General features: G+C 38.3%; 106 protein-coding genes, 1 tRNA gene and 1 riboswitch (2 of these 108 cut by a window edge). Of the genes, 70 read left to right on the top strand and 37 right to left on the bottom strand.

What is annotated here, in order from left to right; genetic code table 11:
- The 21 genes from JM81_RS07640 to JM81_RS07540 all read left to right on the top strand — a co-directional run.
- Positions 1–222, top strand: partial view of a DUF2061 domain-containing protein gene (locus tag JM81_RS07640; RefSeq protein WP_144801951.1) — the 3' portion only. It extends 42 nt beyond the left edge of the window; the window shows 222 of its 264 coding nt (coding positions 43–264); the start codon falls outside the window, past its left edge; the stop codon is at positions 220–222.
- 13 nt (positions 223–235) lie between these two features.
- Positions 236–859, top strand: coding sequence for a phosphoadenosine phosphosulfate reductase family protein (locus tag JM81_RS07635; protein ID WP_089262424.1), 624 nt, complete (start codon positions 236–238; stop codon positions 857–859).
- Between the two features lie 46 nt (positions 860–905).
- Positions 906–1,856: a sulfate adenylyltransferase subunit CysD gene (gene cysD, locus JM81_RS07630; protein ID WP_245838967.1), complete on the top strand. Its 951-nt coding sequence runs from the start codon at positions 906–908 to the stop codon at positions 1,854–1,856.
- Positions 1,857–1,938: 82 nt separating this feature from the next.
- Positions 1,939–3,186 (top strand): sulfate adenylyltransferase subunit 1, encoded by a 1,248-nt coding sequence (locus tag JM81_RS07625; RefSeq protein WP_144801949.1) that lies wholly within the window; start codon positions 1,939–1,941, stop codon positions 3,184–3,186.
- A gap of 111 nt (positions 3,187–3,297) precedes the next feature.
- On the top strand, positions 3,298–5,388 hold the full coding sequence (locus tag JM81_RS07620; protein WP_144801946.1) for a HEPN domain-containing protein: 2,091 nt from the start codon (positions 3,298–3,300) through the stop codon (positions 5,386–5,388).
- Positions 5,389–5,391: 3 nt separating this feature from the next.
- Entirely contained in the window at positions 5,392–6,195 is an 804-nt protein-coding gene (cobA, locus tag JM81_RS07615) for a uroporphyrinogen-III C-methyltransferase (protein WP_144801943.1), read from the top strand.
- 112 nt (positions 6,196–6,307) lie between these two features.
- Positions 6,308–7,369: an NAD(P)/FAD-dependent oxidoreductase gene (locus JM81_RS07610; RefSeq protein ID WP_071340185.1), complete on the top strand. Its 1,062-nt coding sequence runs from the start codon at positions 6,308–6,310 to the stop codon at positions 7,367–7,369.
- Between the two features lie 158 nt (positions 7,370–7,527).
- Positions 7,528–7,636: riboswitch (SAM riboswitch) on the top strand.
- An 80-nt stretch (positions 7,637–7,716) separates the two neighbouring features.
- Positions 7,717–8,706 carry a homocysteine S-methyltransferase family protein gene (locus JM81_RS07605; protein ID WP_144801940.1) on the top strand — a complete coding sequence of 330 codons (990 nt, stop codon included), beginning with the start codon at positions 7,717–7,719 and terminating at the stop codon, positions 8,704–8,706.
- Positions 8,707–8,774: 68 nt separating this feature from the next.
- On the top strand, positions 8,775–9,122 hold the full coding sequence (locus tag JM81_RS07600; protein WP_144801937.1) for a four helix bundle protein: 348 nt from the start codon (positions 8,775–8,777) through the stop codon (positions 9,120–9,122).
- Positions 9,119–11,875: a methionine synthase gene (gene metH, locus JM81_RS07595; RefSeq protein ID WP_261374995.1), complete on the top strand. Its 2,757-nt coding sequence runs from the start codon at positions 9,119–9,121 to the stop codon at positions 11,873–11,875. The genes JM81_RS07600 and metH overlap by 4 nt, the downstream gene beginning before the upstream one ends.
- Before the next feature lie 177 nt (positions 11,876–12,052).
- On the top strand, positions 12,053–13,006 hold the full coding sequence (gene metF, locus JM81_RS07590; RefSeq protein ID WP_089262414.1) for a methylenetetrahydrofolate reductase [NAD(P)H]: 954 nt from the start codon (positions 12,053–12,055) through the stop codon (positions 13,004–13,006).
- 108 nt (positions 13,007–13,114) lie between these two features.
- A complete protein-coding gene (locus tag JM81_RS07585; protein ID WP_144801933.1) occupies positions 13,115–14,212 on the top strand; it encodes an acyloxyacyl hydrolase in 1,098 nt (365 codons plus the stop codon).
- A gap of 1 nt (position 14,213) precedes the next feature.
- On the top strand, positions 14,214–15,017 hold the full coding sequence (locus JM81_RS07580; protein ID WP_144801930.1) for a head GIN domain-containing protein: 804 nt from the start codon (positions 14,214–14,216) through the stop codon (positions 15,015–15,017).
- Complete coding sequence (locus tag JM81_RS07575) at positions 15,014–16,150, top strand: serine hydrolase domain-containing protein (protein WP_144801927.1); 1,137 nt, start codon at positions 15,014–15,016, stop codon at positions 16,148–16,150. Before JM81_RS07580 ends, JM81_RS07575 begins: the two co-directional genes overlap by 4 nt.
- 67 nt (positions 16,151–16,217) lie before the next feature.
- The gene (locus tag JM81_RS07570; protein WP_144801924.1) at positions 16,218–17,540 is read left to right on the top strand and encodes a hypothetical protein; all 1,323 of its coding nucleotides are present in this window, start codon (positions 16,218–16,220) and stop codon (positions 17,538–17,540) included.
- 34 nt (positions 17,541–17,574) lie between these two features.
- Positions 17,575–18,072: a hypothetical protein gene (locus tag JM81_RS07565; RefSeq protein ID WP_144801921.1), complete on the top strand. Its 498-nt coding sequence runs from the start codon at positions 17,575–17,577 to the stop codon at positions 18,070–18,072.
- A gap of 271 nt (positions 18,073–18,343) precedes the next feature.
- Positions 18,344–19,171 carry a prephenate dehydratase gene (locus JM81_RS07560; protein WP_144801918.1) on the top strand — a complete coding sequence of 276 codons (828 nt, stop codon included), beginning with the start codon at positions 18,344–18,346 and terminating at the stop codon, positions 19,169–19,171.
- Complete coding sequence (locus JM81_RS07555) at positions 19,168–20,313, top strand: pyridoxal phosphate-dependent aminotransferase (protein WP_144801914.1); 1,146 nt, start codon at positions 19,168–19,170, stop codon at positions 20,311–20,313. The genes JM81_RS07560 and JM81_RS07555 overlap by 4 nt, the downstream gene beginning before the upstream one ends.
- Before the next feature lie 5 nt (positions 20,314–20,318).
- Positions 20,319–21,185, top strand: coding sequence for a prephenate dehydrogenase (locus tag JM81_RS07550; RefSeq protein WP_089262398.1), 867 nt, complete (start codon positions 20,319–20,321; stop codon positions 21,183–21,185).
- Positions 21,186–21,190: 5 nt separating this feature from the next.
- Complete coding sequence (locus tag JM81_RS07545; protein WP_089262396.1) at positions 21,191–22,273, top strand: bifunctional 3-deoxy-7-phosphoheptulonate synthase/chorismate mutase type II; 1,083 nt, start codon at positions 21,191–21,193, stop codon at positions 22,271–22,273.
- Between the two features lie 152 nt (positions 22,274–22,425).
- Entirely contained in the window at positions 22,426–24,516 is a 2,091-nt protein-coding gene (locus tag JM81_RS07540) for a DUF5723 family protein (protein ID WP_144801912.1), read from the top strand.
- A 62-nt stretch (positions 24,517–24,578) separates the two neighbouring features.
- Here JM81_RS07540 and JM81_RS07535 read toward each other — a convergent pair whose 3' ends face one another.
- Entirely contained in the window at positions 24,579–25,019 is a 441-nt protein-coding gene (locus tag JM81_RS07535) for a hypothetical protein (protein ID WP_144801909.1), read from the bottom strand.
- 167 nt (positions 25,020–25,186) lie between these two features.
- Positions 25,187–25,999, bottom strand: coding sequence for a hypothetical protein (locus JM81_RS07530; RefSeq protein ID WP_089262390.1), 813 nt, complete (start codon positions 25,997–25,999; stop codon positions 25,187–25,189).
- A gap of 107 nt (positions 26,000–26,106) precedes the next feature.
- On the opposite strand from JM81_RS07530, the gene rsgA reads away from it, so the two are divergent.
- The 13 genes from rsgA to JM81_RS07465 all read left to right on the top strand — a co-directional run bounded on the left by rsgA (position 26,107) and on the right by JM81_RS07465 (position 41,184).
- On the top strand, positions 26,107–27,060 hold the full coding sequence (gene rsgA, locus JM81_RS07525; RefSeq protein ID WP_144801906.1) for a ribosome small subunit-dependent GTPase A: 954 nt from the start codon (positions 26,107–26,109) through the stop codon (positions 27,058–27,060).
- Positions 27,057–27,509 carry a D-aminoacyl-tRNA deacylase gene (dtd, locus tag JM81_RS07520; RefSeq protein WP_144801905.1) on the top strand — a complete coding sequence of 151 codons (453 nt, stop codon included), beginning with the start codon at positions 27,057–27,059 and terminating at the stop codon, positions 27,507–27,509. Before rsgA ends, dtd begins: the two co-directional genes overlap by 4 nt.
- Before the next feature lie 79 nt (positions 27,510–27,588).
- The gene (locus JM81_RS07515) at positions 27,589–29,481 is read left to right on the top strand and encodes a DUF3857 domain-containing protein (protein ID WP_144801903.1); all 1,893 of its coding nucleotides are present in this window, start codon (positions 27,589–27,591) and stop codon (positions 29,479–29,481) included.
- 10 nt (positions 29,482–29,491) lie between these two features.
- Positions 29,492–31,441, top strand: a complete 1,950-nt coding sequence (locus JM81_RS07510; protein ID WP_144801900.1) for a DUF3857 domain-containing protein — start codon at positions 29,492–29,494, stop codon at positions 31,439–31,441.
- A gap of 63 nt (positions 31,442–31,504) precedes the next feature.
- Positions 31,505–33,514 carry a DUF3857 domain-containing protein gene (locus JM81_RS07505; RefSeq protein ID WP_144801897.1) on the top strand — a complete coding sequence of 670 codons (2,010 nt, stop codon included), beginning with the start codon at positions 31,505–31,507 and terminating at the stop codon, positions 33,512–33,514.
- A gap of 36 nt (positions 33,515–33,550) precedes the next feature.
- Positions 33,551–33,877 carry a nucleotide pyrophosphohydrolase gene (locus JM81_RS07500; protein WP_144801894.1) on the top strand — a complete coding sequence of 109 codons (327 nt, stop codon included), beginning with the start codon at positions 33,551–33,553 and terminating at the stop codon, positions 33,875–33,877.
- A gap of 36 nt (positions 33,878–33,913) precedes the next feature.
- Entirely contained in the window at positions 33,914–35,143 is a 1,230-nt protein-coding gene (gene aroA / locus JM81_RS07495) for a 3-phosphoshikimate 1-carboxyvinyltransferase (protein ID WP_144801891.1), read from the top strand.
- A 79-nt stretch (positions 35,144–35,222) separates the two neighbouring features.
- On the top strand, positions 35,223–36,272 hold the full coding sequence (gene queA / locus JM81_RS07490; protein WP_089262380.1) for a tRNA preQ1(34) S-adenosylmethionine ribosyltransferase-isomerase QueA: 1,050 nt from the start codon (positions 35,223–35,225) through the stop codon (positions 36,270–36,272).
- A gap of 99 nt (positions 36,273–36,371) precedes the next feature.
- A complete protein-coding gene (gene rlmN / locus JM81_RS07485; RefSeq protein ID WP_144801888.1) occupies positions 36,372–37,415 on the top strand; it encodes a 23S rRNA (adenine(2503)-C(2))-methyltransferase RlmN in 1,044 nt (347 codons plus the stop codon).
- Positions 37,416–37,595: 180 nt separating this feature from the next.
- Positions 37,596–38,573, top strand: a complete 978-nt coding sequence (locus JM81_RS07480) for a polyprenyl synthetase family protein (protein ID WP_089262376.1) — start codon at positions 37,596–37,598, stop codon at positions 38,571–38,573.
- A gap of 135 nt (positions 38,574–38,708) precedes the next feature.
- Positions 38,709–39,272 (top strand): RNA polymerase sigma factor, encoded by a 564-nt coding sequence (locus JM81_RS07475; RefSeq protein ID WP_089262374.1) that lies wholly within the window; start codon positions 38,709–38,711, stop codon positions 39,270–39,272.
- Complete coding sequence (locus JM81_RS07470) at positions 39,259–40,014, top strand: hypothetical protein (protein WP_144801885.1); 756 nt, start codon at positions 39,259–39,261, stop codon at positions 40,012–40,014. Before JM81_RS07475 ends, JM81_RS07470 begins: the two co-directional genes overlap by 14 nt.
- 87 nt (positions 40,015–40,101) lie before the next feature.
- On the top strand, positions 40,102–41,184 hold the full coding sequence (locus tag JM81_RS07465) for a hypothetical protein (protein WP_144801882.1): 1,083 nt from the start codon (positions 40,102–40,104) through the stop codon (positions 41,182–41,184).
- Between the two features lie 60 nt (positions 41,185–41,244).
- On the opposite strand, the gene JM81_RS07460 is transcribed toward JM81_RS07465, so the two are convergent.
- Complete coding sequence (locus tag JM81_RS07460) at positions 41,245–41,502, bottom strand: zinc-ribbon domain-containing protein (protein ID WP_144801879.1); 258 nt, start codon at positions 41,500–41,502, stop codon at positions 41,245–41,247.
- A 67-nt stretch (positions 41,503–41,569) separates the two neighbouring features.
- On the opposite strand from JM81_RS07460, the gene dnaG reads away from it, so the two are divergent.
- Complete coding sequence (dnaG, locus tag JM81_RS07455; RefSeq protein ID WP_144801875.1) at positions 41,570–43,549, top strand: DNA primase; 1,980 nt, start codon at positions 41,570–41,572, stop codon at positions 43,547–43,549.
- Between the two features lie 70 nt (positions 43,550–43,619).
- Here dnaG and JM81_RS07450 read toward each other — a convergent pair whose 3' ends face one another.
- Both JM81_RS07450 and nadE read right to left on the bottom strand, forming a co-directional pair.
- Positions 43,620–44,249: a response regulator transcription factor gene (locus JM81_RS07450; protein WP_089262364.1), complete on the bottom strand. Its 630-nt coding sequence runs from the start codon at positions 44,247–44,249 to the stop codon at positions 43,620–43,622.
- Between the two features lie 166 nt (positions 44,250–44,415).
- A complete protein-coding gene (gene nadE, locus JM81_RS07445; RefSeq protein ID WP_144801872.1) occupies positions 44,416–45,204 on the bottom strand; it encodes an NAD(+) synthase in 789 nt (262 codons plus the stop codon).
- 109 nt (positions 45,205–45,313) lie between these two features.
- Between nadE and gldB the strand changes: the two genes are divergently transcribed.
- Positions 45,314–46,252, top strand: a complete 939-nt coding sequence (gene gldB / locus JM81_RS07440) for a gliding motility lipoprotein GldB (RefSeq protein ID WP_261374994.1) — start codon at positions 45,314–45,316, stop codon at positions 46,250–46,252.
- Positions 46,253–46,594, top strand: a complete 342-nt coding sequence (gldC, locus tag JM81_RS07435; RefSeq protein WP_089262358.1) for a gliding motility protein GldC — start codon at positions 46,253–46,255, stop codon at positions 46,592–46,594.
- Here gldC and JM81_RS07430 read toward each other — a convergent pair.
- The 6 genes from JM81_RS07430 to JM81_RS07405 all read right to left on the bottom strand — a co-directional run bounded on the left by JM81_RS07430 (position 46,591) and on the right by JM81_RS07405 (position 50,218).
- Positions 46,591–47,250 (bottom strand): hypothetical protein, encoded by a 660-nt coding sequence (locus JM81_RS07430; RefSeq protein ID WP_144801869.1) that lies wholly within the window; start codon positions 47,248–47,250, stop codon positions 46,591–46,593. The genes gldC and JM81_RS07430 overlap by 4 nt on opposite strands.
- 293 nt (positions 47,251–47,543) lie before the next feature.
- The gene (locus tag JM81_RS07425) at positions 47,544–48,131 is read right to left on the bottom strand and encodes a hypothetical protein (protein ID WP_144801866.1); all 588 of its coding nucleotides are present in this window, start codon (positions 48,129–48,131) and stop codon (positions 47,544–47,546) included.
- Between the two features lie 89 nt (positions 48,132–48,220).
- On the bottom strand, positions 48,221–48,856 hold the full coding sequence (locus JM81_RS07420) for a transglutaminase-like domain-containing protein (RefSeq protein ID WP_144801863.1): 636 nt from the start codon (positions 48,854–48,856) through the stop codon (positions 48,221–48,223).
- A gap of 137 nt (positions 48,857–48,993) precedes the next feature.
- Complete coding sequence (locus JM81_RS07415) at positions 48,994–49,389, bottom strand: group III truncated hemoglobin (RefSeq protein WP_144801860.1); 396 nt, start codon at positions 49,387–49,389, stop codon at positions 48,994–48,996.
- An 8-nt stretch (positions 49,390–49,397) separates the two neighbouring features.
- Positions 49,398–49,742: a cupin domain-containing protein gene (locus JM81_RS07410; protein ID WP_144801859.1), complete on the bottom strand. Its 345-nt coding sequence runs from the start codon at positions 49,740–49,742 to the stop codon at positions 49,398–49,400.
- A 92-nt stretch (positions 49,743–49,834) separates the two neighbouring features.
- Positions 49,835–50,218, bottom strand: coding sequence for a DoxX family protein (locus JM81_RS07405; RefSeq protein WP_144801856.1), 384 nt, complete (start codon positions 50,216–50,218; stop codon positions 49,835–49,837).
- Between the two features lie 388 nt (positions 50,219–50,606).
- Here JM81_RS07405 and JM81_RS07400 point away from each other — a divergent pair, with 388 nt between their 5' ends.
- A complete protein-coding gene (locus tag JM81_RS07400) occupies positions 50,607–50,978 on the top strand; it encodes a GTPase (RefSeq protein WP_089262346.1) in 372 nt (123 codons plus the stop codon).
- Positions 50,979–51,401: 423 nt separating this feature from the next.
- Here the strand turns inward: JM81_RS07400 and yihA are convergent, their stop codons facing one another.
- Both yihA and JM81_RS07390 read right to left on the bottom strand, forming a co-directional pair.
- Positions 51,402–52,022: a ribosome biogenesis GTP-binding protein YihA/YsxC gene (gene yihA, locus JM81_RS07395; RefSeq protein WP_089262487.1), complete on the bottom strand. Its 621-nt coding sequence runs from the start codon at positions 52,020–52,022 to the stop codon at positions 51,402–51,404.
- Positions 52,023–52,033: 11 nt separating this feature from the next.
- Positions 52,034–52,798 (bottom strand): alpha/beta fold hydrolase, encoded by a 765-nt coding sequence (locus JM81_RS07390; protein ID WP_144801854.1) that lies wholly within the window; start codon positions 52,796–52,798, stop codon positions 52,034–52,036.
- 261 nt (positions 52,799–53,059) lie between these two features.
- Between JM81_RS07390 and JM81_RS07385 the strand changes: the two genes are divergently transcribed.
- From JM81_RS07385 to JM81_RS07315, 15 genes are all read left to right on the top strand, one after another.
- Positions 53,060–53,533 (top strand): division/cell wall cluster transcriptional repressor MraZ, encoded by a 474-nt coding sequence (locus tag JM81_RS07385; RefSeq protein WP_089262342.1) that lies wholly within the window; start codon positions 53,060–53,062, stop codon positions 53,531–53,533.
- A complete protein-coding gene (gene rsmH / locus JM81_RS07380) occupies positions 53,523–54,425 on the top strand; it encodes a 16S rRNA (cytosine(1402)-N(4))-methyltransferase RsmH (RefSeq protein WP_089262340.1) in 903 nt (300 codons plus the stop codon). Before JM81_RS07385 ends, rsmH begins: the two co-directional genes overlap by 11 nt.
- 1 nt (position 54,426) lies before the next feature.
- Complete coding sequence (locus JM81_RS07375; protein ID WP_089262485.1) at positions 54,427–54,753, top strand: FtsL-like putative cell division protein; 327 nt, start codon at positions 54,427–54,429, stop codon at positions 54,751–54,753.
- Complete coding sequence (locus tag JM81_RS07370; RefSeq protein WP_089262338.1) at positions 54,754–56,760, top strand: penicillin-binding protein; 2,007 nt, start codon at positions 54,754–54,756, stop codon at positions 56,758–56,760.
- A complete protein-coding gene (locus tag JM81_RS07365; protein WP_144801851.1) occupies positions 56,757–58,220 on the top strand; it encodes a UDP-N-acetylmuramoyl-L-alanyl-D-glutamate--2,6-diaminopimelate ligase in 1,464 nt (487 codons plus the stop codon). Before JM81_RS07370 ends, JM81_RS07365 begins: the two co-directional genes overlap by 4 nt.
- A 34-nt stretch (positions 58,221–58,254) precedes the next feature.
- Entirely contained in the window at positions 58,255–59,475 is a 1,221-nt protein-coding gene (gene mraY, locus JM81_RS07360; protein WP_144801848.1) for a phospho-N-acetylmuramoyl-pentapeptide-transferase, read from the top strand.
- Positions 59,476–60,810 carry a UDP-N-acetylmuramoyl-L-alanine--D-glutamate ligase gene (murD, locus tag JM81_RS07355; protein WP_144801845.1) on the top strand — a complete coding sequence of 445 codons (1,335 nt, stop codon included), beginning with the start codon at positions 59,476–59,478 and terminating at the stop codon, positions 60,808–60,810.
- A 1-nt stretch (position 60,811) separates the two neighbouring features.
- Positions 60,812–62,014, top strand: coding sequence for an FtsW/RodA/SpoVE family cell cycle protein (locus JM81_RS07350; protein WP_089262330.1), 1,203 nt, complete (start codon positions 60,812–60,814; stop codon positions 62,012–62,014).
- Complete coding sequence (gene murG / locus JM81_RS07345) at positions 62,001–63,089, top strand: undecaprenyldiphospho-muramoylpentapeptide beta-N-acetylglucosaminyltransferase (protein ID WP_144801842.1); 1,089 nt, start codon at positions 62,001–62,003, stop codon at positions 63,087–63,089. Before JM81_RS07350 ends, murG begins: the two co-directional genes overlap by 14 nt.
- A gap of 1 nt (position 63,090) precedes the next feature.
- Positions 63,091–64,443, top strand: a complete 1,353-nt coding sequence (gene murC, locus JM81_RS07340) for a UDP-N-acetylmuramate--L-alanine ligase (RefSeq protein WP_144801840.1) — start codon at positions 63,091–63,093, stop codon at positions 64,441–64,443.
- On the top strand, positions 64,433–65,152 hold the full coding sequence (locus JM81_RS07335) for a cell division protein FtsQ/DivIB (protein ID WP_144801837.1): 720 nt from the start codon (positions 64,433–64,435) through the stop codon (positions 65,150–65,152). The genes murC and JM81_RS07335 overlap by 11 nt, the downstream gene beginning before the upstream one ends.
- Before the next feature lie 7 nt (positions 65,153–65,159).
- The gene (ftsA, locus tag JM81_RS07330; protein ID WP_089262322.1) at positions 65,160–66,503 is read left to right on the top strand and encodes a cell division protein FtsA; all 1,344 of its coding nucleotides are present in this window, start codon (positions 65,160–65,162) and stop codon (positions 66,501–66,503) included.
- Positions 66,504–66,547: 44 nt separating this feature from the next.
- Complete coding sequence (gene ftsZ, locus JM81_RS07325; RefSeq protein WP_089262320.1) at positions 66,548–68,446, top strand: cell division protein FtsZ; 1,899 nt, start codon at positions 66,548–66,550, stop codon at positions 68,444–68,446.
- 90 nt (positions 68,447–68,536) lie between these two features.
- Positions 68,537–68,980: a GatB/YqeY domain-containing protein gene (locus JM81_RS07320; protein WP_144801835.1), complete on the top strand. Its 444-nt coding sequence runs from the start codon at positions 68,537–68,539 to the stop codon at positions 68,978–68,980.
- A gap of 47 nt (positions 68,981–69,027) precedes the next feature.
- Positions 69,028–69,101: transfer RNA gene (locus JM81_RS07315), tRNA-Arg, on the top strand.
- Positions 69,102–69,157: 56 nt separating this feature from the next.
- Here JM81_RS07315 and JM81_RS07310 read toward each other — a convergent pair.
- Positions 69,158–69,559, bottom strand: a complete 402-nt coding sequence (locus JM81_RS07310) for a hypothetical protein (protein WP_144801833.1) — start codon at positions 69,557–69,559, stop codon at positions 69,158–69,160.
- 27 nt (positions 69,560–69,586) lie between these two features.
- On the opposite strand from JM81_RS07310, the gene JM81_RS18400 reads away from it, so the two are divergent.
- From JM81_RS18400 to JM81_RS07290, 5 genes are all read left to right on the top strand, one after another.
- Positions 69,587–69,742 carry a hypothetical protein gene (locus JM81_RS18400; RefSeq protein ID WP_186435545.1) on the top strand — a complete coding sequence of 52 codons (156 nt, stop codon included), beginning with the start codon at positions 69,587–69,589 and terminating at the stop codon, positions 69,740–69,742.
- 221 nt (positions 69,743–69,963) lie between these two features.
- Positions 69,964–70,449, top strand: a complete 486-nt coding sequence (locus tag JM81_RS07305) for a GbsR/MarR family transcriptional regulator (protein ID WP_089262312.1) — start codon at positions 69,964–69,966, stop codon at positions 70,447–70,449.
- A 22-nt stretch (positions 70,450–70,471) separates the two neighbouring features.
- Entirely contained in the window at positions 70,472–71,593 is a 1,122-nt protein-coding gene (locus JM81_RS07300; protein ID WP_144801830.1) for an efflux RND transporter periplasmic adaptor subunit, read from the top strand.
- Positions 71,594–71,614: 21 nt separating this feature from the next.
- Positions 71,615–74,755 carry an efflux RND transporter permease subunit gene (locus JM81_RS07295; RefSeq protein WP_144801828.1) on the top strand — a complete coding sequence of 1,047 codons (3,141 nt, stop codon included), beginning with the start codon at positions 71,615–71,617 and terminating at the stop codon, positions 74,753–74,755.
- Positions 74,756–74,765: 10 nt separating this feature from the next.
- Positions 74,766–76,169, top strand: coding sequence for a TolC family protein (locus JM81_RS07290; protein ID WP_144801826.1), 1,404 nt, complete (start codon positions 74,766–74,768; stop codon positions 76,167–76,169).
- 64 nt (positions 76,170–76,233) lie between these two features.
- Here the strand turns inward: JM81_RS07290 and JM81_RS07285 are convergent, their stop codons facing one another.
- The 13 genes from JM81_RS07285 to JM81_RS07225 all read right to left on the bottom strand — a co-directional run bounded on the left by JM81_RS07285 (position 76,234) and on the right by JM81_RS07225 (position 92,986).
- Entirely contained in the window at positions 76,234–77,208 is a 975-nt protein-coding gene (locus JM81_RS07285; protein ID WP_144801823.1) for a YpdA family putative bacillithiol disulfide reductase, read from the bottom strand.
- Entirely contained in the window at positions 77,205–77,855 is a 651-nt protein-coding gene (rpe, locus tag JM81_RS07280; RefSeq protein ID WP_089262306.1) for a ribulose-phosphate 3-epimerase, read from the bottom strand. The genes JM81_RS07285 and rpe overlap by 4 nt, the downstream gene beginning before the upstream one ends.
- 60 nt (positions 77,856–77,915) lie before the next feature.
- Entirely contained in the window at positions 77,916–78,836 is a 921-nt protein-coding gene (locus JM81_RS07275) for a tetratricopeptide repeat protein (protein WP_144801820.1), read from the bottom strand.
- Positions 78,837–78,927: 91 nt separating this feature from the next.
- The gene (locus JM81_RS07270) at positions 78,928–81,570 is read right to left on the bottom strand and encodes a c-type cytochrome (RefSeq protein ID WP_144801817.1); all 2,643 of its coding nucleotides are present in this window, start codon (positions 81,568–81,570) and stop codon (positions 78,928–78,930) included.
- Between the two features lie 45 nt (positions 81,571–81,615).
- On the bottom strand, positions 81,616–82,071 hold the full coding sequence (locus JM81_RS07265) for a tRNA (cytidine(34)-2'-O)-methyltransferase (RefSeq protein ID WP_144801814.1): 456 nt from the start codon (positions 82,069–82,071) through the stop codon (positions 81,616–81,618).
- The gene (locus JM81_RS07260; protein WP_144801811.1) at positions 82,061–82,294 is read right to left on the bottom strand and encodes a VF530 family DNA-binding protein; all 234 of its coding nucleotides are present in this window, start codon (positions 82,292–82,294) and stop codon (positions 82,061–82,063) included. The genes JM81_RS07265 and JM81_RS07260 overlap by 11 nt, the downstream gene beginning before the upstream one ends.
- Positions 82,295–82,321: 27 nt before the next feature.
- A complete protein-coding gene (gene pulA / locus JM81_RS07255; protein WP_144801808.1) occupies positions 82,322–84,310 on the bottom strand; it encodes a type I pullulanase in 1,989 nt (662 codons plus the stop codon).
- A 253-nt stretch (positions 84,311–84,563) separates the two neighbouring features.
- Positions 84,564–85,427 carry an RNA polymerase sigma factor RpoD/SigA gene (locus tag JM81_RS07250; RefSeq protein ID WP_089262294.1) on the bottom strand — a complete coding sequence of 288 codons (864 nt, stop codon included), beginning with the start codon at positions 85,425–85,427 and terminating at the stop codon, positions 84,564–84,566.
- A 161-nt stretch (positions 85,428–85,588) separates the two neighbouring features.
- A complete protein-coding gene (locus JM81_RS07245) occupies positions 85,589–87,811 on the bottom strand; it encodes a polyribonucleotide nucleotidyltransferase (RefSeq protein ID WP_089262292.1) in 2,223 nt (740 codons plus the stop codon).
- 212 nt (positions 87,812–88,023) lie between these two features.
- Positions 88,024–88,293, bottom strand: coding sequence for a 30S ribosomal protein S15 (gene rpsO, locus JM81_RS07240; RefSeq protein WP_058106043.1), 270 nt, complete (start codon positions 88,291–88,293; stop codon positions 88,024–88,026).
- Positions 88,294–88,401: 108 nt separating this feature from the next.
- A complete protein-coding gene (gene accD / locus JM81_RS07235) occupies positions 88,402–89,268 on the bottom strand; it encodes an acetyl-CoA carboxylase, carboxyltransferase subunit beta (RefSeq protein ID WP_089262479.1) in 867 nt (288 codons plus the stop codon).
- 31 nt (positions 89,269–89,299) lie between these two features.
- Positions 89,300–90,367: a class II fructose-bisphosphate aldolase gene (gene fbaA, locus JM81_RS07230; RefSeq protein ID WP_144801805.1), complete on the bottom strand. Its 1,068-nt coding sequence runs from the start codon at positions 90,365–90,367 to the stop codon at positions 89,300–89,302.
- A gap of 60 nt (positions 90,368–90,427) precedes the next feature.
- Positions 90,428–92,986, bottom strand: a complete 2,559-nt coding sequence (locus JM81_RS07225) for an outer membrane protein assembly factor (RefSeq protein ID WP_261374993.1) — start codon at positions 92,984–92,986, stop codon at positions 90,428–90,430.
- Positions 92,987–93,040: 54 nt separating this feature from the next.
- Between JM81_RS07225 and JM81_RS07220 the strand changes: the two genes are divergently transcribed.
- On the top strand, positions 93,041–93,760 hold the full coding sequence (locus JM81_RS07220) for a TrmH family RNA methyltransferase (protein WP_144801800.1): 720 nt from the start codon (positions 93,041–93,043) through the stop codon (positions 93,758–93,760).
- Between the two features lie 49 nt (positions 93,761–93,809).
- Here the strand turns inward: JM81_RS07220 and JM81_RS07215 are convergent, their stop codons facing one another.
- Both JM81_RS07215 and ubiE read right to left on the bottom strand, forming a co-directional pair.
- Positions 93,810–94,505 carry a porin family protein gene (locus JM81_RS07215; protein ID WP_089262282.1) on the bottom strand — a complete coding sequence of 232 codons (696 nt, stop codon included), beginning with the start codon at positions 94,503–94,505 and terminating at the stop codon, positions 93,810–93,812.
- 55 nt (positions 94,506–94,560) lie between these two features.
- Positions 94,561–95,295 carry a bifunctional demethylmenaquinone methyltransferase/2-methoxy-6-polyprenyl-1,4-benzoquinol methylase UbiE gene (ubiE, locus tag JM81_RS07210; RefSeq protein WP_089262279.1) on the bottom strand — a complete coding sequence of 245 codons (735 nt, stop codon included), beginning with the start codon at positions 95,293–95,295 and terminating at the stop codon, positions 94,561–94,563.
- Positions 95,296–95,522: 227 nt separating this feature from the next.
- Between ubiE and trkA the strand changes: the two genes are divergently transcribed.
- Positions 95,523–96,872, top strand: coding sequence for a Trk system potassium transporter TrkA (trkA, locus tag JM81_RS07205; RefSeq protein ID WP_089262277.1), 1,350 nt, complete (start codon positions 95,523–95,525; stop codon positions 96,870–96,872).
- A 1-nt stretch (position 96,873) separates the two neighbouring features.
- A complete protein-coding gene (locus JM81_RS07200; protein WP_144801797.1) occupies positions 96,874–98,367 on the top strand; it encodes a TrkH family potassium uptake protein in 1,494 nt (497 codons plus the stop codon).
- Positions 98,368–98,437: 70 nt separating this feature from the next.
- Here the strand turns inward: JM81_RS07200 and JM81_RS07195 are convergent, their stop codons facing one another.
- Positions 98,438–99,628 carry a pyridoxal phosphate-dependent aminotransferase gene (locus JM81_RS07195; protein WP_144801794.1) on the bottom strand — a complete coding sequence of 397 codons (1,191 nt, stop codon included), beginning with the start codon at positions 99,626–99,628 and terminating at the stop codon, positions 98,438–98,440.
- A 15-nt stretch (positions 99,629–99,643) separates the two neighbouring features.
- Positions 99,644–100,744: a fatty acid desaturase family protein gene (locus JM81_RS07190; RefSeq protein WP_144801792.1), complete on the bottom strand. Its 1,101-nt coding sequence runs from the start codon at positions 100,742–100,744 to the stop codon at positions 99,644–99,646.
- Positions 100,745–100,863: 119 nt separating this feature from the next.
- Between JM81_RS07190 and rsmG the strand changes: the two genes are divergently transcribed.
- A complete protein-coding gene (rsmG, locus tag JM81_RS07185; protein ID WP_144801789.1) occupies positions 100,864–101,499 on the top strand; it encodes a 16S rRNA (guanine(527)-N(7))-methyltransferase RsmG in 636 nt (211 codons plus the stop codon).
- 560 nt (positions 101,500–102,059) lie between these two features.
- On the opposite strand, the gene JM81_RS07180 is transcribed toward rsmG, so the two are convergent.
- From JM81_RS07180 to JM81_RS07160, 5 genes are all read right to left on the bottom strand, one after another.
- Positions 102,060–102,572 carry a DinB family protein gene (locus tag JM81_RS07180; RefSeq protein WP_144801786.1) on the bottom strand — a complete coding sequence of 171 codons (513 nt, stop codon included), beginning with the start codon at positions 102,570–102,572 and terminating at the stop codon, positions 102,060–102,062.
- Positions 102,573–102,683: 111 nt separating this feature from the next.
- Positions 102,684–104,312 carry an L-glutamate gamma-semialdehyde dehydrogenase gene (pruA, locus tag JM81_RS07175; protein ID WP_144801784.1) on the bottom strand — a complete coding sequence of 543 codons (1,629 nt, stop codon included), beginning with the start codon at positions 104,310–104,312 and terminating at the stop codon, positions 102,684–102,686.
- 83 nt (positions 104,313–104,395) lie between these two features.
- Positions 104,396–104,782: a Co2+/Mg2+ efflux protein ApaG gene (gene apaG, locus JM81_RS07170; RefSeq protein WP_144801781.1), complete on the bottom strand. Its 387-nt coding sequence runs from the start codon at positions 104,780–104,782 to the stop codon at positions 104,396–104,398.
- Positions 104,783–104,784: 2 nt separating this feature from the next.
- Positions 104,785–105,909, bottom strand: a complete 1,125-nt coding sequence (locus JM81_RS07165; protein WP_144801778.1) for a DUF3667 domain-containing protein — start codon at positions 105,907–105,909, stop codon at positions 104,785–104,787.
- Between the two features lie 25 nt (positions 105,910–105,934).
- Positions 105,935–107,176, bottom strand: coding sequence for a DUF5103 domain-containing protein (locus JM81_RS07160; protein WP_144801775.1), 1,242 nt, complete (start codon positions 107,174–107,176; stop codon positions 105,935–105,937).
- 153 nt (positions 107,177–107,329) lie between these two features.
- Here JM81_RS07160 and JM81_RS07155 point away from each other — a divergent pair, with 153 nt between their 5' ends.
- The 8 genes from JM81_RS07155 (at position 107,330) to JM81_RS07120 (ending at position 114,898) form a co-directional block, all read left to right on the top strand.
- A complete protein-coding gene (locus tag JM81_RS07155) occupies positions 107,330–108,682 on the top strand; it encodes a Na(+)-translocating NADH-quinone reductase subunit A (protein WP_144801772.1) in 1,353 nt (450 codons plus the stop codon).
- 3 nt (positions 108,683–108,685) lie between these two features.
- Positions 108,686–109,966, top strand: coding sequence for an NADH:ubiquinone reductase (Na(+)-transporting) subunit B (locus tag JM81_RS07150; protein ID WP_144801769.1), 1,281 nt, complete (start codon positions 108,686–108,688; stop codon positions 109,964–109,966).
- 2 nt (positions 109,967–109,968) lie between these two features.
- Entirely contained in the window at positions 109,969–110,721 is a 753-nt protein-coding gene (locus JM81_RS07145; protein ID WP_089262253.1) for a Na(+)-translocating NADH-quinone reductase subunit C, read from the top strand.
- A 1-nt stretch (position 110,722) separates the two neighbouring features.
- Positions 110,723–111,370, top strand: a complete 648-nt coding sequence (locus JM81_RS07140) for an NADH:ubiquinone reductase (Na(+)-transporting) subunit D (protein WP_089262251.1) — start codon at positions 110,723–110,725, stop codon at positions 111,368–111,370.
- 21 nt (positions 111,371–111,391) lie between these two features.
- Positions 111,392–112,150, top strand: coding sequence for an NADH:ubiquinone reductase (Na(+)-transporting) subunit E (nqrE, locus tag JM81_RS07135; RefSeq protein ID WP_089262249.1), 759 nt, complete (start codon positions 111,392–111,394; stop codon positions 112,148–112,150).
- 2 nt (positions 112,151–112,152) lie between these two features.
- Complete coding sequence (nqrF, locus tag JM81_RS07130) at positions 112,153–113,460, top strand: NADH:ubiquinone reductase (Na(+)-transporting) subunit F (RefSeq protein WP_089262247.1); 1,308 nt, start codon at positions 112,153–112,155, stop codon at positions 113,458–113,460.
- Positions 113,461–113,531: 71 nt separating this feature from the next.
- Complete coding sequence (locus JM81_RS07125; RefSeq protein ID WP_089262245.1) at positions 113,532–113,894, top strand: Na(+)-translocating NADH-quinone reductase subunit F; 363 nt, start codon at positions 113,532–113,534, stop codon at positions 113,892–113,894.
- Complete coding sequence (locus tag JM81_RS07120; protein ID WP_144801766.1) at positions 113,891–114,898, top strand: FAD:protein FMN transferase; 1,008 nt, start codon at positions 113,891–113,893, stop codon at positions 114,896–114,898. Before JM81_RS07125 ends, JM81_RS07120 begins: the two co-directional genes overlap by 4 nt.
- On the opposite strand, the gene JM81_RS07115 is transcribed toward JM81_RS07120, so the two are convergent.
- A protein-coding gene (locus JM81_RS07115) for a class I SAM-dependent methyltransferase (RefSeq protein ID WP_144801763.1) crosses the window boundary here: on the bottom strand, positions 114,899–115,343 show its 3' portion. It continues 320 nt past the right edge of the window; 445 of the gene's 765 nt are visible here — the last part of the coding sequence; the start codon falls outside the window, past its right edge; the stop codon is at positions 114,899–114,901. It lies immediately after the preceding gene.

Raw genomic sequence — 115,343 nt, 5'->3', positions numbered from 1 at the left:
ACCACCTATAAAGAGGATAAAACCTCAGAAAAGCCTTTGCGAAGTGTAGCAAAGGCATTTAGTTGGAGAGTAATAGGAACTTTGGACACTTTGGTAATATCATACATACTTACAGGTAAAATTTCTCTTGCCGCATCTATTGCTTCCATTGATTTTGTAACGAAAATGATATTGTACTTTTTTCATGAAAGAATCTGGAATTTAGTAAAGTGGGGTAAATAATAAACTTAGGGCAATGGCATTAACAGCAGCACAAGTTCAACAATTGAACGTTCAATTTAAAGGGATACCGCCGGAAGAAATTATTTCTTGGGCCGTAAAACACGGGCAGACTCCTGTGGTTACCACCAATTTTAGACCATACGAAGTGGCTATTTTGCACGCCGTTTCAGAAGTGAAAAAAGATATTCCTGTAGTTTGGTGCGATACGGGGTACAATACGCCCAAAACATATAAACATGCAGAAGAATTGATCGAAAGGTTGAGCTTGAACATAAAATTATATGTACCAAAACAAACCACCGCGCATAGAGATGCCGTAATGGGTATACCGCAAATAGATGATCCTAGGCATGCAGAGTTTACCGAGCAGGTAAAGTTGGAGCCGTTTAAAAGGGCAATGGCAGATTTTAAGCCAGATGTTTGGTTTACTAATCTTAGAAAAGGTCAGACTGCACACAGGGATAGTTTGGATATATTAAGCCTAAGTAAAGATGGGGTTTTAAAAGTGAGTCCGTTCTACCATTGGAACGATACTCAATTAGATACGTATTTAAAAAAATATAACCTACCTAACGAGCATAACTATTTTGATCCTACCAAAGTGTTGGCAAATAGGGAGTGCGGGTTACATAGTTAATCATAGGTAGTAGGAAAAATAAAGATAATTGATCTAAAAAATTAGAATGAGTAATACAAGCACCGAGTTGGAAGTAACACCATCCACTGAACTTTTGCAGGATACATCCCATATCAATGCCCTTGAGAATGAGGCCATTTATATCATTAGGGAGGTTGCAGCTCAGTTTGAAAAGCCTGTACTGTTGTTTTCGGGTGGAAAAGACTCGATCACATTGGTACGTTTGGCACAGAAGGCATTTTGGCCATCAAAAATTCCTTTCCCTTTAATGCATATTGATACAGGTCATAACTTTCCTGAAACCATAGAATTTAGAGATAGGTTGGTAGAAGAGTTAGGTCTAGAATTGATTGTACGTAATGTACAGGATTCTATTGATCAAGGTAAGGTGAAAGAAGAATCTGGTAGGTATTCAAGTAGAAATAGCTTGCAGACAACGACGTTGCTAGATGCCATTGAGGAATTTAAGTTCGACGCTTGTATTGGTGGAGCTCGTAGAGATGAAGAGAAGGCACGTGCAAAAGAACGTATATTTTCTGTTCGTGATGATTTTGGTCAGTGGGACGAGCGTAATCAGCGTCCGGAGTTGTTCGATATGTTGAACGGGCAAATAGAATTGGGACAGAACGTAAGAGTGTTTCCTATTTCTAACTGGACGGAGCTAGATGTTTGGTCCTATATTAAAGAGGAACAAATTGAAATTCCTTCTATCTATTTTGCGCATAAGCGTAAAACCTTCTTAAGGGATGGTATGATCTGGTCTGCAGAAGATGGTATCGTATTTAGGGAAGAAGATGAGGTAGTAGAAGAGCGTTTGGTGCGTTTTCGTACCGTAGGCGATATGTCCTGTACGGCAGCCGTTCTTTCAGATGCAGAAACAATCGATAAGGTAGTAGAGGAAATTAGGGATTCATCCATTTCAGAGCGTGGCGCGCGTATAGACGATAAGCGTTCAGAAGCGGCAATGGAAAAAAGAAAACAACAAGGATATTTTTAATCTGGTTGATAGTTGTTAGTTGTTCGTTGATAGTAGATTACGAATAAAACTAACAACCAACAACCGACAACGAACAACGAAATTGGAAGTACTAAAAATAGCAACAGCAGGTAGTGTAGATGACGGTAAAAGTACCTTGATTGGGAGAATATTGTATGATACAAAGTCACTGACCAGCGATAAATTAGAGGCAATAGAAAAGACCAGTAAGCAAAAGGGATATGATTATTTGGATTTCTCTTTGGCAACAGATGGTCTGGTAGCGGAACGTGAGCAAGGTATCACGATCGATGTGGCCCATATCTATTTCTCAACGGCAAAGAAAAGTTACATTATAGCAGATACACCTGGGCACGTAGAATATACGCGTAACATGGTGACCGGAGCTTCTACTTCGCAAGCGGCGATCATTTTGATCGATGCACGTAAAGGGGTAATAGAGCAAACTAATAGACACTTTTTTATCAATAACCTATTACGCATAAAAGATGTAGTGGTAGCTATTAATAAGATGGATCTGGTAGACTATTCTGAAGAAACCTACAATGCAATTAAAGCTGATTTTGAGGCATTGATGGCAAAGAGAGATTATCAAGATCAGAAAATCACTTTTATTCCTGTAAGCGCGTTGAAAGGGGATAACGTAGTAAACTTGTCGGACAAGACCCCTTGGTATAAAGGACAGTCTTTGTTAGAGCATTTTGAAGCATTGGATAGAAAGGATATTTTCAATGTGGGTACACCACGTTTTCCGGTGCAATATGTTATCCGTCCAAAAACGGATGAGCACCATGATTTTAGAGGATTTGCCGGTAAAGTATATGGTGGCGAATTAAGCGTAGGCGATGAGGTAGTGGCGCTTCCATCACAGACACGTTCTAAAATAAAGGATATTTATTTTCATGACAAGAAGTATAAAACGGCATCTAGGCGATCATCGGTAACCATAACGTTGGAAGATGAAATTAATTTGAGTCGTGGAGATATGTTAGTAAAAGCGGGCGATCTGCCAACGGTAGACAAGCAATTTACGGCAACGATCTCTTGGATGGATTCATTGCCTTTGGCGGTCGGTAATAAATATATTGTTCAGCATGGTGTCAATAAAGTATTGGCGAAGGTAGAGCAAGTTCATCATAAGATCGCTCCGGATTATTCTGGTATAGATGAGAAAACGGAGTCTTTGGGCATGAATGATATTGCTCAAGTGAGTTTCCGTTTGAATAAACCAATTTTCTATGATCAATTTAAAAATCACAGAACAAACGGTTCATTTATATTGATCGACACAAAATCCAACAGTACCGTAGGTGCAGGATTCATAAGTTAATAGAAACATGTCAATTTTATATTGACTGTTTTTATTAAGTCTATAAAATCTATAGGCAAAATATAGTAATAATTTACATCGGTATTTATACTGAACATTTAATACTAAGCAATGCAAAGTTTTAGAACAGAATTAGAAAATCAGGTAGTTGAAAAGGATATTCTTGAATTGGAACGTAAAATTCATGAGTTTCATGGTGGCAAGCTAGATGAAGAAAAATTTAGAAGTCTTCGATTGGCACGTGGTGTTTACGGACAGCGTCAAGAAGGGGTTCAAATGATTCGTATAAAGTTGCCTTATGGTAAGGTGACCTCTAAGCAGTTGCTTCGTATTTGTGATGTGTCGGACGAATATTCTACAGGTAGATTGCATATTACCACACGCCAAGATATTCAGATCCACTATGTAGATTTGAATAGAACGCCGCAGTTGTGGGCAGAATTGGAGAAAGATGAAATTACTTTAAGGGAAGCCTGTGGTAACACGGTACGTAACGTAACCGCAAGTGAAACCGCTGGTATTGATGTTGATGAACCTTTTGATGTTTCACCATATGCACACGCATTATTCCAGTATTTCTTAAGAAATCCTGTGAGTCAAGAAATGGGACGTAAGTTCAAGGTTTCTTTTTCCGCAAGTGATGCAGATACAGGTTTGTCCTATATGCATGATTTGGGCTTTATTGCCAAAATACAAAATGGCGAAGTAGGTTTTAAAGTAATGCTTGGTGGCGGATTGGGTTCCCAACCACGACATGCCGATGAGTTGTATAGCTTTTTGCCTGCCGATCAGATAATTCCTTTAATGGAAACCGTGGTTCGTGTTTTTGACCGTTACGGTGAACGTAAAAGTAGAGCTAAAGCTAGAATGAAATTCTTGTTGAAAGATTTAGGTCTTGACGGATTTAAGGAGCTTTTGGCGGTAGAGAAAACGGCGGTACCTTTTGATACTTTTCCAATAGACCCAGAGGCATATCCTAAGGTAAAGGTGTCGGAATTAGAGGTTCCGGCAGTAGAAATTAGTGACGTAAAAGCTTTTGAACAATGGAAATCTACCAACGTAATACCACAAAAACAACCAGGTTATGTTGCTTTGGGTATTAAAGTGTTATTAGGTGATTTCTATACGGATAAGGCACGTTTATTGGCAAACTTGGTACAGAAATATGCAGCGGGTGAGTTAAGATTGTCCTTACGTCAAAATATTTTGATTCCTTTCGTAAAAGAAGAGAACGTAGCATTCTTTTATACTGAATTGGAAAAGTTAGGTTTTGTAGAGGCTGGTTATAATAAGGCTCTTGATATCACTGCTTGTCCTGGTACAGATACCTGTAATTTAGGAATTGCAAGTAGTACGGGAATTGCAGAGGAACTGGAAAGAGTGATAAAAACAGAATATCCAGATTATATCAACAACGATGATGTTGTCATAAAAATCAGTGGTTGTATGAATGCCTGTGGGCAGCACAATATGGCAAATATTGGTTTTCAGGGCATGTCGGTTCGTACAAAGGATAAATTGGTAGCTCCTGCGCTTCAGGTATTGTTGGGCGGTAGCAATGATGGTAACGGTAACGGTCGTTTTGCGGACAAAGTGGTGAAAGTGCCAAGTAAAAGAGGTCCGGAAGCATTGCGTTTGATCTTAAATGATTTTGATGCCAATGGTGGAGATCTGTCGTTCCCGGATTATTATGCCGAAAAAGGACAAATGTATTTCTATGATTTTCTTACGCCATTATCATCAATAGATGACTTAACGCCAGAAGACTTTATAGATTGGGGTAATACGGAGCGTTATGAAAAAGCTATCGGTGTAGGTGAATGTGCAGGTGTTGTTATCGACTTGATCGCAACATTACTTTTTGAAAGTGAAGAGAAAATTCAGAATGCACAAGAAATGTTCGATGCCGAAAAATGGTCTGCCAGTATCTATCACGCATATTCTTCTATGGTAAACTCGGCTAAGGCGATGTTGACCGCTGAAAATACAAAAGTGAATACCCACGCAAGTATCATTAAGGATTTTGATGAGAAATTTGTTGCCGATGGCAGAATTGCCGTAGCCGGCGGATTTGAAAAATTGGTACTTCAATTAAATCAGAACGAGCCAACAAAAGAATTTGCGCAATCGTACATAAAGGATGCGAAAGAATTTTTGGAGAGTGTAGAAAAGTTCAGACAGCAAGAATTGGCAGAAGCATAGATAATGGCAAATCATTTACAACATATAAAGAAACCTAAGTTAACCGTAGTTGGTGCAGGACCAGGTGATGTGGAGCTGATCACGTTAAAAGCGATCAGAATGCTGGAAAATGCCGATGTGGTTTTGTACGATGCTTTGGTGAACGAGGAGTTGCTGGATTATGCCAAGAATGCGGAATTGATTTTTGTAGGTAAACGCAAAGGATGCTATGCATATCAACAAGAGCAGATTAATGAGCTTATTGTGAGCAGGGCAAAATCTAACGAACATGTGGTGCGGTTAAAAGGAGGAGATCCTTTTGTATTCGGTCGCGGTTCGGAAGAAATGGAATATGCCGCCTCGCATGGGTTGCAAGTAGCCATGGTGCCAGGTATATCGTCAAGTTTGAGTGTGCCTGCATATCAAAACATTCCGGTAACAAAAAGAGGTTCTTCAGAAAGTTTTTGGGTAATAACAGGAACTACAAAAGAGCATAAACTATCAACTGATGTTGCCTTAGCTGCAAAAAGTAGTGCTACGGTAGTCATATTGATGGGGATGTCAAAACTTCCTCAGATAGTAGAATTATTTAAGTCTGAAGGTAAATCGGAATTACCGATAGCTATAATTCAGAACGGAACACGAAAGGACGAAAAAATAGGAATTGCGACTATAGATACCATAGTTGATGTGGTGGAGAAAGAAAAGCTTTCTAATCCTGCGATCATTATCATAGGTGAAGTAGTTAGACATCGTGAAGCGTTAGCGGAGGCGACGCATAAGTTTGCTGAAGAAAATGTCAGTTTTGTTGAAGTAATCAAAGGATAGCATATTTAGTAAAGGATAAGTATATAGATTAAGTAAAATTAAAAGAAGCTAAAAAGTAGTTGTATAGAATGATGTCAACTTTGTATAATTACTTTTTACTAAAAAGAGAATTATGATTAAAACAGATATGCTCATTATAGGAGCAGGACCTACCGGATTGTTCACGGTATTTGAAGCAGGATTATTAAAGTTGAAAACGCATTTAATAGATGCATTGCCACAACCAGGTGGTCAGTGTTCAGAGATATATCCTAAAAAGCCTATCTATGATATTCCTGCATTTCCAGAAATTTTGGCGGGTACTTTGGTAGATAACCTTATGGAGCAGATAAAGCCTTTTGAACCAGGATTCACTTTGGGAGAAAGAGCGGAAACTTTAGATAAATTAGAAGATGGTTCTTTTGTCGTAACAACGAATAAAGGAACAAAGCACAATGCGCCTGTAGTGGTAATTGCTGGGGGGTTAGGTTCTTTTGAACCAAGAAAACCACCTATTTCTAACATTGTAAACTTTGAAGATACAGGTGTTTCCTATATGATCAAAGACCCAGAAGTATATCGCGATAAAAAAGTGGTCATTGCCGGTGGTGGTGATTCTGCCTTGGACTGGGCTATATTTTTGACCGATGTAGCGGCAGAAGTAACCTTGGTACACAGAAGGGATGAATTTAGAGGGGCATTGGATTCCGTTGAAAAAGCATCAGAACTGGCGAAACTGGGTAAAATCAAGTTGATTACCAAAGCTGAGGTAAAAGAACTACATGGTGAAAATGAACTTAAGGCAGTGGTTATTAAGCACACGGACAAGGAAAAAGAAGATACTTATTTAGAAGTGGATAATTTTATTCCTTTATTCGGTCTGTCTCCTAAATTAGGTCCTATAGGTGATTGGGGCTTGGAAATTCAGAAAAATGCCATTAAGGTAAATAATGCAAAAGATTACCAGACCAACATACCGGGGGTATATGCCATTGGTGATGTAAATACTTATGAAGGTAAGCTGAAATTGATACTTTCAGGGTTTCACGAAGCAGCCGTTATGTGTCAATATGCATACCAACAGATCAACCCTGGTAAGCGTTTTGTCATGAAATATACTACCGTAGGTGGGGTAGAAGGTTTTGACGGTTCTAAGAAAGAAGCTAAGAAAGAGGTGGTACAGAGTATCGCATAACTTATTTATTTGGTTAGTATGACCTCCGGATGCTTATGGTGTACGGAGGTTTTTTTTATGACAATTTTTGAAAATTTCGTGGACTAAAAAACCTATTGAAGTTTTGGTTAAGAACGGGTAGTACCGTTACTTTGCAATTCGTTCCTGAATAGATTGAACTGTTATCAAGAAAGGCGGAGGGACTAGACCCTGTGAAACCTTGGCAACCCTTTCCAAAATGGAAAAGAAGGTGCTACATTCTATCCTGTAAATAAGGACAGATAACTGAAGAAAGAACGTTTCCCATTCCTTTCCTTACTTGATTTTACAATAAAATAATGCGAACATAGAATTTGTTATAGCGCAAAATGAAGGATATAAAAGAAATATTAAAAGAGCGAATCCTGATCTTGGACGGTGCCATGGGTACTATGCTGCAACGGTATAAGTTTACCGAAGAGGATTTTAGGGGAGAACGTTTTAAGGATTGGGAACACCCCTTGCAAGGTAATAATGATTTATTGTCATTGACCCAGCCAGATGCAATTGCGGATGTACATCGTAAATATTTTGCTGCCGGTGCAGATATTGTAGAGACCAATACCTTTTCGGGAACTACAATTGCTATGGCAGATTATTTCATGGAAGATTTGGTGTATGAGCTGAATTATGAATCGGCCCGCATTGCCAAAATGGTAGCAGATGAATTTACTGCAAAAGAACCAAATAAACCTCGTTTTGTAGCCGGTAGTATTGGGCCCACCAATAAAACGGCAAGTATGTCGCCCGATGTTAATGACCCGGGTTACAGGGCTATTTCTTTTGAAGAGTTGCGTGTGGCCTATAAACAACAGGTGGAAGCTTTATTAGATGGCGGAGCGGATATTTTATTGGTAGAGACCATATTCGATACACTTAATGCAAAGGCGGCATTATTTGCCATAGAAGAAGTTAAAGAGGAAAGAAATATAGATGTTCCCATAATGGTTAGCGGTACTATTACAGATGCATCCGGTAGAACATTATCGGGTCAAACGGCCGAGGCATTTTTAATATCCATATCCCACATTCCTATTTTATCCGTTGGGTTTAATTGTGCTTTAGGTGCAAACCAGTTGGTACCTCATTTAGAGGTGTTGTCCACCAAAAGTGAGCATGCGGTCTCTGCGCACCCCAACGCCGGTTTGCCAAATGCATTTGGAGAGTACGACGAAACTCCCCAACAAATGGCGGAACAGATCAAGGAATACGCAGAAAAAGGATTGGTAAATATAGTTGGCGGTTGTTGCGGAACCACTCCAGAACATATTACTGCGATTGCTGAGGTTGTGAAAAATTTTGCTCCGCGTCAATTTTAGTTGTTGGTAAATAAATCGTTTTTCGTTTCTCGTTAATGGTTTATCGTGTTTTTTTCTAAAAATATGAAATGGATTATAAAGAATTAGATATTTGGGTGCAGGCTAGGATGTTGGTGAAAACAGTATATGTTTTGACGAAGTCCTTTCCTCAAGATGAGCAATTTTCTTTAACCTCACAGGTGAGAAGATGTGTTATATCTGTTCCTTCAAATATTGCTGAAGGTTGTGGAAGACAATCCAATAAAGAAACAATTCATTTTTTACATATTGCTAGAGGCTCCTTATTCGAGTTGGAAACCCAGTTGATTTTAGCAGGAGATTTAAATTATATTTCAGATATAGATATCGTTTTAAAAGAAATAGAAAGAGTGAAAAAGTTGTTGAACGGATTCATAAATTATCACAAGAAGTTATGAGTAAAGAGAACGAACAACGAACAACGAATAACGAACAACGTTTTCTAAAGCTTAGCGGCCTAGAACCCCTAATTGTTACCCCGGAGACCAACTTTATAAACGTTGGTGAGCGAACAAACGTTGCGGGTTCAAAAAAGTTTCTTCGTTTAGTAAAAGAGGAAAAGTTTGAAGAGGCGTTGGCAGTGGCTAGGGAGCAGGTTGAAAATGGTGCCCAGGTTATTGATATAAATATGGATGACGGATTGATCGATGGTAAACAGGCCATGGTGAAATTTTTAAACCTTGTTATATCGGAGCCGGATATTTCTCGTGTGCCTATTATGATCGACAGTTCTAAATGGGAGATTATTGAAGCCGGTCTGCAAGTTGTTCAAGGTAAATGTGTGGTAAACTCCATTAGCTTAAAAGAGGGCGAAGAACAATTTATACACCACGCCAAACTCATAAAAAGATATGGTGCCGCGGTAATCGTTATGGCTTTTGATGAGGTGGGTCAGGCAGATAATTATGACCGTAGAATTGAAATAGCAAAACGTTCGTATGATGTTTTGGTGAACAAGGTAAACTTTGCGCCAGAGGATATCATTTTCGATTTAAATATTTTTCCGGTAGCAACGGGAATGGATGAGCATAAATTAAATGCTGTCGATTTTATTGAAGCTACAAGATGGGTACGTGAAAACTTGCCACACGCCAGTGTAAGTGGTGGCGTTAGTAATGTCTCGTTCTCCTTTAGGGGCAATAACCCGGTGCGCGAGGCTATGCACTCGGTCTTCTTGTACCACGCTATAAAAGCGGGTATGAACATGGGTATTGTAAATCCAAGTATGTTAGAGGTGTATGATGATATTCCAAAAGATTTATTGGAACATGTAGAAGATGTTATTCTAAATAGGAGGGATGATGCAACGGAGCGTTTGCTGGATTTTGCCGAATCTGTAGTTGGTAAAACCAAGGAAAGTAAAATAGATCTATCGTGGCGAGAAGAACCTTTACAAGAGCGTATTACCCGTGCCTTGGTAAAAGGTATAGATCAATATATAATTGAAGATGTTGAAGAAGCCAGATTGGCGGCCAATAAGCCAATTGAAGTTATTGAGGGCAACCTAATGACGGGTATGAACGTGGTGGGCGATTTATTCGGTAGCGGAAAAATGTTCTTGCCGCAGGTGGTAAAGTCTGCCCGAGTGATGAAGAAGGCGGTAGCTTATTTGTTACCCTATATTGAAGAAGAAAAGTTGTTGAATCCTCAAATAGGGGATACCGATAATGCCGGTAAGATATTAATGGCAACCGTAAAGGGAGATGTTCATGATATCGGTAAAAATATTGTAGGTGTAGTACTGGCGTGCAACAACTATGAAATCGTTGATCTAGGCGTAATGGTTCCACCGGAAAAAATTATTGCGGCAGCCATTGAGCATAACGTAGATATTATTGGGCTTAGCGGATTAATTACACCGTCATTGGATGAGATGGTGCATTTGGCAAAGGAAATGCAACGTAAAGATTTCAGCATTCCGTTGTTGATCGGTGGGGCAACCACCAGTAAGGCACATACCGCGGTAAAGATTGATCCACAATATAAAGAGGCAGTAGTTCATGTAAACGATGCTTCTAGAGCGGTAACCGTGGTGGGCGATTTATTGCAGAAAGAAACATCTACGAGCTATAAGAAAAGTATAAAAGATGATTATGATGTGTTTAGGGAAAAGTTCTTGAACCGTTCATCTAGTAAAACATATAAGCCAATTTCTGCGGCACGGAGAAATAAGTTTAAAATAGATTGGAAAACTTCTGAAATTGTAAAGCCGAACAAATTGGGTGTTCAGGTGATCGAAAATTTAGATCTAAATCTTTTGGTACCCTATATAGATTGGACTCCCTTCTTTAGAAGTTGGGAACTGCATGGTAAATACCCGGCAATATTGACCGATGAGGTTGTTGGGGAACAAGCAACCGATTTATTCGCAGACGCTCAAGAGATGCTGAACAAGATAATTTCCGAAAAGAAATTAAAGGCTAAAGGTATTTTTGGACTGTTCCCTGCGAACGCTATTAATGACGATGATATTTTAGTTGATACTAGTTCAAGTTTAGGTGGGAATACTGGGTCGCTGAGCGGAGCCGTAGCGGATGGGAACCATACTTTCCGTACCCTTCGTCAACAATTGGAGCGTAGGGAAGGGGTTGCGGATTATGCCTTGGCAGATTTTATTGCTCCAAAAGAATCTGGGAAACAAGACTTCATAGGTTGTTTCTGTGTATCCACAGGTTTTGGAACGGCAGAATTGGCGGCACAGTATGAGAAAGACCTGGATGATTATAACTCCATCATGGTAAAAGCTTTGGCGGATCGTTTGGCCGAAGCGTTTGCCGAGTATTTGCATAAAGAGGTAAGGACCAAACATTGGGGTTATGCTGCCAATGAGGATTTGAGCAATGAAGATTTAATCAAGGAGTCTTATAAGGGTATTCGTCCTGCGCCTGGTTACCCTGCCTGTCCCGATCACTTGGAGAAATTGACCATTTGGGATGTTCTTAAAGTAAAGGAAACCATAGGTGTGGAGTTGACGGATAGTCTGGCCATGTGGCCTGCGGCATCTGTAAGCGGGTATTATTTTGGTAACCCACAGGCCCGCTATTTTGGACTTGGAAAGATTAAGGAAGATCAGGTAAAGGATTTTGCGGAACGAAAGGGGATTTCGTTTGAAGAAGCGGAAAAATGGCTTGCGCCAAATATAGTGGACTAATGCGTTAGGGATTGCAGCGGCATCTTTTTCTATTTTTGAACGAAGTCCGGGTCAAGTTTAAATGTTTGATCAAATAGAAAAAATATAGCGTAAAGCCCGCCCGAACGTCCAAAAGGAAATAAAGTAAAAGTTTAAAAGAAAAGTCGATTACATATAAACCGACCAACTTAAATTAGAATGAAAGTTACAGACCATATCACCAATGCAAAGGGAAAAACACTTTTCTCTTTTGAGATCGTACCACCGGTAAAAGGGAAAAATATTCAGGAATTGTATAACAATATTGATCCTTTAATGGAATTTAATCCGCCGTTCATAGATGTGACCACATCGCGTGAGGAAACCGTTTATGTCCAGAAAGAAGGATTATTGGATAAAAAGACTACGCGCATGAGGCCGGGGACGGTAGGTATCTGTGCTTCTATTCAGCATAAGTACAATGTTGATACGGTACCACATGTTATTTGCGGTGGCTTTACCAAGGAGGAGACCGAATATATGTTGGTAGACTGCCATTATCTAGGCATTGAGAATGTAATGGCCTTGCGCGGTGATGCCCGTAGTGAACAAAAATATTTTGAGCCTACCCATGGTGGGCATTCCTATGCCATTGAGCTGGTAGAACAGATTCAAAACCTGAATAAAGGCAAGTATCTGCACGAAACTGTTGAAGCTGAACATTCTAGTGAGTTTTGTATAGGTGTTGCAGGTTATCCTGAAAAGCATTTGGAATCTCCATCCTTACAATCAGATTTAAAAAGGTTGAAGGAAAAGGTAGATGCCGGGGCAGATTATGTGGTAACACAAATGTTCTTTGATAACAAAAAGTATTTTGAGTTTGTAGAGGCGGCAAGGAATTTAGGTATTAATGTGCCAATTATTCCAGGTATAAAACCAATTGCGGTAAAAAGGCATCTGCAATTATTGCCACAGGTATTCAGGATAGATTTGCCCCAAGATCTTATAGAGGCCGTAGATCAATGTGCAACAAATAAGGATGTGCGAGCCGTGGGTATAGAATGGGCCATTCAACAATCTAAAGAGTTGAAGGCGGCAGGGGTACCTGTATTGCATTATTACTCAATGGGTAAATCCGATAATATAAAGGCAATAGCAGAAGCACTTTTTTAAAGGTTTTAAAAAGTATTAAGTAGAGAATTTAAGTACAAAGTGTCCGATAAGGATAATACTTACTACGTAATACTTCGTACTTAATTCTTATAACTATTTTTGCCCACAATGAATTTTAAGTTTCTATCCATTGTAATGTTATCGGTAAGTTTTTGTTTTGCGCAAGAAGGTGCTGAGAACAAGAAGTACACGCTTGATGCCAACCAATTCTATGGTTCCATCATACTGCACAATCCAGATATATCACATTTAATAACATCGCACCCTGCCGGGGTTATTTTAAGTTATAACCGTAAAACGTACGGTGCGGAAGAATGGGAAGAACTGTATAATTATCCAGATTTAGGTTATTCCTTTATCTATCAAAATTCCAATAACCAAACGTTGGGTGATGCCTTTGGGCTATACGCGCACTATAACTTTTATTTTTTTAGGAGAAATGTACAATTAAGGATTGGTCAGGGCATCGCCTATGCCACCAACCCCTATGATAAACAGACCAATTTCAGGAACAACGCCTATGGCTCTGATTTTTTAAGTTCAACCTATTTAATGTTCAATTTCCATAAAGAGAATATTGTGGCCGGATTAGGGTTTAAGGCAGGTATTTCATTGATCCATTACTCAAATGCCAATTTTAGGGCACCCAATACCTCTACCAATACATTGGCGTTCAATGCAGGTTTTGTGTATGATCTTGATGGTGGAAAGGAACTGGAATATGTATACAGGGAAAAAGAAAAAATGACAGAGCCGTTACGTTTTAATCTGGCATTGCGGTCAGGAATTAATGAGAGTGACGTTATTGATTCCGGTCAATACGGTTTTGTAGTCCTATCTGCATATGCAGATAAAAGATTAGGAAGAAAAAGTGCTATACAATTAGGCGTAGATGCATATTTCTCCAATTTTTTAAAAGAATTGATACGTTTTCAAAGTATTGCGTTTCCAGAAAATAATGTTGCGGCCAACGATGATTATAAAAGGGTAGGTATGTTTATTGGGCATGAACTTTTCATTAATAAACTATCTGTCATAGCACAATTGGGCTTCTATGTGTATTACCCTTTTGATTTTGAAGGGCGCATGTACAACCGTATAGGCTTAAAACGTTATTTTGGAAACAAAGTATTTGGTGTAATGACCTTAAAGTCGCACGGAGCAAAAGCAGAGGCCGTTGAATTTGGTATAGGAATAAGAATGTAAGATGGTAAAATTGATAAAAAATCCACTTAGTTGTCTGATCGGGCGAAATCCAGTCCTTTTTATCCTGTCAGGAATTTTAATGGTCCTAACTATCTCTTGCGATTCTGAAAATGCTTCAGATTGTTTTCAGGATACCGGGGAGATTGTAAAGGATGAGGTTATAGTACCTGAGTTTACAAAGATCACGGTTTATGAGAACGTAACCTTGATTATAAAACAGGGCTCTATTCAAAAAGTAGAAATAGAAACAGGCGAAAATTTAAGAAATGAAGTTGCTGCCACTGTTGAGGATGGTCGCTTGCTGCTCAGTGATACCAATGATTGTAATTACGTGCGTGATTACGGAATTACGGTAATATATGTGACCACCCCCAATTTAACCGAAATTAGAAGTAGTACGGGATTTCCTATACGATCGGACGGGGTATTGGACTTTGATAGCCTAAGTCTTTTGTCGGAAAGTTTTACGGTGCCGGACGCCGAAACAACGGATGGGGAGTTTGTGTTGGACTTAAATGTAACATCGCTCGGTATTACAGTAAACGGTATTGCATATTTTAAATTAGCGGGTGTTGTGGAAAGTCTGAATATTAATATAGCGGCCGGTGATTCTAGAATTGAAGCGGAAGAATTAACGGCAGGTCGTGTTAATTTTAACCATAGGGGAACCAACGATATACGGGTAAACCCCCAAACAAGTTTAAATGGTGTTATTAGGGGTACGGGCGATGTGCTTAGTTATAACAGACCGGCATCCGTAGATGTGGAAGAATTGTATAACGGACGATTGATATTCGTGGAATGAACCCGATCCTTAGATATATTAAAAATGTATTTGCCGCCAAGAGGGTTTTAGGGGAAGATAGAAATTTGACCGGAATGGTCAAGGCAGATTATTTACTACAGAGATTGATACTGGAAAAAAAGGTTCCAGGTATTTCCATTTCGGTAATTAAACAAGGGAAAACAGTTTTTGAAAAAGGATATGGGTATGCAGATTTGGAAAGTAAGCGCCTTATAGACCCCAAAACTTCAATTTTTAGAATAGCCAGTGTATCCAAACCTATTGCTGCAACGGCACTGGCCCATATGGTTCAAGAAGGGAACCTAAGTTTGGATGAATCTTTTTACACCTATGTTCCTGACTATCCTAAAAAGAAATGGGATTTTACCATACGGCAATTGGCAGGGCATACAGCAGGGATTAGGGCGTATAAAGGAAAGGAGTATGGGTTAAACCAACCACTAACCATACCCAAAGGTTTGGAAATTTTTAAGTTGGATCCATTGGTTTATGAACCGGGAACCGATTATCTGTACAATAGTTTTGATTGGGTCATGATCGCTGCCGCCATGCAACGGGCCAGTGGAATTCCCTTTGAGGAATATGTACAAAAAAAGGTTTTGGACCCTTTAGGTATGCTGAACACATATACGCCAATAGGTCATCCGGAACGCGGTCAAAATGAAACTGGCAATGATGTTAATTCTATTGCTAAATTAAAACATCAAGACTTGGTGACCACCTTTTATACAAAAGATAGGGCAGGATTTAGAAAAGCGATACCCGTAGATAATTTCTACAAATTGGCGGGCGGTGGCTATTTATCCACTTCTACGGACATTGCAAAATTTGGACAGGCGTTCCTGGATAAAAAAGTTATGGTTGGTGAGGGGCTGTTGAGCCAGTTTTTAACTGCGCAAAGCGTTCAGGGTAATTCTACATTTTATGGTTTGGGTTGGCAAGTAAGTGAAGATGTAAGGGGCAGAACATTTTTTGGGCATGTAGGAAACGGGGTAGGCGGGTATGCCAATTTCTTTGTGTACCCTGGGCAGCAATTGGTTTTTTCAATTTTAATTAACTGTACGGATCCAAAAATACAACAGGAATTGGATGCTGTAATAGCATGTTTTTTTGAGAACGCTCCATCAGCCTAACTATTTAAAATTTCATAAGACTATTAGAAAAGGTATATTAGTCTAATTGAATTTTAAGATGATTTAAATGCACCGACCAACCAATAAAACATCACCTTCAGAACACATAAAAAATGGGAATTGGCTTCAGCGTTTAAAGGATGAAAGTTGGGAGGCAGAACTATTAGTCTCCGCAATTGCCATTTTTGGTACGTTTCAGTTATTTGGGTTGGTAGATTGGGCCACCAATAAATTTATAGATTTATTGCCCGTGGAGCAATATGAATACGGTTATTTTATTTCGTTCATGGGTTTGCTTGCCGTGAGTATTTTGGTTTCCATGTTCATTATTCATTTTTCGTTAAGGGCCTATTGGATCGGATTGGTTGGCCTTAATTCGGTCTTTCCTGATTATGGTATAGAAGATAGTGCATACTCAAAAATCTATACCTCCAAATTATTAAAAGTATTGCCCAGACAAGAAGATACCATACAAAAGGTTGATGAGCTGTGCAGTGTTATTTTTTCCGCGGCATTTACCATTTTGTTAATCTATGCATATATGTCTTTACTGGCCAGTGGTTATATACTTCTGTTTAATTTGTTGTCTTCCTATGTACCGGCCCATGTTCTTTTGATTCCGGCCTTGTTATTGGGAATCTTGGTCACCGTGCAAAGTATATTGACCATTGTCGGAAACATAAAAAGGTTCAAGGAAATAGAATGGTTGCAGAACTGGTCTTTCAAAATAGTACGCTTGGCTTCAATGTTATTGTATGGACCGTTATATAAGAACATTTTACAGGTTTCTATGGTGTTCGGTTCCAATTTTAAAAAGAAAAAATGGTTGGTACGTTTGGTTTTGTTGTTTTTTGTATCAGGTATTTGTTTATCCGTAATTAAGATCAAGGATACCAACATATATTATCTTTTGGGCGTAGATAGGTATTATGCCGATCAAATGTATTTAAGTTTTTATGAAAACCAAAGTGCGGATAAATCATTTTTGTTGACACCTCAAATTCAATCGGACTTAATTGAGGGCCAAACTGTTAGGTTGTTTATTCCGGTTTTTCAACAAGAGCGAAATTATCAGGAGTCTACCTGTGGTACCTATGAGGATGATGCAAGTTTATCGCAAAATGATAATACTTTAAGCATACGGGCGTTTTATCTAAAATGTTATGAAAATTACCATACTATAAAGTTAAACGGCGAATTGTTGACAATGAATATTTTGAAAAAGAATCATCCGGTTTCAGGTCAATTTGGTATTGTAACGTATATCGATAAACAATTATTAAAGTCAGGAGAGAATACCATAATGGTCACTAAAACATTAGGCGATGTAAAGGAGTATAATTGGTCTATTCCATTTTACTTTCAGCCCAATACTAGGACAGCTCCTTAATTTTCTGAATTTTTTAAATAATAAATAGAAACCTATGAAATTAATTAAGACCCACCTCTTTTCAATCTTGGTTATATTGGTTTGTTCCAATGTGAAATCACAGGAAATTACAATATTTCCTACTATGTGGGGCATGGAGTATTACCAGGATGATAAGGAAATTACCAAAGCAGAAGTAAAAAGTATTTTTTCTAAAAATGAAGAGGTATATGCGCATTGGAAAAAGGCGAATACAAAAGATGTGGTTGCAGGTATTGCTTTAGTAGGTGAGTTTGTAGGTGTATTTTGGGCAACATCTGAATTATTGAATGATGATCCATCATTATCCAAACGGGATAAGGCAATAAATGCTGTTGGTCCCATGGCAGGAGGTATAGTTGGGGCTGTAGTGGGGCTTATTTATATGAATAGTGCTAGCAAATCTAGAAGGCGAGCAATCTTAATTTATAACAAACAGTTTGATGATCAAACAACATTTAGAATAGAACCAATTACTAATGGAGCAGGATTTGGTTTAGCATTTAAATGGTAAAAATTGTATATAATTAACACAAAACCTCGAATATTTGAGATAGAAATTTAAAATTTCAAAAAAATTATAGCTAAAACATCCATTTTTAAATATAATTACTACATTAGCCTCATATTACAAAAGTGATGACAAAAAAATATTTCTGGAACGGTTTTTATTTTTACTTCTTTTTTAAGAGAGGTACGGGACTGTTGTAGTATATTTTAATATAAAATAGAATCTAAGTTCCGATATACATCGGAACTTTTTTTTTGAATAAAACGTAGGTAAAGTGAGTCTAAGAATAGCCATACAGGGAATAAAGGGGAGCAATCATCATCAGGTAGCAAAGGATTGTTTTGGGGACGATATTGAGTTGGTAGAGTGCCTTTCTTTTGATGTTTTGGTAGACAAATTATTGTCCAATGAAGCGGATCAGGGTGTTATGGCCATTGAAAATTCCATAGCAGGCTCTATAATTCCCAACTATGCGCTGGTAAATCATAATAACTTACATATTATAGGGGAATATTATTTAAACATCCATCATCATCTAATGGTTCTTAAGGGGCAGCGGATAGAGGATATTGAGGAGGTAAGTTCACACCCAATGGCACTGTTGCAATGCAAGGAATATTTTAGGCAATTTCCACACATAAAATTGGTGGAGGATATGGATACCGCAGAAACCGCCAAACGGATTCAGGAACAAAATTTAAAGCAAGTTGCGGCAATTGCACCAAAGGTAGCGGCGGAATTATATGGGTTGGACATCGTAGCGAGCGACATACAGACCATTAAAAATAATGCCACTCGTTTTATCATTGTAAAGACAAAAAATAAGGTATTGCCAGAGGCCGAAATTTCAAAAGCTTCAGTACGGTTCATAACCGACCATAAAAGGGGTAGTTTGGCCGCAGTGCTTAATGTAATGAGCGATTGCAGATTAAATTTGACAAAAATACAATCGTTGCCGGTAATAGAAACACCATGGAAATATGCCTTTTTCGTGGATGTTACTTTTGCGAAATATGCTGATTTTTCCAAAGCTAAAAGTCTATTGGACATCATGGCGGAAGACTTTAAGGTATTGGGTGAATATAAAAATGTAAGACAATGATACGTACGGCCGAAAGGTTAAATAGCATACAGGAATACTACTTCTCCAAAAAATTAAGAGAAGTACGTGGTTTAATGGCTCAAGGTAGGCCTATAATCAATATGGGTATTGGCAGTCCAGATTTGGTTCCTTCTAAAAAGGTATTGAACGCAATACAGACAGCTGTTACCGAAAATGGTGCGCATCAATATCAAAGTTATCAAGGATTACCGCAATTACGGAACGCTATAGCTCAGTTTTATAAGCAGCGATTTCAAGTTACTGCAGACCCGGACACGGAGATTTTACCGTTAATGGGGTCTAAAGAGGGTATTATGCATATAAGCCTTGCTTTTTTGAACGAAGGAGATGAGGTATTGATTCCCAACCCGGGGTATCCTACCTATACATCGGTTACCAATTTGGTAGGTGCTGTTCCTAAATATTATGACCTTACGGACGAAAACGGTTGGTTCCCAGATTTGGAGGAATTGCAAAAGCAAGACTTGTCCAAGGTAAGGGTTATGTGGCTAAGTTATCCACATATGCCCACAGGAGCTACGGCCACGCGCGACCAGTTTAAAAAAATAGTGGCCTTTGCCAGAAAGAATGATATTCTGTTGGTGAACGACAACCCGTATAGTTTTGTGTTGAATTCCGATCCAGCAAGTATCTTGAGTATTGAAAATGCAAAGGATGTATGTTTGGAACTGAATTCCCTAAGTAAGACATTTAATATGGCCGGATGGCGTGTTGGTTTTGTATTGGGTAACGATGAGCATATTAACGCAATTTTAAAGGTGAAGAGCAATATGGATTCCGGTATGTTCTACGGTATACAAAAAGGTGCAATTGCCGCTTTGGAAAGTACGGACGATTGGTTTGAGGAATTGAACAATGTTTATGGTAAGCGTAGGGCATTGATCTTTCAATTAGCAGATACCTTGGGTTGTACTTATGACAGAAATGCAGTAGGTATGTTCGTATGGGCAAAATTGCCACAGGGTAGCAAATCATCAGAAGAATTTATAGATGATATCCTGTACAAGAAAGATCTGTTCATAACACCTGGGACTATTTTTGGAAGCAATGGTAAAGGTTATATTCGCTTTTCATTATGTATTTCAGAAGATAAAATAAAAGAAGCAATCGCAAGATTTTAAATGTGATGAATGTATTTGTAATAGGTATCGGTTTAATAGGAGGTTCTTTGGCTAAGGATATAAAGTCGGCATTCGACAATGTCACCGTCTATGGCATAGAATCCAATGAAGCAAATTTAGCTGAGGCATTGTCTTTGGGTATTATAGATAAGGCGGCTACCTATCAAGATTTACAATTGGCAGATATGGTCATTGTAAGTATACCGGTAGATGTTATGGTTACCGAGCTTCCTATTATTTTGGATGCCGTACAAGAAGATTGTGTAGTTTTTGATGTTGGTTCCACTAAATCTTTACTCTGTAAAGTGCTTGAGAATCATCCAAAGAGAAGAAATTTTTTGGCATGCCACCCCATTGCGGGAACGGAGTTTTCGGGTCCGTCCGCAGCAATAAACAATTTGTTTAAGGACAAGACCAATATTATTTGTGAAGTTGAGCTAACCGCTTTTAAGTTACAAGAAAGAGCTTTGAAGGTTTTTCAGGCAATAGGTATGCGTATTAGATATATGAATCCTGTAGCACATGATAAGCACATAGCTTACGTATCGCATTTGTCGCACATTAGTTCATTTATGTTGGGTAAAACGGTTATCGAGAAAGAAAAGAACGAGCGGGATATTTTTGACATGGCAGGTAGTGGGTTTGAAAGTACGGTACGCTTGGCAAAAAGCTCGCCAGCTATGTGGACACCAATATTTAAGCAGAATAAGGACAATGTTGTAGAAACCTTAGAGGAGTATATTCAAAACCTTACGGCATTCAAGGAGCTGTTGCTTAATGATGATTACGAAGGCATTTATAATGAAATGAACAATACCAATAAAATAAAAGGAATTTTAAAAAAGAATACCGTTAAACAAGAAATAGATTAATTAAAATGGAAAATTCAAAACAAATGAGAACATGGTTGGATGATTTAAAACTAGACCATCCACTAGTAATAGCAGGGCCATGTAGTGCGGAAACCGAGGAACAAGTGTTAGGTATAGCACACTCCCTAAAAGATACCGATGTAAACTATTACAGAGCAGGTATATGGAAACCACGTACCCGTCCAGGAAATTTTGAAGGAGTAGGGGCCTTGGGCCTAAAATGGCTTCAAAAAGTAAAGGCCGAAACCGGAATGAAAACCGCTACTGAGGTTGCTAACCGTGCTCATGTAGAGTTGGCTTTGGAACATGATATCGATTTGTTATGGATTGGAGCTCGATCAACGGTAAGTCCGTTCATTATGCAAGAATTGGCAGATGCCCTTGAAGGTACTGATAAGATTGTGTTGGTTAAAAATCCGGTAAACCCAGATTTGGCGTTATGGCTAGGTGGTATTGAAAGGTTGCACACCGCAGGTATTAAAAAATTGGGAGCAATTCATAGAGGTTTCTCTACGTATGAGAAGAGCAAGTATAGGAATATCCCGGAATGGCAGATGGCGATCGAGTTCCAGAATAAATTTCCTGACTTGCCATTGATTAACGATCCATCTCATATTACAGGAAAGAGAGATATGATTTTTGATGTATCCCAAACTGCTTTAGATCTTAATTTTGACGGATTGATGATAGAAACGCATCATGACCCAGATAACGCTTGGAGTGATGCTGCTCAACAAGTTACCCCAGAAAAATTGGTGCAGATCATGAGAGATCTTAAGATCAGGAAGGAAAGTGATCCAGAGGCGGAGTACAATTCACAATTGAGTAATCTAAGGGCTCAAATAGATGTCATAGATAGTCAATTGATAGAAATGTTGGGTAAACGTATGAAAGTATCCGACGGTATTGGCGAACTTAAAAAACAGAAAAACGTAGCCGTTTTACAATCAAATAGATGGAACCAGATTTTAGGCGCCATGATATTAGAGGGTGAAAGCAAAGGGTTGAGCGAGGAATTTGTTTTAAGAATGTTCAAGGCAATTCATCAAGAGTCCATTAACCATCAGGAGAAAATCGTGAACGGTTAGGAAGATAATACACGATTTAAAAAGCACCCATTTTCTATGGGTGCTTTTTTTTGTGCCATACCTAACATATGTAAGAAAAAGTGGACATAGATTGCAATATGGATATCTGTGGTGCGTTAGGGGTGTATCCAACCAATAAAAAGAGATAAAGTATGAAAAGAGTAGTTGTGGCAATCATTTTTGTTATGGTAACACTAACCGCTAAGGCCCAATCTTATGTAGGGTTTCTAACCGATAATTACAGCGGTGTGCATGGGGTAATAGCCAACCCGGCCAATATTGCCGATTCTAGATTTAAGACCGACATAAATTTAATTGGGGCAAGTGGTTTTTTTGCCAATGATTATGTTGGTGTGGGTTTTTCAGAACTTACCGGCAGTGATTTTGAGTTTGATACGGATGCCAATCTTTATTTGACGGATAATAATAACTTTTCAGGTAATATAGATATAATGGGACCTTCATTTATGTTCAATGTTGGTAAAACATCTTCCATAGCCATTTTTACAAGGGCCAGGACCATACTTACCGGTAATGAATTTAATGGGGAAAGTATAGATGATTTGGATGACAGTATTGATGAGAGCCAGGACTTTATGGTCAACGAGGGAGATTTTTATATGTCAGGAAATGGCTGGGCAGAAATTGGCCTTACCTATGCCCAAGTCTTGTTGAACAATGAACAGCATTTTTTAAAGGGTGGACTTTCCCTAAAATATTTGCAAGGTTTTGGTAATGCCTATGTTACCGGTAAAAATGTAACTATAGACTATGATGCAGATGGTGCCACTTTACCTGATAGTTCAACTAGTGGTACATTGGAATCTACAGGGGACTTATACTATGGTAGATCTGGAGATTATGACGACGATGATTATGATTACGAAGTACCGGATGCCAATGGTTTTGGGTTTGATCTAGGTGTTGTATATGAATGGAGGCCAGATTATGACAAATATGTGGTTAAGGGTGCGGAAGGTGAAACATCGGTCATGAAGAACAAAAACAAATACAAATTAAAGCTAGGCCTTTCCCTTACGGATATAGGTGCGGTAAAATATAAGGGCGGTTTAATTGATAATTACAATATCAATAATACCATTACACAGGAGGATTACGATAATATTGAGGATTCTGAAGATTTACAGAACCTATATACTTTTGTACAATCTAATGCGGATATTAATGCTAAATTGCCAACCGCATTGCACTTTAATGCAGATTGGAACATCAAGAACCATTTTTATTTGAACTTAAATACAGATTTAACCTTACGATCTTCCGGTGAAAATACAATGCGTATTGTTAATTTGGTTTCATTGACCCCGCGTTTTGAAAGTAAATGGTTTAGTTTTTATGTGCCTATAGTTGGGTACCAATATAGTGGATTGCAGATTGGTGCGGGCTTACGTGCAGGTCCTTTATATCTTGGCTCGGGTTCTATTATCTCTACTTTTACAAGAAGCGAAATTAAAGGGGCAGATGTTTATGCCGGATTAAAGATACCGGTATACTACGGTCAGCCTAAAGATTCTGACGGTGATGGTATTCCAAATAAAGAAGACGGTTGCCCAAAAAAGGCAGGACCAATAGAAAATAACGGTTGCCCATGGGGAGATACGGACGGTGATTCGGTATTGGACAATGAGGACCAATGTCCAGATGAGGCTGGTCCTGTAGAAAACAATGGTTGCCCTTGGGTAGATACCGATGGAGATACCTTGTTGGATAATGAAGATCAATGTGTAGAAGAAGCCGGACCTGTAGAGAATAACGGATGTCCTTGGCCGGATAGTGATGGAGATTCAGTTTTTGATAAAGATGATGATTGTCCTAATGAGATGGGAACGGTAGCCAATAACGGTTGTCCGGAGCCTGTTGTTACGGAAGAGGTTCAAAAATCGTTGAACGCCTATGCAAAAACCATTTTGTTTACTACCGGTAAATCTACTCTTAAAGACGAATCCACGCCGGTTTTGGTAGATATCATATCTATTCTGAACGAGTACCCGAACGCTAAATTTACCGTAGAGGGCCATACGGACAGTATAGGTTCGGTTGTTACGAATCAAAAATTATCTGAGCAAAGAGCACAGGCTGTCTTACAATTTTTAGTAAAAGGCGGCATTTCACCTTCTAGGTTAACAGCTATAGGATATGGGGAAAGTAAGCCGATTGCTACCAATATGTATAAAGACGGTAGACAGAAAAATAGACGTGTTGAGATTAACTTGGCACAGTAGATATAAAAAAAGTTAGTATTAAAAAAGCCCGGTAAAACATGGCTTTTTTATGTGTAATAGTTCTATCTTTTAAAGATATATCGGGTAATGAAAATACCTTGTCCATCGGTATTACCGGCATCGGCCTCTACACCACTGGTTACAAAAACCAGTTCCCAGCCATTTTGTGCCATATCACTCAACTTGGAAGATATAAGCGCATCGTTTGCCGCAATGTTCTGAAAGCGAATACCTGCTATGTTATAAAAATTAAGCAATTTGGTCTCTTCAAAATCCTTTACACGTATATCTCCACGTTTAGATTTATTGCGCGTATTATCTTCTTCGGTCTGTTCGGAAGAGAACTCCTTATAGTCCCGGTCAGCATTGGCGTCAATTATTCTTGATCTACCTAAACCACTGGGTACTATAGATTCTACACTGGTAATAACCTTGTATTCTTGGGCGGTCATAGTGGTAATTGCGATTAAGGCAATAAAGCAGGATAACATAATTTTTTTCATGATGATGGTTTTTTTATTTCACTAAAGTTTATTGGATGAAATTAAAAGGTATAATGTAGAAAGCAAAGAATTACATTAACTTATAAAAGTTCTATCTGAAAATCTGCGGATAAAAAAAGTCCCGATACAAAAAGCATCGGGACTACCTATTAAATGTATGTTTTAAACTATTGAATGGAGAAATCGAACACAGACTGGTTTTCCCTGCCTTGTGGTACTTGGCCTTGGTAAATAAAGCAATACTCACCTGGTTCTAAGGTATCTGGTGTAACCTTGAACTTATTGCCTTCAATTTCTTCTATGGAAAAATTAAGAGCATATTTTGGGTCAATACCACTACTACTGGTAATCCAGCTGCTTTTGCCTGTAACGACCTCCCTTAAGTTCTTTTTCTCCTTAACGGTAAGTTTTACCAAAACAAATTCGTTAGGGTTACTGGCCATTCTAAACCACCAGTTGAAAATACCGGCATCACTACCTTGATTGTTCTGCATATTGTCAACTTCTGTTACGCTTGGGTCAAAGATAAATGTAAATTCAGGTTGACTTTGACGAATAACATTGTTGGATTGGGTTTTAGGTAGTTGCGCCTTTTGTTTGGAGTTGATCAAACCAGATACTAATTTTTGTGCAACGGCATTGGAGTTTGATCCAGAGAAAACACTTGGCTGTACCAATTTATCCTCCCCATTTGCATCCGTATAATAAATACCTGTCTTTGATTTCGTGTTTTGTTTTGACTTGTCCATGATCAATGAAAGAATTTCAGAGGAAACCCCGGCATTTTTCATTTCGCCAAGTGCGGATATAGAAGCATCGAACTTAACGTCAGAGGTGTTTATTTTGTCAATGATCATATAATCATCGAAACCCAATTCTACCATTTGTATAACGGATTCATTGGTTATGGTTTCTTGGGCAAAACCTATAGAGGTTAGCAGTAAAAAAGCATAAAGGATAAAATTTTTGATAGTTTTCATTTTAAAGTAATTGGTTAATATTTAATGTTCTAGGTTGAAATTCAAATTTATGGTATTTTTTGCATTGAAAGCAGTTACTTTGTACAAATGGAAGGTATTTTGGATAAATGGTAGGAATTGTTTATAAATCTACAGGTAGTTGGTATACCGTTAAGACAGATAATGGTGATTTCTATGATTGTAGGATAAAAGGAAAGTTTAGGATCAAGGGCATAAAAAGCACCAATCCGGTAGCGGTTGGTGATGTAGTTCATTTTCAAGTGGAGACCATAGGTGATGATACCATTGGTATAATCCATGAAATAGAAGAGCGTAAAAATTACATTATCCGCAAATCTGTTAACCTGTCCAAACAGACCCACATAATTGCGGCCAATTTGGATCAGGTATTTCTTTTGGTAACGCTGAACAACCCGCCTACATATCCGGTGTTTATAGACCGGTTTTTAATCACTGCAGAGGCCTATGAAATTCCCGTAATTTTATTGTTCAATAAAGTAGATACCTATACGCCGGAAGAATTGGACGAAATAAAATTTTTAGCAACCTTGTATAGAAAAATTGGGTATACCTGCATTGGTATTTCGGCTACCACGGGTAAAAATGTTGAAAAGGTAAAGGAAATGATGGTTGGTAAAACTTCAATGTTTTCAGGCCATTCCGGTGTAGGTAAGTCCACATTGGTAAATGCAATAGAGCCTACTTTGGATATCAAGACCAAAAAAATATCCGAACAACATTTACAGGGACAGCACACTACTACGTTTGCAGAAATGTTTGATCTAAGTTTCAATTCCCGCATCATAGATACTCCCGGTATAAAAGGTTTTGGAATAGTAGATATGGAAAAGGAAGAAATAGGAAATTATTTTCCAGAATTTTTTGAACTAAAACAAGATTGTAAATTCAATAATTGTATTCACGTAGATGAACCAAAATGTGCAGTCAAAGATGCATTGGAGTCTGGCGATATTGCTTGGAGCAGGTATAATAGTTATCTACAAATGATAAAGGGAGAAGACGAGAATTACAGGGTAGATATACATGACGATAAAAAATGAGAACAGTATTACAACGTGTTTCTAGGGCAAGTGTAACGGTAAATGGTGAAAAGGTAAGTGAGATCAAAGAAGGTTTACTGATTCTTATAGGTATAGAGAATGAAGATACACAGGAGGATATCAATTGGCTTACGAATAAGATTGTAAATCTTCGCATATTCAATGATGAAGACGGAGTGATGAATACGTCACTGTTAGATACAAAAGCCGATGCCATTGTTGTTAGTCAATTTACACTCCATGCAAGTACTAAAAAAGGGAATAGGCCGTCCTACCTTAAGGCGGCAAGGCCAAATGTGGCTATACCTTTATATGAAGCTTTTATTGCCACTTTAGAATCTAAAATGGGCAAAAAAGTAGGTACGGGAAGATTTGGGGCAGATATGAAAGTGGATTTGTTGAATGACGGTCCGGTGACTATTTTGATAGATACTAGACAAAAAGAATAATCGGATATTAAGGTTTTTGGACGATTGTTGTAAGAAAAATAACATTTTTTCGTTATTGTTGTTCAGCTAAACCAATCAAATGCGCTTATTTTTATTTTTAAGTGTGCTATTTACAACTATATCTAGTGCACAAGTCTCTTATCCAAGTACTACAATCAAAAAATCTTTAACGGAAAATGCAAATGCGGTCGTAAGGCTAGATGAAACTATTGTTGAGGTTTCTGCGTTGAATAAGATGCAGGTAACAAATCATAGGGTAATTACGATTTTCAAGAAAGCTGGTGAGTCATCAATAAGACCATATGCATTTTATGATCCCAATACCAAACTTAGCGATATACAAGTATTGGTATATGGCGAAGACGGGAAAGAGATTGAAAAAATTAAAAAGAAAGATTTTCATGATGTTAGTGCTGTGGACGGAGGTACACTTTACGGGGATTCACGGGTCAAGATTTTTCAATATACGCCAACCTCATACCCATACACGATAGATTTTTCATATACCTATACAACTCCTAACACTGCTTTCTTGCCAAGGTGGGTTCCAGTTGATGATTACATGGTTAGTACGGAAAGAAGCGTATTTAAAATGAATATTGCTAAAGAGTTAAAATGGCGTTTTAAGGAAAAGAATTTTACAGGGTATCCTATCACGAAAAAATCTAATGAATCAAGTGTACATTATGAGATGATAAATGTACCTGCACAGAAGATAGAAATGTTAAGTCCGTCTTTTCAAAATTTTGAACCCCAGCTATTGGTAGCTTTGGAAAACTTTCATCTTGAAGGAGTAGAAGGTTATGCCCATGATTGGAATACAATGGGTAAGTGGCAATATTCAAATTTATTGGTAAATAGAGATAAATTGCCCCAAAGCACATTAACCTCTATTAATAAAGAGCTCGCTGGTATTGACAATAATCTTGAAAAGATAAAAAGGATATATGAGTTTGTTCAAAATAATACAAGATACATTTCTGTTCAATTAGGAATAGGAGGTTGGCAACCTATTTCTGCGGAAGAAGTCGATCGGGTAAAATATGGAGATTGTAAAGGATTAACCAATTATACCAAAGCACTTTTAAAATCTCAAGGTATAACTTCTTATTATAGTGTTGTGCATGCCGGCCCTTCTAAGCTTGGTATGGAAGAGAATTTTGCCATTATGCAAGGTAATCACGTAATATTAAATGTACCTAATGAAGATGGAGATATATGGCTAGAATGCACGAGCCAAGATATACCTTTTGGGTTTTTAAGTGACTTCACAGATGACAGGGATGTTTTGGTAATAACCCCGGAAGGAGGAAAAATAAAACATACAGAAGCATACTTAAATGACCAAAATTTACAAGAAACAAAGGCAAAGATACGCCTAAATGCAAATGGTGATTTAACTGCAGAGGTTTCTATAATTACCAAAGCAATACAATATGATCAGCATTCTTCTATTCTTCAAATGTCCGAGAAGGAAAAAGATGAATACTATAAAGAATATTGGGATAATATAAATGGTCTTAAGATAACGGAATCACTAATAACCAACGATAAAGAAAATATTGAGCTTACTGAAAAAGTTAGTTTAAGTGCTCAAGCATATGTCAGTAATTTTGGTGAAGATTTATTTTTTAAACCAAATGCATTTAATGTAAGCAATTTTGTACCTGATAGATATCGCGAAAGGAAATTACCGTTTCAGATATCAAGAGGTTATACAGATTATGATGATTTTATTATAGAATTACCGGTTGGTTATAAAATTGATGACTTACCGGAGAAGGTTACTATTAATACGGATTTTGGCAATTATGAAATGTCTGTTGAAAAGCTTAATGATACAGAATTACACTATACACGAAAATTAAAGATTTTAAATGGAGAGTACCCTAAAGAGGAGTATGATAAATACAGGGAATTTAGAAGAGCCATAAAAAAATCGGATAATTTAAAATTAATTCTAAAAAAATAAGCCAACCACTATGTCATTAAAAAAAGTCATAACCTTTCAATTTATACTGTTTTTTTCCTTTTGCATTAATGCTCAAAACTATGAATTTGGAGAGGTTTCAAAAGAAGAACTATTGGAAGAAGCTTATGCAACAGACTCATCAGCTGTTGCAGCCTACTTGTATAAGTATAGGAAAACATATTACATATATAGTTCAAATTCAGGTTTATCTCTTGTAACCGAGATTCATGAGCGTGTAAAAATATATAGTAATGAAGGATTTAGTTATGCTACAAAAGTTGTAAACCTTAGTAGGTCAAGTAGTGATAGTGAATCAATATCAAAAGTAAAAGGCTCCACATATACAATGGAAAATGGTAAAGTGGTTGAGTCAAAATTAGAAAAGGACGGCATTTTTAAATCGGAATATTCCAAATCCTTGAATCAGGTAAAATTAACTATGCCCAATGTCAAGGTAGGCAGTGTACTTGAGTATAGGTATAAAATTATATCCCCATATATTCAAAGTATTGATGAATTTCGTTTTCAGGAGGAAGTACCCATAAAAAAATTAAAGGCGTCAATGTCTATTTTCGATTATTTTAAATTCAATCAACGACAAAAGGGGTTCTTACTTCTAAACCCGCAGACAAAGGGTGAAATGAATACCCTGGTAGGAACGCATGATGTGGTGACTACGTACAACCTAAAAAATATACCTGCACTAAAAGATGAGAGTTTTGTATCTAACATAGATAACTATAGGTCAGGGGTCAATTTTGAGATTGTTTCATTACAAATTCCGGGTCAGATTTTTGAAAATTATGCACAGTCTTGGGAAGATGTGGTAAAAACCATTTATGAGAGTAATTCTTTTGGAAGCGAATTAAATAAGAAAAATTATTTTGAGGAGGAACTAGATGCGGAATTGGACGGTATTGTTGGTGATGATGCACGTATGGAAAAAGTACTTGAATTTGTAAAAAGGAAAATTAAATGGAATAAAAAGCAAGGTGTTGGCACAGATGAAGGAGTAAAAAAGGCCTATAAAAACCATAGTGGTAATTCTGGTGACATTAATTTAATATTGGTCTCAGCGTTAAAACATGCAGGCCTTAATGCCAGCCCTATAATATTAAGTACCCGGGATAATGGTGTGCAGTTATTCCCGACCTTAAATGGGTTTAATTATGTAATTGCGGGTATAAAAGATGGAGATAAGTATAAAGTACTTGATGCTACCGAAGATTATAGTGCGGTTAATGTACTGCCATTACGAGATTTAAATTGGTTTGGTAGGGCAATCAATGAAGATGGTACGGCCCAGCTAGTTGATTTAATGCCTGAAAATAGGTCATTGGAAACTACCATGTTAGAATTAAAAATAAATGATGACGGTTCTGTAGAAGGGTCTAATAAGCAACGTTTTTCTGAACACTATGCCATGTTGTTAAGGGAAAAATATAAAGCTAGTACAGAGGAAAAATATATAGAGGATTTAGAAAAACAATATAGCGGAATTGAAATTTCAGATTTTAACATTGCCGATAATGATGAACCAGTTAAACCACTTAGCCAATCTTTTGAATTGTATTGGGAGGATGGTGTAGAAGACGTAGGAGATAAGCTATATTTTTCACCCTTATTCTATTTGGCTACGGATGAGTCGCCGTTTAAGTCTAAAAAACGAGAATTCCCTATAGATTTTGGTTACCCATGGGAGGATCGTTTTCTTGTAAAGATCAAATGTCCAGAAGGTTATAAAGTAGAATCATTACCTGAAAATACAAGATTTGCTTTGCCAAATGGAATTGGGAGTTTTATGTTTAAAATATCATTTGCGGAAAATGTATTGCAGCTATCATCTAGTATAACAATGAAAAATGCTTTAATAAAAAGTGAATACTATGATGCCTTAAGAGAATTCTATCGTCAGATTATAGAAAAGCAGGCGGAAAAAGTTGTTTTATCTAAAGTATAACGGCTATTTTCTAAAGGTAATACCGCGTAACAAATAATCTTAACCAACCATATTTTTAATATAATGTATAAGTTAAAATTTTTAACCTTACCAAGATTGATCATAGGTAATGTTTTTCATTGTACCCTAATTTTTCTTTTAAATACATTCTTGTTAGTGGCACAAGGAAATGAAGAATTTGGTAAAATAACAGCACTTCAAAAAGAATTTACACCTTATGAAAATGATGCCGAAGCTTCAGCAGTATATCTTTATGAGTATGGAAATAATCATTTTGAAATAAGAAACGATTATATCTGGTTAATTACAAAATATCATGCTAAAATAAAAATTATTGATAGAAAGGGTTTTGAATATGCCAATATAGAGATACCCCTATTTAGGTCTAAGGACAAAAAGGAAAAAATAGTCAAAATAAAGGCATTGACGCATAATGGTGACAGAAAACATTATCTAAAAAAGGAAGAGTATTTTGAAGAAGATGTTAACGAAAAATGGATACGTACAAAATTTACTTTTCCAAATATTCAAGAGGGATCCATTATAGAATATGAATATGAAATGCAATCGCCTTTTTTTTTCAATTTTACAGGATGGAGTTTTCAGTCTAAAATTCCAAAATTATATTCTGAGTTTAATGCTAAAATACCTGGAAACTGGTTGTATAACAGAAGCCTAAAAGGAGAGTTGAACTTAGATGTAAACGAGGCAACAATTGAGAAGGCATGCTTTAATTTTCCAAGGGCACAGAAACCCAGTGATTGTGAGTCCCTTAAATATGTTATGAAAAATGTTCCGGCTTTTAAAGAGTCAGAAGAATTCATGCTTTCCGCAAATAATTACAGGAGTAAGATAGAGTTTGAGCTTTCTCATTATAAAAGTTTTTATGGTGGAGTGGAAAAGTATACTAAATCTTGGGAAGATGTAGATAAGGAGTTTAAAACTGATAACGATATAGGAAGTCAACTTCGTAAAAAGAATTTTTTCGAGAAAAACGTGGATGAGAAGCTGTTAAAGGAAGGTGATGCGTTAACAAGAGCTAAAGCCATTTATAATTTTGTTAAGGATCATTTTACGTGGAATGAAGAATTTGGTATTTGGCATGATAATAAGGTTAAAAAGGCTTTTGATGAAAAAAAGGGAAATGTGGCCGAAATAAACATTGCATTGATAAACTTGTTGAATGCGGCAGATATTAAAGCAGATATGATGTTAATGGCAACGAGGGAAAGAGGCTTGCCAAAAAAAACACATCCTGTCATGAATGATTTTAATTATATAATAGCTAAAGTTGATATTGGTGATGATACCTATTTGCTAGATGCTACTGATAAGTATATGCCCTTTGGCATGTTGCCATATCGTTGTTTAAATTATTATGGTAGGGTCATGGATTTTGATAAAGAAAGCTATTGGTATGATATTGTGGCAGAATCTAAAAATGGACAATTGATTAGGACTCATATAGATTTAGACCCAGTAAACGAAAAACTATCAGGAATATATGATGTAACCCATATGGGGTATATGAAAGCGTCGCAAGATAAGGTTTTAGCAACTACGGAAGAATCGGAATACCTTCAAGATTTAGAAGAGGAAATTTCTGATGATTTTCATATTTTGTCCCATGAAATAAAAAACTTGGATACTGATGATAAGAAATTGACAGAACGTTTCAAGTTTGAAGTTGAAAATAGTTTTCAAGGTGGTAATATTTATTTAAATCCGTTCGTAATTAAATTCTTTGATAAGAATCCATTTCTTTCTTCAGAAAGAACGTATCCCATTGATTTTGGCTTTCCAATAAAATATCAATATTTACTTAATTTAAAAATTCCAGAAGGGTATGCTTTAAAATCTTTGCCTGCGGATAAAAATTTAACGTTACCAGCAAATAGTGGTATGTTGAAATTAAGTGTTTCGGATATTGTAAATGGTAGCCTTAATATGTTTTTTACTTTTGAATTGAATTCTGCACATTATAAAACAGATTATTACACTGCTCTTAAGAAGCTATTTAGCGAGGCGGTAAATGGGCAAAATGAATCTTTTATTGTTTTAGAGAAATTTTAATGTCATTTTTGGTTTATAACAAATAAGACCAACTATATGAACATTGAAAACGCACAGTTAGCAGTAGATAATTGGATCAAGGAACACGGCGTTCGTTACTTCAATGAGCTTACTAATATGGCACAGCTGACAGAAGAAGTGGGAGAGGTGGCTAGAATCATTGCTAGACGTTATGGGGAACAGAGCGAAAAGGAGTCGGATAAGAACAAAGATCTGGGCGAAGAATTGGCAGATGTTCTGTTCGTGGTACTGTGTTTGGCAAACCAGACCGGTGTTGATTTGCAACAAGCTTTTGATAAAAAGTTAGATTTAAAAACAAAGCGTGATCATGAGCGTCATCACGCCAATAAAAAGTTGAAATAGGCGTATATTTGTGCTCTATTTTTAAAAAGATACGCATTGAAACTTCACCTTACAGGTCCGGAAAACCATCAAATTAAAGACGCTATAACGATTACGGGTTCAAAGAGTGAATCTAATCGCAGTTTATTGTTGTCCGCATTGTTTCCAAATATTGAAATAACCAATTTGTCCAATTCTGATGATGCACAGGTAATGGCAAAGGGGCTGCAGATTTCCCAGGGTACGGTAGATATACATCATGCCGGTACGGCAATGCGGTTTTTAACCGGTTATTTTTCTGCTCAGGAAGGAAAAGAAGTGGTGTTGACGGGGTCCAAAAGAATGACGGAAAGGCCAATTAAAATTTTAGTGGATGCCTTAAAATCCTTGGGTGCGGAGATAAGTTATGTGCAGGATGAAGGATATCCTCCCATTAAAATAAAAGGACAAAACCTTGTCAAGGATAAAGTAAGTCTTCCTGCAGATGTAAGCAGCCAATATATTTCCTCCCTATTATTGATTGCACCAAGTTTGGAAAACGGACTTGAATTAGAGTTGGTTGGTAAAATTACTTCAGTTCCATATATTAAAATGACCTTGGCCTTGTTAGAGGAAATAGGGGTGGAGACCTCGTTCAAAGGCAATGTGATCAAGGTTTTTCCAAAGAATGAAATAGCACCGGTTACGTTGGTGGTAGAATCGGATTGGAGTTCGGCTTCCTACTATTACGGCATTTGTGCATTGGCTGCACCAGGGACCGAAATAACCCTATCTGCCTATAAACAACAAAGTTTACAAGGAGACAGTGTACTGGCTGAAATTTATACCTCCTTTGGTGTTGAAACTACCTTTGGCGATAACAAGATTATCTTAAAAAAGACGGATAAGGAAGTAGACCGGGAAAATGAATTTGATCTGGCCAATGCACCTGATATTGCGCAAACCATAGCAGTAACCTGTTTTGGTCTTGGTGTGGGTTGTCATTTAACGGGCTTGCATACCCTTAAAATTAAGGAAACAGATCGTTTAGAGGCTTTAAATACAGAGTTGTCCAAGTTGGGTGCAAATATTTCTGTAACAGATAAAACCTTAACGATCATACCGTCTGTAGGTATTCTGGAGGATATCGCTATAGATACTTATAATGACCATAGAATGGCAATGGCTTTTGCACCATTGGCTATGAAAACAAGGTTAAAAGTGAACGATGCTGAAGTGGTTTCCAAGTCTTATCCAGATTTTTGGAACGACTTAAAGCAACTTGGTTTTGGTATAAAGGAATTATAATTAAGGATTTACTTGACAAGGCCTATTTCCAGATTGTATATTTGCAGCCGCAATTTGCTACACTAAATAAAATAGCTACATGAAATTATCAAATTTTAATTTTGAGCTTCCAAAAGAATTATTGGCGGAGCATCCATCAGAAAATAGAGATGAGTCTAGGTTAATGGTCATCCACAGAGATACCGGGAAAATTGAACATAGAATGTTCAAGGACATGATCGACTATTTTGATGAAGGTGATGTTATGGTTCTTAACAACACTAAAGTTTTTCCAGCCCGTTTATATGGTAACAAGGAGAAAACAGGTGCTCGTATAGAGGTTTTTCTTTTACGTGAGTTAAATGAAGAGCAACGTCTTTGGGATGTTCTTGTAGATCCTGCACGTAAAATACGTATTGGTAACAAGTTGTATTTTGGTGATGACGAAACTTTGGTGGCAGAGGTTATAGATAATACAACCTCTAGGGGTAGAACATTACGTTTTCTTTATGATGGTGCATACTTGGATTTTAGAAGAAAATTAAGAGAACTTGGAGAAACACCTTTACCAAAATATATCAAGAGAGAGGTAGAGCCGGAAGATGAAAATCGTTACCAGACCATTTATGCAAAGCATGAAGGTGCTGTTGCCGCTCCTACGGCAGGTTTACATTTCTCCAAGCATTTATTAAAGCGTTTGGAAATAAAAGGTGTGGATTTTGCAGAACTTACGTTGCATGTTGGTTTGGGTACCTTTAACCCGGTAGAGGTAGAAGACCTTTCCAAGCATAAAATGGATAGCGAGGAAATGTTCATTGATGAAAAAGCAGCAGAGATCGTAAATAATGCCAAAGCTAAAAAAAGACGTATTTGTGCAGTAGGTACAACGGCAATGAGAGGTCTAGAAAGTGCGGTATCCTCTAAGCAAACCTTGAATACGTATGAGGGGTGGACGAACAAATTTATTTTTCCACCGTATGATTTTAGCATAGCAAATGCAATGATCACCAATTTTCATTTACCAAAATCTACCTTATTGATGATGGTATCCGCTTTTATGGGTCATGATTTGATGAACAAAGCGTATAAGGAAGCCATTTTGGAAAGCTATAAGTTCTATTCTTATGGTGACGCCATGTTGATATTATAAGAAATTAGATTTCTCTCTTAGAAATAACAATACATCCCGCTTTCTGTACATGCAGATAAAGCGGGATTTTTATCATTAGTAATACCTACCTTTAAAGTAATGGAAGAAATAAGGAAAAAAGATATCCGGGCACTAACGCGTGAGCAGCTTAGGGAATTCTTTGTTTCTAATGGGGACAAGGCTTTTAGAGGTAATCAGGTATATGAATGGTTGTGGCAAAAGGCCGCGTACTCTTTTGATGTAATGACCAACCTCTCTAAGGACACCAGAGAAATGCTTGAGGCCAATTTTGTCATCAACCATATTAAAGTGGATCAAATGCAACGCAGTAGTGATGGTACCATAAAGAATGCGGTACGCCTACATGATGATTTGATCGTAGAATCGGTATTGATTCCAACAAAGACGCGGACCACGGCATGCGTATCTAGCCAAGTTGGGTGCAGTTTAGATTGTAGGTTCTGTGCTACGGCACGGTTAAAACGTATGCGAAACCTTAATCCTGACGAAATTTATGATCAGGTTGTCGCTATTGACAATGAAAGCCGATTATATTTCGACAGGCCGTTAAGCAATATTGTATTTATGGGTATGGGCGAGCCTTTAATGAATTATAACAATGTACTAAAGGCCATAGATAAGATAACCTCGTCAGACGGGTTGGGAATGTCACCTAAACGAATAACCGTTTCTACATCCGGTGTGCCCAAATTGATTAAAAAAATGGCAGATGATGAGGTGAAATTTAAACTAGCTGTTTCTCTGCACTCGGCAATAGATGAGATTAGAACTTCTATTATGCCCTTCAATGCTAAGTTCACCTTAGCAGATTTAAGGGAATCGTTACAATATTGGTATCAAAAAACAAGAAGCCGTATTACTTATGAATATGTAGTATGGGACGGAATCAATGATACTCAAAAAGACGTAGATGCTTTAGTGGAATTTTGCCGTTTTGCACCTTCTAAAGTAAATCTTATAGAATACAACCCTATTGATGATGGGGAATTTAAACAAGCTTCTGGTGCGGCCATAGATCGTTATGTACGTTCTTTGGAGCAAAATAACATTGTGGTGACCGTCCGTCGCTCACGTGGTAAGGATATAGATGCGGCATGCGGGCAATTGGCCAATAAGAGTTAGGAAAAGAACTAAGGAAGAAGTATTTAGCATATAGCGGGTAGTGTAGGACCGGTAAAGAATAATAGTGGGCGGTAAAGAACTATGGTAGTAAAACCTGTAGTTGTTCATTGTCATTATATCCTCTCTGAGTACTGTTAACTGCTAGCTTTTGACTAATTTTATCCTTCTAATAAACCACATCTGAAAATAGTAGCGCAAATAAAGGAACCTGTATATAAGGAAATGGAGTTGTTTGAATCCAAGTTCAGGGATTCAATGACCTCAAAGGTGGCGTTGCTAAACAGGATTACATATTATATAGTAAATCGTAAAGGCAAGCAAATGCGGCCTATGTTCGTATTTCTTACCGCAAAATTATTGAACAATGGTGAGGTCAATGAGCGTACTTATCGTGGTGCATCGGTTATTGAACTGATACACACGGCCACATTGGTACATGATGATGTGGTCGATGAGAGTAACAAGCGTAGGGGCTTCTTCTCCATAAACGCCCTATGGAAGAATAAGATTGCGGTCTTGGTCGGCGATTATCTTTTGTCCAAAGGTCTCTTGTTGTCAATAGATAATGGTGATTTTGATTTGCTTAAGATTATCTCGGTAGCCGTTCGTGAAATGAGTGAAGGTGAGTTGCTTCAAATAGAAAAAGCAAGGCGCTTGGATATTACCGAAAATGTTTATTATGATATTATTAGGCAAAAAACGGCAACCCTAATAGCTGCATGTTGTTCTTTGGGCGCTTGCTCGGTTAAGCCGGAAAGTAAGGATGTAGAAGCGTTCAGAAAATTTGGTGAACTTTGTGGTATGGCCTTTCAAATTAAGGATGACCTGTTTGATTATGGCGCCCAAAAAATAGGTAAACCAACAGGCATAGACATTAAGGAACAAAAGATGACCTTGCCGTTAATCTATGCATTGAACAACAGTTCCAAAAAAGAAAAAAGTTGGGTTATCAATTCCATAAAAAACCATAACAAGGATAAAAAACGGGTAAAGGAAGTTATCGCCTTTGTTAAGGAAAAAGGTGGTTTGGATTATGCTGTGGCTAAAATGCTGCAATACCGGGATCAGGCATTACAACTGCTACATTCCTATCCGGAATCTGATTATAGGGCCGCCTTGGAACTTATGGTAAATTATGTAGTAGATCGTAAAAAGTAAATTTTTTACGATTTTTTTATTTATTTAATTTACTGATAAGCAATACGTTATAAATTTATTTAAAAAATAAATAATCTTCAGGCAACTATTGTGTAAAATAATGCGTCTAGTTAAATAGAAGACCAAACCAATATTGTGAAAATTATTCCTTTTTATAAAAACGAAAAGCAGCTTGTTAAAAAAGCTTCATCCGGCAACCGAGATGCCCAAGAACGTTTGTATAAAAAACATGCGCCAAAAATGTTAAGTGTGTGTAGGCAATATATTAAGGATGTACATTTTGCGGAAGACGTTATGGTACAAGGCTTTCTGAAAATGTTCAATAAGTTGAACACATTTAATTTTGAGGGAAGTTTTGAGGGTTGGTTAAGAAGAATAATGGTAAGGGAAAGTATTTCCTACTTAAGAAAGCAGCAGTTTGTGGTGTATGACGATGAGGTGTATGAAAATAACCAATCTACCACAATAGCACAGAGTACGGATTTGGATACGGAACATATTCAGCAACTAATAGATGCTTTGCCGCAAGGTTATAAAATGGTATTTGTATTGTATACCGTAGAAGGGTATAAACATAAGGAGATTGCGGAAATGCTGTCCATCACGGAAAGTACATCAAAGACACAATTGTTAAAAGCGCGAAAGTTGCTACAAGATCAATTAAGACAACAAAATATTATAGGGTATGGAAACCGATAAATTTGAACAACATATTAAAAACAAGTTGCGTGAGCGTGAAATTAGTCCGTCAGATAAGGCTTGGGCTTCAATTTCCTCGGAACTGAAAACAGATACGCAATCTAAAAGTCCGTTATATACTTGGTTGGGCATTGCCGCAAGTGTAGTCATTATTTTAGGAGTGGCTTTGTTTGTAATGCGGGGTGAAAAAAATGTAGACCAATTGCCGGTAAAGGTGGTGGATACTGAAAATGAACAGGTATTGAAACCAAAAACCATTTTAAAAGAAGAACGTATACTGGACGAACCAGAAGAGGGGATTGTGGTAAAATCCAATAATTCCAACCCTAAGGTAAAGGATAGGGAAGTGCCTGCATATGTTGCTGTTGAGCGGCAAAGACCTAAGGAAGTTAATGAATTGGATGTAGCAACTGTACTGCAAAAATCTACTAACGAAGTCAATCCTAAAATAGAAATACCAGAGGAGATCATAAATACACAGGTGGCTCTAGTTGTGGCCCAGGTAAATGATTTGGAACAATATAATACCGTTACAGATGCCGAAGTAGATTCGTTATTGCAACGGGCTCAGGACGAAATTCTTAGGAATAAAATTTTTAATACCGATAAATCTGTCAACGCTATGGCTTTGTTGACAAAGGTTGAAGAAGAACTTGATCAATCCTTCAGAGACCAAATATTCAATTCATTGAAAGCCAGTTTTATCAAGGTACGTACAGCGGTGGCGGACCGTAATAATTAATCAATTTTAAATCGTTTTTTTCTTTATTCCTATAATTTGCTATAGGGACAGGGATTGGAGTTTATTCATCAAAAAAAATCAATCAAAATGAGAACAATTACAATGTATGCAGTAGTATTGCTAACCCTCTTTATCGTTCATAATGCAGTGGCGCAAGAGGGTAATGAAAGCAAAATTGAACTTTTAGAGGCCCAAAAGGCTAAGATTACAAAACAGGAAAAATTAGCCTTAAAAGAAGAGGTAGAGGCTATTTCCAAAAGGGTAGAGAACGGGGAGATTACCTTGGACGAGGCGAATGCGTTAAAAATGAAAGCAGCGGAGAAAAGGGCGTTGAACATAGAGAACAGGATAGCTATTATTGATAATAAGATAGCCTTGTTGGATAGAAATGGTACGGAAAACCTAGAGCTGGATACGCTTAATTTTGGAACTAGGTTAGAAATAGGTTATGGCGGCAGAAGTAATGATGGCGAGCGTATATTTGGAATTAGTATCAAGGAAAATCCAAATAGGAAAAAAGTAATTTATGATAGACGTACTTATTCTGACCTTGTTGTAGCTATTGGTTTAAATAATGCAATAATTGAAGGACAGTCGCTTGATGACTCTCCGTATAAAATTGGCGGAAGCAGATTTTTTGAAATGGGTTGGCAATGGAGAACACGGGTATTCAAAAATACCAATTTCCTAAGGTTCAATTATGGCTTCTCATTTCAGTTCAACGGTTTAAAACCTAAGGACAATCAATATTTTGTTTCATTGGAAAACGGTCAATCAGAATTACAGGAATTTGATTATGAGTTGAACAAGTCCAAACTTAGGATAGATAATTTGGTATTCCCTATGCATTTTGAGCTGGGGCCATCAAAATATACCGCTAGCGAAAAAAGTATTAGGTATTCCTTAAAGAATCAGTTTCGTATTGGGTTAGGTGGATATGCAGGGTTTAATTTAGGCACACGACAAAAATTGAAATATGAAATAGATGGTGGCAATGTAAAGGATAAGCTAAAACGTAGTTACAATACCAATAATTTAATTTATGGATTAAGTGCCTATGCAGGGGTAGAGGGTGTTCTGTTGTATGTAAAATATGATTTAAATCCAATTTTCAAGGATGCTGCCGTTGAACAACGAAACGTCTCCTTAGGATTGCGGTTTGATCTATAATTGGTATAGCATAGTGTTTATTGAACATTACGGTCATGGAATTGGATATAATTGCCGGTTTTATGACCGTTGTTTTAATAGCTGCAAATCCTCTAGCATGGTATTGGTAAATTCGTTTTCATAAAATCCTCTTTTGCAATGGCTGCATTCTGCCATAACGGTACTGGAAATTTTAAAAAGTTTGATCCAGAACAGATGAAAATAGTTAGTGTGCGTTACCACCGTTAGGGTTCCTCGTTGTTCGCAATAGGGGCAGTATGTGTTTAAAAGTTTAATGGTTTCCGGTTTACCGGGCCTAGTGCCAAAAAATAGAATCATTTTATTACTTTTGAGGTTCTAAATTACATAAAAATTGTTCCCCGTTTTAGGGAAATTCAGTGTCTCCATGATTTCAAAAAACACCATAGATCAAGTATATGAAACTGCCCGGTTAGAGGAGGTTATTGGTGATTTTGTACAATTAAAGAAGTCGGGTTCCAATTTTAAGGGGCTAAGTCCTTTTAGTGATGAGCGAACACCAAGTTTTATGGTATCTCCCGTAAAACAGATTTGGAAGGATTTTAGTAGTGGAAAAGGGGGTAACGTGGTTGCATTTTTAATGGAGCACGAACATTTTACCTATCCGGAAGCAATTAAGTATCTGGCCAAAAAGTATAATATTGAGATAGAGGAGACAGAACAGTCCAATGAGCAGAAAGAGCAGGCAAACGAACGGGAGAGTATGTATCTGGTATCAGAGTTTGCACAAAAGCATTTTAAGGAAATGCTGTGGGATACGGAATTGGGGAAGGCCATTGGTCTTAGTTATTTTAAGGAGCGTGGATTTACAGATGAGACCATCAAGAAATTTGAGCTTGGATATTGTTTGGATCAATGGGACGGTTTTACCGTTGCGGCATTGGACAAGGGATATAAATTGGAGTACCTTGAAAAAACCGGACTTACCATTGTAAAGGAAGACCGGGACAACTCTAATATGTCAAGAAAGTTTGACAGGTTCAAGGGTAGGGTCATGTTCCCCATACATTCCTTGAGTGGCCGTGTTTTGGGTTTTGGGGGGCGTATTCTAACCAATGATAAAAAGGCGGCCAAGTATCTTAATTCGCCGGAAAGTGATATCTACCATAAGAGCAAAGTACTTTATGGAATATACCATGCCAAGCAAGCCATTGCAAAAGAGGATAATTGTTATTTGGTTGAGGGGTATACGGATGTTATCCAATTTGCACAAAGGGGAATTCAAAATGTGGTGTCGTCCAGTGGTACTGCGTTAACACCAGAGCAAATTCGCTTGATAAACAGGCTTACCAAAAACATTACAGTACTGTTCGATGGTGATGCGGCAGGATTACGGGCGTCCATAAGGGGTATTGATTTAATATTGGAGCAGGGAATGAACGTTCGTGTCTGTACTTTTCCTGAAGGGGAAGATCCTGACAGTTTTGCCAAGCATAATGAACTAGAGGATGTACAAGCTTATTTAGAATCCAACGCTAAGGATTTTATCCAGTTTAAGGCATCTTTATTGGTAAAGGAGGCATCTAACGATCCCATTAAAAGAGCGGACACGGTAAGGGATATTGTAAACAGTATCGCAAAAATTCCCGATCGTATCAAAAAGGAAATATATATTCAAGAATGTGCAAGCATCATGAATGTTTCTGAAGCGGTACTTTTTAATACATTGGCCCAGATAGACAAGAAGGGGGAGGCCAACATCAAAAAGGAATATAAAGAAGAACAAAAGGCCTTTGAGGTGGTCCGTAAGGATGCCGCGCCGGAAGCTGTAGATGTGCAATATGTATTGGAGCGTAAGATTATAGAATCCTTAATGCTTTATGGTGATCAGAAGGAGGAGTTTGAGGATTTGGTGCTCAAGGAGAATGAATCCGGTGATTTGATGTTAGAGCCGGAGTCTTTGGAAATTAAAGTGTACGAGAAAATCTACTTGGACCTTCAGGAAGATGAAATTGAATTGGCCAACGAAGATTTCCGTAATATGTACTATAAACTGATAGAGTCATTGAACCAGGAAAAGGAATTTTCCATTAATACGTTTGTAAACAGTCTGGATCAAGAAATGGCCAATCAGATTTCCACTATTTTAATGGACGAGGAAAAGTATACGTTGCACAATTGGGAGAGCAAGGATATTTTTCCTAAAAAAAAGGAAGTTGGTATTGCCCAATTGGTCAGTGAGACCATACTGACCCTACGTTGTTTTTTGATTAAAAAAAGAATGGGCGCATTGCAGCAAACAACAGAAGATATAACCAAGGATAACCGTGAGGCCTTGGAGGAGATTATGAACTATATTCAATTGAACAAATTGCTGAATCAAAAATTGAACAGGGTATTATCTTAAAATAATATATTTAGGTAAAAAAAAGACCCGCCAATGGCGGGTCTTTTTTTACACTAATAGTTGTAGGAATTTAGTACAGCTCAAGCGCTTTTGCCTGTTGTAATAAATCTACCATATTGTCCACATTTAACTTTTTCATTAAACGTGCTTTATAGGTACTTACCGTTTTTTCATTTAGGTTCAAACCTTGTGCCACTTCTTTGTTGCGCTTGCCACTGGCCAAGAGTTTCAATACTTCTATTTCCCTGGTTGATAATTTTCTAAAGAATCTACGTGGTTTTTTAGTTCCCTCATCAAAGGCAAGTCGCTGGGCAAGTTCATTTGTAATGAACATGCTTCCTTCACTTACTTTTCTTACCGCAGCGGTAATGTATTCAATTCCTGAAGATTTGGATAAATACCCAAATGCACCCGCTCTAATGGCACTTAGGGCATATACATCTTCAGACTGCCCACTGTACATTAGTACTTTTACGTCAGCATATTCTTTTTTGATTTTTCGCAATGCTGCTATTCCGTTAATTTCAGGAATATCCATTTCTAGCATGACAACATCGGGGGTTGTGTCTTTAAGTTTTTCGAAAAGCTCTTCGGTGGTAGCCACCTCATCTATCAATTCAAATCCCTCAGCGGATTCTAGAACCGTCCTAACTCCCATTCTAATTATAGGGTGGTTATCCGCTATTAATACTTTGATCATTAATTATTGGATTTTTATAGATTTTTAAAAACCTATGGTCTAAAAAGACTACATGCAATGTAAGGCTTAAAATTCTAAATTAGAAGCCAAAAATGCACTTTTTTCACGCTATATAGATATTTAACGCTTTATTTTCGATTTAATTGCCTGATTCATAGTTGAATTGTCATTTTAAAGATTCTGGTATCTCACAAACAGGTATGGGTAACATTTTGTGTTGGTTCATGGTATTGAGTTTCATGAAAATGGTGAACACTTCTTTTTGCCTACCTTCAAAATCCGCGATTGTGCGGCCTTCATCCTTCATGTTCATGGCCCATTCCAACTCTGGATAACTCGCACCGATCTGGTCCTCGTCCGTACGATCGTCTCCCCATAAACCGTCCGTTGGAGCGGCCTTTATAATTTCCTCGTTTACGCCCAAAACCTTTGCAATGGCGTATACTTCTGTCTTCATTAAATCTGCAATAGGACTTAAGTCTACCCCACCATCACCATATTTGGTATAGAACCCTACGCCAAAATCCTCTACCTTGTTGCCGGTACCTGCCACCAGGTAGCGTTTTAATGCTGCAAAGTAATAAAGGCTGGTCATGCGCAGCCTGGCCCTAGTGTTCGCCAATGACATAAAACGTTCCTCTTCGTTTTCAACCGGAGGAAAAGCATCTACCAACGAATCAAAAACCGGCGTTAGTTGAACCTCTTTTCTTTTTACGTTACTAAAATTCTTCTGTAGCCAATCTATATGTCTAGATGCCCGATCAGATTGATTTGCCGCTTGGTGTATAGGCATTTCCAGGCACAACAGGTCCAATCCCGTTTTTGCACAAAGGGTCGAGGTTACGGCAGAGTCAATACCACCGGATACTCCAATTACAAATCCTTTCTGTTTGGCATTCGTAGCATAATCCCTTAACCAATCTACAATATGGTCAATTACTTTTTCAGTTTGCATACCGCTCCAATTATTTGTTTAAATAAATTAACTTTGCCTTAAAAATAAGTTGAACACCGTGAAAAATAAAATGTATTGTAAAATACTTGGCAGGGTAAAACCTATTTTTATGCTATTGTCAGTTTTCTTGATAATTTTTAGCTGTAATAACAGTGATAAAACGGCTCAGGAGATAGCGGCAATACCTGTAGAGCTTTCCATTTCCCGTTTTGATCGGGAATTTGCATCTTCTGGAGAAGAGGGCTTGCCAGCATTGCGCCAAATGTACCCATATCTTTTTCCGGCCCCGGACAGTGTTTGGATAGCCAAAATGAACGATTCTTTACAGGTAGAACTGTTTCAAGAGGTAGGTAATGCCTTTAATAGTTTTGAAGAGGAAGAAGAAGGCTTGGTGCAATTATTTAAACATGTAAAATATTATTTTCCGGAATATACCTTGCCCAAGGTCATCACCGTAACCAATGATGTGGATTATAATAATCGAATAATTTTGACCGACAGTATTTTGTTCATTAGCCTTGATAATTATCTGGGTCCAGAGCATAAATATTATGGGGGGTTTCAGCGCTATATTGCAAAAACCCTAGATCGCGGTTTTATGCTCAGTGATGTAGCCAGTGCCTTTAGCAAACAAGTGGTACCACGTCCTAGGGACAGGACTTTTTTGGCCCGCATGGTCTATTTTGGCAAGGAACTGTACCTTAAGGACAAGTTGTTGCCCAATATGGAGGAGCGAAAGAGAATAGGGTATACCGAGGAGGAAATGGATTGGGCCTACGCAAATGAGGAACCCATGTGGAGAAATTTCATTGAGAACGAATATCTGTACAGTACGGAAAACAAATTGAATCAGCGTTTTTTAGACCCCGCACCCTTTTCAAAGTTTGGACTTGAGCTGGATAATGAATCGCCCGGTAGGTTGGGTCGTTTTGTGGGGTGGCAAATTGTACGTTCGTTCATGGAGAACAATACCGTAGGCATTAAACAAATGCTGACGATGCCTGCAGAGGAAATATTTAAAAAATCGAATTACAAACCAAGAAATTAAATGGCAGATTTACATACTTCGGAAATAACTTTACGTGTAGGATTGGATGAAAATAGGGTGCCCGAAACATTGAACTGGTCCGCACAGGATGGGGGCGTGGAAAACGAAGAGGCAAAGGCCATGTTATTATCGGTTTGGGACAGTAAGAACCAAGAATCCTTGAAAATAGATTTGTGGACCAAAGATATGCCGGTAGATGAAATGAAAACTTTTTTTCATCAGACCTTGGTATCTATGGCAGACACTTTTTTAAAGGCTACCCAAGATGAGAAAATGACCGCTACTATGAAAGATTTCTGTGACTACTTTGCGGAAAACCTAAATTTAAAAGAACAAGGCTAAGCGGATTTCAATTTCTTTTTTCCTTTTGTTTTCTTGACCCAATAAATGATATAGGCGGTACCTAAAACGGATGGGGTAATCCATGCCCACAGGGTGTCTTGATGCATTCCGGCGACAATGAATGCTGTTATGGAAGCTATAAGTGCGCCCAACATTCTGCTAAGGTGATTAATTAGCCAAAGTTTACGGTTTCTTAAAGAGGTTTTGTACAGTTTAAAATCTCCATAAGGCATAAATAAACCAAAGAGTCCAAAAAATAAAAATAGGATACTTTGGGAATACCCATGTACGAGCCCGTTAATACCAAAACCGATCATTAGTAAGGCGGAAACAATCATGGTTATTGAAACCGTTAAATCAATTTTATTTGCCTTTTTCTTTTTGGTTGTTTTAAAGGTAAGTGCGCTATTACCGGCCAAAACCATGTAAATAGTAAAAATGCCAATCAAGAATAAGAAGGTATTATTGTGGTTGGGCATACGAGCTACTACTAAAGAGATGGCGGAACTTATGATCATTGACCATGAAAACCATTTTCCTAATCGCCTATGATTGCGCTGTCCCTTTTTTACTAAAATACTTGCTATACCGGTAATAAGACCTAAACCGCCAAAAATGGCATGTATATAAATAAACGTTTCAATGATGTTTTCCATGGGTGGTTGATTATTGTGTTTTCAAAGATGAAGTAATTAGTTTTGCTGAGATAAATATAACTACTCAATTGTGGGATTTTAGTGCTGAGTTGAAGTTGGAAAGTGTTGAGTACTTAGTCTTAAGTAAAAAGTCCAGGGTACGAGGTAAGAAGTATTAAATGAGAAAATAGAAATAAGAAAATAGACTTTTTCGTTAATGGGAATTTAGCAAAGCTAAATTTCCATCAACGAACAACCATCAACGAACAACCATCAACGAACAACCATCAACGAACAACCATCAACCAAAAAAATCACTTCCTATTTTTATTAGGCTTACAGGTCATACAAAATTCAGAAAGTTGATTTATTCCATCAATGACCTTGTTATGTTCTTTTATAAGAAGCTCGGTATCTTTGCCAAAATCAGTGGCTTTAAATACTTGGGCACTTACGGTATTCATTTCTTCTTGATACTCGTTAAAAATAGGTTGAAATAATTTGGAGTCGCTAAAAGCGCCTTTTTCCTCATATACTTTCTTCCTTATTTTACGGGCGTATAATTCTACCAGGTCAAAATCATAACGACCAAATTGCAACAATTGCTGGGCGGTAAGGGAGTCTGGCGCTACTAATACTGCTAAATTGGGATGGAATACCGCTTTGATCTTGCTGTTGAAATTTTTGGTAAACATAAACGAAACCGAATTCATGTTAAAACTGAAATCTATTTTTGAGCCGGAATAAATAGAGTAAGATGTTAATGCGGAATTGATCTCTGATTCCGGTGATCGGTAATCTGTCAATTGTAGTTCATAATCCGGTGTCCATTCTATGGGTTCTTGTGCGGTGGCCAAAGAAGAACAATATGCTAAAAAGATTATAATCAAAAAATGCTTCACGTAAGTTTTAATTTGATAATCGAATGTACTACAAAAAGTAATTCTGTAAAGGGCTCTTGGGGATATAGGATATAAATGTTTGTTAAATATTAGAGTTGAAACTCCGTTTGGTCGGTATTGGCCGCAAAAATAGCGGGGTAATGCTCGCGCGCATTGGCAATCATAAACGCTACGGGAACATCCTCAAAATGACCATAGTCTTCCAAGTACTCCATAAACATAGTTCCTTCTTCATTAAAAGCCTGCAGTACGGCATCATTTTCACCGTCAAAATCTAAAGGGGCCACTTGGAGTATTGTGCATAAGGAAGCATTAAAGGTAGGGCTTAGCTTTAGCCATTTATCATTGATATAGGCATCCACCATTCCATGGGGCGTTAATTCGTTAGAACCAAATTTTTCGATTAGGCGGTCTACCGCAATATGGTTTTTGACCTTGGCCAAATGTAGTCTGGCCGGTATTCCCATTGCACGTAAACAGGATATCAAGAGAATAGATTTGTCCACGCAGTGTCCTTCCGTACGTTTTGCAATTGCACTGGCGCGGTATTTTTCCTTGTTAAAACTTAGGTTGTATGGGTCATAGCGCCACTGATCGCGAACTTTTAAAAATAAATGCTGGGCAATTTCTTTTTGGGATAACGAGGCTGACGGTACATTTGCAATAAGTTGCTGTATCTCATCACTTTTATAATCAAAAAAGTAAGTAGGGGAAAGGTAATCCATGCCTTGGGTTGTATGCAGATTAATAGTAATCCATTTAAATTATTACTAAATACTAATATACGGATTTTTTGACCGATTAATGTAAGTGCCAACTACTACGACCCGCAGAATATAGATACGGTTTACTAATACTACCCTCAATGATTTCCTGGTCTACACTGCCAAATGTGTATATATTGGCCGGTGGACATTCTACGTGCCATTTTTTTTGCCTTGATAGCCAATGTACCCTCGTAAAGTTCATCGATGGTTTGTAGCCATAAGTGTAGCCAATGTGCAAAATGATTTTGTGAAATGGTGTAGCTAAGATTTTTGTCCACATTGGCGTGTTTTGCAGAAGGACTTCCCCTAAAGGTACGAAGTCCAAATAGGTTGGATTCCCAAAAGTCGGTAAGCTTACTTAGATGTTCCGGCCATTGTTCATTGCTAATATGTGCGTTGAAAATGGGTCCTAACATAGCATCCGTCCTAATTTTTTCGTAGAAAGCATGAACCAAATCGCTTACATCTCCTCTGTTGGTAATATCTTTCATAGTTGGTTTTATGAAGAGGCAATAACATGCTTTACACGCTCGGTAGTATCCGGTTTTGAAAGTGTTAGGCGCACTACGCAATCTGTACGCGCCGTTAAGTCATGCGGTACTTTCCCTTCTAAAGTTAATATATCTCCTTGCTTTAGGTCATATTCCTTACCTCCTGTGCCAAAGGTGATTTCACCTGTTAAGATATGTACTATAATGGGGAAGGGTGCTTTATGTTCTTTCATGATCTGACCCTTTTTTAATGCAATATGGATTTCTTTGGAAAAAGAAGTTTCCAACATGACATCCATTACTATTTTGTGGTCATTATAATATAGTTTATCGTTGAAGGATGCTAATATCATACCTGTTTTTACCAAATATACATGGTAGCACAATTTCCTTAAATGACACTTGTCATACGTACGATGATATATCTTAATAAAGATATTTATTCCTAGAACAGGGCACGCAATTGAGTATTGCGGAGCATTATACTGGCCCATACAACAATCCCAAAAATTACTGGAAACAAGGTGTTGCCTATAGGGTCGCCATGGATAATGTGGGTAGCTACAGCACCTCCAAGCCAAGCTGTTAATAATAGGGCACCTATAAACATGGTCTTAGGAATGGCATATAGTACGGTAGCTATAAGTAAAACAACGCCTAGGTACACTACGGAACCCTCCGGATAACCCATTGAAACGGCTCCTTCCACGGCCATTTCCGTTTGCATGAGATTGGTAATGGCACCCATTAAAAACATTAGTACAACTATTCCTTGTAATACGTAAGAGGTCCATAACATGCCCTTGGATACTTTTTTAGCAGCTTCCATAATATCGGTTTAATTGGTTTTTATTAATACAATGTACGGTAAAATTATGAAATTGAGGGTGTTATATCGAGTTTAGGTAGAGGTTTAAAAGTAGTTGATTTTTATAATTTTTTGGAGGTTTATTATTGCTATGGCCTTCCATTTTTTGTGGAATATTTAATGATTTTGCAATGTAATTATACCAATTTTAGTAAGAGTTACCATAAGTGTGTCTTCTAAGAAATATAATAAAATACTAAAAGTGATATGAGTTTTAATTCTTGTTACTGGTGAATCAAATGATTTTTTAACTATATAAACTTTCAATGTTCATGTTAGAGGAATTGAGGGAAACCTGTAAAATGCCACAACTTTTGTAGGGTGGTGGTATTTTTACGACCAAATAGTCATGTCAAAGAAAATTCTGTTTATCTATAATGCCAATAGCGATACCGGTAGTAAAATGCTGGATTTCGCCCATAAAATAATAAATCCCGCTACCTACAATTGTTCCTTGTGTGCTCTTACCTATGGTACATTTACAGAGAACGTAAAGTGGAAAACATTCCGCGAAAACCTATTGGCCAAAGATTACCAACTGGAATTCCTGCATAAAGATGAGTTCCAAAAACAGTATCAAAGCAAGTTTGGACATAAGTTTACCTTCCCGGTCATTTTGGTAGATACCGGATATGATTTAGAGGTATTGGTCACGACTGAACAGCTAAATGCATTTGAAGGAGTGGAGGAGTTAATTGTTTCAGTTGGCAATATTCAGTAACAGTTCAAGGTGCCCGTATTTATAGTTTGTCTTTTGAATAAGCTTTTCTCAATCTAGTAATCGGTTGAATGTACGTTCAGGTTTTGGTTGTCGCTTATACTTACTCGGTCGTTGAGCGTAGCTGAAGTGATGAGTGTTCCGTAGTTCGCGACTGCGCTCGAAGTGATATTTCGTTTTTAATAGTGTGCTAAGTATTAAGTATTAAATGCTAAGTACTAAGTACTAAGTAATAAGTCTTAAGTAATAAGTAATAAGTTATAGCTAAGAGGTGTAAGGTAGGAAGTAATAAGTAGAGGGTACTGGGTATTCATAAGTAGTATAAAGTTATAAGTAAAGAGTACTAAGTATAAAGTACAAGGTACGAAGTACTTACAAGAACAACCATCTACTTAATACTAAAAAAAGCGAAGCGTTTACCAGCCATCAACCATTCTTAGTTGCTTCAAAAAATTTCTCGTTAATGTCATCTATAAAAGCAAGAAGTTCTTCACGACCGGTACGGTGGCTAGAGCTGGTGACAAAATGTTGCGGGGCTTCTTCCCACATATCAGTGGTAAGGGTGGTCAGGTAGTTTTGCACTTCTCGCTCAATGGCCTTGGGCTTTAACTTATCTGCCTTGGTGAAAATAATGGCAAATGGTATGGCATTTTCACCCATCCATTGCATAAACTCCAAATCTATAGGTTGCGGGTCGTGCCTTATATCCACTAGGATAAAGGAACAGACCAATTGCTCGCGCTGTAGGAAATAATTGGTTATGTATTTTTGAAAGGTCTTTTTATCGCGTTTGGATACACGTGCATAACCGTATCCTGGTAAATCTACCAAGAACCAATTGTCATTGATTTTAAAATGGTTGATCAGTTGTGTCTTTCCCGGCCTACCAGATGTTTTGGCCAAACTTTTACGTTCTGTCAACATATTGATCAATGAGGACTTGCCTACATTTGAACGCCCAATAAAGGCATATTCGGGTATAGGCTCATTGGGGCATTTGGCCACATCAGAGTTGCTCATTACAAAGTCGGCCGACTTTATTTTCATCTGTATAAAATTTAAAACTTGTTTTTCTCCAACCATGCGTCAAGTATGGTGTTGAACTCATCGGGGTGCTCCATCATTGGGGCATGCCCGCATTTGTCCATCCAAAAGAGATCGCTGTTCGGCAATAGTTCGTCAAAGAGTTCTGCAACGTCCGGTGGGGTCACCGTATCGTTCTTGCCCCAGATAATACAGGTTGGTGTTTTCATATTGGGGAGGTCCTGCGCCATGTTATGCCTTATGGCACTTTTGGCGATTGCTAGGGTCTTGACCAGTTTAACGCGATCGTTCACTGTAGCGAACACCTCGTCCACTATCTCCTTAGTGGCTACTTCTGGATCATAAAACACATCTTGTGCCTTCTTTTTTATGAACTCGTAATCGCCACGTTTTGGATAACCGTCGCCCATTGCACTTTCGTACAGCCCGGAACTACCTGTAATGATCAATGCCTTTACCTTGTGTGGATATAATTTGGTATGCAAGAGACCTATATGGCCGCCTAAAGAGTTGCCCAGCAGAATTACATCGTCCAATTCCTTATAATCAATGAATTTTTTTAGGTATTTGGCAAAATTCTTTACCGTGGTCTTCAACATCGGCATAGAATATAGGGGGAGTTCGGGAATAAGTATTTTATATCCTTTAGGGGGGAAATAAGACGTTACTCCTTCAAAATTGCTTAGACCGCCCATTAGTCCATGTAGGATAATTATGGGTTTGCCTTCGCCTTTCTCTATATACTTAAAGCCTCCGTCGTTAATCAATTCGTTTTCCATGCACTACTCATCATAATTGCCCAAATATAGGTAATTACCTAGAATAGCGTACAACTCTTTTTCATTAGGTGCATTACGATTTACCAAGCAGTTCAAATTTTCCCGTATTGAAGGCTTAGTGGTAAATGACGGTCAAAAAAATGCTATCAGTGGAAAAAAGTGGTGCACAAATGAGGTAATTTATTAACAAAGTGGATTTTAGTGGTAAAATGTGGTAATAATATTTATATATTTGAGTTATATAAATAAAACCAGACCATTTTGGACATTTATTTCTTCGGGACATTCAATTGCAAGGCCGATGCCAAAGGGCGTATCATGCTCCCTGTTGCGCTGCGTAATCAAATGACGCCGATCCTGAATGAAGGTTTTTTTATCAAGAAATCGTATTACAATGAATGTTTGGAGCTATATCCAGCCCAGGAATGGTATAAGATCATGGCAGAAATGGACCAAACGAACAGATTTGATGAGGAAAGTCAACTGTTTCAAAGAATTTTCATGGACGGGCTACGTCCTGTTGAAGTAGATGGCAATGGTAGGTTGTTATTGGCAAAGGATGTTATTTCATTGGCAGGAATAACCAAAGAGGTAAAGATCGTGCCAATGCGAAAGCATTTGGAGATTTGGGATGTGGAGGCGTACGAAGCAACCATTTCCATATCCAAGGAAGAAAAGAAAAATTTGGTCAAGCGTGTAATGCTGAACAAAAAAGAGGATAAGGATGTATCATAATCCTGTGTTGTTGAAGGAGTCGGTAGACGGACTGGCCATTAAGGAGAATGGAATTTATGTGGACGTGACATTTGGTGGGGGCGGTCACTCCAAGGAAATATTGAAACGATTGGGTGCTGGCGGCAAATTGTTTGCCTTTGATCAGGATGAAGATGCGCAGGCCAACATTTTAGGAGATGAGAGATTTACGCTTATAGCGGAAAATTTTAGGTACATCACCCAATTTTTAAAGTTCTATGGCATACGGAAAGTAGATGGGATCTTGGCAGATTATGGCGTATCGTCACATCAGTTTGATCAGGCCGAAAGGGGTTTTTCAACCCGTTTTGATGCGGGATTGGATATGCGGATGAGCAAGCGCAACACATTGTCCGCCTATGATGTGGTCAATAACTATTCTTATGATGATTTGCGTAAGGTGTTGTTTGAATATGGGGATCTAAGAAATGCAAACGCCATGGCAAAGGTTATTGTGGCAAGTAGGGAAGAAGGTGCAATTGTAACTACCGATGCGTTAAAGAAGGTGTTGAGTCAGTTTTTGCCCGAGCATAGGCAACATAAAATATTGGCCCAGATTTATCAGGCCATTCGTATTGAAGTGAACGAGGAGATCAAGGTGATCAAAGAGTTTTTGGAGCAAGTGCCAGATCTATTGAATCCAAAGGGAAGGCTGAGTGTTATAAGTTATCACTCTTTGGAAGACCGTTTGGTAAAGCGCTTTATCAGGGCAGGACAGTTTGAAGGGGAGCCGGAGAAAGATTTTTATGGAAATATAGATGTACCCTTAAAAAAAGTTGGCGGATTGATCGTACCAACGAGAGAAGAGATAAAATTAAATAACAGAGCACGTAGTGCAAAATTGAGAATAGCGGAGAAAAATGACAAAAAGTAAAATGAAAACAGGGGTATTGGACCTCTTAAAAGGTAAGTTTTTGGTGAGTGGAGACTCTCCAAAAAATTGGCTGTTCATCATTTTTATTTCCTTTTTGGCAACTGTGATGATCAGTAGTTCACATAGTGCGGACCAGAAGGTCCATACCATCGCTTTATTGAATGAAGAGGTAAAGGAACTGCGCAATGAATTTGTAGATATGCGTTCAGATGTGCAGCAATTAAAATTGGAATCGAGCATAACGGACAAAATAGCGGAAATAGGTTTGTTTCCATCAGAAACGCCGCCGCAAAAAATTAGGGTAAAATCAATTAACGAAGAGCAGTAAATGGCCGCCACCGATAAAAGCATATTAAAACGACTTTATATAGTAGCAGGGTTCCTGGTGCTATTTGCCGGTGCTGTGCTGTTTAAGCTGGTGTCCATCCAAATTGTGGATGGCGAAAAATACAAGGCTTTGGCGGAGACCCGTACCTCGCACATCTTTACTATAGAGCCCAACAGAGGCAACCTATATTCAGATGACGGTAGCTTATTGGCAACATCGGTATCTAAGTATACCATTCGTTTTGATGCCGTTACCGTAAGCAATGAGGATTTCAAGGAAAACGTAAAGCCATTGGCAGATGCCTTGGCCAAACAATTTGGAAAGACATCTTCACATTACCAACAGGTTTTAAGGAAGGCCAAGGAAAATAAGAACAGGTATGCCCTGATCGTACGCGATCTTGATTATTCTGATTATATGGCCGTAAAATCCTTTCCGCTTTTCAATAAAGGTGCGTATAAGGGTGGTTTGATCATTGAGCAAAAGACCAAGCGTGAGCATCCTTTAGGAAAAATTGCCGAGCGTAGTGTAGGGTATGAGCGTGTGGATAAGGACGGCTACCGTACCCGTGTAGGTATGGAAGGTGCTTTTGGTGAATATTTACGGGGGGTGGAAGGTAAGCGTGCTAAACAAAAAATTGCCAAAGGGCTTTGGAAACCAATAGGAACGGATAACATTATAGAGCCAAAGGATGGTTATGATGTGTACTCTACCATAGATATCAATATACAGGATATAGCCCACCATGCACTTTTGGGACAATTGGAAAAATATCAGGCCGACCATGGTACGGTCATCGTAATGGAAGTGAAGACCGGTGAGGTAAAGGCAATTGCCAACTTAGGGCAAACGCCAGAGGGTAAATATTATGAGCGCTTAAATTACGCTATAGGAGAGTCCCATGAACCGGGTTCTACCTTTAAGTTAATGAATTTGGTGGCCGCTTTAGAGGATAAAGTGGTAGATACCAGTACGGTAATAGATACCGAGAACGGAAAATGGAAAATATACAGGCATTGGGTAAAGGATTCCAAACATGGTGGATATGGAAAAATTTCCGTGGCCAAGGCTTTTGAGGTGTCCTCTAATACCGCTTTTGCCAAAATGATACATAACGGTTATAAAAATGATCCGGAGAAATATGTAAACCGCCTAATGGGTATGGGTATTCATAAAGAGTTGGGCTTGCCCGTTCGTGGAGAGGGAATTCCGGTATTGCGGTACCCTGGCGACAAAGGCTGGTCTGGTTTGTCATTGGCGCAAATGGCCTATGGTTATGAGGTATCCATGACACCGCTGCAGACCTTGGCATTCTATAATGCAATTGCCAATGATGGCGAAATGGTGAAGCCAAGACTGTTAAAAGAGGTCAAGGAATGGAACAAATCCATCAAAAGATTTGATAAGGAAGTGCTGAACCCTGCCGTTTGTTCCCCACAGACCGTAAAGAAAGTGCAACAGATTCTAAAAGATGTAGTCGAGAAGGAATATGGTACGGGCCATGGTATGTATTCCCCCAATTTTTCAATGGCCGGTAAAACAGGCACCACACAGACCAATTATGTGTCCAAGGACAAGAGCAAATATGAATATATCTCATCTTTTGCAGGTTATTTTCCGGCGGACAATCCTAAGTATTCCTGTATTGTGGTAATCCATAAGCCGGATAAGAGTGTTGGTTACTATGGCGCAGATGTTTCTGGGCCGGTATTTAAGTCGGTAGCACAAAAAGTATATGCTACATCGCCATTAACGAGTGAGGTAGATGTGGAGAACATACAAATAGCCGATGCCGAAAAGGCATACCAAGGATATTATAAGAAGGCACAGCAGCAATATGCACAGGTGCCAAATGTAAAGGGTATGAGCGGTATGGATGCCGTTGCCATACTTGAAAATTTAGGTATTGAAGTAGAGGTAAGGGGCAATGGAAAGGTAAAACGACAGTCCATCTCAAAAGGCACGGATTTAAAGACAGTCAAAAAAATTGTATTGGAACTGATATGAAATTATTGAAGGACATATTATATGGTGTACATCTTACTGCGGTTAGCGGTACGACCTCCTGTGATATAGCTTCAATATGCTTTGATTCCCGTCAGGTACAGAAAAATGATGTTTTTGTAGCCATAAAGGGTACGTTGACAGATGGTCATAAATATATAGATGCGGTAGTTAAGGCAGGTGCTAGGGCTGTAATCTGTGAGGAATTGCCGGATACCATGCAAGATGAGGTTACCTATGTTGAGGTAGAGAACGGGAACCAGGCCTTGGCGGTCATGGCATCCAACTACTATGGCAATCCGTCAAAAAATTTAAAATTGGTTGGGGTTACGGGTACCAATGGGAAAACAACGGTGTCCAGCCTACTTTATCAATTGTTTATAAAAGCAGGCTACAAGGTAGGGCTGTTGTCCACGATAAAGATTATGATAGATGATGCGGAATACCCTACCAAGCATACTACCCCAGATGCTTTGGTCATCAACAAGTACTTGGAAATGATGAACGAGGCCGGTGTTGAATATTGCTTTATGGAAGTAAGTTCGCACGGTATACATCAAAAAAGAACAGAAGGTTTGGTATTCGAGGGTGCGATTTTTACAAATCTCTCCCATGATCATTTAGATTATCATAAGACATTTGCGGAGTACAGGGATACGAAAAAGAAATTGTTCGATCAATTATCCAAATCTGCCTTTGCACTGACCAATATTGATGATAAGAACGGTCTTGTCATGTTACAGAATACCAAAGCAAGGAAATTTACCTATGCCTTAAAGAATTATGCGGATTATAGGGCGCAGATTTTGGAAAATCAGTTTGATGGCCAATTGTTAAAAATCGATGAGCACGAACTGTGGACCAAGTTGATCGGTCATTTTAATGCCTATAATATGCTGGCCATTTTTGCCACGGCAGATTTATTGGGACTGCAAAAATTGGAAACCCTACGTCTGATCAGTGAATTGGACAATGTAGACGGAAGGTTTCAATATTTTATATCAAAAAACAGAATTACGGCTATTGTTGATTATGCCCATACGCCGGACGCTCTAAAAAATGTGCTTGAGACAATCAACACGTTGAGAACTGGAAATGAAAACGTCATCACCGTTGTGGGGTGTGGTGGCGATAGAGACAGATCTAAGCGTCCGGTAATGGGCAATATCGCTGCGGATATGAGCAATAAGGTCATATTGACATCGGATAATCCTAGAACGGAATCCCCAACAGAGATCATTGCTGAAATGGAAGCCGGTGTGGAGCCCCAGCATTTTAAGAAAATCCTTTCCATAGAAAACAGGGAGCAGGCCATAAAGACCGCCTGTCAACTTGCCAATGATAACGATATCATTCTAGTAGCGGGGAAAGGGCACGAGACCTATCAGGAAACCAATGGTGTTCGTGTAGATTTTGATGATTTTAAGATAGTAAAGGAAGTATTGAACAACCTAGATAAATAACCTTGGCCACATTGGGTCAAAACCAAAAAGATATATGTTAACCTACCTGTTCGAATATTTAGAAAAACAATACCAGTTCCCCGGGGCATCGCTATTTCAGTTTAGCACGTTTCGCGCGGCAATGGCCATATTGTTTTCCCTAATGATCGCGACGGCTTTTGGTAAGCGTATTATTTTGTTTTTGCAACGACAGCAAGTGGGCGAGACTATTCGTGACCTAGGGTTGGAAGGGCAAAAGCAAAAAGCGGGTACGCCAACCATGGGCGGCATTATTATTATAATGGCCACCTTGATTCCCGTACTATTATTTGCCAGATTGGAGAATATCTATATCATTCTATTGGTCTTCACCATGTTATGGATGGGGGCTATTGGCTTTTTGGATGATTATATTAAGGTGTTTAAAAAGAACAAGGAAGGTTTACAGGGCAGGTTTAAGGTGTTGGGCCAGGTAACCTTAGGCCTTATAGTAGGTGCAGTGCTATATTTTCATCCGGCCGTTACCATGCGCGATCATGATAAAACCATCATTACGAGTGAATATACCGTAGAGCAGGTTAAGGGGGCGGAAATAAAATCTACCATGACCACGGTGCCCTTCTTTAAGAACAATGAATTTGACTATGGTTATTTAATAGAATGGGCCGGAGAAGGAGCCACACAATATGCATGGTTGTTGTTTATCCCAATTATCATCCTTATTGTAACGGCCGTCTCTAACGGTGCAAACCTTACGGATGGTATTGATGGTCTTGCTGCAGGTACTTCTGCCATTATCGTTTTTACTTTGGGCATATTCGCTTTGGTATCGGGTAATATTATTTTCTCTGACTATTTAGATATTATGTATATACCAAGGGTTGGTGAACTATTGATTTTTATCACTGCTTTTGTAGGGGCCCTGATAGGATTTTTATGGTACAATGCTTTTCCGGCCCAAGTATTTATGGGAGATACCGGTAGTTTAACAATAGGTGGTGTAATAGCTGTTATTGCAATTATCGTACGTAAAGAATTATTGATACCTGTATTGTGCGGAATATTTTTTGCCGAGTCACTTTCAGTGATGTTGCAAGTAGGCTATTTCAAATACACTCGAAATAAATATGGAGAAGGCAGACGTATATTTTTAATGTCGCCATTACATCACCATTACCAGAAAAAGGGATATCACGAAAGTAAGATTGTAACACGATTTTGGATTGTAGGCATTCTATTGGCCATTATCACTATAGTTACTTTAAAAATTAGATAGATGGCGTTGTTGGTAGTGCTTGGAGGAGGAGAAAGTGGAGTAGGAACAGCCATTTTAGGATTGAAAAAAGGATACGAAGTTTTTGTATCCGATAAAGGAAAAATTAAAGAGAAGTATAAAAACGTTCTTGAGCATTTTGGAATTGATTGGGAAGAAGAAACACATTCTGAAGACCGCATCTTAACTGCCGATTTGGTAATGAAGAGTCCGGGTATACCGGATAAAGTTTCCTTGATAAAAAGACTGGTGGAAAAAGGGATTCCGGTAATATCTGAAATTGAATTTGCATCAAAATACACCGATGCAAAAATTATAGGTATTACGGGGAGCAACGGAAAGACTACCACGACCATGTTGACGAACCATATTCTTGCCGAAGCAGGTTTAAAAGTGGGTATGGCAGGGAATATTGGCGATAGCTATGCGAAGATGGTGGCAGAAAACGACTTTGAGTATTATGTACTTGAGATCAGCAGCTTTCAATTGGACGGTATTGTAGATTTTAAACCGCACATAGCGGTGATTACCAATATTACGCCAGACCATTTAGATCGGTATGAATATGAATTTGAAAACTATATCGCATCGAAATTTAGAATAGCGGAAAATCAAGATGAGTCAGATTACTTGATTTATGATGCAGACGATGAAGTAGTGGTACAATGGCTCAAGGAGCACCCGGTCAAATCGAAATTAATGCCTTTTTCATTGAAAGAGGAATTTAAAGAAGGAGCATTTTTAGCACAAAACGAGATAATAATAAAAACAACAACAGACACTATTAGCATGATTAAAGACACTTTGGCCTTAGAAGGTCAGCACAATGTAAAGAACTCCATGGCAGCTGCCACGATTGCAAAATTAATCGGTATCAGAAAAGAAACGATTAGGGCATGTGTGTCTAATTTTCAAGGGGCGCCGCACCGTTTGGAAAAAGTATTGAAAATACATCATGTAGAGTATATCAACGACTCCAAAGCCACTAATGTAAACGCGGCATATTACGCCTTGGATAGTGTAAAGACCCCAACGGTATGGATTGTGGGCGGTGTAGATAAGGGCAATGAATATATGGAATTGATGCCGTTGGTGCGTGAAAAGGTAAAGGCCATAATATGTCTTGGGGAGAACAATGAAAAAATAAAGGATGTTTTTGGCAATGCCGTAGATCTTTTGGTAGAGACTTTTGCCATGGAGGAAGCGGTAAAGGTAGCTTATAAAATAGCGGAACGTGGTGATACGGTCTTATTGTCACCGGCGTGTGCAAGTTTTGATCTTTTTGAAAATTATGAAGATCGTGGAAATCAATTTAAGAACTGTGTAAGGAATTTATAGGGTGTTGAACATATTTCAAAATATAAAAGGGGATAAAGCTATTTGGGCCATTGCGGCACTATTGGCATTGTTCTCGTTTTTGCCCGTGTATAGTGCAAGTAGTAATCTGGTCTATGTAGTGGGCAACGGTACCACGGTTGGCCATTTGGTAAAGCATGCTATTTTGCTCTTCTTGGGTTTTGGAATTATTTATGCCGTACATAGAATACCCACTCATTTCTTTAAGGGCCTGTCCATGATCGCATTGCCAATTGTGGTGGTATTGCTCGTATTTGTATTGGCTCAGGGAACATCCGGTGGTGGCACAAATGATAGCCGGTGGATACGCTTGCCCATAGTGGGGTTTGGATTTCAACCTTCTAACTTGGCGGCAGTTGTATTAATGATCTATGTGGCCAGATATTTTTCTAAGGTTAGGGAGATTCAGATTACTTTTAAGGAAAGTATTCTGCCTTTATGGTTACCGGTGTTCTTGATCGTTATGTTGATTTTGCCCGCTAATTTTTCAACGGCCGCCATTTTGTTTTCCATGGTAATGATCCTATGCTTTCTGGGCGGTTATCCAATGAAGTATTTGCTGGGTATAGTGGGTGCAGGAATTTTGTTCCTGTCTATATTCATAGTAACGGCAAAGGCATTTCCAGATTTGTTTCCCAATAGGGTAGATACATGGATGAGCCGTATAGATAGCTTTTCCAATCCTGAAAATACAGAGGCCAATTACCAGATAGAACGTGCAAAGATTGCAATTGCAACAGGGGGTGTGGTAGGAAAAGGGGCCGGTAAGAGTATTCAGAAAAACTTTTTGCCACAGAGTTCGTCAGATTTTATTTATGCCATAATTGTAGAGGAATATGGTCTGCTAGGTGGCTTTGGCCTAATGCTTTTCTATTTGTTCCTATTGTTCCGCATTGTGGTTGTCGCCAACGGAGCCTCTACCGTGTTTGCTAAATTATTGGTATTGGGGGTTGGTTTGCCCATTGTTTTTCAGGCAATGATCAATATGGCGGTAGCTGTAGAGCTTTTTCCCGTAACCGGACAGAATTTGCCTCTGATCAGTAGTGGTGGAACCTCAAGTTGGATGACCTGTTTGGCCATAGGCATCATATTGAGTGCAAGTAATAAAAGTATAGTGCAAGAAAGTATGGCCGAAGACGATATGGATGAAACGAACCCTTTAGAGATATTAAGTGGGCAATTATAGATTCATCTTGTCCGGTGGCGGTACCGGCGGACATATTTACCCGGCAATTGCCATTGCCAACGAACTGAAGAGAAGGTATCCTGATGCCGAATTTTTGTTCGTAGGGGCAAAGGACAGAATGGAGATGGAGAAAGTGCCGCAGGCAGGATATAAAATAGAAGGATTGTGGATAACAGGGATACAGCGAAAACTGACCCTTAAAAATCTGCTTTTTCCTATAAAATTGATAAGCAGTTTAATGAAAGCAAACAGCATCGTATCGAAGTTTAAACCCCATGCCGTAATTGGTACAGGTGGTTTTGCCAGCGGTCCATTATTAAAAATGGCTACCGTTAAGGGGGTACCTTGTTTGCTGCAAGAGCAGAATTCATTTGCCGGTATTACCAATAAACTATTGAAGGACAAAGTGGAAAAAATCTGTGTAGCCTATGATGGTATGGAACAGTTTTTTCCAAAAGATAAAATAGTAAAAACGGGTAACCCTGTACGTTCAGATTTGGTTACGCTAAACGCAACAAAGAGCGAGGCGTTAGATTATTTTGAATTGGATTCTAATAGGAAAACGCTATTGGTATTGGGGGGTAGTTTAGGTGCTAGACGTATTAATCAATTGGTTGCGGACAACATGGCATATTTTGAATCATTGGGGTTACAGGTAATATGGCAATGTGGAAAAGGGTATTACGATACGTATAAAGGAAATCAGTCAGCAACTATAAAGGTTCATGCTTTTTTAAACTCGATGGATAAGGCCTATGTAGCGGCAGATTTTATTATATCACGAGCTGGAGCAGGTGCGGTATCAGAATTATGCTTGGTTGGGAAACCTACATTTTTTATTCCGTCACCGGTAGTAGCAGAAGACCATCAGACAAAAAATGCATTGTCATTGGTTGGTCATGATGCAGCCGTAATGATACGGGAAAGTGAGCTGGACGAAAAGTTTAAAGGCGAGTTTGAGGCAGTACTGAACTCTGCTGAAAAACAAGCAACATTATCAAAGAACAGTAAAGCGTTGGCATTACCAAATGCAACTGCCGATATCTGTGACGAAATAGAAAAAATAATAAGATAAAATGAATTTAGCGCAAATACATAACGTGTATTTTATAGGCATTGGGGGCATAGGTATGTCCGCCTTGGCGCGTTATTTTGCATTTATAGAAAAATCGGTGGCCGGGTATGATAAAACCGAAACGCCACTGACCAAGGAATTGGTCGCTGCCGGTATGGAAATCCATTACGAGGATAATGTTGCCCTAATACCGGATAAGTATCTTGACAGTGCACATACATTGGTGGTATATACCCCAGCGGTACCTTCACAGCATACGGAATACCAATATTTCTTGACCAATAATTTCGACATCAAAAAACGGTCGGCGGTACTTGGGTTGATTACCAAGGATTCGTTTTGCTTTGCGGTGGCCGGAACCCATGGTAAAACTACGACATCGAGCATTTTGGCACACCTTTTAAAAGAGTCCGGCGTTTCGTTAACTGCCTTTTTAGGAGGTATTTCAGAAGATTTCAATAGTAATTTTTTGTTAGAGGGAACGGAATTTTCTGTAGTTGAGGCAGATGAATTTGATCGTTCCTTTATGCAACTATCGCCCAATGTAGCATGTGTCACCTCTATGGATGCCGATCATTTGGATATTTATGGTAATGCCGGGGAATTGGAGAAAACCTTTATTGATTTTACCAAAAGAATTAAACCGGGCGGAAAACTTTTCGTTCGTAACGGGTTGCCTTTACAGGGGTATACCTATGGAATAGAAGACGATTCGGATTATTGCATCCGAAACATAACAATAGAACGTGGTACCTACATATTCGATTTGGAGACCCCCGATGCCACGCTGAAAGGGGTTGAATTCAACAAGCCCGGAAGGCATAATTTGCTGAACGGTTTGGTTGCTTTTGCGATGGCGATGGAATCTGGTTCCCCACCACATCGCCTTGCTAAAGCATTGGCAACATTTAAAGGAGTGCAAAGGCGTTTTTCGTATCAGCTAAAAAATGAGGAGTTTGTTTTTATAGATGATTATGCGCACCATCCTACGGAAATCAATGCCGTTTTTGAGGCAATCTCAGAAATGCATCCCTATAAAAAAGTGTTGGCTATTTTTCAACCGCATCTGTACTCCAGGACAAGGGATTTTGTGGACGATTTTGCAAAAAGTCTTTCACGGTTTACAAATATATTGTTGTTGGATATTTATCCTGCACGGGAAGAAGCAATACCCGGGGTAGATTCCCAATGGTTGCTGAGCAAGATAACAAGCGGTAATAAGGCTTTAATTTCAAAGGAACAAATCATTCCACGAATAAAAGCTGAAAATCCTGATGTATTGGTGACAATGGGTGCTGGGGATATTGGTTTGGAAATAGTAAAAATTAAAAAAGAAATGTCATATGCGATTTAATTGGAATTATATAAAGTTGGCGGCTTTGGTTCTGGTAATCATGGGGTTATATGCGTTTTCCAATGCAAGAAACAGTGCCAAGAACGTAACCGGTATGAAGGTAAGTTTTGTTGGTGATCAGAATCTATATCTTACTGAAGGGGCGGTTAATAAATTGTTAATACAAAAATACGGGAGCCTACAAAATGTGCCCAAAGAAAATATAGTTTTGAATACTGTAGAAAAGGCCATTGAGGCCAATGAAATGGTGAAAAGTGCCCAGGTCTATCTAACTATAGATGGTGAGCTTAATTCAAAAATTGTTCAGCGCAAACCAATCGGACGCATAGAGGGGGATACAAAATTTTATTTGGATGAGGACGGAAAGCGTATGCCTCTTTCCAGTAATCATTCAGCAAGAGTTCCCATAATAACAGGCAATATCAGCGGTAAAAGCCTTGAGGATGTCTATGTCATATTGGAGCATATAAATGCTGACGATTTTTTTAGAAAAACCGTGGTAGGTATTCATATCAAAAGAGAAAACGAATACCAATTGCGATTAAGGCTTAACGATTTTGTAGTGAATTTAGGCGGTATTGATGGTTTGGAGGGGAAGTTCAGCAATTTTAAGGCGTTTTATGCCAAGGCTACCAAGGATCAAACCTTGGAGGATTATGCAGAAGTAAGTTTAGAATTCAATAACCAGGTGGTGTGCACTAAAATATAATTTAAAGATGGAACAAACTAAATATTCGGTCGGTCTAGACATTGGAACAACAAAGATCGTTGCCATTATTGGTAAGCAGAATGAATACGGTAAGATAGAGATTTTGGGTATCGGTAAATCCAAGAGTTTGGGTGTACACCGTGGTGTGGTAAACAATATTACACAAACCATAAAATCCATTCAGCAGGCCGTAGAAGAGGCAGAGGCCAATTCTGGTCTTAAGATCGGTTCTGTTGTGGTGGGTATTGCCGGGCAGCATATTAGAAGTTTGCAGCACAGCGATTATATCACCAGAAAGGATTCAGAGGAAGTCATCAATGAAGAAGATGTGGATACACTATGTAATCAAGTGCACAAATTGATTATGTTACCTGGTGAAGAAATCATTCATGTATTACCGCAAGAATACAAAGTAGATGGTCAGGCAGAAATTAGGGAGCCTATTGGTATGTACGGTGGTCGTCTAGAAGCCAATTTTCATGTTGTGGTAGGCCAGGTGGTATCCATAAAGAATGTGGGCCGCTGTATTAAGAGCGCAGGTCTGGACTTGGGCAACATTACCTTGGAGCCATTGGCATCGTCAGATGCGGTATTGAGCCAAGAGGAAAAGGAAGCTGGGGTTGCATTGATAGATATAGGTGGAGGTACTACTGATCTTGCAATTTTTAAGGACGGGATCATTAGGCATACTGCCGTAATTCCTTTTGGTGGTGGTGTCATTACAGAAGACATCAAGGAGGGCTGTAGCATCATAGAGAAGCAGGCAGAGCTGTTGAAAACAAGATTTGGCTCAGCATGGCCAGGGGAGAATAGGGATAATGAAATAGTTTCCATACCGGGATTAAGAGGTAGGGAGCCAAAAGAAATTTCATTAAAAAACCTTTCTAAAATAATTCATGCACGTGTAGTTGAAATCATAGAACAAGTTTATGTTGAGATCAAGAACTACGGTCATGAAGAACAAAAGAAAAAATTGATCGCAGGCATTGTTTTAACAGGAGGCGGTAGTCAATTAAAGCACTTAAAGCAGTTGGTAGAATACATTACGGGTATGGATACACGAATAGGGTACCCCAATGAGCATTTGGCCGGTGATTCCGATGAAGAAGTGGCCAGTCCCTTGTACGCAACCGCTGTTGGTCTTTTAATGAATGCCATTAAGAACCAAGAGAAGGTAAAGTTAACTAAAGAGGAAATTCTTCAGGAGCAAGAGCAGGAAAAGGAAGAGGAATTGGTATATGCAGAGGGAAACCAAACGGTCGTTAATCGCCCGGACGTTCATAAGGAACGTAAATCCGTATTTGACAAATGGACCGAAAAATTAAAGGAATTCTTAGATAACGCAGAGTAGCAATAGCATAGAACAACATAATACAAACCAGTAATAATTAGAATATGAGTAAGAACAGCGAATTTGATAATATCTCTTTTGATTTGCCAAAGAATCAAAGTAACGTTATAAAGGTCATTGGAGTAGGTGGTGGCGGTAGCAATGCCATTAACCACATGTTCCAGGCAGGAATTAACGGAGTGGATTTTGTAATCTGTAATACCGACTCACAAGCTTTGGATAATAGTCCGGTGCCCAATAAGATTCAATTGGGCGTTTCGTTAACGGAAGGTTTGGGTGCTGGTGCCAATCCTGAAGTTGGGGAACAGGCCGCCATGGAAAGCATGGAGGAGATAAAGGGTATGTTGGATTCTACGACAAAAATGATATTCATTACTGCTGGTATGGGTGGGGGAACAGGAACTGGTGCTGCTCCCGTCATTGCAAAATTCGCAAAAGAAATGGATGTTCTTACCGTTGGTATCGTAACCATGCCATTTCAGTTTGAAGGTAAAATGCGTGTAGACCAAGCGCATCGCGGTATAGAAAAACTACGTAAAAATGTTGATTCGCTGATTGTTATTAACAACAATAAACTAAGGGAGGTATATGGTAACCTTGGTTTTAAAGCTGGTTTTTCCAAAGCGGACGAAGTATTGGCAACGGCCGCTAGGGGTATTGCAGAGGTAATTACGCATCACTATACACAGAATATAGATTTACGTGATGCCAAGACCGTATTGTCCAATAGTGGAACCGCTATAATGGGGTCCGCTATTGCATCTGGATCAGCACGTGCCAACGAAGCGATCATGAAAGCATTGGATTCGCCCTTGTTGAACGATAATAAGATTCAAGGAGCTAAAAACGTATTGCTGTTAATCGTTTCTGGGGCACAGGAAATTACGATCGATGAAATTGGAGAGATCAACGATCATATCCAAATAGAGGCAGGTTATGGCGCCAACATCATTATGGGTGTCGGTGAGGATGAAAGTTTAGGAGAGGCTATTGCCGTAACGGTAATTGCCACGGGTTTTAATATTGAGCAACAGGATGATATTGTAAATACGGAGTCAAAAAAAATCATCCATACCTTAGAGGACGGTCAACGTGCCGAGGCAATGTTGCTATCCAATACCAAAACCGTACATACCTTGGAGATGGATGAGGAAGAGGAGGAAGTAAAGCCCGTATCTAAATATCAATTTGTTGACGAAGCGGAATTTGATTTGATACCTACCACGAACTACATTAAGAATTTTAATGTATTTTATGAGGAGGTAGTGGCAGAAAACGTCTCCGAAGATGATTTTGTAATCGTAGATACTGCCGCAAGAAATATTGAAGTTGTAGATCCAGAGGTTTTAAAGGCCAGAGATCATGATGAGGAAATTGCCTTTAATTTTGATATGCCATCCAGGGAAGAGGAAAAAGAGAATGTTATCACCTTTAACCTTAATGATGAAGTTAAGGATTTGGACGTAAAGGATAGTATAGAGATTATTCCTGTTCTGGAATATAATAAAAATGGGGAAAAGCGCTATAGCCTAGATGACTATATGAAATTGGAAAGCAAGCTGACCGGTGCAAAGTCTAAGGCAGAGGAATTTGAACCGAAAATAGTGGAGGACGAATTGATTTTTGAGAAAAGAACGGTTGCTCCAGTTAGGGAAGAAAGACCTACCGATGCTCCTTTAGATCCAATGGAAACTCCAATAGAGGAATTATTGAGGGAAAGGGCAGATGATCGTAGAAGAAAATTAAAGGATTATAATTATAATTTCAAAAATACAAAGCCAAGTTCCTATGATGAGAACAAACCGGCTTACCAAAGACAGGGAATTCATTTAAATGATGCCCCAAGGGAAAAGAAAATCTCTAGAACCTCGTTAAGCGATGATAGTAACGACGAGATCCAATTGCGTTCCAATAATTCTTTTTTACATGATAATGTAGATTAAGGAACGTAAATGGCACAGCTATTTTAAACCCGAAATCCGTAATGGTTTTCGGGTTTATTTTTTATCTTCGCAATCCAAAATATAAAAGCTATGGGTTTACAGCAAAAGGTTATGGAACAGTTGAAATTGGCTATGAAAGCCAAAGATTCGGTTGCCTTGGAATCTCTTAGAGCTATAAAGTCCGCTTTGTTGGTGGCAAATACCAGTGGTGGGGGTGAAATTACGGAAGATGACGAAATAAAAATAGTTCAGAAACTGGTAAAGCAGCGAAAGGATAGTGCAGCAATTTTTATAGAGCAGGGAAGACAGGATCTTGCTGATCCAGAATTGGCCCAAATTGCCGTTATAGAACAATTTTTACCGGAACAACTTACGGAAGAGGAAGTAGAGAAAGTAGTGGTACAGACCATTGATTTGGTAGGAGCTACCGGAATGAAGGATATGGGTAAAGTAATGGGTATTGTATCTAAGGAACTTGCCGGACAGGCGGATGGAAAATTAATATCTACCATCGTAAAAAGAAAGTTGGCATAAACTAAATATAAAGAATGATGCTAATCATTCGGTTTTAAATAGAAACTGGCTCCGTGGCGCAACTGAATAGCGCATCAGATTTCGGCTCTGAGGGTTGGGGGTTTGAATCCCTCCGGGGTCACTAGTAAAAAAGCCACATCCTAAAGATGTGGCTTTTTATTTTATTGGGTCACTATATTAATCTCTATTGATTTCTAAAATAGTACCGTCTTTTTCCATTAAGGATATTTCGTGTTTTGAGTAGCCAAAGTAAGTATCGGGATAGTTTTCCGGTTTATCTATTTTATAAATGCGTGAACGTTTGGAAATCTCATAATCGTTCAACGAAAGAAACAGACTATCTTGGGTAATGCTTACCAATTTCATTGTAGAGTAATTTCCGTTATCTACACGATACTTATAAATATCACCAATTTCAGGTTCGGATAAATATAGCTTGGTGTTTAATTTATCTCTACCAGTTGTGTATATTATTAAGCCAATAAGGCATATTAAAAGTAAAAGTCCGGAAAACTGCCAAGTAGGACCTTTGACATTGCCTTTAATGTTTTTGTATTGTAGTTGTAGTTGATCGGGCATTTCCTTCGGTTTTAAAACTTGTTTGCAGTGACTGCAGAAGGAGTTTCCACTTTTTATGAACGGAAATACGGGAATCCAGAAAATATGAAAATGTTTCCGGTATATATTAATATAGATGGTGTCTTCATTTTTGCAATGTTGACAGGTAATATTTCTGGTTTTTATACTGGCAATGTTGGCTGAACCTGTTCCAAAAAATATCATAGTTCTAATTTATTGTGGGGAGAAAATTATTTATTAATAACGTGTAAACCCTTAAACTATTGTTTTTAATAGTATGTGCGGATCCAAAGAACCTAGCTTACCCTGCCATTTCTATGAGAAAAATTAATTAACATATATTTATAATGATTGGTTCGGAACTTAACGAACTAAATTATAGTTTTGCTTTTTAAAATAATGTTATGGGTATTTGTTCACAGGAAAAAAAGGATTTGGTAGAAGAATTGGGTTTGTTCTTTCAGGCACGCCATAAGCTTACACCATTATCAGCTCGTATTTATTCTATCTTGGTTTTGACCTCTTCGGATGGGTATACTTTTGATGAATTAATGGAGATAACCCAAAATAGCAAAAGTTCCGTAAGTACAAACTTGAATTTGCTGGTTTCACTAAAGTTCGTTGAATACTATACTAGAACTGGGGATAGAAAACGCTATTTCAGAAACAATGGCAGTTATATTAAAAATATGCTACAAGAGCGCATGGAGTCGGTATCCAAGGAGCTGAAGATTGCGGAAAAAGTAAATACCTTCAATAAGAACAACAATCCGGTAAAATATCAGGAAAAAGGATTTATAGGCAGTATTTTCCTTTCCTACCTACAATCAGAAAGAGACAATTTGGAACAAGCTATACTGAAAATTAATGAATTTCAAGACAAAAATTAATTCAATCCAACATATCAAAAAAATGAATAAAATAAAACTTTCCATAGTAGCAATACCATTAATCTTCCTTGTCGCATGTGGGGATGGGGGTAAAACCCAAGGGCCTTTGGCCGTCGCCAAGCCTTTTGAGGTAGTTACCATACCTACCAAGGATGTAACCTCATATACTACATATCCGGCAAGTATAGAAGGTATAGTAAATAGTGAGGTCAGGGCCAAGATTTCCGGTTATATAACCGATGTATTGGTAGATGAAGGTCAAAAAGTGAGAAAGGGAGAAGTGCTCTTTAGGTTAGAAACCCAATCCCTTTCACAAGATGCCGCCGCTGCAAGTGCCAATGTAAATGCGGCTCAAGTAGAAGTGGACAAATTAAAACCTTTGGTTGAAAAAAATATTATCAGTAACGTACAACTAGAATCCGCCAAGGCCAAGCTTCAGCAGGCCCAAAGTACCTACAATGCCGTAAATGCAAATATAAATTACGGTAACATTAAAAGTCCGGTTAATGGTTTTGTAGGTTCTATACGTTTTAGAAGAGGGGCGTTGGTAAGCCCAAGTGACCAGCAAGCATTGACCACCGTTGCTGATATAAGTGAAGTTTTTGCCTATTTCTCCATGAATGAAAAAGATTATTTGGATTTTATACAGGATACTGAAGGTGATGATATATCAGAAAAAATAAATAATCTTCCTAAGGTTAAGCTGGTATTGGCCAATGGTCGTGTTTATGATGAAGAAGGAACTATTGAGACTATAAATTCCCAAGTAGATGAAGCTACTGGAGCAATTACGTTCAGGGCCAAGTTTAAAAACCCTTCAAGAGTTTTAAGTAATGGCAATAGCGCCAAGATACAGATACCAAAACGTTTTAAGGATGTATTGGTGGTTCCCAAGGAAAGTACATTTGAACGCCAGGGAAGTACATATGTATATAAGGTATCCAAAAAGGATAGTATGGCCGTTTCTACATCTATCTCTATTATAACAGCTGTGGATAATCTTTATTTAGTGGATGGTGGAATACAGAAGGGCGATGAAATAGTGGCAACAGGAGTGGATAAAATCAGGGGTGAAACCAAAATCATACCGCAACCCGTTGTCTTTGATAGCATAGCCACGCCAATGCAAAAAGTATTTAGATAAATACCCAAATACCAAAAGAACATGTTAAAAAAATTTATAGAACGTCCCGTTTTATCTACGGTAATATCCATTATTATCGTAATTCTAGGAGTGTTGGGGTTATATACATTGCCCATTACCCAATATCCTGATATAGCACCACCCACTATAAACGTAAGTGCCAGTTATCCCGGTGCAAGTGCAGAGACCATATTGGAAAGTGTTATTATTCCGTTGGAAGAGCAAATAAATGGGGTAGAGGGTATGACCTATTTGACCTCTACGGCCACCAATAGTGGTACGGCATCCATTGATGTATTTTTCGACCAAGATGTGGACCCGGATATTGCGGCGGTCAATGTGCAGAACAGGGTGGCCCGTGCAAATGCATTTTTACCCCAAGCCGTTATCCAGACAGGGGTAACCACACAAAAGCAGCAGACCAGTGCATTAATGTTTTTGTCATTCTATAGCAGTAATCCGGATTATGATGAAACATTTATACAGAATTACTTAAAAATAAATGTCATACCTGAATTTCAACGTGTTAACGGAGTAGGTAATGTAAACGTATTTGGCTCTAAGGACTATGCCATGCGTATTTGGTTGCAACCGGAAAAATTGGCCGCTTATGGACTTATACCATCAGATGTAACAGCCGTGTTGAATGAACAAAGTTTAGAAGCTGCGGCAGGTTCGTTGGGTGAAAATGATGGACAGGCCTTTAGTTACACCATTAAATATTCCGGACGTTTTAAAACCGAGGAACAGTACGGCAATATTATCGTAAAAGCACTGGATAACGGACGTTTTTTACGGTTAGAGGATATTGCGGATATTGAATTAGGGGCACAATCCTATGCATCCGGTTCTACGACTTCCGGTCATCCGGCAGTGAATTTGGGTATTTTCCAGACCAAAGGTTCCAATGCCAGTGACATTATCAATGCCATAGAGGACAAATTGGAGATTATAGAGCAAAATATGCCAGAGGGTATGGAAATCTTTATCCCCTATAATACCAACAATTTTTTGAACGCATCTATAGAAAAAGTGGTCAGTACATTGATAGAGGCATTTTTATTGGTATTCTTGGTTGTATTTATTTTCCTTCAGGATTTTAGGTCCACCTTAATTCCTGCAATAGCGGTGCCCGTGTCCATTATAGGTACATTTTTCTTTTTAAATCTCTTTGGATATTCAGTAAACCTGTTAACCTTGTTTGCTTTAGTATTGGCCATAGGTATTGTGGTAGATGATGCCATTGTAGTGGTAGAAGCCGTACACGCAAAATTGGATGAAGGGGCACAGGATGCCAAAAAGGCCACTATTACGGCAATGAACGAAATATCAGGAGCTATCATATCCATTACCTTGGTCATGGCTGCAGTATTTATTCCGGTAACTTTTGTACAAGGTCCTACCGGGGTTTTCTATGAGCAATTTGGGGTAACGTTAATCGTGGCCATTATGATTTCCGCAGTAAATGCATTGACGTTGTCACCGGCATTGTGTGCCCTTTTGTTAAAGCCGCATAAAGAAGAACATGAAAAAAGCAAAAATTTTATACAACGATTCTTCGATGCATTTAACGCCGGATTTAAGGCTACTACCCAAAAGTATGGTAAAGCGGTACATTTTTTATATAGGAATAAATGGGTAACCGCTGTCATATTGATTTTGGCCGTTGTGGGTATCTGGTGGTCATCTGGCAATGTCAAAACCGGATTTGTACCTGATGAGGATAGGGCCATTGTATTTATCAATGTAGAATTGCCTGCAGGTTCATCCATAGATAGAACCCATGCCGTTAACCAGGAACTGTATGCCAAGTTAAAACAAATACCTGGCGTTTTGGAAGGCTCTGTAATTGAAGGCCGAAGTTTTTTAGGGGGTTCGGGAAGTAATTATGGTCTAGGATTTGTTCGTTTACAGGATTGGGACGAACGTAGTGCAGATTCATTGTCCATTCAGAATATTACCGCACAAATGTTTGGGGCAGCGGCTACCATCCCTGAAGCGAATATCATTTTCTTTGCACCACCTAGTATTCCAGGTTTTGGAAATTCCGCAGGTGTAGAGGTGAACTTGTTGGACCAGTCCAGTGGTAGTTTTGAGGATTTGGATAAAACCAATCAGGAATTTATTACCAAATTAATGCAGCGTCCCGAGATACAATATGCACAATCATCCTTCAACACTAAATATCCACAGTATGAGCTAGAGCTTAACGTACCCAGGGCCAAAGAATTGGGAGTTTCCGTAAGCAGTATCTTTTCAACACTACAAGGATATATAGGTAGTATTTTTGCATCGGATTTTTCAAGATTTGGAAAACAATACAGGGTCTATGTGCAGGCATTGCCAGAAGACCGTGCAGGCATAGATAATCTAGATCAAATGTATGTAAGGACCAATGCAGGAGTAATGACACCCATAACGGAGTTCATTACCATGAAAAGGGTATACGGTCCCCAATCTGTTACACGGTTCAATCTGTTTAACTCTACCAAAATTACCGCGGCCACCAATCCTGGTTTTAGTACCGGTGATGCCATTGCGGCAGTGGAAGAGGTCGCGGCTACCCTACCCGTAAATTATACCACTGCCTATTCAGGTCTTACAAGGGAAGAAGTCAATGCAGGTGACCAGACGACGACAATCTTTTTATTGTCCTTGGTATTTGTGTACTTTTTATTGGCCGCACAATATGAAAGTTATCTCATCCCGTTTTCGGTTTTGCTTTCCCTACCGTTAGGGGTGTTTGGTGCATATTTTACCACTCAATTGGCAGGCCTTCAAAACAATATTTACTTTCAAATTGCCTTGATTATGCTTGTGGGCCTATTGGCCAAGAATGCTATTTTGATCGTAGAATTTGCCTTGCAGCGAAGACGTGAAGGTATCAGTATCGTAGATGCGGCAATGCAAGGGGCAGAATCACGATTGCGTCCAATCCTAATGACCTCGTTTGCATTTATCCTTGGTTTAATGCCGCTGGTATTGGCAAATGGAGTTGGTGCCGCTGGCAACAGGTCTATCGGTACGGGAGCCGTAGGCGGGTTATTGATAGGAACCGTTACAGGAGTGTTCGTAATACCCATTTTGTTTATTCTTTTTCAATGGTTACAGGAAAAAGTAAGTGGAGCCCCAAGTACAAACCAATTAGAAAATGCAGAATAATTGTAAGCATATGAAATTTTCAAAGATTATAAGAATTACAAGCGTAATAATATTACCGCTATTATTGGTATCCTGCTTTTCAGCGAAAACTTATGAGCGTCCGGAAAGTGAATTGTTGAACGCCCAATACTTTAGGACCGATTCATTACAAAAGGATAGTGTTTCTATAGCCACCATTTCTTGGAAACAGCTATTTACGGACCCAATATTGCAGGGATATATAGAAGAAGGTTTAACCAATAACATAGATATTAGGCAGGCCATTCAGCAAATTATGATTGCCGAGGCGTATTTAAAGCAAGGTAAGGCAGGTTATTTGCCTACGCTAAATGCTTCTGCACAATATACCCACAATGAGCTTTCTGCCAATAGTCAATTTGGTGGACAGTTTGATAGATTGGACCAATATCAATTAAGCGGTGGATTGTCTTGGGAAGCGGATATTTGGGGAAAAATAAGAAGTAATAAACGAGCCAATGAGGCTACATATATACAATCCGTAGCTGCGCACAAGGCTGTAAAGAGCAGATTGGTAGCAAATATAGCTTCGTTATATTATCAATTGTTAAGTCTGGATGAGCAGATTGCCATTACTGAATTGACCATAGCGACCAGGGAAAGCGGTTTGGAGACTACCAAAGCCTTAAAGGAGGCCGGAAATGTTACGGAAGTTGGGGTAAAGCAGACCGAAGCCCAATTGTATACAGCCCAAGCAATTTTAATCGATTTAAAGAACAATGTACGTTTATTGGAAAATTCTTTGTCCATTTTACTGGGAAGTGAGCCTAAGGATATTGCCCGTAGCAGTTTAGATGAACAGAAAATTTCTACTCCTTTAAAAACAGGAGTTCCATATGAACTTTTGGCAAATAGACCAGATGTTATAGCCGCGGAGTATGCATTGTTGAATTCTTTTGAATTGAGCAATGTGGCGCGTAGTAATTTCTACCCTTCACTGACCTTGACCGCCAACGGCGGACTCCAAAGCTTGGATTTTGATAAGTTGTTTGATTCCAGTTCCTTATTCACCACCATAGTAGGGGGATTGACCCAACCACTATTGAACGGAAGAAAGATAAGGACCCAGTATGAAGTTGCCAAAGCAAGCCAAGAACAAGCCAAGTTACAGTTTAAATATACATTGCTCAATGCATCCAAAGAGGTTTCAGATGCACTTTATTCCTATAATGCGGCATTGGATAAAATTAAGGTGAAACAAAAAGAATATGAGGCATATACCGTGGCCAGGGAATATTCACAAGAATTATTGGATAATGGTTTAGCCAATTATTTGGAAGTTTTGAATGCTAGACAAAATACCTTGAGTACCAACCTGGACCTTACCGGAACAAAGTATGCCAGGTTACAGTCTATAGTAGACTTATATGAAGCTCTAGGGGGTGGATGGCAATAATAATTTTATACTAAAAAAAGCATTGGTTAACTGGTAGCCAATGCTTTTTTTTAAAAATTAGAAATTACACGGATTGTTTTGAAAGTATATCCTTAACAATTAATTTGGCGTGAACCCTTGAGTTTTCTATAAACCATTTATGGGTTTCCATACCGCCACAGATAACGCCCGCCAAGTAAAGTCCTTCCACATTGGTTTCCATACTTTCAGGGTCATATTGTGGCAGCTTTTTATCATCATCACTGATGTGGACGCCCAACATCTCCAAAAAGTGGAAATTTGGTTTGTAACCTGTTAATGCCAGTACAAAATCATTTTCAATGCTTATTTCCTTACCTTCTACTTGAAGTGTTATTGAGTGTTCTTCAATACGTACAAGTGTAGATTTGTAATATGCCTTAATGCTACCTTCCTCAATTCTATTAATGATATCTGGTCTTACCCAATATTTTACACGTTGCCCAACTTCATCACCACGAATGACCAATGTGACTTCAGCACCTTTGCGCCAACATTCAAGTGCGGCGTCAATAGCAGAATTGCTTGCCCCTACTACCGCAACTTTTTGACCGGAATAGTAATGAGGGTTGTCATAATAGTGTGCAACCTTGTCTAAATTTTCCCCGGGAATGTTCAATAGATTGGGGATGTCGTAAAATCCGGTGGCCAATACAATATGATTACTGTTGTATTTGTTTTTGGATGATATAATAGTAAATATATTAGCTTCTTTCTTTACACTTTTTACTTTTTCGAACAAATGCATGTTCAATTTGTTAGAAGTAACGATACGTCTGTAGTATTCCAAAGCTTCATCCCTTTTGGGTTTGGCCTCTTTACTTATAAAAGGTATTTCATCAATCTCCAATTTTTCAGAAGAAGAAAAAAATTGCATATTGGTGGGATAATGAAACAAAGAGTTTACTATAGGGCCTTTTTCTAAGATGAGGTAATCCAGACCGTTTTTTTTGGCTTCCAATCCACATGCAATTCCTATAGGTCCGCCACCAATGATGATAAGGTCATATGCTGTTTTCATCCCTTCAGCGCTTTTATGGTTGCCTGGGGATCTTGACTTTTAAAAACAAAACTCCCTGCCACTAATATGTCTGCACCTGCATCTACCAATTTCTGTGCATTATTTGTAGTAACGCCACCATCAATCTCTATTAATGTAGAAGCATTTTTTTTGGTGATCAATGCTTTCAATGACTTTATTTTATCATAGGTGTTTTCTATAAACGACTGACCACCAAAACCGGGGTTTACGCTCATGATGATTACAATATCAATATCCTTGATGGTGTCTTCCAACAGTTGCACGTTGGTATGGGGGTTAATGGCTACCCCAGCTTTCATACCATGGGATTTAATTGCTTGAAGGGTTCTGTGCAGATGTGGACAAGCTTCATAGTGAACGGTCAAGTGTGCCGCTCCTAAGCGGGCAAATTCCTCAATATAGCGGTCAGGATCCACAATCATTAAATGAACATCCAACGGTTTTGTAGCGTGTTGTTGAATTGCTTTTAATACAGGCATACCGTAAGAAATATTGGGGACAAATACCCCATCCATAACATCAATATGATGCCAGTCTGCTTCACTTGCATTCACCATTTCCACATCTCGTTGTAAATTACCGAAATCTGCTGCCAGAAGTGAGGGGGCTATTAATGTCTTGCTCATTTTCTATGGGTTAAACGTTCATACAAAAGTAAGGATTTGAGTTCTCCTAGAATAATGTAATCACTTTTGAAAATAATGTAAAAGGTCACTTTCGGCAGCAATATATCCAAATGAACTCCATGCGGAACTCTCTACTAGGTCAGTCATTAGTTTTTTGGCCGTTTTCTTATCCCCATTATAGAAATACCAATTGGCTACCCCGTAGGAAACTGCATCGTTAGACGGGCTTCCTGTACCAATTTGTAGTAAGGAATCTACAGGAACCATATTTTTATAGAGTTTGCATAGTCGATAATAGCTCTGATTTTCAATGACATCCATTTGTGGGATAATTGGTCGTAACATTTCATTGGCCAATTCTTTGTTTCCTAATCTGCGTTGAATCATATATAGCCAATGGGTACTAGAAACAATATTATCCGGTAATGTGCCGGATTTTCTACATTTTACATAGGCATCAAATGCTTTTTCATAATCATGCTTTAAGTAATAGGCAAGTCCTAAGTGATACCAGATATTGCCATGTAGCGTACTTACGGGAATATTTTTGGCATTGGGCATCCCATCCGGTTCAATGGTATTCACTGTCCCATTAATTAATTTACCTGCATACTCCAAATCCGCTATGGCTTCATCAAATTTACGAACGGAGATATACCTATGACCGCGATGCCTATATAATCTAGGTTCATTGGGAAATTGTGCTATGCCCTTGGAATAAACGGTAATGGCATCATCATAATGGCCAAGATAGGCCGTTCTCCTACCGTACCATATTATTGCTTCTATGCTGTCCGGATATTTTTCGTAGGTAGCTTTAGCTTCAGTGTACTGGTCCAATATTTTTTGGGATGGGTTTTCAATCTTGAATTCCTTGCCCAAAGGAGTGGTAAAAGTTTGGGCTTGGTCCTGTATATTTTTAATTTGGATGTTTTCGGTCTTTTTTTCGGTCTTGCAATGAATGTTCAATACCAATAGCATGAGGGCAAAGATTGTAGGTAATTGACATAAACATTTTAATTTAGAAATTAAGGAACTGAAGCGGAAAATGACCCTTTGGAAAACGCTGGATTTAATCATTATTGTCGACATTATAGATTTCATGAGAGGAATCTCCACCGGAGATGATATAGGCGAATAAATCCGCAACTTCTTGTTTGTTCAATCTGTTCAATAATCCCGGAGGCATTGGGGAAACAGGTGAAAGCTCTTTTTTTACAATATTACTTTTGGCGATGCCAATGGTATAATTTTCATTGAACGGATTAGGTAAAATGACTATAGAGTCGCCAACTTCAGATTTAACTCTACCGGCAATCTTGGTATTGTCGTTTAAATGGAATAGCGTGTTTGCATATTGGTCGGAAATCTCATCATTTGGACTATAAATAGCAAAAAACAAATCATAGGTACTGAATTTGCTATGAGCCTGTGTTAGGTCTGGACCAGCCGCACCCCCTTCGCCACGCATTCTATGGCATAGAATACACGTTGCTGCGGCAAATGCCCTTTTGCCATTTTCAATATTGCCTTTATAATTGTCCAAGCCTCCCCAAACAATATCTCCCATATCCTCACCTGTGTATATTTTTCCGGGTCCAATAGGTTGGGGAATTTCTGCAACTGCACTAGATGGGGAATAGACACCTGAAATTTCTTGAAAATAATCCCGATCTTCCTTTGGTACATGGACCATGGCCCGTTGGCGTACATTTTCCATATACGCCTTAAAGCTTCTACCGCCATTTGAACCAAGTACATCAAAATACCAGGAAAAATAGCGTGTTCTTAAATCCTTGTTCCAACCTTCTTTTGCATTGCTCAATAACATTCCATAAAAAATAGCTTCGCTTGGTGGCATTTTAGAGATGACGTCCCTGATCAAAGGGCCATATTCTTCACTGCGCAACGTAGCTTCTTCGGAAAGCATTTCCACCCCTTCGGTTACGGTTTTTTGTGCGGTATGGAATTCTAATCGTTCCACGAGTTTTTTAACTGTATTTTTTTCGTCCAAGAATAATAGAAGTTGGGCCAGTTCTTTGCTTACGGCATTTGAACTGGCAGGAAATAAGGGCGCTAGGGTGCGGACCAAACCTTGTTGGTCTCTATTGTCTGGTTTACCTGATCTAATAAAGTTTATGGAATAAGCCCTTAAGGCATCCAATAGCGTGCTATTGTCAAGGTCTGGCAGTGTTATACCCTGTAATTTGTTCAATACTAAGGATTGATGTTCGGTAAGGCCTTTGTGGCTTAAAGCAATACTAGCTTCAATGATTTTGCGAGTATTTGTTTCATTTTTAAATGTTGGTAACCAAGTTTCCAAAGGTTGGTGCTCTAATACTATTCTGGCGGCATACCGTATAAAACGGTCTGGATGATCCAAATTGTCCCAAGCCAACTCTGTACCTTTCAACGAAGCTACGCCATGATATTTTTCCAGTTCCTTGCGAAGATTACGTGCCGCTGTCCCATCCGTATTCTTAGGATTGTTCTGGACGATTGTCTCTTTGGTATAACTTAATCTATATAAGCGCGAATCTAACCGTCTTCCCCCAGTGGCAAAATAGACGTTACCGTCATTGCCGGCAATCATATCGGTTAACGGTAATGGAGTGCCAGATAGAAATTCTTCCCTTTTAGCTTCGTATGAACTTCCTTTTGGTTTTAGGTCTATAAAGTATACGGTACCAAAACTCCAATCCATTGCTAGAAGTCCATTGGTATATTTTTTAGGAAAATTTAATGTTGAAGTAGATAGAACGGCAGTAGGTGAACCCTGTTCCAAATTATGTACGGCAGGAAGATTGTCAGGATAATAAGAAGGCCATTTACCAGAACCTGTTCTCCAACCATATTCGCTAGCACTGGTGACATGGCAGATTCTAGTAGGTCTATACCAAGGCATACCAATGTCCCATTCCATATCGGCATCATAGGTGAACAGTTCCCCATCGGCATTGAAGGCCAGATCAAAAGGATTTCTGTAACCTACGGAAATGAGTTCCCAGGAGCTGCCGTCCTCATTGAATTTGGTAATCCATGCACCTGGTGCCTTTACATCGTTAGCATGGCCGCGGGCGTCAAGAAAAGGAGTGAATAAATTATCCTCGCCCCAATTGGTAGGAATACGGCTATTTTTTTTGACCTTATCAGGAATTAAGGTATGGTTGCCAGCAATAAAGTAGATTTCGCTACCATCTGGTGAAAGCGTAAAGCTATGGGGCCCGTGTTCACCGCTACCCTCTAAACGAAGTAACATGGTAACCGTGTCCAACCTACCGTCATTATCTTGGTCCGTTATCCGATAAATTCCGCTTCCTTTTTCTTGATCATCCGGCACATCATCTTTCCATCTTTTGTTTACGGCTACGTATAGACTGTTAAATGCCCATAACATTCCATGTGCTTCTCCAATGTTCAGTGCTAAAGGAATTATATTCTTTGGGTCTAGTTTATCACCTTTTTCCGGGATGGTGAACTGATAGATTTCCCCATACTGATCACAAGCAAACATTTGATTGTGTTCACCTTGTGCCAGCGCAACCCAAGACCCCTGTTCATGGCCGCTAGGGTGATAAATTTCTTCAAGCTCAAAACCGTCGGGAATTGTGAACGAAATCTCTTGCTGCTCTTTTGTATTCTTTTCTTCTACATTGCACCCCAAAAATAGGAAAACAAAAAGGAGATAAAAAAGACGGTTGGTCGTTTTGGTCATGGTCTTGTATATTTTACACTTAAATATACAAAGTAACCCTATAATTTAGTGGCCTAATTGTCGTAAACCTTCATAAATTGAAACGGCAACTGCATTGGCCAGGTTAAGGCTTCTAATATGCTCGCTATACAAAGGTATTTTTACTGTATGCTCTGTATATTGTTGTAACAATGGTTTTGGCAGGCCCACTGATTCCTTGCCAAAGATCAAGAACATGTCATCATAGTAATCTATTTCCCAATGATATTTAGTTGCCGAGGCAGAAAAGAAAATCATTTTTTTTTCCTTGTTGTGCTCAAAAAATTCCTGTTGGTTTTCATAGATAATGACGTTTAAATGTTGCCAATAATCTAGTCCCGCCCGTTTTAATCTTTTGTCATTGAGCTCAAAGCCAAAAGGTTTTACTAGGTGCAATGTGGAACCTGTGCCCAAAGCTAGTCTGCCTATATTACCGGTATTATTTGGTATTTCAGGCTCAATAAGGACTATGTTAAAGCTCATTTTGTTTAAAGGATTGTAAATATAATTGTTCTACTTTTTCCCTGGCCCATGGTGTCCTACGCAAAAATTTTAAACTTGATTTTATTGAGGGGTCTTTCTTAAAACAATTGATGTTCACTTGACCCGCCAAATCTTCCCATGAATATTTTTCGGTAAGTTTTTCCAATATGGTCACCAATTTTACACCGTGAAGTGGGTTGTTAGGTTGAGAATATGAGCTCATGAAATATGGTTGTTAATAAGGCTAATATTATTGTTTAAAAGCAATATACATGGACATTGCCGGAATATCAATAGTACCCTTTATAATTTGTGAACCTTTAAGGTCAAAGGTACTACCGGACACCGCTTGCTGCCAAATTCCGTCTAGCTTATAATTTATTTTTTTGGCCGATGCGTTATATATTACTAGAATAGTGTTCCAGTAATCACCATTGGCATTATTTTCTAGCGTAAAGGATACAAGTTGATGTCCTATTTGATGAAATTTTAAATGATCGCGTACCTCATTGGCATTTTTCATGGCAAATGCGGGATGTGCTTTACGTAGTTGAATAAGGTTTTTATAATATTCAAATACATCTTCAAATTCTTGTTTTCTGTCCCAATCCAATTGGTTGATGCTATCCGGAAGGTTATAGGAGTTATGCGCTCCTTTTTTAGTGCGCAACATTTCTGAACCGGCGTGTAAAAATGGAGTTCCTTGTGAAGTCAATACTATGGCATTTGCCAATTTGTCCATGGCAATAAGTTCGTCCATACCAGCCTTGGGCCTTGAAATTTTCAGCTTGTCAAAAAGTGTGTGGTTATCATGACAGGAAACATAGTTTATTGATTGCCAAGGTGCAAGTGAGTAGGGGGCATCAGAATAATTGACCTTGGAATAATTAATCTGTGGATGTGAAATAGCCCCTACTATGCCAAATTTTATGGACTCTTCGGTATTTAAGGCACCGTTGACAAAACCTAAACTTTTATCATCAAAAACAGAACCTTTTAACGCATCACGTAGGTCGTCGTTAAATGCTGCAATGTGGGGCAATTGCTGCATATGCTTTTTTAAGGCTCTTTGCTCATAGGGTAATGGCGATTCTTTTGCTGTCCATCCTTCTCCATAAATAATAATATTAGGATTTATTTTTCTTGCTTCTTGAGCAATTTGGTTCATGGTTTCAATATCATGAATTCCCATAAGGTCAAATCTAAATCCGTCTATATGATATTCCTTGATCCAGAATTTTATGGAAGCCAACATGAGTTTTCTCATCATTGCTCTTTCCGATGCTGTTTCGTTGCCGCAAGCTGCTGCGTCTGCATAAGTGCCGTCTTGCCATTGACGATAATAGTAATCTGGAACTTCCAAATTAAAATTAGAGGTAGTGGTCTTGCCGGTGTGGTTGTAAACAACATCCATGATAACACCTATATTTTGATCATGGAAGTTTTTGACCATTTGTTTGAACTCGGCAATACGTACTTCTCCACGATAAGGGTCGGTTGAGAACGAACCTTCCGGTACATTGTAGTTATTAGGGTCATATCCCCAATTGTACTGTGGTTTATCTAATTGGCTTTCATCAATAGAATAGTGGTCAAAAGTGGGTAAAAGATGCACATGTGTAACACCCAATTCCTTAATATGGTCTAATCCCGTGGACCTGTTTTGTAGGTTTTTGGTGCCAATTTCCGTAGCACCGTTATAGGTACCACGGTTTTTTATACCAGACTGGGCCTGTATAGTAAGATCGCGCAAATGCATTTCATAAATTATGGCTTCATTGGGGTGGTTTAATTTAGGGCCTTGGTCCAATTCCCAATTTTTGGGGTTGGTGGTTTGCATATCCAAAACCATGGCCCTTTTTCCGTTGACGCCAACCGCTTGGGCATAAATTCCGGGGGTTTCCGCCAACCATGCTCCCTTTATTTTTACTTGGTAAGTATAGTATACGCCATCTAAATTTCCATTGATTTCTTTCTGCCAAATACCATTGTTTCCACTCAATAGTTGATGTTGTGATAATGCTTTGGAAGAGTTACCGCTCTTGTATAAGCGTAATATAACTTCTTGGGCAGTGGGTGACCAGATTTTAAAAAGTGTAGAACTGGGTGTATATTGAATCCAAAGATTTTCATTTACGGGAGTAGGATAGTCATTAAAATTGGTATAGGATGTTTTGTTATCGCAGGAGTTGAATAGCATAAAGCCCATTAGCATAAGTGTCGGTACAATAAATTTCATTTCATAGAATGTCAATACCCTAATATAAGAAGATTATTTTGGGTCGTAGTAGAGTAAGCATTTGCTAAATTTTTTGAAGATGAATGCGTCTTAAATGAAAAAACTCCGGTAATCAGCCGGAGTTTATTCATCAATCAAAAAACGAACAGTCATGATAAACTGTTGTTACCGTTAAAATTACAATTAATATGCCATATTACCAATTTAAGGAATATTTAACCTGTAATTTTTATAACTTAAATGTATTGAATTTTTAACCCAAATACGTTTTTAAAATTTTACTTCTGGAAGTATGCTTTAATCTTCTGATCGCCTTTTCCTTAATTTGGCGCACACGTTCTCTTGTAAGGTCAAACGTTTCACCAATTTCCTCCAAAGTCATGGAATGTTGGCCGGCAAGACCAAAATACAAACGTATAACATCTGCCTCGCGTGGAGTCAATGTCTCCAAAGCACGTTCAATCTCGGTACGTAATGATTCGTGAAGCAATTCCCTATCTGGGTTAGGAGACTCACCACTACGAAGAACATCATAAAGGTTAGAATCTTCACCATCTATAAGTGGAGCATCCATAGAAACGTGTCTACCGGAATTTTTCAAGGATTGTTTAACATCCTCAACGGTCATATCCAATTCCTTTGCAATTTCTTCTGGAGAAGGCATTCTTTCGTGCGCTTGCTCTAGAAAGGCAAAAGTTTTGTTGATCTTATTAATCGAACCAATTTTGTTCAATGGCAAACGAACGATACGGGATTGTTCTGCCAAAGCTTGTAATATAGATTGACGGATCCACCATACGGCGTAGGAGATAAATTTAAATCCCCGCGTTTCGTCAAAACGCTGTGCAGCTTTAATTAACCCAAGGTTGCCCTCGTTAATCAAATCTGGTAAAGTAAGGCCTTGGTTTTGGTACTGTTTAGCAACTGAAACCACGAATCTGAGGTTGGCTTTTGTAAGTTTTTCAAGAGCGACCTGGTCGCCTGCCTTGATCTGTTGTGCCAACTCTACTTCTTCATCAGCGGTAATCAAGTCTACCTTTCCAATTTCTTGTAAGTACTTGTCCAAAGATGCGGTCTCCCTATTGGTGACCTGTTTTGTAATCTTAAGCTGTCTCATTAAAATAAATTAAGTTCAAATTGCATAGACTGCATATACTTATACGTAAAAAACTTATGAATGTTACAAAAGGGTAAAAAAAAATTGATTTTTCCGTTGAAATGCATAAAAAAAGCCCCAACATTAAATGTTAAGGCTTTTTTTTTATAAACTTAAGAAGATTAATCCCTTCTTGGCTTTCTGTCACGATCGCGATTACGGTCGTTTCCACGGCGGTCATCTCTACGCTTATCGTCACGTGGCGGTCTTTCCTTAAAACCTTCCGGTTTTGGTAAAAGTGCTTTACGAGATACTTTTTCCTTTCTTGTTCTTGGGTCTATACCAAAATATTTAACATCGAAAACATCGCCCATGTTAACAACATCGCTCACGTTTTCAGTTCTTTCCCAAGCCAATTCGGAAACATGAAGTAGTACTTCGTTGCCAGGAGCATCAATATACTCCACTACGGCACCAAAATCTAACATTTTAATGACTTTGACTTCGTATACGCTACCAACTTCTGGTTTGAACAACAAAGCATCAATTTTTGCCATTACGGCATTAATGCCTTCATTACCAACACCTAATATTTCCACGATACCTTCCTCGGTAACTGGATCTTCGTTGATAACAATCGTTGTTTCTGTTTCTTTTTGCATTTCCTGAATAACCTTTCCGCCTGGTCCGATCAATGCTCCAATGAATTCGTTAGGAATTCTTCTGGTAATCATTTTTGGTGAATGCTCTTTTACGTCAGCATTCGGTGCAGCGATGGTATCGGTCAATTTTTCCAAAATGTGTAAACGGCCATCCCTTGCTTGTTTTAATGCATTTACTAAAATTTCATAGGACAAACCTTTTACTTTGATATCCATTTGGCAAGCGGTAATTCCGTCTGCGGTACCCGTAACTTTAAAATCCATATCTCCTAAATGATCTTCATCACCTAAGATATCTGAAAGAACCGCATATTTGCCGGTTGATGCATCGGATATCAATCCCATAGCAATACCGGAAACTGGTTTTTTCAATTGTACACCGGCATCCATTAATGCCATAGTTCCGGAACAAACCGTTGCCATAGAGGAAGAACCGTTAGATTCCAGCACTTCTGAAACAACTCTTACCGTGTATGGGCAATCTTCAGGAACCATACCTTTTAATGCACGTTGTGCCAAATTTCCGTGACCAACTTCCCTACGTGAAGTACCACGAATTGGTCTTGCTTCACCTGTTGAGAATGGAGGGAAATTATAATGAAGGTAAAAACGCTCTTCACCTTCTTGTGATGGCATGTCTATTTGGTTGGCATCTCTAGATGTTCCTAGTGTTACCGTTGCCAAAGCTTGGGTTTCTCCCCTGGTAAAGATTGCAGAACCGTGGGTTGATGGTAAGTAGTCCACCTCACACCAAATTGGTCTGATGTCAGTGGTCTTACGGCCATCTAAACGCAACCCTTCGTTTAATGTAAGGTCTCTTACGGCAGCTTTTTCTGCCTTATAGTAATATTTGGAAATCAACGAACCATAGTCTGCTTGTTCCTCTTCGGTAAAAGAAGCGGTGATTTCATCTTTTATCTCACTAAATGAAGCACTTCTTTCATGCTTTGCGGATCCGGCCTTTGCTACTGCATAAACCTTATCGTACGCCATATCATGAATTTTTTTGGCTAGCTCCTCATCTTCTCTTTCCGGCTCGTACTCACGTACTTCTTTTTTGCCAAAAGCTTCGGCCAATCTAATTTGTGCGGCACATTGTACTTTAATGGCCTCATGGGCAAATTTAATGGCTTCTGTCATTTCCTCTTCGGAAATTTCATCCATTTCACCTTCAACCATCATTACAGAATCGGCAGAAGCACCAATAACCATATCAATATCACACTCTGCCAATTGGGACAAAGAGGGGTTAATGATGAATTTTCCGTTAAGTCTACCTACCCTTACTTCAGAAATGGCACATTCAAACGGGAAATCTGAAAGTTGAATTGCTGCCGAAGCGGCTAGTCCTGCCATAGCATCTGGCATAACTTCCGGATCATGTGACATTAATTGGATCATTACCTGGGTCTCGGCATGATAATCCTTAGGAAAAAGTGGACGTAATACGCGATCTACTAAACGCATAGTCAATACTTCACCATCACTTGGTCTAGCTTCTCTTTTAAAGAAACCACCAGGGTAACGACCTGCGGCCGCAAATTTTTCACGGTAATCTACCGTAAGTGGAAGAAAGTCCACATCACTTTGTTTGTAATTGGAAACAACTGTACATAATAACATACATTTTCCAGATTGTACAACAACAGAACCATGGGCCTGCTTTGCCAATTTACCGGTTTCAATAGAGATTTCCCTACCGTCACCAAGGTCAATGACCTCTTTAAATACTTTTGGAATCATAAAATTCGATTAAAATCTGTGCATGACAGATTTGTTAAACAATGGTCTTTCCGACTTAATCTTCTCTGGTCGGAGTTGTTGTGTTGTTGTGTTGACCAATGAAAAACCGTGTGTAGCTTTTTGTGTTCGCCTTTACCAATGATAGGTATAATCTCCCAAGGCACGGAGTAATCTTAAAAAAAGGGGATAGTTGCCTATCCCCTTTTGCATTATTATTTTCTAATACCAAGCTCTTTAATAAGCTCTCTGTATTTTACAATATCATTTTTGATCATATAATCAAGAAGACTTCTTCTCTTACCCACTAGTTTTACAAGTGAACGCTCAGTGTTGTAGTCTTTGTGGTTTTTTTTCAAGTGACCGGTTAAATGGTTGATACGGTGAGTAAACAAAGCAATCTGTCCTTCCGTAGAGCCAGTGTTCTCTGCACTACCGCCGTATTTTTTAAAAATTTCGGCCTTTACTTCTTTAGATAAATACATTCCAATATTGTTTTAAATGATTTTTATGTATGTTGATTGATTTTCAATCAGGGCGCAAAGATACTCTTTTTTTGAAATCTGAGAACTTTTTAAAAAGAAAACATAGGATTACGCTTCTTTTCTTACCGGATTGTTTTGTATCAAATCTATATAAAGGTTAATTTTTCTTTTAAGGTCCTTTCTATGCGAGATAAAATCCAAGAACCCGTGCTCCAATAAAAACTCAGAGGACTGAAAGCCTTCGGGAAGTTCTTTCCCTGTAGTATCCTTGACAATACGTGGGCCAGCAAATCCGATCAATGCTCCCGGCTCTGCAATATTAATGTCGCCAAGCATGGCATATGATGCCGTTGTACCCCCTGTTGTTGGATCGGTACATAAGGAAATATACGGTAGTCCGGCTTCTGATAATTGGGCTAATTTGGCCGATGTCTTTGCTAGTTGCATTAATGAAAGCGCGGCTTCCATCATACGTGCACCACCAGATTTTGAAATCATCATAAAGGGTACCTTCTTTTTAATGGCATAATCTATACCTCTTGCAATTTTCTCTCCAACAACGCTACCCATTGATCCACCAATGAACTTAAAGTCCATACAGCAAACCACTAAATCTTTTCCTAGAGATTTGCCATATCCTGTTCTGACCGCATCCTTTAAGCCGGTTTTTTTCTGTGCCGCCTTTAAGCGTTCCGCGTATTTTTTGGTATCCTCGAACTTTAACGGGTCCTTTGAGGTCAATTTGGCGTCAAGCTCGGTAAATTTGTTGTTGTCAAATAGGATTTCAAAATATTCCTTACTACCAATCCTTACATGGTAATCATCTTCTGGACTTACGTAAAAATTTTTGGCCAAATCTTCTGACTCCACAATTTTACCTGTGGGAGATTTGTACCACAGGCCTTTTGGTGTGTCTTTCTTCTCTTCCGTAGAAGTCTGTATTCCTTTTTCCTTTCTCTTAAACCAAGCCGTCATATCATCCATTTATAAGTTACCTTAATGTTGGTTATAGCGTATTAACGTTATTTAAATCTTCAAACGCTTTCTTTAAACGCTCTACAAAGGTAATTTCCCCTTTTCTTAACCAAACTCTTGGATCGTAGAATTTTTTATTTGGCTCGTCCGCACCTTTAGGGTTACCGATCTGTGCCTGTAAGTATTCGTTGTTATCTTGAACATAGTCACGAACACCTGCTAAAAATGCATATTGCAAATCTGTATCTATATTCATCTTAATAACACCATAGCTAATACCTTCCCTTATTTCCTCTACGGTAGAACCAGAACCACCATGGAAAACAAAGTCAATATGGTTATGTCCTACATTGTATTTTTTAGATATAAACTCTTGTGAATTCAAAAGGATCTTTGGGGTCAACTTTACGTTACCAGGCTTATATACGCCATGAACGTTTCCAAAAGCTGCCGCTATGGTGAATTTTGGACTAACCTTAGAAAGTTCTTCATAGGCGTAAGCTACTTCTTCCGGTTGTGTATAAAGTTTGGAATCATCAACATCTGAATTGTCGACACCATCTTCTTCACCGCCTGTGATACCTAATTCAATTTCCAAGGTCATTCCCATTTTGCTCATGCGCTCCAAATATCCTTTACAGATTTCTATGTTCTCTTCCAAAGGTTCTTCTGAAAGGTCTATCATGTGTGAGCTGAAAAGTGATTTTCCGGTTTCTGCATAATTCTTTTCACTGGCATCCAATAGTCCGTCTATCCAAGGCAATAATTTTTTGGCACAGTGATCCGTATGTAGGATTACTACAGCACCATAAGCTTCTGCCAATTGGTGTACATGCTTTGCTCCGGCAATTGCACCTTGTATAGCTGCTTTTTGGCCTTCGTTAGAAAGTCCCTTACCAGCGTTGAACTGTGCTCCACCATTGGAGAATTGTATAATTACGGGAGAATTTAAGGTTGCTGCGGTTTCCAGAACGGCATTAATGGTGTTTGAACCAATAACGTTAACGGCTGGCAAAGCAAAACCCTTTTCCTTTGCGTAATTGAATATTGCTTGAACTTCGTCTCCGGTAGCTACTCCCGGTTTGATATTGTGAGCCATAATTGAGTGGTCTTTTAGTTTCTTAAAAAATGAAAAACAAAAGTAATAAAACAATTATATTTAAAAGGGATAGTTAATGCCTATTTGTAAAACGGCATTGGCAAAATTATAATCTTTGAACCATCTTTCTGACTGTATTTCAGCAGGGTTATAGGTTTTAAAGCCTAAATCCAAACGGAACAGGAAATATGTAAAATCATATCGTAAGCCAAGGCCCGTGCCCAGTGCAATGTCCTTTAACGATGCAAAACTGTCAAAAGTGGCATTGGAATCCTCTACATTGTCAAATACGTTCCATATATTTCCCGCATCAGCAAAAATAGCACCATTGATATCGCCTACAATAGGAAACCTATATTCTAGGTTTAGCGCCAATTTTAGATTGGCCTCGTTAAAATCATTGACTGCCGAAACACTTCCCGGACCTAGGGAATAGGGGAACCAAGCACGGTTATCATTAGATCCACCTGCAAAATAACTTCGTACAAAAGGAATGTTGTCAGAATTTCCGTAGGGTATGGCAATGCCGAAAAATGCCCTAGTGGCCAAAACGTTGGAGCGGGAGAGGTCCCAATATTTAACATATTCGAACTCATTCTTGATATATTGTGAAAACGGCACGCCAAATACCAATAATTGCTCATCGTCATTTTTGTTGAAAGGAATAAAGTTCGAAAAGGCGGACAGCAGATTGCCGGCACTTTCTAGTTTCCACCTAAATTGATAAAAACTATTATCCACAATACCCTCCCTATTGGTTTTGTTAAAGGTGTAGTTGGTAGCAAAGATGAGGTTGTTGTCCGTTAATCTTTTTCTTCTTTCCTCTAGCCTAGTGACATCGTTAAAGTCCGTTGTTGAGGTGGCAATGATTCCGTTTTCCACAGCATTGATAAAACCAGTCGTTCCTGATGGGATGATTAATGTGGGGTCATCCGGGTCAGAGTCAGATTCAAAAAATTCTGCCAGTTCAGGTTCGGTTTCATATCTATCTGCAATATCGTCCAAACGTTCAAAGGTATTTCGGTATACATTGAAAAACCTATTGCTGTTCACATTTCTAACAAATTGTATATTAAGTAATTCTACATTATGGTTAACAAAATCACTGGGGACCCAATTGTAACCCAATACATTGTTGAACGTCTGTTTGTCAAGACCTATATTGTTCTGAAAACTGGTGCCAATGGCAATACGGGTCTTTGGCAGGGTATAATTGGGAATTAATTTGGACGTATTGATAAAGGGAAACCAGATACGTGGAAAATCTAACGTAATATCGCCCCCAAATTCTGAAAAATAGTTGGCTTCAAAAGTATTGTTACTTAATAAGCCATAAGCACCATCTGCAGAGATACTTAAATTTTCTGCCCCTTTAAAAATATTCCGTATAAGTAAGGTGGTTCCAAGCCCCACACCTAATCTTCTCAGGTTAGATCTGCTTACTTCAAAATTGGTTCCCAGTGAATATTTGGGTTTGGGTGCCAAATAAATATTGGTATTTACTTTGTTTCCCAGACTATCCGCTTCAAAAATAATATTAGGATACTTAAATATGTTTAAGGCATTGAGTTGTCTTGAGGTACGTATTTTATCTACATCCCGGTAAATACTGTCCTTTTTAAAAAATATGGCATTGGCCAAAGTTTTTGGCTTAATGTCAAAATTGGGGGAGTAGTGGATGGTATAGTCCCCGTACTCAATAATGTTGATGGAATCTAATGTTGAAGTCGATAAATAATCAGTATAAATATTGATTTTGTTGATCTTTTCTACCTTGTAGGCAGATGTAGTCACTTCATTTTCGCCTCTTATTTTTAGATCGCCTATGTTAAGGGTAATGTTCATTTTCTGGTCATCCGCAGATTTAACGGTGTCCCTAACAATATCAAATGTTATAGAGCTTTCCTGAAAGTTGCGTATACCACTGTTTCTGAATATTCCGGTTAGTCGCTCCCGTTCCATATTAAAATTGGCCAAATCAAACTGTTGACCCTCTTTGACCAATGAATTAGCGGAATTTAAAAAATAAAGCGAATCAATTGCCGTAGATGAAATATCGTTGGAAAGCGAGTCTATTATATAGGGTTCCCCAAGGGATACTTGATAATTGACCTTGGCTTTTCTTTTGTTTTTGGTGGTATCGATTAGATAGCTGGTATTATTTGTAAAATACCCTTTACCTTGGTAATAGGCGCTAAGCCTCGCAAGGCTCAGGCGTGTTCTTGTGGTGTCCAGTATTGTTGGTGCTTCACCTATATCCTTTAGCCATTCGCTTAAGCCTTTTACTAGAAAGGATTCTCCCAAACGGTTTACTTGCTTGGTGGACAAGAGTTTTTCCAGTCTTTTTTTTCTATTTTCCTTTTTATTTAACCATGCATTGTACGATGAATCTGGGTTTTCTTTGGCGAGATTGTACAAATTAAGTCGCAGAGGGTAGCCTAAAACTGTAGAATTGGGTTTTTGGTATATGAGACTTTCCAGTTCTTCATTATTAATTTTTACAGAATCTGCATAAATTAGGTTTTTGGTCACCAAATATTCATCTTCCTCTACTTTTTTAAGTGAGTTGCAGGATAGCAAGACTATTGCCAGTAGGGATAATAAGCTTAATTTAGCCATGTTGTTTTTGGAGCAAAGTGCCGTCCTCATAGAAATCAAAAATACATTATTTGTATGGTTGTCAAAAGTGAATTGAAACTTATCAAAAGTCTACAGCAAAAAAAGTACCGAAATGAACACGGGCTGTTTGTTATTGAAGGAAAAAAGTCCATTGAGGAATTGGTGGGCTCTAATTTTAAATGCTACGGAATTTTTGCAACGGCACCCAATGAGCTTAACTTGGGAGACAGTAGGGTCAATTTAATTTCTGCAAAAGAATTGGCACAGATCAGTAGTTTAAAGAACCCCAATGGGTATTTAGGGGTTTTCCACATCCCAAAAAAAGAAATGGATATTCTGTCTGACTGGATTATGGTGTTGGATGGCGTACAGGATCCGGGTAACTTAGGGACTATCATACGTTTGTGCGATTGGTTTGGGGTAACGGATATAGTCTGTTCGTTGGATACCGTGGATTGCTACAATGCCAAGGTTCTACAGGCCACTATGGGATCTATTGCCAGGGTTAACGTACATTATGTAGATTTGGATTCCTTTTTAAGGTCAGCAGACCTGCCCGTTTATGGCACTTTTATGGATGGGTCCAATATCAATACCTATTCATTGCCTAAAAAAGGAATTATGGTCATGGGAAACGAAGGCAAGGGCATTTCAAGTAGAGTTACTGAATTGTGTACAGACAAAATAGCCATACCGCAATTTGGTAACCAAACTACGGAAAGTTTAAATGTAGCTTCCGCAACGGCAATTTTATTACATGAAATAAGAAAGTAGTGGAGTGTAAACCATTACTTTTTTTTTGACTTTTACTAATTTCAAATGTCTATTCGAAGGTAAAATTGATGAAGATGCCGCGAGTTTTCATGGATTCAATATTTCCCGTCCATGGGCTGTTGGGGTCAAGGTCCGGTACCAGTTCATCGGTTATGGCAAATACGCCACGGATAGATGGGGTGAATTTAAAATATTCCAAATAAAAATCAATACCAAAGCCTAGTTCGTAATTGTAGACCCATTTTTTCATTCTAAAGGTGCCAGAGCTATTATCGTCCAAACTTTCTTCATTGCTGCCAAGGTTTAAACTTCTAGAGCCCCCACCAATAACAAAAGGTTTCCAGTTTCCAAATCTTTTGGCGCTCGCTTTTAATAGGATGGGAAAATTGATGTAAGTTGATTTAACTTCCCTAATGGCATCGCGTTCCTCGTCAAATCCCGGAAAACCCAACAATCTAGAACCATAATGAAGTCCGGGTTCAAAGCGCAAGTCCAAGTGATCGTTCAAACGCATTTCTCCTATAAGTCCCACGTTGAAACCAAAACTTTTGCTAACTAGAATATCAGGAGCATTTTCTTTGTATTCAAACTTAAAGTCATATTGGTTCAATCCTAGGAAATAGCCCCAGTTCAAGAACTTTTTGTCTTCGTTCTGCTTGTTTAGTATAGGGTTTTCGTTAAATTGGGCACTTAACGAAGTTGTTGTCATCAATACCAATACGGGTATAAAAAACCATATCTTCATATATCCTGGTTTACGATTGTAAAGCAATTAATCCATAAAGCAAATTTTTATTTCCTTAAGCGGACTTTTTTGCAATATAGATAGATGCCACCCCAAATGTTTGAGGTTTGTTCGTTACATCTATAAACCCAATTTCCCGTAAAATATTGTTGAACTTTTCACCATGTGGAAAAACCGAGGCAGATTCACTTAAATAACCGTAGGCGGAATTGTCCTTGGAGAAAAGTTTTCCTATTAATGGAAGAATGTTTTTGGTGTAAAAACGGTACCCTTGTTTATATGGGGTTTTGGTGGGTACGGAGGTTTCCAGGATAACCAATGTACCATTTGGCTTTAAAACACGTAGTATTTCGGCCATTCCTGTGGTTAAGGTCTCAAAATTACGCACCCCAAAAGATACGGTAACGGCGTCAAAAGTATTGTCTTCAAAACTTAGGTTTTCACTATCGCCAACGACCATCTCAATAGTATGGTCCAAATCTTTATTTTTTACTTTCTCTTTTCCAACGGATAGCATACCGGGAGATATATCTAAGCCAACTATTCGTTTAGCCCCTGTATCGACTAGGGCTATGGCCAAATCTCCTGTACCGGTGGCAATGTCCAAAATAGATTTTGGCTGTTCTTTTTTTAATAGTTCAACCACTTTTTTTCGCCATTTAATATCTATACCAAAAGAGATTACACGATTTAAGCCATCATAATTTGTAGAAATGGTATCGAACATCTTGGTGACCTGTTCTTTTTTGCCAAGCTCAGAATCTTTGTAAGGTGTAACTTTTTGTGACATCGCAAATTTTTTCACAAAGATACAATATACCACATGCTTAATTCTAATTTTATGGTCAGGGTTGCACCATGTTAGGTTAAAGAACTGAAAATAAATAATAAACTAATTAAATTATGTAATTTTGCCCCATAATAATTGCTACGATTATCAAGATAGTTTTACCATTGTTCATAGGTAAAGAAGTAACTTCTAGTAATATCTTGATGTTTAGCGGTCTAACAATATAAATGAAGATTATAATTGCTGGTGCTGGAGAGGTTGGCTTTCATTTGGCCAAATTACTTTCCTATGAATCACAGGATATAACCTTGATCGATAGTCAAAAGGAAAGTCTTGCATATGCGGACAATCATTTGGATATACGGGTTTTAAAAGGCGATGCAACCTCTATTGAAGTATTGCGTGATGCCCAGGTTCAGGATTCTGATCTAGTTATTGCGGTAACTTCCTCTGAAACAACGAACTTAACGTTGTGCATGTTGGCAAAACAATTAGGTTGTAAACGTACCATTGCCAGGATTTCCAATACAGAATTTATAAAGCACAAAGATCTTTTAAGGTTTTCTGATCTAGGGATCGATGAATTAATTTCCCCTGAGGCATTAGCTGCTACTGAAATACAATTGTTGCTGAATAAATCCGCTTTTAACGATACTTATGAGTTTGAGGAAGGGGAGTTGATCATGGTAGGGGTTTCCTTAATTAAATCAGCACCGTTCGTGGGTAAAATGGTAAAGGAGGCCGCAAATATTTTTCCTGAACTTCATTTTATGCCCATTGCCCTGCAACGTACTGGTACACAATACACGGTAATTCCCAGAGGAGATACCTTGTTCAAGGAAGGTGACCAAGTATACTTTATAACAGTTAAGGAAGGTGTTGATGAATTATATAAACTTACAGGAAAGAAAAAAGCCGAAATAAAGAATGTAATGATATTGGGTGGCAGTAAGGTAGGATACAAAACTGCCCGCGATCTATGTGCCAATAAATTCAATGTTAAGTTAATTGAAAAGAACAAGGAAAAGGCATTTGACCTGGCAGATGAATTGCCCAACGCGTTAATCATCAACGGGGATGGTAGAAATGTTGAATTATTGGAGGAAGAAAGTTTAGAATCCATGGATGCGTTTATTGCCGTAACCGGTAATTCCGAAACCAATATCATGTCTTGCCTGGTGGCGAAGTCTAAACATATAAAAAAGACCATTGCCTTGGTAGAGAATATGGATTATTTTCAGCTTTCGCACTCTATTGGTATAGATACGTTGATCAATAAAAAATTATTGGCGGCCAACAATATTTTTAGGCATATTAGAAAAGGTGAGGTCGTAGCTTTAATGCGCTTGAACAATTTAAATGCCGAACTGTTGGAATTTATCGTCAAAAGAAATTCCAAGGTTACCGGATCTATTATTAGGGACTTGGATTTTCCTAAGGCAGCTACCATAGGTGGAGTTGTAAGGGATGGAGTTGGCCATATTGCCCTAGGTGGATTCAAGATCAAGGAAGGTGACAGGGTCGTAGTATGTTGTTTGCCATCAGAGATTCCTAAAATAGAACGAATGTTCCTTTAGTATGCAGCTTAATCTAAGAATCATATTCCATTTAATGGGACTTCTTTTACTCTGTAATGGGGGGTTTATGCTTGTGGCCGCGGTGATCAGTGGTGTTTATAAGGACGGTGCTACATTAAGTATAACCTTGGCTTCCATTACAACAATGTTTGTAGGCGTTTTTGCCATGTATTATACAAGGGGTCATAAAAAAGAAGTTAAGCAAAAAGAAGGATATATTATAGTAACTTTTGGTTGGATCGTGATGTCCATTTCCGGTATGTTGCCCTATCTGTTTAGCGGGGCTATACCGGATATCACCAATGCTTTTTTTGAGACCGTTAGCGGGTATACTACTACTGGAGCTTCCATAATGGACGATATTGAAGCCATGCCGGAAGGTATTTTGTTCTGGCGAAGTTTAACCCATTGGATAGGTGGTATGGGAATTATTGTATTGGCCATAGCAATATTGCCTTTATTGGGAATAGGCGGTATGCAGCTTTTTTCCGCAGAAGCACCTGGGCCAAGCGGGGATAAATTGCACCCTAGGATTACCGATACGGCCAAACGTTTATGGTTGATCTATTTTGGATATACCATAGCGGAAACCATACTTTTGCAAGTAGCCGGAATGTCTTTTTTCGATGCCATAAACCATGCTATGGCTACACTGTCCACAGGTGGTTTCTCCACTAAAAATGCTAGTCTTGCCCATTGGAACGATCAGCCCTTAATACAATATATCGTTATCTTCTTTATGTTTTTGGCGGGAAGTAATTTTGTATTGAGCTATTTTGCTTTTAAAGGAAGGTTTCAAAAAGTCTTCAAGGATGAAGAGTTTAGATATTATGCCGGTTTTGTTCTGGTCTTTACACTAATTGTCGCAGTCGTAATTTATTATAAGGCTAACATAACGGATATGACACCGGGGTATCCTATGGTTTTAGGAAATGCTGAAAGTGCTTTTAGACATGCACTTTTTCAAATTGTATCGGTGATAACCACTACTGGTTTTGTTAGTGCGGATTTTACGCAATGGACACCATTTTTGACCGTATTCTTTTTTGGCCTATTTTTTTTAGGAGGGTCCGCAGGTTCTACCGCTGGGGGCATTAAGGTAATGAGGCATCTGCTTATTATAAAGAATGGTGTGTTGGAATTTAAACGAACCTTACATACCAATGCCATAATTCCCGTTCGTTATAACAATAAAACGGTCAAGGAAAAAATTGTCTATAACATCATTGGTTTTTTTGTGCTTTATATGTTGTTGTTTATCATAGGCGCCCTAGTACTAGGTTTTATAGGGTTGGATTTTGAATCTGCCATAGGCGGTTCCGCATCTTCGTTGGGCAATGTTGGTCCTGCCCTAGGTAGTTTAAATCCTGTCAGTAACTTTAATGGCTTGCCGGTATTGGCCAAATGGTGGTGCGGATTTTTAATGTTGGCCGGCAGGTTGGAGTTATTTACCGTATTGATTCTCTTAACGCCTTATTTTTGGAAGAATACCTAATTGAATTTGGGCAATAAAAAAGTCCCTTCGTTAGAAGAGACTTTTATTTACGAATAAGTAAGCGGTAATTTTATTTTAACGCTTCCTTAATTCTTGACATTGCATCTTTAATTTCCTTTACAGAGGCGGCGTATGATATACGAATACAATTTCCATTACCAAATGCATCGCCTGTAACGGTGGCAACATTGGCAGCCTCTAAAATATACATGGAAAAATCAGAAGCGTTATTTATTGTTGTACCATTGAATGTCTTGCCAAAAAAAGAAGTTACATCTGGGTATACATAGAACGCCCCTTCAGGCTCATTGCATTTAAAACCTTCAATATCGTTCAATAGGTCCAATATTAATTTGCGACGTTCCTTGAACTCATCTACCATATACTGAATACGGTCTGGAGATTCTTCCAATGCTGTAATTACCGCACGTTGTGCAATACAGTTTGATCCACTGGTAACTTGGCCCTGTAGTTTGTTGGTAGCTCTGGCAATATATGCTGGTGCACCAATATATCCTATTCGCCATCCGGTCATAGCAAATGCCTTTGCAACACCATTTACCGTTACAGTGCGATCGTACATGTCCTCAAACTCTGCCATAGAAGCATGTTTTGTGACACCATAATTGATATGTTCGTAAATTTCATCACTTACCACTATGATTTGCGGGTGTTTTTGTAACACATCGGCCAAGGCACGTAACTCGTCTTTACTATATATAGAGCCGCTAGGATTACAAGGTGAGCTATACCAAAGCATCTTGGTTTTAGGCGTTATGGCCGCTTCCAACTGCTGTGCGGTCATCTTAAAATCGTTCTCCAAGGTTGTAGGAACTTCCACGGGGACCCCATCTGCCAGTTTTACAATATCACTATAACTTACCCAATATGGGCAAGGTAAAATAACTTCGTCACCAGGGTTCAAGATTACCTGGGCTACATTGTACAATGATTGTTTTGCACCTGCGGATACAACAATTTGTGCAGGGTCATAAGTAAGGTTATTATCTCTTTTGAATTTAGTGATAATTGCCTTTTTTAAATCTACATACCCATCTACTGGAGAGTATGAGTTGTAGTTGTCGTTGATGGCCTGTATAGCCGCCTCCTTAATATAATCAGGGGTATTAAAATCCGGTTCGCCTAGACTTAAGCCAATAATATCTTTTCCAGCGGCTCTTAATTCACGGGCCTTTGCAGCCATTTCTAAAGTAGCTGACGGTGTAACACTGTTAATCCTATCCGAAAGTTGATTGCTCATAGGTACTTTAAATTTCTAATATTGTAATGAAGGCTCCTTGCCTAATTCCTTTAAATGTCTAAAGTGCGAAATTATAGCTTTTCTGGTAGTTTTATACTCGTGGTATGGCAAATTAAACTCCTGTGCGGTCTGTTTCACAATTTTGGAAATTTTTGTGTAATGTACATGACTGATATTTGGAAAGATATGGTGCTCTACTTGATGGTTCAAGCCACCGGTAAACCAGTTTACGATCTTGTTCTTAGTTCCAAAATTGACCGTAGTAAACAATTGGTGAATGGCCCAAGTGTTTTTCATTGTTCCGGATTGATCTGGTAACGGAGTGTCCGCATCATCTACAATATGTGCAAGTTGAAAAACGACACTCAGGATAACACCCGCTACATAATGCATTAGAAAAAAGCCGATCAATATTTTCCACCAAGCAATAACCAATATTAGCATGGGAATAACGATCCAAATAGTAATGTATAAAATTTTGGTAATGATCAATGTACTCCAATTTAATGTGGCGCTCGGTAGTTTTCCATATGATAATTTACGTTTCATATACCGATACATTTGTTGAAAATCTGTAGTAATGGCCCAATTGAAGGTCAATAGGCCGTATAGGAAAACAGAGTAAAAATGTTGAAATCTATGGTGTTTTTTCCATTCGGCATGTTTGGAAAAACGTAATATTCTACCAGCTTCCATATCTTCATCATGTTCATGGATATTGGTATAGGTATGGTGTAGTACATTATGCTGTACTTGCCAATTGTATACATTACCGGCCAATATGTAAATACTGCTGCCCATTAGTTTATTTACCCATTTTTTATTGGAGTATGCACCATGGTTGCCATCGTGCATTACGTTCATGCCTACACCTGCCATACCAATTCCCATTACTATTGTTAAAAGTAAATTGGCCCAAGTGGGCAAGCCTAATGTCAATATTAAAAAATAGGGTGCAAGGAAAAGGGTGAACATTACTACCGTTTTAAGGTGTAATTTCCAGTTTCCTGTTTTTTTCAACTTATTGGTTTTAAAATAATCGTTTACTCTGCTGTTCAAGGTCTTGAAGAACTTTGCAGAATCCGTTCTTGAGAAACGTATGGTTTTTTGTTCCATAATGGGGTAATATTAATTTTTTATAACTTAAATGAATGTATAATAGTTTGATAGCTTAATTAAAAGCGAAATCTTTGCAAAAGTGAATATACTAATAAAATCTATTTACAAAGATACGGATGACTGTTGAAACCATATTTGAATATTTTCCCAATTTATCGGAAAACCAAAAACAACAATTTAAGAAGTTAGAAGAATTATATAAGGATTGGAATCAAAAGATTAACGTGGTATCCAGAAAAGATATCGATGAATTATATCTTAGACATGTCTTACATTCTTTGGCTATTGCAAAATTCACTTCGTTCAATAATGGAGCTTCAATATTGGATGTGGGTACTGGAGGTGGTTTTCCCGGTATACCCTTGGCCATTTTATTTCCTGAAGTTCATTTTACCTTGGTAGATTCCATAGGAAAAAAAATAAAGGTGGTCAATGAGGTTGTTGAAGGTTTGCAGTTGACCAATGTCACTACCGTTAACAAGCGTGTAGAGGAAATACCTGGGCAATTTGATTTTATTGTGAGTAGGGCGGTTGCCGCTATGCCCACCTTTGTACATTGGGTCAAAGGAAAAATAAAAAAAGAGTCCGAACATGAAATCCGTAATGGAATATTGTATTTAAAGGGAGGGGATTTGTTAGAGGAACTTAAGGATTACAAGACGGCCAAAATTTATGATTTGACGGATTATTTTAAGGAAGATTTTTTTGAAACTAAAAAAATGGTGTATCTCCCCTTAAAATTTAAGGGGTAGTATACATTGTGTTTCAATATTTACAGGCTAAAAGCTTGGTAGTAAGCTCTTCTGTATTTTTGAACAAATAGTTTTACAGCGTTCCAAGTTGCAATATGGAAACTAGCTTTTTTAACAATCTTTGTTGAAGTTTTCATAGCAGACTAAATTTAAGGTGAACTTGAATTTCGTAAATTTACCTTTAATTTACAATTAATTAACGTTAAATTTACATTGATATTGTGTTTGTCATTAATGCGCTTATATAAACCTTCGCCGTTTTAAACTATTCACCTATTATGATTTTTGTTCATATAAAAATCCGTGCATGGTAAAAAATTGGAATTGATTTAAATATTAAAGAATTTATTTTTTTTCAATTTACCATTGCATTTAAAAATTATCTACAGTGATGTATTTTAGGTTGTAGTCCTTATAAGGGCAAGCAGTATGTAGGGCAATTGGCTTTGTTGTAAAAACAGTTTTTTGGAAGATTCCATGAAAGATCAATAGTTTCGCAAAAGAAAAAGCCTTCAATCAATGAATGATTAAAGGCTAGAATTACTTAATACTTTTTGATGTTATTTGCTCCAAGGTGGAACAATATCGTTTGATCTGGCATAAGCTATTAGTTGTCCTTTATGTTCGCCGTTATGTTCCATAATCGCAAGAAGTCCGCCTAATTTATTTGCTTTCATAAACCCAAAATCCACTTCATCGTTTAATTGTCCGTCCTCTACCATGGTAATCTTTTCAAGGACAAAATCATTGGATTTTTTTAATGCTGCTATAATATTTTCCTTACCGGTTATTTTGCCCAAGTTCATTAAATCGACATCTTCTGGGGGAGCAAAACCCAGTTTAGAGGCTAAAAAATAATTTCCGCCCGCTACATGTAATAAAGCCTCGCCAACCGAATTGACCCCTTCCGTAGGTCGCCAATCATATTTATCATCAGGGAAAGCTTCAGCAAGTTGTATAACTTGAGATTGGTTACCGGCCAAAACCGCCTTAATGGTGTTTTGTGCCAGTTCATCCTGTGCAAATGAAATACAGGAGCAGCATACTGCAAGTAACAATAGTAACTTTTTCATAATAAGTGTGTTAAGTGAGAAATAAGAGATTGATTAATTCTTCAATGTACCTCTTTATTTTTAGATTTTCAATAAAAAAAGGCCGAATTCAATTTTGGCCTTTTTTAAAAATTACCCTAAAAAGGGATATCTATAATCTTCTGGGGTGACAAAGGTCTCTTTTATTAACCTTGGGGAAACCCAGCGCAATAAGTTTTGTGCGGACCCAGCCTTATCGTTTGTTCCGGATGCTCTTGCGCCACCAAACGGTTGCTGGCCAACTACTGCTCCGGTAGGTTTGTCATTAATATAGAAATTACCGGCGCAATTCTGTAACGCCTTGGTAGCCTCTTCAATAGCATATCTATCCTTTGAAAGTACTGCGCCTGTCAAAGCATATTCAGATGTTGTGTCTATCAATTTAAGGGTTTTGCTCCATTCTGCATCATCATAGATATATACGGTAACTACAGGGCCAAAAAGTTCCGTTTCCATGGTTGTGTATTTTGGGTCTGTAGTTACAATCACGGTAGGTTCAATGAAATAACCTTTTGTTTTATCATAATTACCTCCGGCAACAATTTCTGCTTGGGTATCTTTTTTGGCCTGGTCAATATATTTGGCCAATTTATCAAAAGAGCCTTCGTGGATAACTGCTGTTATAAAGTTGGACATATCTTCTGGAGAACCAGGTTTGTTAAAAGAATCGATATCCGCTTTAACCAAGTCCAAAATTTGCTTAGATGTGGATTTGGGAAGATAAACCCTAGACGCCGCACTACATTTTTGACCTTGGAACTCAAATGCCCCCCTGGATATTGCCGTAGCAACTTGTTTGGTGTTTGCGGTAGGGTGTGCTAAAATAAAATCCTTGCCACCGGTCTCCCCAACAATTCTTGGATAGGTTTTGTAGGTATCTATATTGGTTCCAATTTGTTTCCACAATGATTTAAATACATGGGTGGAGCCAGTAAAGTGAATTCCCGCAAAATCTGGACTGGCCAGTACGGTATCCGTAATCATTACCGGGTCTCCATATACCACATTGATTACCCCGTCCGGTACACCGGCCTCTTTAAAGATATCCACGATAACCTTTGCTGAAAATATCTGACTATCGCTAGGTTTCCAAACCACAACATTGCCCATTAGGGCAGCACTTGCTGGTAAGTTACCGGCAATTGCGGTAAAGTTAAAAGGTGTAATTGCGTATACAAAGCCTTCAAGCGGTCTATATTCCACTCTGTTCCAAATTCCTGCAGCTGATGCGGGTTGCTCAGCATAGATTTGGGACATGTATTCCACGTTGAACCTTAAAAAGTCAATTAGTTCACAAGCCGCATCTATTTCAGCTTGGTGTATATTTTTTGACTGGGCGATCATTGTAGCCGCATTGATCTTTGAACGGTAAGGACCTGCGATCAAATCGGCCGCTTTTAAGAATATAGAGGCACGTTGTTCCCAACTTACATTGGCCCATTCCTCCCTAGAGGTAAGGCAATTGTCAATGGCATCTTGAATATTTTTTTTGGTAGCCGTATGGTAGGTGCCAACTATATGCTGATGGTCGTGAGGTGGTGACATAGGTTTTGTATTTCCAGTACGCACTTCATCAGGACCTATATACATAGGTACATCTATTTGGTCACTATAATATGCTTTATATTGTTCCAGAACCAATGCCCTTTCAGGACTGCCTGGAGCGTAGCTTTTAATTGGTTCGTTAATAGCTTTTGGAACTTGAAAAAAACCTTTTCCCATTGTCAAATTTTTTAAATTAAAAAGTTGACCAAAGGTACTAAAACGGTGTTGTACTTAAAACTAATAAGTAGTTTAAAAAAGTGTTAGTTCAGTGCAAATGGGGCACTAAACTTAAATGTGGGTATGTAAACCCTAAATTTTTCTGAGGTGTTAAAATTGGACATGTTGTAGTGACCTTTCATGGCGCCGATAGGTGAAGTCAATAAGCAACCGGAATTATAGGTATGTGATTCTCCTGGCTGGATAACAGGTTTTTTTCCTATAACGCCTTCACCGTCCAATGTTTCCATATCATTTAGGGAATCATATATTTTCCAATGGCGAGATGTGAGCTGTACTGCATCCTTACTTTGGTTTTCAATGAATATCGTATACCCAAATGCATAATGCATTTTATAGTTTTTAAAGAAAGTACCTTCAAAACTGGTCTGAACCGATATTTTTATGCCCTTGGTTACCTGTGTGATCATACTTAATATGTAAATACGCTAGCAGCTATTAAAATTGTTATTGCAATGATTCCTAAAATTATAAAAACAGAATTCAGGAATACATATTTTACAATCGTTTTAAATCGTCCTTGTTGATAGAAATTTCGCATTGCCTTGTACAGATAGAGGGCGAAAATCAATATAAAAATACCCTCACTACTAAAGTTGAAAATGGCATTTACCAAATAGCTAACAATGAGCAAGATAAATAATAACGATTGATTGTGAAAACTAAAGATTAAATGATCGGTATAAGTGTGTTTTTTTCTGATGTAGGCCAACCATATGAACAAAGAAAAGAAAGGTAGAAAGAAGAATGTGGCAAAGGGTGATTTTGAAATTAAGGTATTTACGAAAGTACCAGGTCTTTTTTCTATTTCCACCAAACTATTGGATAGGTTGTAGGCCATTTCATTCTCGGTAGAGTTGGCCAGATCGTATTTGGCTACACTTTCCGTGAAACTAAATATCGTATCATTTTTAATAGCTGCATTGAAGAACTGTATCTTGTTAAAAAATCTTTCTGTAACCCCATCGTTATTTATATTTTTAAAATGAAGAACTGGGTTAGAAAGAATTATGGAATCCCTATTATTGATTTTATTGCCAATATACTGTTGTTTTTTCAACGAATCTATAGCGGCCAATGCTTGTTTCTTTTCTTCTTCAGAATCAAATTCAATGGTATTGATCTGCTTTTGGAAATTGAAGATGGATTCCTTGTTTTCTGAACCAAATTTGTTCAAATTTTCAAATTCACCGCTAATACTGATCAATAGAAAATAAATTATGGCCAGGCTTAGTAAAAATCTAAAAGGATTGGTGTAAGAAAGGCGTTTGCCCGCAATATAGTCCCTCGTTATTTTTCCGGGCCTTAAAAGAAGCGCGGTAAGCGTTTGCAGGATTTTGGAGTCATAAGAAAGGATATTGGTAAAATACTCTTCAAAAAAATCTAAAAGTGAAAGTTTTTTAGTGCTGTTTGCTTGGGAGCAATTTGGGCAGTATTTATCGCTAAGGTCTAAGGGATGACCACAATTAAGGCATTCAACGCCTCTATATTGCAATTTGTATCTGCCGGTTGTTCTGGTGGTTGGTGGGTTTTTCATAAGCGATGAAAAACGTAAAGATACATTAGTTGGTTATATTTCTTGAATTGGCGGATCCTACGCCAATAATACTGTCGTACATATCTCCAAAATTTCTGTAATAAACCAAAATAACATAATTATTTTCGGTAAAGTGGAAATTTCCGTCTACGGCGTTCAAATCTATACCCTTATTGTTTTTTAATACATATTTATAATTGTAGAATCCTTGCTTCATTTTAATAGTTGCTTCCATCATGCCCGTATTCTCGTTATAGGTCATTTTGTTTTCATCCGTCAATGCATAATTATTGTATTTTCCAAAAACGTATACATCGTCCAATGCTATATATTCGGTATAAGGCAGGCTAAAATGAACCAAGGAATACTCAGCTTCCCTAGAAGCATCGTCACCTTGTAATGTTCGGATAACAAAATCTCCGTTAATATCGGGAAAATAGGTGTATGACTGGTCGTTCCTTGGGCTATCCGCAAATAGGTAATGGTTGTACAGATCAGAAAGTTCTATACTGGATATTTGGGAACTGGGCGCTCTAAGGTCGCTCGTATCGAACAGTAAAAATTCGTTACCGCCATAAAATGCAGTTTCTTGGTCGTATTTATAAACAAGTTCACTGCCAATGGTATATTGTGGAGATATGTCATATATGGCTGTGGGCCAGTAATAATTTTGTAGAATGGCTACCTTGACCTCTTTTTTGGGGTTCACCAAACGTAAACTACTGGGCTGAATAGTAAATTGGACCACTTGCTTTTCGTTCAAATAATTAAAATCGCGCGAACGTTTAATACTGGCCCCCACATTGACCAAATCCTTATAGACAACAAATCTTCTTGAAAACTGTAGTTCGTAATTGTTGTTGTAAATTTCAATTAGATAGTTGCCGCTTACCTTGAGCCGTACATTGTCATTAGGTATGGTCAATTGATAATTGCTATAAGTCTCTAAAGTTGTGTAGCTGTTTTCGTAATTGATGATACGCTGGTTGTCCACCCCATCAAGATACTGGGATTTTAAAAGTGCAGATTTGTTCCAATCGTAATCACAATGTGTAATTTTATAATAATAGTCCTGTTCGTTGGCCAGTATATCATCAAATTCAAGGTAAATAGGCTCACCTATTTTTATGATGGGAAATTGATCGTCCGTTGGACCTTTAAATATGATGGATTTAATATGGTTTGGCGGATTTACCTCTTCCTGGACCTGTGCAGCAACGTTTTGAAGAAATGCCAATAGTATAATAAGTTTAACGAAATAACGCATTTAATAGCTTTTTACGTGGTAAAGGTAAACAAAAACGATACCTAAAAAATATAGCTCGTTGTATTGTCTAAATTATGGGGTAATAATTATGAAAACGAAGTTTTTGTACTTAAATTTGCGTCAAATTTTGTTAACCTAAAGGTCTACACGCAAATGTCCAAAGACATACGAATTAAAAAAGGGCTCAATATTAACCTGGTGGGCGCCGCGGAACAAGCTACTTCAAAAGCTGTTCTAAGTAATGTTTACGCAATTCAGCTTAGTGATTTTCATGGTATTACCCCTAAGATGTTGGTAAAGCAAGGTGCCGAAGTCAAAGCCGGTGAGCCGCTGTTCTATAATAAGAATATAGAAGAAATGCTTTTTGTTTCTCCAGTAAGTGGTGAGCTTATTGAGATAGAAAGAGGGGATAGAAGACGCATTTTGACATTGAAAATCTTGGCGGACAAAACACAGGAGTCCGTTACAGGGTCTGTGTTAGATGTGGAAAAAGCGTCTAAGGCAGAGATCAAGACTTCATTGTTAAAAGGTGGATGCTGGCCGTTCATTAAGCAACGTCCTTATGATGTTATCGCTAATCCTGATACTACGCCAAAATCAATCTTTGTTTCAGGCTATGCCAGTGCCCCGTTACAGGCAAATGTAAATTATGTGCTACAGGGTAAGGAAAAGGAATTGCAGGCGGCAATTACCGCATTGGGTAAATTAACGCCGGGTAAAGTGCATGTCTCCGTAGATGCCAAAGGAACTTCTCCTTTATCAACTTTAAAAGGGGTGGAATTACATAAAGTATCCGGTCCACATCCGGCAGGTTTGGTCGGTACCCAGATCAATAGAATAGATCCAATCAACAAAGGGGAATTGGTATGGACGGTATCTCCCCAAGATTTGGTTATTATTGGCGAATATTTACTTACAGGAAAATATAATGCGGAACGTATTGTTGCTCTTGTGGGATCTTCGGTTAAATCGCCTAAATATTATCAAACCAAAATTGGTGCGGAAATTTCTACCTTTTTATATGCCAGTGGTGTAAATGAAGAAAATTTTCGTGTAATCAATGGTGATGTGTTAACCGGTTCCAAAAGTAGGCCAGATGGTTATTTAGGAACTTATAATAATACGGTAACCGTAATACCAGAGGGTGATGACTATGAGTTCTTTGGATGGAACAAGCCGGTATTTAATAAAATTTCAGCTACCAGGGCATTAACGTTTTCATGGTTACAGCCAAATAAAAAGTATGATTTAACGACCAATACCAATGGTGAGCACAGGGCCTTTGTGGTAACTGGCCAATATGAGGAGGTTTTCCCGTTGGATATTTATCCTATGCAGCTTTTAAAAGCGTGCATGGTAAAGGATTTGGATGAGATGGAACAGTTGGGCTTATATGAAGTGGCTCCGGAAGATTTTTCGTTAACGGAGTTTATATGTATTTCCAAACAACCACACCAAAAAATTATTCGTGAGGGGTTAGATTTATTGCAAAAAGAAATAGGATAAGAAATGAGTTTAAAAAGTAAATTACACGAACTTAAACTAAAGTATCAGGGTAAAAAGATGGCGCCTGCCTTCAACGCTTTTCATACTTTTTTGTTTGCGCCGGATGAAACTACCCATGCAGGTGGTACACACGTAAAAGCGGCAGATGATTTAAAACGAACAATGAACACGGTAATCATGGCTTTGATACCGGTGTTGATATTTTCTATGTTCAATGCAGGGTATCAGCATTACTCTGCCATAAATGGATTTCCTGCGGATTTTTCATTAATGAACGATTTTCTTACCTGGGACAATTTTTGGATCGGTATTATAAAGGTATTGCCGTTAGTGGTGGTTTCCTATGGTGTAGGTCTTATAGTGGAATTTATATTTGCCGTTATCAAGGGTCATGAAGTTGAGGAAGGGTATTTGGTTACCGGTATGTTGGTTCCTCTAATCGTACCTATAGATACTCCGTTATGGATGTTGGCCGTAGCCGTAATATTCGGTGTGGTAATCGGTAAAGAGGTGTTTGGTGGTACCGGAATGAATATTTTGAATCCGGCATTGACAATTAGGGCCTTTTTATTTTTTGCATACCCTACTTGGATGAGTGGTGATAAGGTTTGGGTACATGGTGCACGTGAACGATCGGAGGAAATTTTGGCCGGTGCTAATTTGGACGCTATTTCAGGAGAAACAATTTTAGGATATCTGGCACAGAATAAAGGAGCGGAAATGTCCTATTCCGTATCGGATATGTTTTATGGATTTATTCCTGGTTCTGTAGGTGAAACCTCTGCTTTTCTTATTCTTTTGGGTGGATTATTCTTGATTTTTACCAAAATTGCCAGCTGGAGAATTATGGTAAGTGCCGTAATTGGTTCATTGGTAATGGGCTTTATTTTTAACCAGGTAGTAGATTTGGGATGGGTTGCAGAGTCTAGCAAATTTTATGGTTTAATGAGTTTTGAGTTTTGGAAACATCTCATTGTTGGTGGACTAGCATTTGGAATTGTCTATATGGCTACTGATCCGGTAACGGGATCCCAGACCAATAAGGGCAAATGGTATTATGGTTTCTTTATTGGGTTTATTTCCGTAATGATTCGTGTATTCAATCCAGCATATCCAGAAGGGGTGTTCTTGGCTATCTTATTAATGAACGTATTTGCACCAACTATAGACCATTATGTGGTACGGGGTAATATTAAAAGAAGAATGAACCGATTAAAAGATGCTACGATCTATCCAAAGGATTCAGATGGTAAAGCAGAAGAACTTAAAGCTGAAACAGTTTAATTATGGCAATTAGTACAGATAAAAACAGTTATACCGTAATTTTTGCGGCCGTTATGGTTGTGGTCGTAGGGTCGATTCTAGCTTTTTTGGCATCGGCATTGCGTCCAAATATCAAAGAGAACGAGCGTTTTGAAAAACAGCAGAACATTCTTTACGCTATGGGCGTAAATGAAAATGGAGATGACGCAGGTAGTGTTAATTTTATACCTACGGATGTTGTAGAGGATGAGTTTGCAAGTTACATCAAGGAACAATTGGTGATCCAAGGTGATCAGATTACCCAAGATGATGAAGCATACTTAATTGATTTAAAAAAGCAATTGGCCAATATAAAAAAAGGCGAAGATTATAAGTTGCCCGTATTTATAGGAGAAAAGGATGGAAAGAAATTTTATATCATTCCTATGTACGGTAAAGGGCTTTGGGACGCTATTTGGGGCTTTATCGCATTAGATAATACAATGACTGTTCAAGGTGTCTATTTTGACCATAAAGGAGAGACTCCCGGTTTAGGTGCTAATATCAAGATGCGTTATTTTATGGATGACTTTAAAGGGGAAACCATTTTAAAAGGCACCCAGTATGCGGGTATTGATGTTGCTAAAGGAAACAATGACCCTTTAAACAATACCAAAGACGATAATGAAGTAGACGCCTTGGCAGGTGCTACGATCACAGGTAACGGTGTATCCGCAATGATCAGGGAAACCGTTAAATTATACAAACCTTATTTAGAAACCATTAGAGCAAAGTAATATGGCACTACTCTCAAAAAAAGATACAAATCTAATTACGGATCCGCTTGCGGATAATAACCCTATCACCATTCAGGTATTAGGTATATGTTCTGCCTTGGCTATTACGGCAGAATTAAAAGCGTCATTGGTTATGGCTATTTCGGTAATGTTCGTTTTAGGAGCAGGTAACGTAGTTATCTCCTTAATGAGAAATATAATTCCGTCAAAAATTAGAATCATCGTTCAGTTGATCGTTGTGGCAACATTGGTAATTATAGTGGATCAGGTCTTAAAAGCTTTTGCCTATGAGTTGAGTAAAACGTTAGCTGTATTCGTTGGTCTTATTATTACGAACTGTATAATCATGGGGCGTTTTGAAGCATTTGCTTTGGCTAACGGACCATGGCGTTCATTTTTAGATGGTATAGGTAACTCTCTAGGTTATGGTGTAATCCTTGTTATAGTTGGGTTCTTTAGGGAGCTTTTAGGTTCAGGAACACTGTTTGGTATTCCTGTGCTTGGGGATCCTATAGCCAAAACCGGATTATATGCTACTGGTTATGAGAACAATGGTTTCATGATTATTCCTCCGGCCGCCTTAATTGTAGTAGGTATTATAATCTGGGTACAGCGTTCAAGGAATCCTGCACTTGTAGAAGAGAATTAAACAGACATTTAAGTAGAAATTATGTTAGAACATGTAGAATTATTTTTTAAGTCCATCTTTATTGATAACATGGTATTTGCTGTGTTTTTAGGGATGTGTTCTTATTTGGCGGTATCCAAAAAAGTGGCTACTGCGGTTGGTTTAGGTGCTGCTGTAATATTCGTATTGGCGGTTACGGTGCCTTTAAATTGGTTGTTGGATAAATACTTGTTACAAGATGGTGCATTGGTTTGGTTAGGTCCAGAGTATGCCGAATATAACCTTAGCTTTCTATCCTTTATTTTATTTATAGCAACCATAGCTACTATGGTACAATTAGTAGAAATTGTGGTAGAAAAATTTTCTCCTTCATTATACAATTCACTTGGTATATTCTTGCCATTGATTGCGGTAAACTGTGCAATTTTAGGCGGATCACTATTTATGCAGGCTAGGGAAATTGAAACATTGGGCTTGGCATTTAATTACGGGGTTAGTTCCGGTATAGGTTGGTTCTTGGCTATTTTGGCGATTGCGGCAATACGAGAAAAAATCAGATACAGTAATGTACCTGCACCTTTAAGAGGGCTTGGAATAACTTTTATCATTACCGGTTTAATGGGAATCGGTTTTCAAAGTTTTGGGGGAATGTTGACTGGCGGTGGCGAGGAGACGGAAGAAGCTACCGAACAAGTAAACCAAGTACAACAACTGGAAGTTGTTGAACCTAAGGAAGAGATTGTAGAAAAGAAAACTGAAGTTGACGAAAAGGTCATTTCATATAACGACGTAAAAAAATAAATATGATTTTAGCTGCAAGTACTGGCGGAACTATACTAATAACCGTTGTCGCATTTCTAATACTATTAATGGTATTGGTTGCATTACTTCTGTTTACAAAACAAAAATTATCTCCTTCTGGTCCTGTGACCATAACCATTAATGGGGAAAAGAAGATAGAAGTGGCCTCTGGTGGTTCATTATTGTCCACTTTGGGGAACCAAAAAGTGTTTTTACCCTCCGCTTGTGGTGGTGGCGGAACATGTATTCAATGTGAGTGTCATGTTTTATCTGGTGGTGGTGAGGCCTTACCTACTGAAACTCCTCATTTCTCCAAAAAAGAATTGAATCATGGTGCACGTTTAGCTTGCCAGGTCAAGGTAAAGCAAGACATGGAAATTACCATTCCTGAAGAAGTATTCGGTATAAAGAAATGGCCTGCAAAAGTGGTTCGTAATTATAACGTTGCTTCTTTTATTAAGGAATTTGTAGTCGAAATTCCTGAGGATATGGGCTATAAAGCTGGCGGTTATATCCAAATTGAGATTCCTGAGTGTGAGGTAAAGTATGCTGATATCGATATTACTGCGCACCCAGAGGAACATGAAACTCCGGATAAGTTTCAAGCTGAGTGGGATAAGTTCAACCTTTGGCCTTTGGTAATGAAGAATCCGGAAACTGTTGAGAGAGCTTATTCAATGGCTTCTTTCCCTGCTGAGGGTAGAGAAATTATGTTGAACGTACGTATTGCTACTCCGCCATGGGATCGTGCTAAGAATGGTTGGATGGATGTTAACCCTGGTGTTGCGTCGTCTTATATCTTTAACTTGAAGCCTGGTGATGAGTGTACAATATCTGGTCCTTACGGTGAATTCTTCATCAATGAATCAGATTCAGAAATGTTGTACGTAGGTGGTGGTGCAGGTATGGCGCCCATGCGTTCACATTTATACCATCTATTCAAAACCTTAAAGACAAAGAGAAAAGTAACATACTGGTATGGTGGTCGTTCCAAGAGAGAATTGTTCTATTTGGATCACTTCTATAAATTGGAAGAGGAATTTCCAAACTTTAAATTCTACTTGGCATTATCCGAACCTTTAGAAGAGGATAATTGGAAAGTAAAAGAGAATATAGATGCTCCCGGTGATGGTTTTGTAGGATTTATTCATAATTGTGTAATAGATAACTATTTAAGTCACCATGAATCTCCTGAGGATATCGAGTTGTATTTCTGTGGTCCTCCATTGATGAACAAGGCCGTTCAAAAAATGGGAGAAGATTTCGGTATTCCAGATGAGCATATCCGATTTGACGATTTTGGCGGATAGATTATAACTATCTGATTTTAAATAACATAACCGATATACTTTATATCGGTTTTTTTGTAAAAAAGAATGAAATGCACGTTTTAACTGAACAGGAATTACATAATTTGGCCATGAACATTGTGGGCAAACAGTTAGAGGAAGATGGTTTTGAGTTTTTGGCTGTAAACAGTGAGCTGCGTAAGAACCCGCAATTTGTATGTATAAAGGAAAAAAAAATGCGTTTTGTGGTGGTCAAGGCTATAGAATATCCTGCTGATCCAAAGGACATGGATTTTTTTATGTCAGATCTTAAGAAAATGAAAGAGCATGCGCTTAAATTTGAAGCTACCACTTTTTATGCAGGTGTAGGTTTGGTCAATGCGGCAGACCATAATTTACCGGTATACTTAAACGAAGAATATATTGTTGATTTTGATGGTTTGGTAGAGATATGAGAAAATGGCTTTTAGTAATATTGATAATATCGGTTTGTGGGGTATCCTGTAAAAAAGAAGGCAATTTTAGAAGTGATTATTCTGGAGGTGCATTAGGAACATCATATAATATAGTTGTCATATCCGATGAAAAAATCAACGTACAAAATGAAATAGATTCCGTTTTTACGGTTATCAACCGATCATTGTCCACTTATATTCCAAATTCTGATATTTCAAAAATCAATAATGGGGATACGACTTTGGTGGTAGATCATATGTTTCAGGAAGTTTTTAAGCTTGCAAAAGATATTCATTTAAATACACGTGGATTTTTTGACCCTACCGTTGGTACTTTGGTAAATGCATGGGGTTTTGGGCCTGAGCGCCAAATAACTATGGATAGTGCAAAAGTAGATAGTCTTTTACAATACGTGGGTTTTGATAAAGTGTCTTTAACTGCTGAAAATCACGTGAAAAAAACTGCACCTAACATATATATAGATTTTAATGCAATAGCTAAAGGCTACTCCATAGACCGACTTGCAACAATGTTAGATGCCAAAGGTGTGCAAAATTATTTAATTGAGGTTGGTGGTGAATTAGTGGCAAAAGGTAAAAATACCTTAAAAGGAAAATCTTGGGTGGTGGGTATAGATGATCCAGAGATGATGGTTGATAGAAAAGCCAAGATACTCATTAATCTAAACGATCGCGCATTGGCTTCATCTGGTAATTATAGAAAATTTAGGATTGATGATACGACAGGTAAAAAGTATGTTCATACCGTAAATCCTAAAACAGGTTTTACTCAAATTTCCAACACATTGGCAGTGACTATTTTGGCAGATAATTGTGCAACTGCTGATGCTTATGCTACCGCTTTTATGGCCATGGAATTAGATGAAGCTTTTAAACTGATAGCGGAAAATGAAACGTTAGAGGCTTATATCATTTATTCCGATGAATTTGGCGAAACACAGGAATTTTTGACCACAGGTTTCAAGGATGTAGTAGTTCACTGATCATTTACGAACAAAGGGTATAATTTCGCCTTTTGCCAACCTGTATCTATCAATTTCCCTAGGCGATAGTTCATTGGTATACGCTATTTCGGTAACCATAAAGCCAACGCTTCTCAGCTTATTAAAGTAATCTTTACCATAAATACGTACATGGTCGTATTGACCAAATATTTTTGCACGTTCAACCTTATCCACAATGGTATTATCTTCAAATGTACGTTCACGGTCTAGTTCTTGTGGTACTTGGAATATTCCCCAGCCACCTGGTTTCATAACCCTATAAAGTTCTTTCAGTGCCTTGGTGTCGTCAGGAATATGTTCAAGTACATGGTTGCATAGAATAACATCAAAGGTATCGTCATTGAATGGCAAATTGCAGATATCCGCTTTAACATCTGCCAAAGGGGAATTTAAGTCCGTAGTAACATACTTTAAGTTTTTCAGT

Origin of the sequence: Maribacter sp. MAR_2009_72, from assembly GCF_007827235.1 — a bacterium.
GTDB lineage: Bacteria > Bacteroidota > Bacteroidia > Flavobacteriales > Flavobacteriaceae > Maribacter > Maribacter sedimenticola.
This window is presented reverse-complemented; position numbering and strand designations above follow the sequence as displayed.

What these genes read in the sequence shown, in the direction of transcription:
- JM81_RS07405 (WP_144801856.1), bottom strand. Translation starts at nt 50,218, where the DNA reads ATGGAAGCTGCTAAAAAAGTATCCAAGGGCATGTTATGGACCTCTTAC.
- JM81_RS07195 (WP_144801794.1), bottom strand. Translation starts at nt 99,628, where the DNA reads ATGAGCAATCAACTTTCGGATAGGATTAACAGTGTTACACCGTCAGCT.
- JM81_RS07265 (WP_144801814.1), bottom strand. Translation starts at nt 82,071, where the DNA reads ATGAGCTTTAACATAGTCCTTATTGAGCCTGAAATACCAAATAATACC.
- JM81_RS07505 (WP_144801897.1), top strand. Translation starts at nt 31,505, where the DNA reads ATGTATAAGTTAAAATTTTTAACCTTACCAAGATTGATCATAGGTAAT.
- JM81_RS07275 (WP_144801820.1), bottom strand. Translation starts at nt 78,836, where the DNA reads ATGCTATTGGTATTGAACATTCATTGCAAGACCGAAAAAAAGACCGAA.
- queA (WP_089262380.1), top strand. Translation starts at nt 35,223, where the DNA reads ATGAAATTATCAAATTTTAATTTTGAGCTTCCAAAAGAATTATTGGCG.
- ftsZ (WP_089262320.1), top strand. Translation starts at nt 66,548, where the DNA reads ATGAGTAAGAACAGCGAATTTGATAATATCTCTTTTGATTTGCCAAAG.
- rpe (WP_089262306.1), bottom strand. Translation starts at nt 77,855, where the DNA reads ATGAGCAAGACATTAATAGCCCCCTCACTTCTGGCAGCAGATTTCGGT.
- JM81_RS07550 (WP_089262398.1), top strand. Translation starts at nt 20,319, where the DNA reads ATGAATGTATTTGTAATAGGTATCGGTTTAATAGGAGGTTCTTTGGCT.
- JM81_RS07390 (WP_144801854.1), bottom strand. Translation starts at nt 52,798, where the DNA reads ATGGAAAACGAATTGATTAACGACGGAGGCTTTAAGTATATAGAGAAA.
- JM81_RS07620 (WP_144801946.1), top strand. Translation starts at nt 3,298, where the DNA reads ATGCAAAGTTTTAGAACAGAATTAGAAAATCAGGTAGTTGAAAAGGAT.
- JM81_RS07410 (WP_144801859.1), bottom strand. Translation starts at nt 49,742, where the DNA reads ATGATATTAGCATCCTTCAACGATAAACTATATTATAATGACCACAAA.
- JM81_RS07290 (WP_144801826.1), top strand. Translation starts at nt 74,766, where the DNA reads ATGAAATTTTCAAAGATTATAAGAATTACAAGCGTAATAATATTACCG.
- JM81_RS07120 (WP_144801766.1), top strand. Translation starts at nt 113,891, where the DNA reads ATGAGAAAATGGCTTTTAGTAATATTGATAATATCGGTTTGTGGGGTA.
- trkA (WP_089262277.1), top strand. Translation starts at nt 95,523, where the DNA reads ATGAAGATTATAATTGCTGGTGCTGGAGAGGTTGGCTTTCATTTGGCC.
- JM81_RS07460 (WP_144801879.1), bottom strand. Translation starts at nt 41,502, where the DNA reads ATGATTCTATTTTTTGGCACTAGGCCCGGTAAACCGGAAACCATTAAA.
- JM81_RS07270 (WP_144801817.1), bottom strand. Translation starts at nt 81,570, where the DNA reads ATGACCAAAACGACCAACCGTCTTTTTTATCTCCTTTTTGTTTTCCTA.
- JM81_RS07635 (WP_089262424.1), top strand. Translation starts at nt 236, where the DNA reads ATGGCATTAACAGCAGCACAAGTTCAACAATTGAACGTTCAATTTAAA.
- JM81_RS07160 (WP_144801775.1), bottom strand. Translation starts at nt 107,176, where the DNA reads ATGCGTTATTTCGTTAAACTTATTATACTATTGGCATTTCTTCAAAAC.
- JM81_RS07400 (WP_089262346.1), top strand. Translation starts at nt 50,607, where the DNA reads ATGTCAAAGAAAATTCTGTTTATCTATAATGCCAATAGCGATACCGGT.
- accD (WP_089262479.1), bottom strand. Translation starts at nt 89,268, where the DNA reads ATGACGGCTTGGTTTAAGAGAAAGGAAAAAGGAATACAGACTTCTACG.
- pruA (WP_144801784.1), bottom strand. Translation starts at nt 104,312, where the DNA reads ATGGGAAAAGGTTTTTTTCAAGTTCCAAAAGCTATTAACGAACCAATT.
- rpsO (WP_058106043.1), bottom strand. Translation starts at nt 88,293, where the DNA reads ATGTATTTATCTAAAGAAGTAAAGGCCGAAATTTTTAAAAAATACGGC.
- JM81_RS07165 (WP_144801778.1), bottom strand. Translation starts at nt 105,909, where the DNA reads ATGAAAAACCCACCAACCACCAGAACAACCGGCAGATACAAATTGCAA.
- JM81_RS07535 (WP_144801909.1), bottom strand. Translation starts at nt 25,019, where the DNA reads ATGAAAAAAATTATGTTATCCTGCTTTATTGCCTTAATCGCAATTACC.
- JM81_RS07450 (WP_089262364.1), bottom strand. Translation starts at nt 44,249, where the DNA reads ATGATCAAAGTATTAATAGCGGATAACCACCCTATAATTAGAATGGGA.
- JM81_RS07430 (WP_144801869.1), bottom strand. Translation starts at nt 47,250, where the DNA reads ATGGAAAACATCATTGAAACGTTTATTTATATACATGCCATTTTTGGC.
- dnaG (WP_144801875.1), top strand. Translation starts at nt 41,570, where the DNA reads ATGATTTCAAAAAACACCATAGATCAAGTATATGAAACTGCCCGGTTA.
- JM81_RS07295 (WP_144801828.1), top strand. Translation starts at nt 71,615, where the DNA reads ATGTTAAAAAAATTTATAGAACGTCCCGTTTTATCTACGGTAATATCC.
- JM81_RS07585 (WP_144801933.1), top strand. Translation starts at nt 13,115, where the DNA reads ATGAATTTTAAGTTTCTATCCATTGTAATGTTATCGGTAAGTTTTTGT.
- nadE (WP_144801872.1), bottom strand. Translation starts at nt 45,204, where the DNA reads ATGCAAACTGAAAAAGTAATTGACCATATTGTAGATTGGTTAAGGGAT.
- JM81_RS07285 (WP_144801823.1), bottom strand. Translation starts at nt 77,208, where the DNA reads ATGAAAACAGCATATGACCTTATCATCATTGGTGGCGGACCTATAGGA.
- JM81_RS07510 (WP_144801900.1), top strand. Translation starts at nt 29,492, where the DNA reads ATGTCATTAAAAAAAGTCATAACCTTTCAATTTATACTGTTTTTTTCC.
- JM81_RS07225 (WP_261374993.1), bottom strand. Translation starts at nt 92,986, where the DNA reads ATGGCTAAATTAAGCTTATTATCCCTACTGGCAATAGTCTTGCTATCC.
- JM81_RS07610 (WP_071340185.1), top strand. Translation starts at nt 6,308, where the DNA reads ATGATTAAAACAGATATGCTCATTATAGGAGCAGGACCTACCGGATTG.
- JM81_RS07260 (WP_144801811.1), bottom strand. Translation starts at nt 82,294, where the DNA reads ATGAGCTCATATTCTCAACCTAACAACCCACTTCACGGTGTAAAATTG.
- JM81_RS07250 (WP_089262294.1), bottom strand. Translation starts at nt 85,427, where the DNA reads ATGAGACAGCTTAAGATTACAAAACAGGTCACCAATAGGGAGACCGCA.
- JM81_RS07370 (WP_089262338.1), top strand. Translation starts at nt 54,754, where the DNA reads ATGGCCGCCACCGATAAAAGCATATTAAAACGACTTTATATAGTAGCA.
- murC (WP_144801840.1), top strand. Translation starts at nt 63,091, where the DNA reads ATGAATTTAGCGCAAATACATAACGTGTATTTTATAGGCATTGGGGGC.
- JM81_RS07540 (WP_144801912.1), top strand. Translation starts at nt 22,426, where the DNA reads ATGAAAAGAGTAGTTGTGGCAATCATTTTTGTTATGGTAACACTAACC.
- JM81_RS07545 (WP_089262396.1), top strand. Translation starts at nt 21,191, where the DNA reads ATGGAAAATTCAAAACAAATGAGAACATGGTTGGATGATTTAAAACTA.
- mraY (WP_144801848.1), top strand. Translation starts at nt 58,255, where the DNA reads ATGTTAACCTACCTGTTCGAATATTTAGAAAAACAATACCAGTTCCCC.
- JM81_RS07200 (WP_144801797.1), top strand. Translation starts at nt 96,874, where the DNA reads ATGCAGCTTAATCTAAGAATCATATTCCATTTAATGGGACTTCTTTTA.
- JM81_RS07215 (WP_089262282.1), bottom strand. Translation starts at nt 94,505, where the DNA reads ATGAAGATATGGTTTTTTATACCCGTATTGGTATTGATGACAACAACT.
- metH (WP_261374995.1), top strand. Translation starts at nt 9,119, where the DNA reads ATGAGTAAAGAGAACGAACAACGAACAACGAATAACGAACAACGTTTT.
- JM81_RS07145 (WP_089262253.1), top strand. Translation starts at nt 109,969, where the DNA reads ATGGCAATTAGTACAGATAAAAACAGTTATACCGTAATTTTTGCGGCC.
- JM81_RS07245 (WP_089262292.1), bottom strand. Translation starts at nt 87,811, where the DNA reads ATGATTCCAAAAGTATTTAAAGAGGTCATTGACCTTGGTGACGGTAGG.
- JM81_RS07420 (WP_144801863.1), bottom strand. Translation starts at nt 48,856, where the DNA reads ATGGATTACCTTTCCCCTACTTACTTTTTTGATTATAAAAGTGATGAG.
- JM81_RS07515 (WP_144801903.1), top strand. Translation starts at nt 27,589, where the DNA reads ATGCGCTTATTTTTATTTTTAAGTGTGCTATTTACAACTATATCTAGT.
- JM81_RS07575 (WP_144801927.1), top strand. Translation starts at nt 15,014, where the DNA reads ATGAACCCGATCCTTAGATATATTAAAAATGTATTTGCCGCCAAGAGG.
- metF (WP_089262414.1), top strand. Translation starts at nt 12,053, where the DNA reads ATGAAAGTTACAGACCATATCACCAATGCAAAGGGAAAAACACTTTTC.
- JM81_RS07180 (WP_144801786.1), bottom strand. Translation starts at nt 102,572, where the DNA reads ATGAAAAAGTTACTATTGTTACTTGCAGTATGCTGCTCCTGTATTTCA.
- gldC (WP_089262358.1), top strand. Translation starts at nt 46,253, where the DNA reads ATGGCAGATTTACATACTTCGGAAATAACTTTACGTGTAGGATTGGAT.
- JM81_RS07150 (WP_144801769.1), top strand. Translation starts at nt 108,686, where the DNA reads ATGAGTTTAAAAAGTAAATTACACGAACTTAAACTAAAGTATCAGGGT.
- JM81_RS07600 (WP_144801937.1), top strand. Translation starts at nt 8,775, where the DNA reads ATGGATTATAAAGAATTAGATATTTGGGTGCAGGCTAGGATGTTGGTG.
- JM81_RS07605 (WP_144801940.1), top strand. Translation starts at nt 7,717, where the DNA reads ATGAAGGATATAAAAGAAATATTAAAAGAGCGAATCCTGATCTTGGAC.
- JM81_RS07555 (WP_144801914.1), top strand. Translation starts at nt 19,168, where the DNA reads ATGATACGTACGGCCGAAAGGTTAAATAGCATACAGGAATACTACTTC.
- ubiE (WP_089262279.1), bottom strand. Translation starts at nt 95,295, where the DNA reads ATGTCACAAAAAGTTACACCTTACAAAGATTCTGAGCTTGGCAAAAAA.
- nqrF (WP_089262247.1), top strand. Translation starts at nt 112,153, where the DNA reads ATGATTTTAGCTGCAAGTACTGGCGGAACTATACTAATAACCGTTGTC.
- yihA (WP_089262487.1), bottom strand. Translation starts at nt 52,022, where the DNA reads ATGAAAATAAAGTCGGCCGACTTTGTAATGAGCAACTCTGATGTGGCC.
- JM81_RS07140 (WP_089262251.1), top strand. Translation starts at nt 110,723, where the DNA reads ATGGCACTACTCTCAAAAAAAGATACAAATCTAATTACGGATCCGCTT.
- fbaA (WP_144801805.1), bottom strand. Translation starts at nt 90,367, where the DNA reads ATGGCTCACAATATCAAACCGGGAGTAGCTACCGGAGACGAAGTTCAA.
- JM81_RS07365 (WP_144801851.1), top strand. Translation starts at nt 56,757, where the DNA reads ATGAAATTATTGAAGGACATATTATATGGTGTACATCTTACTGCGGTT.
- JM81_RS07320 (WP_144801835.1), top strand. Translation starts at nt 68,537, where the DNA reads ATGGGTTTACAGCAAAAGGTTATGGAACAGTTGAAATTGGCTATGAAA.
- ftsA (WP_089262322.1), top strand. Translation starts at nt 65,160, where the DNA reads ATGGAACAAACTAAATATTCGGTCGGTCTAGACATTGGAACAACAAAG.
- rsmH (WP_089262340.1), top strand. Translation starts at nt 53,523, where the DNA reads ATGTATCATAATCCTGTGTTGTTGAAGGAGTCGGTAGACGGACTGGCC.
- JM81_RS07125 (WP_089262245.1), top strand. Translation starts at nt 113,532, where the DNA reads ATGCACGTTTTAACTGAACAGGAATTACATAATTTGGCCATGAACATT.
- JM81_RS07155 (WP_144801772.1), top strand. Translation starts at nt 107,330, where the DNA reads ATGTCCAAAGACATACGAATTAAAAAAGGGCTCAATATTAACCTGGTG.
- cobA (WP_144801943.1), top strand. Translation starts at nt 5,392, where the DNA reads ATGGCAAATCATTTACAACATATAAAGAAACCTAAGTTAACCGTAGTT.
- JM81_RS07310 (WP_144801833.1), bottom strand. Translation starts at nt 69,559, where the DNA reads ATGCCCGATCAACTACAACTACAATACAAAAACATTAAAGGCAATGTC.
- rlmN (WP_144801888.1), top strand. Translation starts at nt 36,372, where the DNA reads ATGGAAGAAATAAGGAAAAAAGATATCCGGGCACTAACGCGTGAGCAG.
- JM81_RS07570 (WP_144801924.1), top strand. Translation starts at nt 16,218, where the DNA reads ATGCACCGACCAACCAATAAAACATCACCTTCAGAACACATAAAAAAT.
- pulA (WP_144801808.1), bottom strand. Translation starts at nt 84,310, where the DNA reads ATGAAATTTATTGTACCGACACTTATGCTAATGGGCTTTATGCTATTC.
- cysD (WP_245838967.1), top strand. Translation starts at nt 906, where the DNA reads ATGAGTAATACAAGCACCGAGTTGGAAGTAACACCATCCACTGAACTT.
- JM81_RS07300 (WP_144801830.1), top strand. Translation starts at nt 70,472, where the DNA reads ATGAATAAAATAAAACTTTCCATAGTAGCAATACCATTAATCTTCCTT.
- gldB (WP_261374994.1), top strand. Translation starts at nt 45,314, where the DNA reads ATGCTATTGTCAGTTTTCTTGATAATTTTTAGCTGTAATAACAGTGAT.
- dtd (WP_144801905.1), top strand. Translation starts at nt 27,057, where the DNA reads ATGAGAACAGTATTACAACGTGTTTCTAGGGCAAGTGTAACGGTAAAT.
- rsgA (WP_144801906.1), top strand. Translation starts at nt 26,107, where the DNA reads ATGGTAGGAATTGTTTATAAATCTACAGGTAGTTGGTATACCGTTAAG.
- JM81_RS07530 (WP_089262390.1), bottom strand. Translation starts at nt 25,999, where the DNA reads ATGAAAACTATCAAAAATTTTATCCTTTATGCTTTTTTACTGCTAACC.
- JM81_RS07465 (WP_144801882.1), top strand. Translation starts at nt 40,102, where the DNA reads ATGAGAACAATTACAATGTATGCAGTAGTATTGCTAACCCTCTTTATC.
- JM81_RS07470 (WP_144801885.1), top strand. Translation starts at nt 39,259, where the DNA reads ATGGAAACCGATAAATTTGAACAACATATTAAAAACAAGTTGCGTGAG.
- rsmG (WP_144801789.1), top strand. Translation starts at nt 100,864, where the DNA reads ATGACTGTTGAAACCATATTTGAATATTTTCCCAATTTATCGGAAAAC.
- JM81_RS07375 (WP_089262485.1), top strand. Translation starts at nt 54,427, where the DNA reads ATGAAAACAGGGGTATTGGACCTCTTAAAAGGTAAGTTTTTGGTGAGT.
- JM81_RS07580 (WP_144801930.1), top strand. Translation starts at nt 14,214, where the DNA reads ATGGTAAAATTGATAAAAAATCCACTTAGTTGTCTGATCGGGCGAAAT.
- JM81_RS07500 (WP_144801894.1), top strand. Translation starts at nt 33,551, where the DNA reads ATGAACATTGAAAACGCACAGTTAGCAGTAGATAATTGGATCAAGGAA.
- JM81_RS07335 (WP_144801837.1), top strand. Translation starts at nt 64,433, where the DNA reads ATGCGATTTAATTGGAATTATATAAAGTTGGCGGCTTTGGTTCTGGTA.
- JM81_RS07305 (WP_089262312.1), top strand. Translation starts at nt 69,964, where the DNA reads ATGGGTATTTGTTCACAGGAAAAAAAGGATTTGGTAGAAGAATTGGGT.
- nqrE (WP_089262249.1), top strand. Translation starts at nt 111,392, where the DNA reads ATGTTAGAACATGTAGAATTATTTTTTAAGTCCATCTTTATTGATAAC.
- JM81_RS07220 (WP_144801800.1), top strand. Translation starts at nt 93,041, where the DNA reads ATGGTTGTCAAAAGTGAATTGAAACTTATCAAAAGTCTACAGCAAAAA.
- JM81_RS07415 (WP_144801860.1), bottom strand. Translation starts at nt 49,389, where the DNA reads ATGAAAGATATTACCAACAGAGGAGATGTAAGCGATTTGGTTCATGCT.
- JM81_RS07565 (WP_144801921.1), top strand. Translation starts at nt 17,575, where the DNA reads ATGAAATTAATTAAGACCCACCTCTTTTCAATCTTGGTTATATTGGTT.
- JM81_RS07190 (WP_144801792.1), bottom strand. Translation starts at nt 100,744, where the DNA reads ATGGAACAAAAAACCATACGTTTCTCAAGAACGGATTCTGCAAAGTTC.
- apaG (WP_144801781.1), bottom strand. Translation starts at nt 104,782, where the DNA reads ATGATCACACAGGTAACCAAGGGCATAAAAATATCGGTTCAGACCAGT.
- murD (WP_144801845.1), top strand. Translation starts at nt 59,476, where the DNA reads ATGGCGTTGTTGGTAGTGCTTGGAGGAGGAGAAAGTGGAGTAGGAACA.